The 108,505-nt window shown below is 65.1% G+C and carries 117 protein-coding genes, 5 tRNA genes and 1 other RNA gene (2 of these 123 cut by a window edge); 80 read left to right on the top strand and 43 right to left on the bottom strand.

Features of this window, described 5'->3' with window-relative positions; all coding sequences use genetic code 11:
• Nucleotides 1–306: the 3' portion of a nuclear transport factor 2 family protein gene (locus tag RZV17_RS04540; protein WP_355607595.1), read on the top strand. Its footprint begins 123 nt before the window's first position; only the last 306 of its 429 coding nucleotides appear in the window; the start codon falls outside the window, past its left edge; it ends in the stop codon at nt 304–306.
• A gap of 121 nt (nt 307–427) precedes the next feature.
• Nucleotides 428–1,462, top strand: coding sequence for a transporter (locus RZV17_RS04545; RefSeq protein ID WP_166752405.1), 1,035 nt, complete (start codon nt 428–430; stop codon nt 1,460–1,462).
• A gap of 170 nt (nt 1,463–1,632) precedes the next feature.
• Here the strand turns inward: RZV17_RS04545 and RZV17_RS04550 are convergent, their stop codons facing one another.
• The gene (locus tag RZV17_RS04550) at nt 1,633–2,307 is read right to left on the bottom strand and encodes a GntR family transcriptional regulator (RefSeq protein ID WP_166752529.1); all 675 of its coding nucleotides are present in this window, start codon (nt 2,305–2,307) and stop codon (nt 1,633–1,635) included.
• Nucleotides 2,308–2,538: 231 nt separating this feature from the next.
• On the opposite strand from RZV17_RS04550, the gene RZV17_RS04555 reads away from it, so the two are divergent.
• The 3 genes from RZV17_RS04555 (at nt 2,539) to RZV17_RS04565 (ending at nt 4,871) form a co-directional block, all read left to right on the top strand.
• A complete protein-coding gene (locus tag RZV17_RS04555; protein WP_039413073.1) occupies nt 2,539–3,435 on the top strand; it encodes a gallate dioxygenase in 897 nt (298 codons plus the stop codon).
• Nucleotides 3,436–3,445: 10 nt separating this feature from the next.
• Entirely contained in the window at nt 3,446–3,805 is a 360-nt protein-coding gene (locus RZV17_RS04560) for a protocatechuate 3,4-dioxygenase (protein ID WP_039563931.1), read from the top strand.
• Between the two features lie 64 nt (nt 3,806–3,869).
• Nucleotides 3,870–4,871, top strand: a complete 1,002-nt coding sequence (locus RZV17_RS04565) for a LysR substrate-binding domain-containing protein (protein ID WP_039414712.1) — start codon at nt 3,870–3,872, stop codon at nt 4,869–4,871.
• A gap of 254 nt (nt 4,872–5,125) precedes the next feature.
• On the opposite strand, the gene RZV17_RS04570 is transcribed toward RZV17_RS04565, so the two are convergent.
• The 8 genes from RZV17_RS04570 to RZV17_RS04605 all read right to left on the bottom strand — a co-directional run bounded on the left by RZV17_RS04570 (nt 5,126) and on the right by RZV17_RS04605 (nt 12,238).
• Nucleotides 5,126–5,201: non-coding RNA, sX9 sRNA (locus tag RZV17_RS04570), on the bottom strand.
• A gap of 69 nt (nt 5,202–5,270) precedes the next feature.
• Nucleotides 5,271–6,749, bottom strand: a complete 1,479-nt coding sequence (locus tag RZV17_RS04575) for an AMP-binding protein (protein ID WP_166752404.1) — start codon at nt 6,747–6,749, stop codon at nt 5,271–5,273.
• Between the two features lie 204 nt (nt 6,750–6,953).
• On the bottom strand, nt 6,954–8,423 hold the full coding sequence (locus tag RZV17_RS04580) for an aldehyde dehydrogenase (RefSeq protein ID WP_047695329.1): 1,470 nt from the start codon (nt 8,421–8,423) through the stop codon (nt 6,954–6,956).
• An 83-nt stretch (nt 8,424–8,506) separates the two neighbouring features.
• Nucleotides 8,507–9,334 carry a p-hydroxycinnamoyl CoA hydratase/lyase gene (locus tag RZV17_RS04585; protein WP_047695330.1) on the bottom strand — a complete coding sequence of 276 codons (828 nt, stop codon included), beginning with the start codon at nt 9,332–9,334 and terminating at the stop codon, nt 8,507–8,509.
• Between the two features lie 33 nt (nt 9,335–9,367).
• Nucleotides 9,368–9,841 carry a MarR family winged helix-turn-helix transcriptional regulator gene (locus RZV17_RS04590; RefSeq protein ID WP_039563926.1) on the bottom strand — a complete coding sequence of 158 codons (474 nt, stop codon included), beginning with the start codon at nt 9,839–9,841 and terminating at the stop codon, nt 9,368–9,370.
• A 143-nt stretch (nt 9,842–9,984) separates the two neighbouring features.
• Nucleotides 9,985–10,380 (bottom strand): EF-hand domain-containing protein, encoded by a 396-nt coding sequence (locus RZV17_RS04595; protein WP_355607601.1) that lies wholly within the window; start codon nt 10,378–10,380, stop codon nt 9,985–9,987.
• A 148-nt stretch (nt 10,381–10,528) separates the two neighbouring features.
• Nucleotides 10,529–11,251 (bottom strand): hypothetical protein, encoded by a 723-nt coding sequence (locus RZV17_RS04600; RefSeq protein ID WP_039414730.1) that lies wholly within the window; start codon nt 11,249–11,251, stop codon nt 10,529–10,531.
• A gap of 81 nt (nt 11,252–11,332) precedes the next feature.
• Nucleotides 11,333–12,238, bottom strand: a complete 906-nt coding sequence (locus RZV17_RS04605) for an SMP-30/gluconolactonase/LRE family protein (RefSeq protein ID WP_047695332.1) — start codon at nt 12,236–12,238, stop codon at nt 11,333–11,335.
• Nucleotides 12,239–12,490: 252 nt separating this feature from the next.
• On the opposite strand from RZV17_RS04605, the gene RZV17_RS04610 reads away from it, so the two are divergent.
• Nucleotides 12,491–13,600, top strand: coding sequence for a Gfo/Idh/MocA family protein (locus RZV17_RS04610; protein WP_039414734.1), 1,110 nt, complete (start codon nt 12,491–12,493; stop codon nt 13,598–13,600).
• 461 nt (nt 13,601–14,061) lie between these two features.
• Here the strand turns inward: RZV17_RS04610 and rlmM are convergent, their stop codons facing one another.
• The 6 genes from rlmM to RZV17_RS04640 all read right to left on the bottom strand — a co-directional run bounded on the left by rlmM (nt 14,062) and on the right by RZV17_RS04640 (nt 19,661).
• Nucleotides 14,062–15,105, bottom strand: a complete 1,044-nt coding sequence (gene rlmM / locus RZV17_RS04615; protein ID WP_104580899.1) for a 23S rRNA (cytidine(2498)-2'-O)-methyltransferase RlmM — start codon at nt 15,103–15,105, stop codon at nt 14,062–14,064.
• Between the two features lie 21 nt (nt 15,106–15,126).
• Entirely contained in the window at nt 15,127–15,687 is a 561-nt protein-coding gene (locus RZV17_RS04620) for a nucleoside deaminase (RefSeq protein WP_039409968.1), read from the bottom strand.
• Nucleotides 15,688–15,884: 197 nt separating this feature from the next.
• Complete coding sequence (locus RZV17_RS04625; RefSeq protein ID WP_355607605.1) at nt 15,885–16,223, bottom strand: hypothetical protein; 339 nt, start codon at nt 16,221–16,223, stop codon at nt 15,885–15,887.
• 266 nt (nt 16,224–16,489) lie between these two features.
• Nucleotides 16,490–16,729, bottom strand: a complete 240-nt coding sequence (locus RZV17_RS04630) for a hypothetical protein (RefSeq protein ID WP_184439565.1) — start codon at nt 16,727–16,729, stop codon at nt 16,490–16,492.
• Between the two features lie 60 nt (nt 16,730–16,789).
• The gene (locus RZV17_RS04635) at nt 16,790–17,719 is read right to left on the bottom strand and encodes a DMT family transporter (RefSeq protein ID WP_047695335.1); all 930 of its coding nucleotides are present in this window, start codon (nt 17,717–17,719) and stop codon (nt 16,790–16,792) included.
• A 202-nt stretch (nt 17,720–17,921) separates the two neighbouring features.
• Nucleotides 17,922–19,661 carry a glutamine--tRNA ligase/YqeY domain fusion protein gene (locus tag RZV17_RS04640; RefSeq protein ID WP_228333496.1) on the bottom strand — a complete coding sequence of 580 codons (1,740 nt, stop codon included), beginning with the start codon at nt 19,659–19,661 and terminating at the stop codon, nt 17,922–17,924.
• 414 nt (nt 19,662–20,075) lie between these two features.
• Here RZV17_RS04640 and RZV17_RS04645 point away from each other — a divergent pair, with 414 nt between their 5' ends.
• Nucleotides 20,076–20,717, top strand: a complete 642-nt coding sequence (locus RZV17_RS04645) for a glutathione S-transferase family protein (protein WP_166750228.1) — start codon at nt 20,076–20,078, stop codon at nt 20,715–20,717.
• A gap of 1 nt (nt 20,718) precedes the next feature.
• Nucleotides 20,719–20,949 (top strand): DUF2007 domain-containing protein, encoded by a 231-nt coding sequence (locus tag RZV17_RS04650; protein WP_039409981.1) that lies wholly within the window; start codon nt 20,719–20,721, stop codon nt 20,947–20,949.
• Between the two features lie 143 nt (nt 20,950–21,092).
• On the opposite strand, the gene RZV17_RS04655 is transcribed toward RZV17_RS04650, so the two are convergent.
• The 3 genes from RZV17_RS04655 to RZV17_RS04665 are packed head-to-tail and all read right to left on the bottom strand — an operon-like array spanning nt 21,093 to nt 24,168.
• Nucleotides 21,093–21,557 (bottom strand): response regulator, encoded by a 465-nt coding sequence (locus RZV17_RS04655; RefSeq protein WP_039409985.1) that lies wholly within the window; start codon nt 21,555–21,557, stop codon nt 21,093–21,095.
• Complete coding sequence (locus RZV17_RS04660) at nt 21,554–23,464, bottom strand: ATP-binding protein (protein WP_355607610.1); 1,911 nt, start codon at nt 23,462–23,464, stop codon at nt 21,554–21,556. The genes RZV17_RS04655 and RZV17_RS04660 overlap by 4 nt, the downstream gene beginning before the upstream one ends.
• A complete protein-coding gene (locus tag RZV17_RS04665) occupies nt 23,461–24,168 on the bottom strand; it encodes a response regulator transcription factor (protein ID WP_104580894.1) in 708 nt (235 codons plus the stop codon). The genes RZV17_RS04660 and RZV17_RS04665 overlap by 4 nt, the downstream gene beginning before the upstream one ends.
• A 124-nt stretch (nt 24,169–24,292) precedes the next feature.
• On the opposite strand from RZV17_RS04665, the gene RZV17_RS04670 reads away from it, so the two are divergent.
• Together RZV17_RS04670 and msrA are read left to right on the top strand one after the other, a co-directional pair.
• On the top strand, nt 24,293–24,808 hold the full coding sequence (locus RZV17_RS04670) for an SgcJ/EcaC family oxidoreductase (RefSeq protein WP_355607613.1): 516 nt from the start codon (nt 24,293–24,295) through the stop codon (nt 24,806–24,808).
• Between the two features lie 96 nt (nt 24,809–24,904).
• Nucleotides 24,905–25,555, top strand: coding sequence for a peptide-methionine (S)-S-oxide reductase MsrA (gene msrA, locus RZV17_RS04675; RefSeq protein ID WP_104580893.1), 651 nt, complete (start codon nt 24,905–24,907; stop codon nt 25,553–25,555).
• 416 nt (nt 25,556–25,971) lie between these two features.
• Here msrA and RZV17_RS04680 read toward each other — a convergent pair whose 3' ends face one another.
• The 6 genes from RZV17_RS04680 to ahpC all read right to left on the bottom strand — a co-directional run bounded on the left by RZV17_RS04680 (nt 25,972) and on the right by ahpC (nt 32,298).
• Nucleotides 25,972–26,541 carry a type 1 glutamine amidotransferase family protein gene (locus tag RZV17_RS04680; RefSeq protein ID WP_039409999.1) on the bottom strand — a complete coding sequence of 190 codons (570 nt, stop codon included), beginning with the start codon at nt 26,539–26,541 and terminating at the stop codon, nt 25,972–25,974.
• Nucleotides 26,542–26,890: 349 nt separating this feature from the next.
• Complete coding sequence (tal, locus tag RZV17_RS04685; protein WP_184552726.1) at nt 26,891–27,859, bottom strand: transaldolase; 969 nt, start codon at nt 27,857–27,859, stop codon at nt 26,891–26,893.
• A 51-nt stretch (nt 27,860–27,910) separates the two neighbouring features.
• The gene (rnk, locus tag RZV17_RS04690; protein WP_039410079.1) at nt 27,911–28,351 is read right to left on the bottom strand and encodes a nucleoside diphosphate kinase regulator; all 441 of its coding nucleotides are present in this window, start codon (nt 28,349–28,351) and stop codon (nt 27,911–27,913) included.
• A gap of 544 nt (nt 28,352–28,895) precedes the next feature.
• Nucleotides 28,896–29,837, bottom strand: coding sequence for a LysR substrate-binding domain-containing protein (locus tag RZV17_RS04695; RefSeq protein ID WP_039410005.1), 942 nt, complete (start codon nt 29,835–29,837; stop codon nt 28,896–28,898).
• Between the two features lie 91 nt (nt 29,838–29,928).
• Nucleotides 29,929–31,521, bottom strand: a complete 1,593-nt coding sequence (ahpF, locus tag RZV17_RS04700) for an alkyl hydroperoxide reductase subunit F (RefSeq protein ID WP_355607618.1) — start codon at nt 31,519–31,521, stop codon at nt 29,929–29,931.
• A gap of 213 nt (nt 31,522–31,734) precedes the next feature.
• Nucleotides 31,735–32,298, bottom strand: coding sequence for an alkyl hydroperoxide reductase subunit C (gene ahpC, locus RZV17_RS04705; protein WP_355607621.1), 564 nt, complete (start codon nt 32,296–32,298; stop codon nt 31,735–31,737).
• A 204-nt stretch (nt 32,299–32,502) separates the two neighbouring features.
• Between ahpC and prmC the strand changes: the two genes are divergently transcribed.
• Complete coding sequence (prmC, locus tag RZV17_RS04710) at nt 32,503–33,357, top strand: peptide chain release factor N(5)-glutamine methyltransferase (RefSeq protein ID WP_184371836.1); 855 nt, start codon at nt 32,503–32,505, stop codon at nt 33,355–33,357.
• 134 nt (nt 33,358–33,491) lie between these two features.
• Nucleotides 33,492–34,433, top strand: a complete 942-nt coding sequence (gene pip / locus RZV17_RS04715; RefSeq protein WP_355607625.1) for a prolyl aminopeptidase — start codon at nt 33,492–33,494, stop codon at nt 34,431–34,433.
• A gap of 190 nt (nt 34,434–34,623) precedes the next feature.
• On the opposite strand, the gene RZV17_RS04720 is transcribed toward pip, so the two are convergent.
• From RZV17_RS04720 to RZV17_RS04735, 4 genes are read right to left on the bottom strand one after another with little or no spacing between them, the layout of a single operon-like run.
• A complete protein-coding gene (locus RZV17_RS04720) occupies nt 34,624–35,421 on the bottom strand; it encodes an N-formylglutamate amidohydrolase (RefSeq protein ID WP_355607628.1) in 798 nt (265 codons plus the stop codon).
• Nucleotides 35,402–35,953, bottom strand: coding sequence for an NUDIX hydrolase (locus tag RZV17_RS04725; RefSeq protein ID WP_166743971.1), 552 nt, complete (start codon nt 35,951–35,953; stop codon nt 35,402–35,404). Before RZV17_RS04725 ends, RZV17_RS04720 begins: the two co-directional genes overlap by 20 nt.
• Nucleotides 35,950–36,936 (bottom strand): 5'-3' exonuclease H3TH domain-containing protein, encoded by a 987-nt coding sequence (locus tag RZV17_RS04730; protein ID WP_039566787.1) that lies wholly within the window; start codon nt 36,934–36,936, stop codon nt 35,950–35,952. The genes RZV17_RS04725 and RZV17_RS04730 overlap by 4 nt, the downstream gene beginning before the upstream one ends.
• Complete coding sequence (locus RZV17_RS04735) at nt 36,933–37,508, bottom strand: nitroreductase (protein ID WP_104580886.1); 576 nt, start codon at nt 37,506–37,508, stop codon at nt 36,933–36,935. The genes RZV17_RS04730 and RZV17_RS04735 overlap by 4 nt, the downstream gene beginning before the upstream one ends.
• Before the next feature lie 61 nt (nt 37,509–37,569).
• Here RZV17_RS04735 and RZV17_RS04740 point away from each other — a divergent pair, with 61 nt between their 5' ends.
• Entirely contained in the window at nt 37,570–37,809 is a 240-nt protein-coding gene (locus RZV17_RS04740) for a hypothetical protein (protein WP_355607631.1), read from the top strand.
• Between the two features lie 222 nt (nt 37,810–38,031).
• Nucleotides 38,032–40,386, top strand: a complete 2,355-nt coding sequence (locus tag RZV17_RS04745) for a DUF1631 domain-containing protein (protein WP_104580884.1) — start codon at nt 38,032–38,034, stop codon at nt 40,384–40,386.
• 161 nt (nt 40,387–40,547) lie between these two features.
• Here RZV17_RS04745 and RZV17_RS04750 read toward each other — a convergent pair whose 3' ends face one another.
• On the bottom strand, nt 40,548–41,411 hold the full coding sequence (locus RZV17_RS04750; protein ID WP_355607634.1) for an alpha/beta fold hydrolase: 864 nt from the start codon (nt 41,409–41,411) through the stop codon (nt 40,548–40,550).
• Between the two features lie 126 nt (nt 41,412–41,537).
• Between RZV17_RS04750 and RZV17_RS04755 the strand changes: the two genes are divergently transcribed.
• Nucleotides 41,538–42,137: a TetR/AcrR family transcriptional regulator gene (locus RZV17_RS04755; RefSeq protein WP_166743973.1), complete on the top strand. Its 600-nt coding sequence runs from the start codon at nt 41,538–41,540 to the stop codon at nt 42,135–42,137.
• A gap of 137 nt (nt 42,138–42,274) precedes the next feature.
• A complete protein-coding gene (locus RZV17_RS04760) occupies nt 42,275–43,366 on the top strand; it encodes an NAD(P) transhydrogenase subunit alpha (RefSeq protein ID WP_166752391.1) in 1,092 nt (363 codons plus the stop codon).
• 187 nt (nt 43,367–43,553) lie between these two features.
• Here RZV17_RS04760 and RZV17_RS04765 read toward each other — a convergent pair whose 3' ends face one another.
• The 3 genes from RZV17_RS04765 to RZV17_RS04775 are packed head-to-tail and all read right to left on the bottom strand — an operon-like array spanning nt 43,554 to nt 44,952.
• Nucleotides 43,554–44,039: a DUF3106 domain-containing protein gene (locus RZV17_RS04765; protein WP_039410082.1), complete on the bottom strand. Its 486-nt coding sequence runs from the start codon at nt 44,037–44,039 to the stop codon at nt 43,554–43,556.
• Nucleotides 44,040–44,044: 5 nt separating this feature from the next.
• Nucleotides 44,045–44,392 (bottom strand): hypothetical protein, encoded by a 348-nt coding sequence (locus RZV17_RS04770; RefSeq protein WP_047695353.1) that lies wholly within the window; start codon nt 44,390–44,392, stop codon nt 44,045–44,047.
• Nucleotides 44,389–44,952 carry an RNA polymerase sigma factor gene (locus tag RZV17_RS04775; protein WP_179457026.1) on the bottom strand — a complete coding sequence of 188 codons (564 nt, stop codon included), beginning with the start codon at nt 44,950–44,952 and terminating at the stop codon, nt 44,389–44,391. Before RZV17_RS04775 ends, RZV17_RS04770 begins: the two co-directional genes overlap by 4 nt.
• Before the next feature lie 112 nt (nt 44,953–45,064).
• Between RZV17_RS04775 and RZV17_RS04780 the strand changes: the two genes are divergently transcribed.
• Nucleotides 45,065–45,370, top strand: a complete 306-nt coding sequence (locus RZV17_RS04780) for an NAD(P) transhydrogenase subunit alpha (RefSeq protein WP_179457004.1) — start codon at nt 45,065–45,067, stop codon at nt 45,368–45,370.
• On the top strand, nt 45,367–46,824 hold the full coding sequence (locus tag RZV17_RS04785; RefSeq protein WP_355607640.1) for an NAD(P)(+) transhydrogenase (Re/Si-specific) subunit beta: 1,458 nt from the start codon (nt 45,367–45,369) through the stop codon (nt 46,822–46,824). The genes RZV17_RS04780 and RZV17_RS04785 overlap by 4 nt, the downstream gene beginning before the upstream one ends.
• A 636-nt stretch (nt 46,825–47,460) precedes the next feature.
• On the opposite strand, the gene RZV17_RS04790 is transcribed toward RZV17_RS04785, so the two are convergent.
• The gene (locus tag RZV17_RS04790; protein ID WP_184376228.1) at nt 47,461–47,880 is read right to left on the bottom strand and encodes a hypothetical protein; all 420 of its coding nucleotides are present in this window, start codon (nt 47,878–47,880) and stop codon (nt 47,461–47,463) included.
• Between the two features lie 186 nt (nt 47,881–48,066).
• Here RZV17_RS04790 and sufT point away from each other — a divergent pair, with 186 nt between their 5' ends.
• The 5 genes from sufT (at nt 48,067) to RZV17_RS04815 (ending at nt 55,540) form a co-directional block, all read left to right on the top strand.
• Complete coding sequence (gene sufT / locus RZV17_RS04795; protein ID WP_064508622.1) at nt 48,067–48,621, top strand: putative Fe-S cluster assembly protein SufT; 555 nt, start codon at nt 48,067–48,069, stop codon at nt 48,619–48,621.
• A gap of 64 nt (nt 48,622–48,685) precedes the next feature.
• Nucleotides 48,686–49,771 carry a branched-chain amino acid aminotransferase gene (locus tag RZV17_RS04800; protein ID WP_039410064.1) on the top strand — a complete coding sequence of 362 codons (1,086 nt, stop codon included), beginning with the start codon at nt 48,686–48,688 and terminating at the stop codon, nt 49,769–49,771.
• 313 nt (nt 49,772–50,084) lie between these two features.
• Nucleotides 50,085–51,824: a S8 family peptidase gene (locus RZV17_RS04805; protein WP_355607644.1), complete on the top strand. Its 1,740-nt coding sequence runs from the start codon at nt 50,085–50,087 to the stop codon at nt 51,822–51,824.
• Between the two features lie 266 nt (nt 51,825–52,090).
• Nucleotides 52,091–53,500 carry a S8 family peptidase gene (locus tag RZV17_RS04810; RefSeq protein WP_047695358.1) on the top strand — a complete coding sequence of 470 codons (1,410 nt, stop codon included), beginning with the start codon at nt 52,091–52,093 and terminating at the stop codon, nt 53,498–53,500.
• Between the two features lie 342 nt (nt 53,501–53,842).
• On the top strand, nt 53,843–55,540 hold the full coding sequence (locus tag RZV17_RS04815) for a S8 family peptidase (protein WP_355607647.1): 1,698 nt from the start codon (nt 53,843–53,845) through the stop codon (nt 55,538–55,540).
• On the opposite strand, the gene RZV17_RS04820 is transcribed toward RZV17_RS04815, so the two are convergent.
• The 5 genes from RZV17_RS04820 to wrbA form a co-directional block, all read right to left on the bottom strand.
• Nucleotides 55,524–55,712, bottom strand: a complete 189-nt coding sequence (locus tag RZV17_RS04820; protein WP_355607650.1) for a hypothetical protein — start codon at nt 55,710–55,712, stop codon at nt 55,524–55,526. The genes RZV17_RS04815 and RZV17_RS04820 overlap by 17 nt on opposite strands.
• A gap of 80 nt (nt 55,713–55,792) precedes the next feature.
• Complete coding sequence (ybaK, locus tag RZV17_RS04825; RefSeq protein ID WP_355607653.1) at nt 55,793–56,266, bottom strand: Cys-tRNA(Pro) deacylase; 474 nt, start codon at nt 56,264–56,266, stop codon at nt 55,793–55,795.
• Between the two features lie 4 nt (nt 56,267–56,270).
• Nucleotides 56,271–56,756 carry an asparaginase domain-containing protein gene (locus RZV17_RS04830; protein ID WP_039411242.1) on the bottom strand — a complete coding sequence of 162 codons (486 nt, stop codon included), beginning with the start codon at nt 56,754–56,756 and terminating at the stop codon, nt 56,271–56,273.
• Between the two features lie 180 nt (nt 56,757–56,936).
• A complete protein-coding gene (locus tag RZV17_RS04835; RefSeq protein ID WP_228333469.1) occupies nt 56,937–57,281 on the bottom strand; it encodes a DUF2069 domain-containing protein in 345 nt (114 codons plus the stop codon).
• Entirely contained in the window at nt 57,278–57,874 is a 597-nt protein-coding gene (gene wrbA / locus RZV17_RS04840; protein WP_355607655.1) for an NAD(P)H:quinone oxidoreductase, read from the bottom strand. The genes RZV17_RS04835 and wrbA overlap by 4 nt, the downstream gene beginning before the upstream one ends.
• A 109-nt stretch (nt 57,875–57,983) precedes the next feature.
• Here wrbA and RZV17_RS04845 point away from each other — a divergent pair, with 109 nt between their 5' ends.
• From RZV17_RS04845 to RZV17_RS04860, 4 genes are all read left to right on the top strand, one after another.
• Nucleotides 57,984–59,261, top strand: a complete 1,278-nt coding sequence (locus RZV17_RS04845; protein WP_355607657.1) for a YihY family inner membrane protein — start codon at nt 57,984–57,986, stop codon at nt 59,259–59,261.
• Entirely contained in the window at nt 59,258–59,866 is a 609-nt protein-coding gene (locus tag RZV17_RS04850) for a TlpA disulfide reductase family protein (RefSeq protein ID WP_355607660.1), read from the top strand. The genes RZV17_RS04845 and RZV17_RS04850 overlap by 4 nt, the downstream gene beginning before the upstream one ends.
• Nucleotides 59,866–60,132 (top strand): acylphosphatase, encoded by a 267-nt coding sequence (locus RZV17_RS04855; protein WP_355607663.1) that lies wholly within the window; start codon nt 59,866–59,868, stop codon nt 60,130–60,132. Before RZV17_RS04850 ends, RZV17_RS04855 begins: the two co-directional genes overlap by 1 nt.
• 84 nt (nt 60,133–60,216) lie before the next feature.
• Nucleotides 60,217–61,443 carry a hypothetical protein gene (locus RZV17_RS04860; protein ID WP_355607666.1) on the top strand — a complete coding sequence of 409 codons (1,227 nt, stop codon included), beginning with the start codon at nt 60,217–60,219 and terminating at the stop codon, nt 61,441–61,443.
• Here the strand turns inward: RZV17_RS04860 and ppk2 are convergent.
• The 5 genes from ppk2 to hemA all read right to left on the bottom strand — a co-directional run bounded on the left by ppk2 (nt 61,425) and on the right by hemA (nt 67,148).
• Nucleotides 61,425–62,207 carry a polyphosphate kinase 2 gene (gene ppk2, locus RZV17_RS04865; RefSeq protein WP_355607669.1) on the bottom strand — a complete coding sequence of 261 codons (783 nt, stop codon included), beginning with the start codon at nt 62,205–62,207 and terminating at the stop codon, nt 61,425–61,427. The two genes, RZV17_RS04860 and ppk2, sit on opposite strands and share 19 nt — an antisense overlap.
• A 30-nt stretch (nt 62,208–62,237) precedes the next feature.
• Complete coding sequence (moaB, locus tag RZV17_RS04870; RefSeq protein ID WP_104580873.1) at nt 62,238–62,756, bottom strand: molybdenum cofactor biosynthesis protein B; 519 nt, start codon at nt 62,754–62,756, stop codon at nt 62,238–62,240.
• A 327-nt stretch (nt 62,757–63,083) separates the two neighbouring features.
• Nucleotides 63,084–64,790, bottom strand: a complete 1,707-nt coding sequence (locus tag RZV17_RS04875) for a tetratricopeptide repeat protein (RefSeq protein WP_355607672.1) — start codon at nt 64,788–64,790, stop codon at nt 63,084–63,086.
• The gene (prfA, locus tag RZV17_RS04880; protein WP_228333465.1) at nt 64,787–65,872 is read right to left on the bottom strand and encodes a peptide chain release factor 1; all 1,086 of its coding nucleotides are present in this window, start codon (nt 65,870–65,872) and stop codon (nt 64,787–64,789) included. The genes RZV17_RS04875 and prfA overlap by 4 nt, the downstream gene beginning before the upstream one ends.
• The gene (hemA, locus tag RZV17_RS04885; RefSeq protein ID WP_123137427.1) at nt 65,850–67,148 is read right to left on the bottom strand and encodes a glutamyl-tRNA reductase; all 1,299 of its coding nucleotides are present in this window, start codon (nt 67,146–67,148) and stop codon (nt 65,850–65,852) included. Before hemA ends, prfA begins: the two co-directional genes overlap by 23 nt.
• 65 nt (nt 67,149–67,213) lie before the next feature.
• On the opposite strand from hemA, the gene RZV17_RS04890 reads away from it, so the two are divergent.
• From RZV17_RS04890 to RZV17_RS05150, 53 genes are all read left to right on the top strand, one after another.
• Nucleotides 67,214–68,902, top strand: coding sequence for a tetratricopeptide repeat protein (locus RZV17_RS04890; RefSeq protein ID WP_039411267.1), 1,689 nt, complete (start codon nt 67,214–67,216; stop codon nt 68,900–68,902).
• Nucleotides 68,899–69,552 (top strand): lipoprotein insertase outer membrane protein LolB, encoded by a 654-nt coding sequence (gene lolB / locus RZV17_RS04895; protein WP_355607676.1) that lies wholly within the window; start codon nt 68,899–68,901, stop codon nt 69,550–69,552. The genes RZV17_RS04890 and lolB overlap by 4 nt, the downstream gene beginning before the upstream one ends.
• Nucleotides 69,534–70,418, top strand: coding sequence for a 4-(cytidine 5'-diphospho)-2-C-methyl-D-erythritol kinase (gene ispE / locus RZV17_RS04900; RefSeq protein WP_355607679.1), 885 nt, complete (start codon nt 69,534–69,536; stop codon nt 70,416–70,418). Before lolB ends, ispE begins: the two co-directional genes overlap by 19 nt.
• 3 nt (nt 70,419–70,421) lie before the next feature.
• Nucleotides 70,422–70,498, top strand: a tRNA-Gln gene (locus RZV17_RS04905).
• A gap of 159 nt (nt 70,499–70,657) precedes the next feature.
• On the top strand, nt 70,658–71,617 hold the full coding sequence (locus tag RZV17_RS04910) for a ribose-phosphate diphosphokinase (protein ID WP_039411276.1): 960 nt from the start codon (nt 70,658–70,660) through the stop codon (nt 71,615–71,617).
• A gap of 111 nt (nt 71,618–71,728) precedes the next feature.
• Nucleotides 71,729–72,364, top strand: coding sequence for a 50S ribosomal protein L25/general stress protein Ctc (locus RZV17_RS04915; protein ID WP_101362516.1), 636 nt, complete (start codon nt 71,729–71,731; stop codon nt 72,362–72,364).
• A 51-nt stretch (nt 72,365–72,415) separates the two neighbouring features.
• Entirely contained in the window at nt 72,416–72,994 is a 579-nt protein-coding gene (gene pth / locus RZV17_RS04920) for an aminoacyl-tRNA hydrolase (protein ID WP_047695374.1), read from the top strand.
• Nucleotides 72,995–73,071: 77 nt separating this feature from the next.
• Complete coding sequence (gene ychF, locus RZV17_RS04925; protein WP_355607684.1) at nt 73,072–74,163, top strand: redox-regulated ATPase YchF; 1,092 nt, start codon at nt 73,072–73,074, stop codon at nt 74,161–74,163.
• A 153-nt stretch (nt 74,164–74,316) separates the two neighbouring features.
• Nucleotides 74,317–74,402: transfer RNA gene (locus tag RZV17_RS04930), tRNA-Tyr, on the top strand.
• A 29-nt stretch (nt 74,403–74,431) separates the two neighbouring features.
• A tRNA-Gly gene (locus tag RZV17_RS04935) sits at nt 74,432–74,505 on the top strand.
• 33 nt (nt 74,506–74,538) lie between these two features.
• Nucleotides 74,539–74,614 (top strand) — tRNA-Thr (locus tag RZV17_RS04940).
• 46 nt (nt 74,615–74,660) lie between these two features.
• Nucleotides 74,661–75,851, top strand: coding sequence for an elongation factor Tu (gene tuf, locus RZV17_RS04945; RefSeq protein ID WP_047695376.1), 1,191 nt, complete (start codon nt 74,661–74,663; stop codon nt 75,849–75,851).
• 107 nt (nt 75,852–75,958) lie between these two features.
• Nucleotides 75,959–76,034 (top strand) — tRNA-Trp (locus RZV17_RS04950).
• Between the two features lie 49 nt (nt 76,035–76,083).
• A complete protein-coding gene (secE, locus tag RZV17_RS04955) occupies nt 76,084–76,494 on the top strand; it encodes a preprotein translocase subunit SecE (protein ID WP_039415354.1) in 411 nt (136 codons plus the stop codon).
• Nucleotides 76,495–76,507: 13 nt separating this feature from the next.
• The gene (gene nusG, locus RZV17_RS04960; protein ID WP_029219215.1) at nt 76,508–77,065 is read left to right on the top strand and encodes a transcription termination/antitermination protein NusG; all 558 of its coding nucleotides are present in this window, start codon (nt 76,508–76,510) and stop codon (nt 77,063–77,065) included.
• Between the two features lie 197 nt (nt 77,066–77,262).
• Nucleotides 77,263–77,691, top strand: a complete 429-nt coding sequence (gene rplK, locus RZV17_RS04965) for a 50S ribosomal protein L11 (RefSeq protein ID WP_039415357.1) — start codon at nt 77,263–77,265, stop codon at nt 77,689–77,691.
• Nucleotides 77,692–77,694: 3 nt separating this feature from the next.
• The gene (rplA, locus tag RZV17_RS04970; RefSeq protein WP_039415360.1) at nt 77,695–78,393 is read left to right on the top strand and encodes a 50S ribosomal protein L1; all 699 of its coding nucleotides are present in this window, start codon (nt 77,695–77,697) and stop codon (nt 78,391–78,393) included.
• 547 nt (nt 78,394–78,940) lie between these two features.
• Nucleotides 78,941–79,474: a 50S ribosomal protein L10 gene (gene rplJ, locus RZV17_RS04975; protein ID WP_029219217.1), complete on the top strand. Its 534-nt coding sequence runs from the start codon at nt 78,941–78,943 to the stop codon at nt 79,472–79,474.
• A 54-nt stretch (nt 79,475–79,528) separates the two neighbouring features.
• On the top strand, nt 79,529–79,894 hold the full coding sequence (gene rplL / locus RZV17_RS04980) for a 50S ribosomal protein L7/L12 (protein ID WP_039414348.1): 366 nt from the start codon (nt 79,529–79,531) through the stop codon (nt 79,892–79,894).
• Nucleotides 79,895–80,192: 298 nt separating this feature from the next.
• Nucleotides 80,193–84,344, top strand: coding sequence for a DNA-directed RNA polymerase subunit beta (gene rpoB / locus RZV17_RS04985; protein ID WP_355607688.1), 4,152 nt, complete (start codon nt 80,193–80,195; stop codon nt 84,342–84,344).
• 100 nt (nt 84,345–84,444) lie between these two features.
• On the top strand, nt 84,445–88,662 hold the full coding sequence (rpoC, locus tag RZV17_RS04990) for a DNA-directed RNA polymerase subunit beta' (RefSeq protein WP_047695307.1): 4,218 nt from the start codon (nt 84,445–84,447) through the stop codon (nt 88,660–88,662).
• 220 nt (nt 88,663–88,882) lie between these two features.
• Nucleotides 88,883–89,257 carry a 30S ribosomal protein S12 gene (rpsL, locus tag RZV17_RS04995; protein WP_003469157.1) on the top strand — a complete coding sequence of 125 codons (375 nt, stop codon included), beginning with the start codon at nt 88,883–88,885 and terminating at the stop codon, nt 89,255–89,257.
• Between the two features lie 12 nt (nt 89,258–89,269).
• Nucleotides 89,270–89,737 carry a 30S ribosomal protein S7 gene (rpsG, locus tag RZV17_RS05000; RefSeq protein ID WP_011260032.1) on the top strand — a complete coding sequence of 156 codons (468 nt, stop codon included), beginning with the start codon at nt 89,270–89,272 and terminating at the stop codon, nt 89,735–89,737.
• A 137-nt stretch (nt 89,738–89,874) separates the two neighbouring features.
• The gene (gene fusA, locus RZV17_RS05005; protein WP_039565346.1) at nt 89,875–91,992 is read left to right on the top strand and encodes an elongation factor G; all 2,118 of its coding nucleotides are present in this window, start codon (nt 89,875–89,877) and stop codon (nt 91,990–91,992) included.
• Nucleotides 91,993–92,038: 46 nt separating this feature from the next.
• The gene (tuf, locus tag RZV17_RS05010) at nt 92,039–93,229 is read left to right on the top strand and encodes an elongation factor Tu (protein ID WP_166752379.1); all 1,191 of its coding nucleotides are present in this window, start codon (nt 92,039–92,041) and stop codon (nt 93,227–93,229) included.
• Between the two features lie 460 nt (nt 93,230–93,689).
• Nucleotides 93,690–94,001: a 30S ribosomal protein S10 gene (gene rpsJ, locus RZV17_RS05015; protein ID WP_003486723.1), complete on the top strand. Its 312-nt coding sequence runs from the start codon at nt 93,690–93,692 to the stop codon at nt 93,999–94,001.
• Nucleotides 94,002–94,012: 11 nt separating this feature from the next.
• A complete protein-coding gene (gene rplC, locus RZV17_RS05020; protein WP_011036123.1) occupies nt 94,013–94,663 on the top strand; it encodes a 50S ribosomal protein L3 in 651 nt (216 codons plus the stop codon).
• A 12-nt stretch (nt 94,664–94,675) separates the two neighbouring features.
• Nucleotides 94,676–95,281 (top strand): 50S ribosomal protein L4, encoded by a 606-nt coding sequence (gene rplD / locus RZV17_RS05025; RefSeq protein WP_010371054.1) that lies wholly within the window; start codon nt 94,676–94,678, stop codon nt 95,279–95,281.
• A complete protein-coding gene (rplW, locus tag RZV17_RS05030; RefSeq protein ID WP_057661879.1) occupies nt 95,278–95,577 on the top strand; it encodes a 50S ribosomal protein L23 in 300 nt (99 codons plus the stop codon). Before rplD ends, rplW begins: the two co-directional genes overlap by 4 nt.
• Before the next feature lie 10 nt (nt 95,578–95,587).
• Entirely contained in the window at nt 95,588–96,415 is an 828-nt protein-coding gene (gene rplB / locus RZV17_RS05035; protein ID WP_003486715.1) for a 50S ribosomal protein L2, read from the top strand.
• 6 nt (nt 96,416–96,421) lie between these two features.
• Nucleotides 96,422–96,691 carry a 30S ribosomal protein S19 gene (gene rpsS, locus RZV17_RS05040; RefSeq protein ID WP_005917128.1) on the top strand — a complete coding sequence of 90 codons (270 nt, stop codon included), beginning with the start codon at nt 96,422–96,424 and terminating at the stop codon, nt 96,689–96,691.
• 12 nt (nt 96,692–96,703) lie between these two features.
• A complete protein-coding gene (gene rplV / locus RZV17_RS05045) occupies nt 96,704–97,039 on the top strand; it encodes a 50S ribosomal protein L22 (protein WP_002811686.1) in 336 nt (111 codons plus the stop codon).
• 17 nt (nt 97,040–97,056) lie between these two features.
• Entirely contained in the window at nt 97,057–97,791 is a 735-nt protein-coding gene (gene rpsC, locus RZV17_RS05050) for a 30S ribosomal protein S3 (RefSeq protein WP_039412819.1), read from the top strand.
• 5 nt (nt 97,792–97,796) lie between these two features.
• Nucleotides 97,797–98,210, top strand: a complete 414-nt coding sequence (gene rplP / locus RZV17_RS05055) for a 50S ribosomal protein L16 (RefSeq protein WP_003486706.1) — start codon at nt 97,797–97,799, stop codon at nt 98,208–98,210.
• Entirely contained in the window at nt 98,210–98,395 is a 186-nt protein-coding gene (gene rpmC / locus RZV17_RS05060; protein ID WP_003486703.1) for a 50S ribosomal protein L29, read from the top strand. Before rplP ends, rpmC begins: the two co-directional genes overlap by 1 nt.
• An 11-nt stretch (nt 98,396–98,406) precedes the next feature.
• Entirely contained in the window at nt 98,407–98,676 is a 270-nt protein-coding gene (gene rpsQ / locus RZV17_RS05065) for a 30S ribosomal protein S17 (protein WP_003486701.1), read from the top strand.
• Between the two features lie 14 nt (nt 98,677–98,690).
• Entirely contained in the window at nt 98,691–99,059 is a 369-nt protein-coding gene (rplN, locus tag RZV17_RS05070; RefSeq protein ID WP_003486699.1) for a 50S ribosomal protein L14, read from the top strand.
• A gap of 15 nt (nt 99,060–99,074) precedes the next feature.
• A complete protein-coding gene (gene rplX / locus RZV17_RS05075) occupies nt 99,075–99,392 on the top strand; it encodes a 50S ribosomal protein L24 (RefSeq protein ID WP_003486696.1) in 318 nt (105 codons plus the stop codon).
• 11 nt (nt 99,393–99,403) lie between these two features.
• Nucleotides 99,404–99,946 (top strand): 50S ribosomal protein L5, encoded by a 543-nt coding sequence (gene rplE, locus RZV17_RS05080; protein WP_010371090.1) that lies wholly within the window; start codon nt 99,404–99,406, stop codon nt 99,944–99,946.
• Between the two features lie 18 nt (nt 99,947–99,964).
• On the top strand, nt 99,965–100,270 hold the full coding sequence (rpsN, locus tag RZV17_RS05085; RefSeq protein ID WP_005917137.1) for a 30S ribosomal protein S14: 306 nt from the start codon (nt 99,965–99,967) through the stop codon (nt 100,268–100,270).
• A gap of 204 nt (nt 100,271–100,474) precedes the next feature.
• Nucleotides 100,475–100,873: a 30S ribosomal protein S8 gene (gene rpsH, locus RZV17_RS05090; RefSeq protein WP_010371096.1), complete on the top strand. Its 399-nt coding sequence runs from the start codon at nt 100,475–100,477 to the stop codon at nt 100,871–100,873.
• A gap of 15 nt (nt 100,874–100,888) precedes the next feature.
• Nucleotides 100,889–101,416 carry a 50S ribosomal protein L6 gene (rplF, locus tag RZV17_RS05095; RefSeq protein ID WP_039565326.1) on the top strand — a complete coding sequence of 176 codons (528 nt, stop codon included), beginning with the start codon at nt 100,889–100,891 and terminating at the stop codon, nt 101,414–101,416.
• Nucleotides 101,417–101,504: 88 nt separating this feature from the next.
• Nucleotides 101,505–101,864 (top strand): 50S ribosomal protein L18, encoded by a 360-nt coding sequence (gene rplR / locus RZV17_RS05100; protein WP_005993383.1) that lies wholly within the window; start codon nt 101,505–101,507, stop codon nt 101,862–101,864.
• 158 nt (nt 101,865–102,022) lie between these two features.
• A complete protein-coding gene (rpsE, locus tag RZV17_RS05105; protein WP_003486682.1) occupies nt 102,023–102,565 on the top strand; it encodes a 30S ribosomal protein S5 in 543 nt (180 codons plus the stop codon).
• A complete protein-coding gene (gene rpmD, locus RZV17_RS05110; protein ID WP_003486678.1) occupies nt 102,558–102,749 on the top strand; it encodes a 50S ribosomal protein L30 in 192 nt (63 codons plus the stop codon). Before rpsE ends, rpmD begins: the two co-directional genes overlap by 8 nt.
• Nucleotides 102,750–102,753: 4 nt before the next feature.
• Nucleotides 102,754–103,197, top strand: coding sequence for a 50S ribosomal protein L15 (gene rplO, locus RZV17_RS05115; RefSeq protein ID WP_003486676.1), 444 nt, complete (start codon nt 102,754–102,756; stop codon nt 103,195–103,197).
• A gap of 7 nt (nt 103,198–103,204) precedes the next feature.
• A complete protein-coding gene (secY, locus tag RZV17_RS05120; RefSeq protein WP_355607695.1) occupies nt 103,205–104,572 on the top strand; it encodes a preprotein translocase subunit SecY in 1,368 nt (455 codons plus the stop codon).
• A 332-nt stretch (nt 104,573–104,904) separates the two neighbouring features.
• Nucleotides 104,905–105,261 carry a 30S ribosomal protein S13 gene (gene rpsM, locus RZV17_RS05125; protein ID WP_003486672.1) on the top strand — a complete coding sequence of 119 codons (357 nt, stop codon included), beginning with the start codon at nt 104,905–104,907 and terminating at the stop codon, nt 105,259–105,261.
• A 10-nt stretch (nt 105,262–105,271) separates the two neighbouring features.
• A complete protein-coding gene (gene rpsK, locus RZV17_RS05130; protein ID WP_003486671.1) occupies nt 105,272–105,664 on the top strand; it encodes a 30S ribosomal protein S11 in 393 nt (130 codons plus the stop codon).
• Between the two features lie 15 nt (nt 105,665–105,679).
• Nucleotides 105,680–106,306 carry a 30S ribosomal protein S4 gene (gene rpsD, locus RZV17_RS05135; RefSeq protein WP_002811641.1) on the top strand — a complete coding sequence of 209 codons (627 nt, stop codon included), beginning with the start codon at nt 105,680–105,682 and terminating at the stop codon, nt 106,304–106,306.
• Between the two features lie 53 nt (nt 106,307–106,359).
• Complete coding sequence (gene rpoA / locus RZV17_RS05140) at nt 106,360–107,358, top strand: DNA-directed RNA polymerase subunit alpha (RefSeq protein ID WP_002811635.1); 999 nt, start codon at nt 106,360–106,362, stop codon at nt 107,356–107,358.
• A 180-nt stretch (nt 107,359–107,538) separates the two neighbouring features.
• The gene (rplQ, locus tag RZV17_RS05145; RefSeq protein ID WP_003486665.1) at nt 107,539–107,922 is read left to right on the top strand and encodes a 50S ribosomal protein L17; all 384 of its coding nucleotides are present in this window, start codon (nt 107,539–107,541) and stop codon (nt 107,920–107,922) included.
• 321 nt (nt 107,923–108,243) lie between these two features.
• Nucleotides 108,244–108,505: the 5' portion of a disulfide bond formation protein B gene (locus RZV17_RS05150; RefSeq protein WP_039413213.1), read on the top strand. It continues 257 nt past the right edge of the window; 262 of the gene's 519 nt are visible here — the first part of the coding sequence; its start codon is at nt 108,244–108,246; its stop codon lies off the right edge, out of view.

Consider the following 108,505-nt stretch of genomic DNA (forward strand, 5'->3'; position numbering starts at 1 on the left):
CGGCCCAGCGCACCCGATGCACCGGTGCGTGGGCGCGAGGCCATCCTGCAGGCGTTTCGTGCGCGTCCGCCGCGCACCACCTGCCACCTGATGCTCAATACCCTGGTCAGCGTTCAATCGTCGACCCTGGCGCACGCGCACAGCAATGTGCTGCTTTACACCGCCAGCCAGACCTCTGCGCCACCGCCGTTCGCCGCGCAGTCGCCGGCCTTGCTCGGCAGTTTCGACGATGTGCTGGTCTTCGAGCAGGAGCGTTGGCTGTTCAAGCAGCGGCTCGGTGCGTTGCTGCTGCAGATCGGTTCCTGAGCCGCCATCGCTAACGCGCAAGAAGCGTTGCAGCCGCCATCGGCCTGCGGCGCTGTCGTATCGCTTTCTCCCCCACGCCGCGCCCGCTGTCACCCACCTGTTCGCACCGGAGATTCGCCTAGTGGAACGCGTCCGTTTGTCTGCTCATTGTCGTTCGGTGTTGCTGCGCGCCCTGTCGCGTCGGCAACGGTCATGGATTGTCGGCGCCACACTTGCTGCGGTGTTGCCGGGCACGGTGATGGCGCAGGCCGTACCGGAAACGGCGGCACCGCCACAGGGCATCAATGTGGGGGGCACTAGTTTCATGGATGGGTTTGGCTCGTTGACGCCCGGCTGGACCGTCATCGAATACCTGCGCCATTACCACTTCAATTCGATCCGGAACGCCAGCGGCGACGATTCGCCGGCCTTTCGCGACCCGCAAGTGGACGTCGGCGTGCTGTTGACCCAGATGATCTATGTCACGCCCTATACCTGGAAGGGAAGTTCGTTGAGCTTCAATGCCATCGTGCCGTTGGTCAATTACGACACCGCATTTGCCGCAGACAGCCCCGTGCAGCTGAGCAGCAATGGGTTCGGCATGGGCGATATCTCTTTCGGGCCTGCCTTGCAGATGCCGCCGGTCATGCGCGACGGGCGCGTGTTCTTCTTCCAGCGCTTTGCGATCGACGCCTTTGCGCCGGTCGGCAAGTTCGATCGTGATACCGCGATCAACCAGAGCACCGGGTTCTGGTCGGTGGCCCCGCATTGGGCATTCACCGTGCAACCCAGCGATCGCTGGGAAATCAGCGGGCGCCTGAATTATCTGTACAACTTCCGGACCAGCCGCGCCGGCGGCGTGCCGCCGATTCCCGGCTTCCGTTTCCGCAACGGGCAGGCCGGCGACCTGGTCTGGCTCAACTTCGCCAGCTCGCTGAAGCTCAACGAGCAGTGGCGGGTGGGGCTCAATGGCTACTACCTGCAGCAGTTGAAGGACAACCGCACCAACGACCAGCGTGTGCCGGACAGCAAACGCAGGCAATTCTATATCGGCCCCGGTCTGTCCTGGCGCATGAACGAAAAGAACCTGTTCAACTTCAATGTGTACCTGCCGGTAGATGTGGAAAATTCGGTTGCCGGCAATAACTTCAATCTGATGTTCGTGCATTCGTTATAGGCGTCCACCGCCGCCATGCGCAGCGCCTGCGACGGGGGCGCTGCGTGTGGCGGGGTAACTGCCGTTGCCACCTGCACGAGCGGGTGGCAAGGGGGTCGCTCAATGGGTGCCGCGTGGCGCGTCTGCGGTGTTGGCGCAGGTGCCTCGTGCTCAGCTCCGGGGCGCGGTAGTCACATCCCCATGCTATGCCGTTGCGTATGCGCATGTTCGCGGAACAGCAGTTCCGCCCGTGCTCCGTCGCGTTGTTCGATCGCAGAGACGATCGCCCCATGTTGGCGGTGCCCGTAATACAGATCGTCGTAGGCCACGGTGGCCGAGCGCTGGCCGAACACCACATGGCTGGGGCTGACGAACGGCACCACCATGCAGCGGTCCACGGTTTCGGTGAGGATAGGCTTGTTGGCCGCCACCACGATGGTGCGATGGAAGCGGGCATTCATCGCGGCATAGGCCTGCTCGTCACCGGCATCGAGGCTGCGCTTGGCGAACAGGCGGTCGCCTTCGCCAAGACAGCCGTGCAGGGTGGCGAGCACCTCGGCCGACGCGCCCTGCTCGGCCAGCGTGCGCGCCGCCAAACCTTCCATCAGGGCGCGCACGGCCAGGGCATCCAGGCTTTCCTGCTGGCTGAAGCGGCGCACCGCATAGCCGCGGTTGCCTGTCTGCGCCAGCAGGCCTTCCTGGCACAGCGCCGGCAGGGCCTGGCGGATGGGCGTGCGCGAGATCGCCAGGCGTTCGGCCAGGGCCGCTTCGGTGATGCGTTCGCCCGGGGCAAAGGTGCCGCACAGGATCAATTCGCGTAGCTGCTGGACCGCTTGCAATCGGTGGTTGTTCGCCATTGGCTCCATTCTCTCGCGCCGTACCGCAGCGCACGTCCTTGGAAGGGGAAAACTCGCAAATGCGTGTATAAAAACCTTGCGGACGAGATCGCTTGATGGCAATTTGGATCCCAAGGATACCTTTTTGGCAATCCGGAGTGCTCGATCGTCCCCGTTGGGATCCATTGCATCGCCGGTCCCGACCCAATCAATGACGCGCGCCCGGCCTTCCTCGGCAGCGCCGCGTCGCAGGAGCGCAGCATGGCAAGCATCATCGGCGGCATCGGAACCTCGCACGTTCCCACCATCGGGGTGGCCTACGACAAGGGCAAACAACAGGATCCGATATGGAAACCGTTGTTCGACGGCTACGGGCCGGTCGCCGAGTGGTTGGCCCGGCAACGGGCCGACGTGCTGGTGTTCTTCTACAACGATCACTGCACCACGTTCTTTTTCGATCTGTACCCGACCTTCGCGTTGGGCGTGGGCGAACGTTTCCCGGTGGCTGACGAGGGAGCGGGCTTGCGCAACCTGCCGCCGATTCGCGGCGATGTGCAGCTGCAGGCGCATATCGCCGAGTGCCTGGTCAATGACGAATTCGACCTGACCGTGTTCCAGGACAAACCCATCGACCATGGCTGTGCGGCACCCTTGCCGCTGCTCTGGCCGCATGTGCCCGACTGGCCCGGCACGGTGGTGCCTATCGCGATCAACGTGCTGCAGTACCCGCTGCCGACCGCGCGCCGCTGCTACCGGCTGGGTCAGGCGGTGCGGCGTGCCATCGAGTCGTATCCGGAAGATCTCAGGGTGGTGGTGGTTGGCACCGGCGGTTTGTCGCACCAGATCCATGGCGAGCGCACCGGCTTCAACAACACCGAGTGGGACATGGAGTTTCTGGACCGCTTCCAGCATGCCCCCGAGACGCTGACCGACCTGACCCACACCGATTACGTGCGCCTGGGCGGGGCCGAGAGCGTGGAGCAGATCATGTGGCTGGCCATGCGTGGCGCGCTGGAGGGTCCGATCCGCAAGTTGCATCAGAACTACTACCTGATGACCACCACCGCGATGACCGTGGTGGTGTACGAGCCGGGCGAAGAGGCGGCCGATGCGCCGCGTTCGGCAGAGCTGTTGGCGCGTACCGCCAACGCGGCATGAGGGCGTGCACATGAATCCGCAAGTCAACGGCATGGACAAGATCGACGGGACCTATCTGTTCGATCTGCGCACCAGCAACCGCGCGCTGCGCCTGAATCGCTTCTTCTGGCAGATGATCCGCGCGCCGTGGCGCGACCGCTTCTTGCAGGATGCAGAAGTGCTGATGCAGGAGGCCGGACTCACCGAGCAGGAGAAGGCGCTGATCCGCGCACGCGACTGGCTTGGCCTGGTGCAGTACGGCGCCAATTTTTTCGTCATCGAAAAGTTCGCCCGTGTGGTGCGCATGACCAATCTGCAGGTCTACGCCATCATGCGCGGCGAATCGTTCGAAGCGTTCATGCAGACCCGGCAGGTGCCCGAGGCGCGCTGAACTGCGCGCCTCGGGCATCTGCCGGGTGCTGTCACCCGACTTCCCAACGTAAGGCCCACCCCCCATGACCATGTCCTCCGTGTTCTTCGAACACCGCATCAAGGTCCGGCATCTACGTGTCATCGAGGCGCTGGACCGGCAAAAAAGCCTGCTCCGCGCCTCGCGCGTCTTGAATGTGACCCAACCTGCGCTTACGCGTGCCCTGCAGGAGATCGAAGAAATCGTCGGGGCGCCGCTGTTCGAACGTCACTCACGCGGCGTGCGCCCCAACGCCATGGGCGAGGTGCTGGTGCAGACCGCGCATGTGGTGCTTGGCCAGTTGCGCCGCGCCCAGGACACGTTCGAGGGTCTGCTGCAGGACGACGCGCTCACGATCACCGTGGGCGCCCTGCCGGTGGCGGCAAGCGGCCTGTTGCCGGCCGTGCTGGCGGCGCTCTACCGCGCCGAGCCCACGCTGCGGGTGCGGCTGTTGCATGGCCGTACCGACGAACTGCTGCCCAAGCTGGCCGGCAACGAAGTCGATCTGGTCGTGGGCCGGCTCTATCCGCTGGCACGCTACGACGCACTGGTCCGCAAGGTGCTGTACCAGGATCCGATCGCGCTGGTGGCGCGCAGCGACCACCCCCTGTTTGCGAACGGCCCGGTACGCATTGCCGAAGCCGCGGCATATCGCCAGGTGCTGCCGACGCTGAGCCAGCACGTGGAGCGCGACGTGGCGCAGGTCATGCGCGAGCATGGGCTGGCCACGCGCGACCAGCTGCGTTCCAGCTCGGCCAGCTTCACCCGCGAGATTCTGCTCGGCACCGACAGCATCGCGGTGATGCCGAGCATGATGGTGGCCGGCGACATCGCCCGTGGCGAGTTGCGTGCCTTCCAGCTGCAGCAGCCGTCGCAGGCGCGTGCAGGTGGGGTGATCTACCGCGACAACAATGCCATTCTCAAGCCGGGCGTGCGCCTGCTGATGCGCGAGCTGGAGCACCAGTTGGCGCTCATGGCCGAGCAGGGCGCGGTGTGGGTGGACGACCATGTCGGCGAAGACGACATCCTGCTGGATGCGTCCGCGTAAGCGATGGCGTGCCTGTCTGCTCGTGCTGCAGTGAAAGGCACGATGTAGGCGGTCTGAGTAACGCACATCGGGCAGCCAAGGCTGCCCGATGTGCGTATTGGGACAGTGGTGCCTACGACGGTGTCTTCAGCACTCGCCCTGCGCGTGCGTTGGATGCAGGTGAGTGCAGCGTGCTGGAGTCGAGCAGCGACACACACGCCGCCAAGGCCAATCGGCGGGCACGTCGCCGCCAGGCAACGTGTCCGCCCAAAAGCGGCCAACAAAACCTAGCGAGCGGTCGTCAGGCGGGTGCGGGCGGCGCGGAGGAACCGGCGTGTACGCGTGGTACATGCGGGTTCCGGGCACCGGCCGCGCAGCCGTTTTGTCAGCTGCTCTGCGTCCGACGTGCATCAGCAGGCGCTACGCATCGTTCGCGAGCGCATCCTTCAGGCGCGCCTTCTGCAGTTTGCCTGTCGCCGTGCGTGGCAACGCCTCCACCACGCGTAGATGCTTTGGCACCTTGTACTTGGCCAGGCGCTCGATCAGGTAGCTGCGGATTTGCTCCAGATCCGGGTCCTCGGCGGCTGGCACGATCGCCAGATACCCCACCTCGCCCCATTGCGGGTCGGCCATGCCCACCACCGCGCATTCGCGGATCTGCGGGTGATCCGCGAGCACGGCTTCGATCTCCGCGGGGTAGACGTTCTCGCCGCCGGAAATGAACATGTCCTTCTTGCGGTCCACCACAAAGAAGAAGCCATCGGCATCGCGCTTGACGATATCGCCGGTACGGAACCAGCCCTGCGCATCGCGCATCTCCGCAGTGGCCTGCGGGTCGCGCCAATAGCCGGGGCTGAGGTTGGGCCCGCGCAGCAACAGCTCGCCGGGAACACCTGTCGGGCAGTCGTTGCCGTCGCCATCGACGATGCGGGTCTGCACCGTCGGCGAGCAGATGCCGGCCGCGCCCAGCTTGTTGCGAATGACCTCGCAATCGACCGACATGCCGAACACCGTGCCGGCCTCGCTCATGCCGAAGCCGCAGACCATGGGAATGCCGTCGTCCACCCAGCCCAGCAGGTCGTCGCTGGCGTGCGGCGCACCGCCGCTGACCAGGGCGGTGAGGTGACGCAGCGCTGCGGGGTCGAAGCCCGGTTGAGCGCGGAAGGCCTGCATCATCTGCGGCACACCGACGTAGTGGGTGATGCCCAGCGCCGGATTGCCGAGCCAGCCCAGCGTGCGCTGCGGCTCGAAACCGCTGGAGACCTGGATCGACCCGCCCACCGCCAGTGCCGGCCGCACATTGGTGGCCAGGCCGATGATGTGAAACATCGGTGCTTCGCACAGGAAGCTGCTGCCTGCATCCACACGGGTGGTGACGCCAAAGTTGTGCGCCACCTGCTGCAGGTTCTGCTCGCTCAGCATCACGCCCTTGGGCTGGCCGGACGTGCCCGAGGTGAACAGGATCAGGCTGACGCGGTCCGGCGGAATGTAGGACGTCTCGGCCGGCGCGAGGCCTTTGGCGGTCTCGATGAAGTCCGTCAGCGCTTCGACATGCGCGCGCCCGGCGGCGACATCATCGCCCAGCAGCAAGCGCGGCTCGGCGCGTTGCAACAAGGCATCCAGCTCGGTGGCGCTCAGGCGCCAGTTGAGCGGCACGTAGATCGCGCCCACGCGTCCGCAGGCGAAGTGCAGCGCCACCTGCCAGACCGAGTTGCGGGCGAGCACGGCGAGCCGTTCGCCGTCGATGCAGCCGCGCGCCTGCAGCAGGGCGGCGAGGCGGCCGATCAGCTCGTCCAGTTCGGCGTAGGTCCATTGCTGATCCAGCAACAGGTCGCGCGCGGCGAGGCGTTGCGGTGTGAGGCGGGCATGGAAGGAAATCGAGTCAGTCGGCATGGTCATGGCGCTGTCTTCCGAATGCGGTTTGGGGGAGTGGCTGGCGTGAGTGCGACGGCAACGGCAGAAGGTTCACACGCACGCCCGATGACGCAGCGGGCATTCACCAGCGATGGTGTGAACCGGTTGCAGGGGAACGGCAGAGCCGCGGCGTTAGCGCCGCGAGGCGAGCGCGCACCGCTGGCCGGTACGCGCTCGGGTGGTGCCCGGCTAGCTGAGATAGACGGTTTTGGTTTCGAGAAAGGCGTGCAGCCCTTCGATGCCGCCTTCGCGGCCGACGCCGGAGTGCTTGAAGCCGCCGAACGGCATGTCGATGTCCACCCACATGCCGTTGATCGAGTGGCTGCCGCTGCGCACGCGGCGTGCGATGCGGTACGCGCGGTCGACATCCTCGCTGTAGACGGTGCCGTGCAGGCCGTAATCGCTGGCGTTGACCTTGGCGATCAGGTCGGCCTCGTCGTGGTAGTCGATGAAGCTGACCACCGGGCCGAAGATTTCCTCGCGTGCGATGGTCATGTCGGGTGTGACATTGGCGAACACCGTCGGTTCGAGGAAAAACCCGCGCGGCAGATGCGCTGGCCGGTTGCCGCCCATCACCAGCTGCGCGCCCTCGGCGCTGCCCTGCGCAATGTAGGACTGCACGCGTTCCAGCTGCCGGCCGAGCGCCAACGGGCCCATGCCGGTGTCGGCGGCGAACGGGTCGCCGAGCTTGAGTGCGCCCAAGGCCGCGCAATACGCCTGCAGGATCTCCTCACGCCGTTGCGCCGGGACCAGCACCCGGGTCAGCGAGAAACACACCTGGCCGGTGATCGGCATGGAGTAGGGCACCAGGCTGGGCAACACCTTGGTGAGGTCGGCATCCTCGAGCACGATGGCGGCCGACTTGCCGCCCAGCTCCAGGCCGACACGGGCCAGCCGTTCGGCGCAGGCCACACCGATCAGTCGCCCCGCCTGGGTGGAGCCGGTGAAGCTCACCTTGTCGACGAGCGGATGGCGGATCAGCTGTTCGCCAACTTCGCGACCGGCCGGCAGCAGGTTGAACACGCCATCGGGCACACCGGCGGCGCTGATGCATTCGGCCAGGATGTAGGCATCGATCGGCGTTTCCGGCGATGGCTTGGCCACCACCGTGCAACCGGCGGCCAACGCGGCGGCGACCTTGTAACAGAGCAGCACCAGCGGCGCATTCCAGGGCGTGATGGCGGCGACCACGCCAACCGGTTCCTGCACCACGTGCACGCGGCCGCCGTTGGCACGTGCGCGCGGTTCGACGAACGGGTGGGTGGTGATCAACTCGCCGTAATAGTCGAACAGCCCCGGCGCCTGCTGCGAGGCGCGGCGGCTGAAGCCGATGGTGGCGCCGACCTGGCCGGTCCAGGCCTCGGCCAGTTCCGGCAGGCGGGCACGCAACTGGTCGGCAACCCGCTTGAGCACCGCGCCGCGTTCGGGCGGCGACAGCTGCGGCCACGGGCCGGTATCGAAGGCGGCACGCGCCGCGGCCACGGCGGCCTCGGTATCTGCGTGCGAGGGTTCGGTGTAGCGCAGCAGGCGCTCTTCGTTATGCGGGGCGACCACGTCGACGTGCCGGTCGCCGCTGCTCGCGCGCCACTGGCCATCGATGAACAGGCCCAGGGGCCCACGCGCGGCGATTCCGCGCAGCGTTGCGGATAAGGCTTCCATACTCCCTCCTCGGTGCAGAAAACCACTGGCAGCGCCAGCGATGCGTGGCGTGCACGCAGCGCTGCAGGTGCCGTTGGACGCGCTCAGGTGCTCTTTTTGGTCAGGTCGTATTCGCCCAGGCCGGGCTTGTAGCTCTTCTCGTCGATGAACTGACGGATGCCTTCCTTGCGCGCGTTGTTGTCGAAGGAATTGGCCGCTTCCTGCATGCGCACCAGATAGTCCTCGGCTTCGTCGTAGGTCATGGTGCCCACGCGACGGACCGCATCCTTGGCGTATTTCAGCGCCACCGGGTTCTTGCGCAGCAGCAGCTCGGCCACTTCGCGGGTGCGCGCTTCCAGGTGCTCCAGCGGCACGCTTTCGTTGACCAGGCGCCACTCGGCGGCCTTCTTGCCATCCACCATTTCGCCGGTCAGGGTCATCCACATCGCATCGCGCATGGACAGCAGTTCCACCGCCACCTTGGTCACCCCGCCGCCGGGCAGGATGCCCCAGTTGATTTCCGACAGGCCGAACTGCGCCTCGTCGGCGGCAATGGCCAGATCGCACGCGAACAACGGGCCGAAACCACCGCCGAAGCACCAGCCGTTGACCATCGCGATGGTCGGCTTCTGATACCAGCGCAGGCGCCGGAACCAGCCATAGGATTCGCGTTGCGAACGGCGCACGCCACGCAGGCCCTGCGCTTCGGTTTCGCGGAAGTATTCCTTCAGATCCATGCCGGCCGACCAGGCGGTGCCTTCGCCGCCGAGCACCAGCACGCCGACGTTGTCGTCGAACTCCAGCTCGTCCAGCACATCCATCATGCGGCGGTTGAGCGCCGGGCTCATCGCGTTGCGCTTGTCAGGGCGGGCGAACTTCACCCAGGCAATGCGGTTTTCGATGCGAACCGATACCACGTCATGCTCGTTCAAGCGGCGTCTCCTTCAAGTCGGGGGCTGCGGGGATCAGAAATCTTCTGCCAGCGCGGGGTCCGGCGCGGTCGTCCGTTCCAGCGTGGCGCTGGCGTTCAATTTGCATAGCAGGCGCAGCAGGGTCTGCTGCTCGCTGGCCTGCAGGCCGGCGCAGGTGCGTTCGACGGCGCGCGCAAGGCAGCCCTGCGCCACTTCCAGCGTGCGCTGGCCATGCTCGGTCAGGTACAGGCCCTTGCTGCGGCGGTCGCGGCCCGCCAGGCGTTCGATCAGGCCCTGCTCGGCCAGCGCATTGGCGATCTTCATGCCGGCGGCGCGGTTGACCAGCAGGCGATTGCCGAGTTCGGTCTGGTCGCAGCCCGGCTGGTCGCGGATATGGATCAACGCGGTGACACGCGCCGGTGTCAGGTGCAGTTCGGCCAGCTCCTGGCGCGCAGCGTGGCTGGAGGCCAGGGTGGCCAGTTGCAGTTGGTAGCCGAGGTCGGCGGCAAGTGCCAGGCGAGCGGTCATCGATCCATCCAAATTGTATCCGTTAAATACAATCTAGCCGAGCGAAGCGAGCGCTGCAAGGGGGTTGGTGCGTCAAAAACGAAGGCCGGCGCCCGCCTGCGTAGCGTCGGCGCGCGTGGCTGCCATGCGGATGTGCGCCAGGGCTACTGGATCAGCCAGCCGGCCAGCTGTTCGCGGGTGAGATAGCCGCTGTGATGGCTATCCAGCGCATCGAATTCGTCGGCCAGTGCGGGGTTGGCCTGGGCTTCGGTGCGACTGATGCGGCCATCGCCGTCCACGTCCATGGCCTGGAAATCGATGCGGTAGCTGCCCGCCACGCTGCTGGGCTGGATCGAGCGCACGATCACGCTGGATTCGCCGCGCGGGCGCTCCAGCTGGGTCTGATGGGTGACCTCGCCGCTGGCGAGCGGCTGGGTGCGGATGACGTTGGGTACCTCGATCAGCGGCATGCTGCTGGCAGGTGAGGGTGCTTGCTGTGCGTGCGCGGCGCCGCACGCGAGCAGCATGGCAATGAGGGTGGCAATACGGCTGGTGGTCATCAGATCCCCCTGATGTGGAACAGCCGGTAAGGATAGTGGGTGTCGAGCCGATTGCGGTGGGCGCCGCTTGCACGCTGGCCGCTGCGCGCCACGCGGGCGACCGCCAGCGTGCAGGGCAACGGCGTGTGGCCGCTGCCCTGCACGTCGCTCAACCGGGAATGAAGGGAAACACGATTTTGAGCAAACCCTTCAGTCCGCCCTCGGCGGTGCTGGCCACGGCCTTGGCGCCCAGGCTGTTGAGTGCGCGGCGCACATCGTCCCAACGCAGCTGGGCGATGTCTTTTTTCAACAGGTCCGACACCTCTTCGGCGGTGGGGGTGAGTTTTTGCAGTGCGCGGATGGCCGCCTGCGGGTCCTGCTGCAGATAGCCCCAGCGTTCGGCAATCTTCAACAGCGTGTCGAAACGCACCGCCACCACTTCGCGATTGCGTTCGTACACCGGCAATGCGCCGACGTCGAGGATGGCCTGCTCGAACTGTTGCGCGTCATCGGGGTGTTCGATGCGCACTGCCAGGAAGCCTTCCTTGCGGCTGCGTTCGCTGACATGCTTGGCACCCGAGCGCAGGTTGTCCTCGGTCAGCACGTTGGCCACGATGCGCTGCATGGCCGCATCGCCTTCCTCGGGCACCAGCGCACGCCAGCGCGCATAGCCATCGCGACGCAGGGCCTTGACCTTGGCCGAGGTGACCCGCAACTGCAGTGCGACCACGGCATTGGCGCTGTTGCGCGAGATGGCGCCATCGCGTTCGAGCAGCACGAAGATCAACAATTCCAGGTCGCGCTTGGTCAATGACTGAAACCCCTGCAACAGGGTCAGTCGCAGGAATTCGCTGCCGAAGGCGGCTGCGTCCTTGAGTTCGATCGGTTGCATGGGGAGTCCTCCGCGGGTGACCTGCACAATGCCAGCACCCGGTTGCGCGGGCTGAGAACCGATGCGACGCGCACAGCAGTTTCAGTGTCCGGTTTCGCGCCCGGGGCGGTCGGATCTGAACGTTTCAACTGCGCCGCGATCCTGCAGTGTCACAAAGACCTGTTTGCCGTCGCTGCCGCCGAAGGCGACGTTGCTGGCCTTGCGCCCCTTCAGCGCAACCGTGCGCAGCAGCCTGCCCGTCGGCGACACCACGGCGATCTGCCCGGCATCGTAGCGGGCGATGTACAGATTGCCATCGGCATCGCAGCGCATGCCATCCATGCCGAAATCGGGGAACGCGATCAGCAGGCGTTTGTTGCGCAGGCTGCCGTCATCGCGACGGTCATACACCCACACCTTACGCGACATGCTTTCGTTGACGTAGAGACGCTTGCCGTCCGGGCTGACGTCCAGTCCGTTGGGGGTGGTCATGCCGGACTCCAGCAGCCGCACCGCGCCGTCGCGCCCGATGTGCCACAAGCGCCCACTGTTGTCCTTCCAGTTCGGGTCGCTGGCGTAGAAGCTGCCGTCCGGTGCAAGCGCCAGATCGTTGGGACCATCGGCGTCGGGCAACGCAGCGAACGTGGTCACGGCACGCGTCTGCATGTTCACCTGCAGCAGTTTATGGCCGGTGTAATCGGCCACGTACATCGCCCCATCGCGAAAGCGGATGCCGTTGCCGGTGCTGCCTGCAGGCAAGGTGACGAACACTTGCGCGTTGGCACTGCCGTCCGGCTGCAGGGTGATGCGTGCGATGGTGCCATCCTTGCCCAGATTCACGGCGTAGAGCGCGCCATCCGGGCCGGTGGCCGGGCCTTCTGCGTTATGCGTGAAGGCGCCATCGCCGATCAGGTCACGCGCAACGAAGGGCGCGTCGGCCGCGGCAGCGAGCGAACTGGACAACAACAACGCCAACGTCAGGCAGCGGGCGCGTGCAATAGCCATCATGCGGAATGCTCCAGGCGGGATCGTGCGCAGTGTGCCAGAACGTGCAGCGCGACCATGGCGGTACTCACGCGCGATCAAGTAAGGTGCGCGGGCGGTACCGAACCAGTGCAACGTGCAGGCGGCAGCTTCTGCTCAGGCAGGCGATGGCGTGACGCATACGTGTCCTGCGTACCGCATGATCGCGACGTCACCGCTGCCTGCATGACGTCGCTTGCCAGTGCTGGTCGCCATTCTCACTTGAAGGAGGTTTGCATGTCCGTGGAATCCTTGACACGTCGCCGCTTGCTCGCCGCCTTCGGCAGTGCCGGCATCCTGCTGGGCGCGCCGGCCTGGGCGCTGCCCAAAAAGAAGCCGGGAAAGCCGCTCAATGTCGCCCTGGCCGGTCTCGGCAGTTATGCCAGCGAACAACTCGCGCCGGGTCTGGCCTTGACCAAGCACTGCAAGCTGGCCGGCATCGTCACCGGCACGCCGTCGAAGATTCCGCAATGGCAATCCAAGTACGGCATCGCCGATCGCAATGTCTACAGCTACGAGAACTTCGACAAGATTGCCGATAACGACGATATCGACGTGGTATACATCGTCACCCCGACTCATCTGCACGCGCCGCTGACCTTGCGCGCAGCGGCAGCCGGCAAGCACGTGTGGTGCGAAAAGCCGATGGCAATGCATGCCGGCGAATGCGAGGCGATGATTGCCGCCTGCAAGCGCAACAAGGTGGCGCTGACGATCGGCTACCGCATGCAGCACGAGCCCAACACGCGGCGGCTGATTGCGATGGCCAGCGAGAAGCCGTTCGGCGCCATGCAGCGCGTGCGTGCCGAGGCCGGTTACAACGGGTATCGCGATACGACCAAGGCCGATCGCCCATGGCGGTTGCGCTCGGAATTCGGCGGCGGCGCGATGTACGACATGGGCGTGTATCCACTCAATGCCGCACGCTACACCGTGGGTGCCGAGCCGCTGGCAGTCACCGCCAAGCGCTGGACTGACCGTCCCGAACTGTTCGATGAAGTGGACGAACATATGGATTTCACGCTGGAATTCCCCAATGCCGTGCGTGCGGCGTGCAAGACCAGTTTCGGTGCCAACATGAATGTGCTGCGTGCCGACTGCGAGCGCGGCTGGTACGAACTATCGCCGTTCCAGAGCTACCAAGGCGTCACCGGCAAGGCCAGCGATGGCCGTGTGTTCGATGCCAAGGTGCCGCACCAGCAGGCCTTGCAGATGGACGAAGACGCATTGGCCATCATGAATGGCACGCCGCTACGCGCGCCCGGCGAAGAAGGCCTGCGCGATATCCGCATTGTCGATGCGATCTACCGCTCCGCCCGCGAAGGCAGCAAGCGCATCGTGCTGTAAATGAGCCAGCTCCGGCGGCAACGTGCCGTCGGAGCGATGGAATAGCCGTCGCGGCCACGGGCCGCTGGAGCGACGAAATGCCGGTCGCGGCCAAGGGTCGTCGGGACAAAGGTTGCAGTCCGCGAACCAGCGCCGCTGGCGCAACGAAGTCGTCGGCAGCAGTCACGCGCCGCCTGGCGTGCAACAGCAGTCCATCACCGATTCGCTGTCATGCCTGGACAGCCAGCAGCGACCGAGGCGTGGAGACTGCAACCCGGCAAACGCCGCCGGCTATCGATGTTGCAGTGAGCAATGCGCAACGACGAACAAGAGCGCGCCGCGGCCAGAACTGCCACTCCACCCATCGTGCGACCATCACAAGCTCAGCGATTCCCTGCCACACCGGCTCAAGGGGCCACTCCCCCGTGCGACTGAGTCGCCAGCCACCTGCTTTTACGATTCCCCATTCCCCATTCCCAGCCTCAGTCCCGCATCGCCAGCACCGTGATTTCTTCGCGATCGTGATACAGCTGCTTAGCCCGCACGGTCAGCGACTTTTCGGCTTGCTGCTCGAATAGATCCAGGCACAGGCGGGTTTCGTCCCAGCGTTTTTTCATCGGCAGCTTGAGGTTGAACAGGGTGTGGCGACACCAGCCTTCACGCACCCAGGTGGCCATGCGCTCGGCGACGCGACGTGGTTGCTCGACCATGTCGCAGACCATCCAGTCCAGCGCCTGTGCCGGTTTCCAGTGGAAGCCATCGGCGCGCAGGTGCTCGACCAGGCCGGTGTCCAGCACGTGCTCGCGCAGCGGGCCGTTGTCCACGCTGGTGACATGCAGATGCTGGCGGGTGAGCACCCAGGTCCAGCCGCCGGGCGCGGCGCCCAGATCGGCAGCGCGCATGCCGGGCTTGACCAGGCGTTCGCGCTCGTCGGGCGTCAGCAAGGTGAGCAGTGCTTCGTCGAGTTTGAGCGCCGAACGCGACGGTGCGTCGGGCAGCAATTTGAGCCGCGGAATGCCCAGAGGCCAGGGCGCGCTGTCGTCGGCATCGGCCACCGCCAGCAATGCGTGGTCGCCATCGAGGAAACACACATGCAGCCGTGGCAGGCGCGGCTGCGGCTTGTCGGTGAGCAGGCCGGCCTTGCGCAGGGCCGGGCGTAACGCATTGCCAAAGCTGCGCGCCAGGCCTGCCAGCGGTTTGCCTGCATCCGAATCCGGATGCTCCACCCACAGGTCGCCAAAGCGCGGTTGCCCGTGCAGTGCGGCCAGGATCGGGGTGATGCGATCGGTTGGGTCGATGCCCTTGAGTTCGGCCAGGACGACCAGCTTCTGCCGCGCGAAGATCAGCTCGCGCCACTGCAACCTGGCGGCCAGCTGCGCGGCTTCATCGCAGACGAACACCACATAGCCATCGTTGCGCTGCGTGCGCGCATAGCCGGCGATGCCGACGAACGCGGCGCGTGCGCTCAGTTCTGCGGCCAGTTCCGGCTCGAAGCCCTGGCGGCAGTAACACAGCAGCCCGCTCATCGCAGCGCTCGCAGGGAGAGGTCAATAATGGTCACCGCCGCCCTCGCCGTAACTGCGCAGCACCGCGCACGCCTGCTCGCGCTGTACGTCGCGCACCACATCGATGCCGCGGCGGGTGAGCTCGCCCACCCAGTCGGCGGGCAGCGGGCCTTCGTCGAATTCGGTCAGGGCCATCACGTCTTCGGCGCGGGCGCCGATCAGCAGCCGGTCGATTCCCGCCCATACCGTGGCGCCGTAGCACTGGCAGCACGGTTGCGCGGAGGTCGCCAGGGTGATGGGCGACAGCACATCGTTCAGGCGCGGGGTCTGCAGGCGCTGCTGCGCCAGCATGTAGGCCATGTTTTCGGCGTGCGCCAGCGAGGTGGTCTGCGGCACCACACGATTCACGGCTGCGGCGATGATGTGATGGTCCGGGCCGAACACCACTGCGCCAAAGGGGCCGCCGCTGCGTGCTTCGACGTTCATCCGCGACAACGCGATCGCCAGCGCCACCTTCTCGTCGTCGCTGGGATAGGCGCGACTGGCATCCACGAAATCATGGATCCAGGCGGGCAAGGTGAGGTGGACTTGCGCGTAGAGCATCACGTGACGACCGGTAGGAGAGGGGGGAAGGGGCGGCGCAGTGTATCGGCCCGGGGGCAGCGCGCAACACCAGGAGGTGGCTGGACATGAATGCCGTCACTGCCGGCCACGCTCTGCTGCACGCCAGGCGGCAACCAACGTACGCGATCGCTACCGGGGGCCAGCCGCTTCACTGCACGCATGTGCCCTGCGTGGTCCTACTTGGCGGCGCACTGGCCGGAGACGCATTGGCAGCCGCTGATGTCCTGAAAACCGCACACGCTCATCATGCCGCTGGACTGGCATTGCGCCATCACACCCTTGGGGTCGGTGGCGCTGTTGACGTTGACGCAGGCCGGGAACGCCCCGCAACAGTTGCCGACGTTCTTTACCGTGCAATCGGCATCGACCTTGCACGTGGTGATGACGGTGACGGGTTTGGCGGTCGCCGCAGGTGGCGTGGCGGCCTCGGTCGGCGGTGCGACGACACAACCGATCAACATGAACACTACCAACAGCAACAGGCTGCTCAAATACCAGGACAAGGCACGGGACATGCGGTTGCTCCGATCAGGACAGGTGAGAGGTCATGGTAAGCCTTGGGCGCGCCCTGGGGTGCGGCCAGGCGGCCCTAGCGTTGATCGCTGCGCGTTTCGCGACTGCATGTCGCTGGCGTCAACAGGCGTTGCCGCGCGCAGTGTGACCAATGAGGTGGACGACGTCTGGTCAGCCGGTTGGCGGGGCACCGGCGGCACCCGGCTGTCGCGGTCGTGCAGAAGACCACGGGTCCCCATCCACGGCTCGCTGTACTGCAAGCGCGTGGTCAGCGCCCTCGGGTCAGTGCAGAACCGCAACGGCTGGCCAGGGCCAGTTGCTGCATGCTTTCGTCGCGGCGATCGCTGGGCAGTTCGTCGTCCGGCGGGTGCGGAACGAACAGGCACAATGCCTCGGCCGGGGTCACCGCTTGCGCGTTGTGCGGCGGCGGCGAACAGGCCGTCAGCCCGAGGGAGAGCGACAACACGGCGCCATACAGCGTCCGCGGGCTGGGGCGTGGCAGGCACATGGCGGCGTTCCAGTGGACACAGCCTGCAATCTAGGCACAGCGCCTCGACAGCGCTGGGCGTCAATTCGCTTCCGAATGCAGTGCTGCGCACCACAGCACGCCGACCAGCAGGCACGCGATCGCTGCCAGTTCCAGCGGCGTGGGCAGACGCATTTCCCAGGCAAAGCCGTACAGCAGCGCAAAGATGGTCTCGAACACGATCATCTGCCCGACCAGCGTCAACGGCAGCACGCGGCTGGCGCGGTTCCACAGGGCGTTGCCGATCACCGAGGCCAGGATGCCCAGCAACAGCGAGACGCCCCAGAAACCGGCCCAGTCGATCGGCGCATGCGGCGCGCTGCCGATCAGCGCAGCCGGCGCCAGCAATGCCGCCAGTGCGCCGGTGACCACGCCGGTCAGCAGCGACCAGTCGCCCCCGGACAGATCGGGGCGGCGCCGCAACCAGCGTGCATTGACGATCGAATAGGCCGACCACGAGACCAGTGCACCGACGGCGCACAACAGGCCGGCAATACGGGTGAGACGGTCGCTCGCCTGCTGCCCCGAATCGTCCTGCACGGTGTCCAGCGCTACCAGCGTCACGCCGATGACGCACAGCACGCACGGGGCAGCGAGCCGCCGTAATTGCACCGCGCCCGCCGCCCGCGTGCCGATGACGGTCACCACCACCGGCAACAGGCCGATGATCAGCGCGGTGGCAGCGCTGCCGGCCCATTGCACCGCGCTGCCCAGCAGCACGTAATAGACCAGATTCCCCATCAGGCTCAGGCGAACCAGCGCCCACCACTCGGCGCGGCCCAGCCGGGCGGCGGTCTGGCGCGCGCGTGGTGCCAGCACCAACGCCGCCACTGCGCCGTACGACAGGTAGCGTGCCACCGCCAGTTGCAGGGGCGTGAACGCCGACAACAACTGCGGTGCCAGAAACACCAGCCCCCACAGCGCGCCCGCGCCGACGCCGCAGGCAACCCCCACCATCAAGCGCTCACGCATCGTGTTGCTCCTGTCAGTCGTGCAGCATGCAGGCCACGGCCGCGCGCAGCTCCCTGCGCGTGTGCATCAGCTCAGAACGCGACGCGTCTTGACAGCCCTGAGCGGGAGGCGCGGTGCCATGCGGCCCCGCCCTTTGCATCGGTAGCCACGTGTTGCGCAGTGCAAAGGCCGCACCGGCGCCTTGATCCGGTGCGGACACCCGTTACTTGGCCCAGGTATCGCGCAAGGTCACGCTGCGATTGAACACCGGTGTGGCTGCACTATGGTCACGGCGATCGGCAACGAAGTAGCCGGTGCGCTCGAATTGGAACGCCTGCTCCGGCGTTGCCTGCGCGGCGGCCGGTTCCACATACCCGCGCACGCTGCGCTTGGACTCGGGGTTGAGATAGTCGCGGTAGGTCTTGCCTTCTGCTTCGTCGTCGGGCTTTTCCACCGAGAACAGACGGTCGTACAGGCGGATTTCCGCGTCCACCGCATGCACGGCGCTGACCCAATGGATGGTGCCCTTGACCTTGCGGTTGGCACCTTCCATGCCCGGGCGCGATTCCGGGTCCAGCCAGCCGCGCAGCTCGACAATGTCGCCGTCAGCGTTCTTGATCACCTCATCCACGCGCGCAATGCCGGCGCCACGCAGGCGGATCTCGCCGCCCGGTACCAGTCGCTTCCAGCCCTTGGGCGGCACTTCGGCAAAATCCTCGCGCTCGATCCACAGCTCGCGGGCGAACGGCACTTCACGCGTGCCGAAGCTCTCGTCCTTGGGGTGATTGGAAAACTGCAGCGTCTCGGTGTGGCCTTCGGGCAGGTTGGTCAGCACCAGCTTGAGCGGTTCGATCACCGCCATGCGGCGCGCCGCTGCTGCGTCCAGATCTTCGCGCAGGCAGCCTTCCAGCACCGAAAAGTCGATCAGCGAGTTCTGCTTGCTGATACCCACCCGATCGACGAACAGGCGCATCGCCGCCGGTGTATAGCCACGACGACGCAAGCCCTGCAGCGTGTACATGCGCGGGTCGTCCCAGCCGTCCACCAGCTGTTCTTCCACCAGCGCGGTGAGCTTGCGCTTGCTCATCACGGTGTAATTGATGTTGAGGCGCGAAAACTCAATCTGACGCGGCTTGCCGGCTTCGCGCGGCAGGCCTTTCTCCAGCAGCGGCTGCAGCAATTCCGGGTGGCCGGCCAGGTCCACCTTGTCCACGCACCAGTCGTAGAGCGGGCGGTGGTCTTCGAATTCCAGCGTGCACAGCGAGTGGGTGATGCCCTCCACCGCATCGCCCAGCGAATGCGCAAAGTCGTACATCGGATAGATCGGCCAGGTGTTGCCGGTGTTCTGGTGCTCCACGTGCTTGATGCGGTACAGCGCCGGATCGCGCAGGTTGATGTTGCCGCTGGCCATGTCGATCTTGGCGCGCAGCGTGCGCGCACCATCGGGGAACTCACCGGCGCGCATGCGGCCGAACAGGTCCAGGTTTTCCTCGACGCTACGCTCGCGAAACGGCGAATTGCGACCGGGTTCGGTCAGCGTGCCGCGGTACTCGCGGACCTGTTCTGCGGAGAGATCGCAGACGAAGGCGTGGCCGTCGCGGATCAGCTTCTGCGCGGCCAGGTAATACACCTCGAAGTAGTCCGAGGCATGGCGCAACTGTGCCCATTCGTAGCCCAGCCAGCGCACATCGTCCTGGATGGCGACCACGAACTCGGGGTCTTCCTTGGCCGGGTTGGTGTCGTCCAGGCGCAGGTTGCACAGCCCGCCGAACTCGGCGGCCAGGCCGAAGTCCAGGCAGATCGCCTTGGCGTGGCCGATGTGCAGGTAGCCGTTGGGCTCGGGCGGGAAGCGGGTGCGGATGACCGTGTGCTTGCCGCTGGCCAGGTCCTCGCGAACGATCTGGCGGATGAAGTCTTTCTTCTCCGCCGGGGCGGTGGCGTCGGTGGCTGCAATCTCGGACATGCGGGGCATCGGCATTAGGTAAACCGCAAGTTTAGGCGGTGGCACCGGTTAGGGGTAGGCGGCGGGGCAGCGGGGCGCGTCGGGCCGGTAGTTCGGGTGTGTCGGCTAGCCGGTTCGTCACCGCTGCAGGCTGTGCTGGCGATGCCTGGCGTAGCCGTGGCCCGGTTTGGCACCATGCAACCCACCGGCGCATCGCGTGGTCCGCGTGCCCGGGGACCAGTGCGCGGTTGCCGCCATCGGTGCGCCGCAACCGCATTGCGTGGTTGCGGCCATGCAATGCCTGGGCATCGGTCGCAAAGCGCCGCCCCGTCGCTGCGCGCTGCAAGGCGGTTGTCCCCACGTGCGGCCGGGCGCGGCTGGCGGGCATCGGTCGCCACGCGTACGCTGCGCCAACCCCGTTGGAGCGCCCCACCCATGTCACTGCCCCGCCTGGTGATCGGCGACAAGACGCTGTCTTCCTGGTCGTTGCGGCCGTGGCTGCTGTTGCGGCACTTCCAGGTGCCGTTCCAGGAAGTCGCGCTGCCGCTGGACACGCCGGAATTCCAGGCCCGCATCGCCGGGTATTCGCCCACGCGCCAGGTGCCGGTGCTGTGGGACGACACCCTGCATGTATGGGATTCGCTGGCGATCTGCGAGTACGTCAACGAGCGCTGGCTGGATGGACGCGGCTGGCCTGCCGAGCAGGCCGTGCGTGCGCAGGCGCGCGCGGCCGCGGCGGAGATGCACTCGGGCTTTGGCGCGCTGCGCACCCAATTGCCGATGGACCTGGCCCGCATTCCCGCGCCCGCGCAGTGGAACGCCGCCGTCGAGCGCGATATCACCCGCATCCAGGCGCTGTGGGCCAGCCTGCGCGCCGAGCACGGCCACGCCGGGCCGTTCCTGTGCGGCGAGTTCGGCATCGTTGATGCGATGTACGCGCCGGTGGCGTTGCGCTTTACCAGTTATGGCGTCCCGCTGTTCGAAGCCGCCGGCGATTACCTGGCTGCACTGGATGCACTGCCGGCGCTGCGCGAGTGGAAGCAGGGCGCCGAGCGCGAACGCCTGGAGCGCGGCTGACATGCAGATCGCGTATCGCGCCAGTCACATCATCGACGCGCATCTGGCCAAGCACGCGCTGGAAGATGCCGGCATCACCGCATTCGTGTTCGGCGAGTCGCTATTGGGCGGTGCCGGCGAACTGCCGGCCTTCGGCGTCCTGCAGGTCTGCGTCGCCGACCTGCACCTGAGCCAGGCGCAGGCGGTGCTGGCAGACATCGGCCTGTGCGGCGAGGTCACCCGCGCGCTTTAGCGGCCAGCCGCCTGTCGTAGGAGCGCACCCGGGCGCGACGGGGCCGTGCCGATAAGCGCCCCGTCGCGCCCGGGTGCGCTCCTGCGCTTGGCGTTATCGGCAAGCCCCGTCGCGCCCAGGTGCGCTCCTACGCTGTGCAGGCATCATCCCGGCTGGCGCCACCCGGGCGGCGCAGCCTCCGGCGCGGCCAATGCACGCAGCCGCTTGAACAGCACCGTGGTTTCGGCCACGTTCCAGACCCGCAGCGCCACTTCGAAGGTGTCCAGCGGCTTGGTCAGAAAGTCTTTTGCCCCCAGACCCAATGCGCGGTGGCGCGCGCTGCGGCTGGGGTCGGCGGTGAGCACGATCACCGGCAGGAAATGCGCCGGGTCGGACAGCCGGGCCAGCTGTTCCAGCAGGGCGTAGCCGTCCAGCTCCGGCATCTTCAGGTCCAGCAAGATCAGATCCGGTGCAAATGCCGAGACCAGGCCCATGACCCGCAGCGGATCGGTGGTGGCGATGACCTGCTGGAAGCCTTCGCGCTGCAGCAGGTCTTCCAGCAGCCGCACATTGGCCGGCTCGTCGTCGACGATGAGGATGCGGGAGCCGAGGATTTCGTCGCGTGTCATGCCAGCAACCTGTCGATCACGGTGAAGAATTCCGCCACGTCCAGTGGCTTGGTCAGATACGCACGCACGCCCTGATTGCCGACGCGCGCCAGCGTGGCGGTGGTGGCATCGGCACTGATCACCACCACCGGGACCTGCGCGGTGGCCGGCTGCGCCTGCAGCTCGCGCAGCAACTCTTCGCCGTTGCCGTCGCTCAGGTGCAGGTCCAGCAGGATCAGGTCCGGCACGCCCTGCAGCAGCAGTTCGCGCGCCTGCGCCAGGCTGGCCGCTTCCAGCAGCTGCCATTGCGGGCGGCGCTCGGTGAGCGTGCGGATCAACGCCTGGTTGGAAGGGTTGTCCTCGATGCTCAACAGGCGGCAGACGCCGCTGCCGGTGGTGCTGGGCGGCAGCAGGGTCCGTGCGGGTTCGCTGCGTTGCGGCTCGCCCTGCGGCAGCGAGATCCAGAAGCGCGCACCATCGCGACTGCTGTCCACCCCGATCTGCCCACCCATCGCCTCGATCAGGCGCTTGCTCAGCGCCAGCCCCAGGCCGGTGCCTTCCACGGCAGAACGCTCGGCACCCAGCCGCTCGAACGGCGTGAACAGCCGCTCGATCTGCGTCGGGGTGAGCCCCGCGCCCTGGTCGGCCACGGTGATGCGCACCTGCTCGTCGCCGGCGTGTGCGCTCACCTGCACCTGGCCACCGGGACGATTGAACTTCACCGCATTGGACAACAGGTTGAGCAGGACCTGCCGCAGCCGCTGCGCGTCGGCGCGCACCGTCCACGTCGCTTCAATGGCTGGCGGTTGCAGGGCAATGCCGTATCGGTCCGCATCCGGTGCGATCAGGCCCAGCGCCTCGTGCACGGCCGCGCGCACCGAGATCGGTTCCGGGCTCAGATCCAGCTGATCGGCCTCGATGCGCGCGATGTCCAGCAGCTCGGTGATCAGCCCCAGCAAGTGCCGGCCGGCGCCCAGGATGTGTTGCAGGTGGCGGCGGTGGCCGGGCTCGGGCAGGTCCATTTCCAGCACCTGCGCATAGCCCAGGATGGCATTGAGCGGAGTGCGCAGTTCGTGGCTGCTGCGCGAGAGGAACTCGGTCTTCGCGCGGTTGGCGGTTTCTGCTTCGCGCCGCGCCAGCTGCGCTTCGGCCGCGCGCGCGGCCAGCAGTTCGCTGGCCTGCGCCAGACGCTGACCGACCTGGCCCAGCTCGTCGCCGGCACGCGGTTGCGGTGCCAGCGGCAGGCCTTCGCCCAGGCGGTCTGCATTTGCCGCCAGCGTGCGCAGACGCCCGGACAGCGCCGAGGCAAACCAGGCCACGGCAAACACCGCGCCCAGGCCGCCGAGCATGGCTGCACTCAGGGTGATGATGAGATTGCGCTGGCGCAGCCCTTGCGCCTTGGCCGTGCGCACCTGCAATTGCGCGGTTTCGTAATTGCGCAGCTCGCGCAGCTCCGCACGCAGGATGTCGAGCTTGTACTTGCCGTCCCAGAGCTGGCGGATTTCTTCCTCGCGGCTCAGATCCGGCGCCAGCAGCCGGCGCCAACCCTGCATTTTTTCGGCAAAAAGTGGCTTGATGCGCGCAAACCGCTGCGCCTGGCCCGGGTCGGTAATGCGTTGCGACAAGCGCTCGGCCACCCGCTGCAGGCGCGGCTCGGCATCGCGGTACGGGGTGAGGAATTCATCGCGCCGCACCAGCCGGTAGCCACGCACACCGGCCGCAGTTTCGGCCAGCAGCGCATGCGCTTCATACAGATCGCTCAGCACCTCCAGCGTCTGGCGCACGTCGTTTTCGGCGGCGATGTTCTGCCGCTCCACGCTGTAGATCGCCATCAATGCGACGGCCAGCAACAACAACGGCAACGTGACGACCGCCAGGCTCTTGCGGGTGATCGGCCAATCGTTCCAACGCACTGCCAATGCATTCATAGCGCGAGTCCGGCTTGGACCGCGTACACCGCGGCCTGGGTGCGATCTTTTACCTCAAGTTTCTGCAGGATTCGCTCCACATGCACTTTCACCGTGCCGGGAGAAATCCCCAGTTCAGCTGCGAGGCTCGCGTTGGTGAGTCCGCGCGGGAGCAACGACAGCACCTGTTTCTCGCGCTTGCTCAGTGCGTTCAGGCGATCGTCCTGCAGCGGTTTGCGCCGCCGCGTGGCAACCGGTTTGGCTGGTTCGGCCACCATCGCCGGCAGCAACAGGGCGAACGCCTGCAACGCCTGCACGTCATCGTTGCCGGGGGCAGGGCGGCCGTCGTTCCAGGCCACGCAGACCATGCCGTGAGTAGTGCCCAGCGCATGGATCGGCACCCTGGCCTCGCGGATGTCGGCCGGGCGCGGCGGCATCAGCCAGGCTGCGTCGTGGCTGTCGCCGGCCGCACTGGCCCCGGGCGGCAGGGCCTGCCCACGGCTGGCGAGCACCTGCGTACGCGGCCCGCGCTGTGCCAGCACCGCGCCGTGCTCCAGGCCCAGCAACAGCAGCACGCGCCCCAGCACGGCATCGCAGGCCTGCTCGGGGGTGTGTGCCTGACGCAGCGCCACGGCTGCTTCCCAGAGCGCCTGCCAGCGTGCGCCATCGGAGGCCTCGCGGCGCAAGGCAAGCCGCCAATCACCAGCACTGGTAGGGGTTTCCATGGATTCGCTCTAGGCCGATCAGCATATTTAAGTATATGCCAGTCGGCAGAATTGTTGGGGCCGCTTGATTTCGATACTGAGCTCGCCCGATGAGGCACCCCACAACAACCCAACGGAGATTCCCATGCGTCGCACTCTGTCCTCTATGGTTCTGGCTCTGGCTGCCACCCCGGCGCTGGCTGGCGGCGTGATGCACTACACCGACAAGGCCAAGCTGCCGGCTGGCGGCGAAGAGCGCGAAGTCGCTGCACTGTTCGACACCTGGAACGCCGCACTGGCAACCGGTAATCCGGACAAGGTGGCCGATCTGTATGCACCGGATGGCGTGTTGCTGCCGACCGTATCCAATGAAGTGCGCGCCTCGCGCGAGCAGATCGAAAAGTACTTCGAGATGTTCCTGGCCAAAAAGCCCAAGGGCGTGGTCAATTACCGCACCGTGCGCGTGCTCGATGACGACAGCGCCGTGGACGCCGGCGTCTACACCTTCACGCTGACCGACAAGGACGGCCAGAAGAGCGACGTGCAGGCGCGCTACACCTTCGTGTACGAAAAGCGCGACGGCAAGTGGTTGATCATCAACCACCACAGCTCGGCGATGCCGGAAGTGGATACGCGTTCGGCGGTTGCCAAGACCCAGTAAGTGCCGTCCGGCGACCGTGCGCCGGCCGTGCAGGCTTGAAAGCTGCCGCGGCCGGCGCCATCCAGCAGGCAATCCTCACGATTGCGGAGTTGCACCATGCTGGGAATCGGCGCCTTCAAACAACGCATGCCACGTCCGGGCGAGGCATTGCCCGGACGCGAGCAGGCACTACCGCTGCACAACACGCACCTGATCAACGGTCATCCGTTGCGCGGTGAATTCACCGGCCTGGCCCAGGTGCAGTTCGGGCTTGGTTGCTTCTGGGGCGCGGAACGCAAGTTCTGGAACGTGCCCGGGGTGTACACCACGGCGGTGGGCTACGCCGGGGGCGAGACGCCGAATGCAACCTACTCGGAAGTGTGCTCCGGGCAGACCGGCCATACCGAGGCGGTGCTGGTGGTGTACGACGCGCAGGCGGTGTCGTTCGCCCAGTTGTTGCGCACGTTCTGGGAAAGCCACGACCCCACCCAGGGCATGCAGCAAGGCAACGATGTCGGTACGCAATACCGCTCGGCCATCTACTGCACGACGCAGGAACAATACGACGCGGCACTGGCCAGCCGCGATGCCTACCAGCAGCAACTCACTGCAGCCGGATATGGCGCGATCACCACGGAGATCCGTTTCCCGGCGCCCACGTTCTATTACGCCGAAGACGATCACCAGCAATATCTCGCCAAGCATCCCAACGGCTATTGCGGGCTTGGCGGAACGGGAGTGAGCTGCCCGATCGGGCTGGATGCCTGACGGAAAGGCGGGCCGGATTGAAGCGCTGTCATCCACGTGATCGTGGCAGTGCGCCGATGGCCGACAGTGACCGGCAGCGTCATCACGATCAGGCAGCGCATGGGAGTGCATGCCAGGCAACTTGAATGGCTACGTCGGAGACGACGTGGCCATCTTTTTTTGGGTGGTGTTCGCAATACGGGCTGGCGATGGCGCCGTGTGTGTGAACAGCGAATCGGCTGGCGAAGCTGTGCCGCAATCAGTATTGGTGAGTTGCTGCGGCGAGCGATGCAGAAGGTGGATGCACTCGCTGCAACGACTCGGTGGCGAATCACTGCTGGTGAATCGCTGCAGCCAACGGTGCGTCGACCGGGTTCAGTGCATCGGCACGGCGCATCGATGCCGAGCATCAGCCGTGCGCGCCTGGATCCGCTGGATCACACGAATTCGCCGGCAAACATGCCGCGCAACTGCGCCAACGTGTCGGTGCGCTCCGGATGCAGCAAGCGCATGCACGCCAGGGCGAAGCCCACCGGGCTGGTGCCCGGGGCGGTAATGACGCCATCGGCGCTGACGACCTTTTCATGGCGGTAGTGCGCTGCGCCCGCATATGGCACGACGTGTTCCTGCAGGAACGCCAGCGCGTTGCTGGTGTGCGCGCGCTCATCGAGCAGGCCGGCATAGGCCAGGGCAATGGTGGCGCCGCAGATGGCCGCGACCGGGCGCTGTTGCTGCACGCGCTCGACCAGCAGGCCGCTCAGGCCGGGAATCTCGCCGGCTTGCCAGCGTTCGCTGCCGGGCAGAATCCACAGATCGGCCTCAAGCGGCGCCAGATCGGACAGCGCAAATTCCGGCGTGATGCGCAGGCCGCCGATGGACTGTACCGGTTGCCCGTCGATGCTGGCGATGGCGACCTGGTCGCCGAACCATTCGCGTGCCGCCGGTAGCACCACGCCGATTTCCCAATCGGCGACGCCGTCGACCATCACCACTGCAATGTTTGCCATTGTCCGTTACGCCAGTTGAGGGAATCCGGATTCTAGGCAGTGCGCGCGTGGCGGGTGTAAGCGGCGTGTGGAGAGCAGTGGCGGGCCGTGCTCGGCAATCATGTGGCGCGTTACCCACCGGGCCAGGGTGTATGCAGTGGCCAAGAGCGCAAGGTCGCAGCTGTCGTGGCACTGCCGATACGGGGCTTGAGGCCTGCGCGAATGGCGCGCGGTCGAGGATGGAAGGCGCCACGGTGTCGCATCCATCGCTGTGCCTCGGTGGCAGGCGATGTTGCTGCCACCTCCACAAACGACAACGCCCGCAGCCATCGGGCTGCGGACGTCGTATCGCAGAAGCACCCTGCCGCTATCAGCCGGCGAGCTTGTCGGCGATGGTCTTGCGCAGGGCCTGCAGATCCTTGGCAAACGTGTCGATGCCGCCGGCGAGCTTTTCGGTGGCCATCGCATCGGCCGCCAGATCGGTGGCAAAGCTGTCGCTGTCGATCGGGGTGATCTGCGCGTCGTTGGCTTCGGCCGGCGAGAGCTTGCGCGGCAGCTCGCCGTGTTCGGCGTCGAGCTTTTCCAGCAGGTCCGGCGAAATGGTCAGGCGGTCGCAACCGGCCAGGGCTTCGATCTGGGCGGTGGAGCGGAACGAGGCCCCCATCACCACGGTGGACGAGCCGCGCTGCTTGAACTCGTTGTAGACGGTGCGGACGAACACCACGCCCGGATCTTCATCGATCGTGGCCGGGGTCTGGCCCTGGGCGACGTAGTAATCCAGGATCCGGCCCACGAACGGGGAGATCAGGAACACGCCGGCCTCTGCACAGGCCAGTGCCTGCGAGCGGTTGAAAATCAGCGTCAGGTTGCAGTCGATGCCTTCCTTCTGCAGCTGACGGGCGGCTTCGATGCCTTCCCAGGTCGCGGCGATCTTGATCAGGATCTTGTCCTTGGACACGCCGCGCTCGGCGTACATCGCAATGAACTTGCGCGCCTTGGCGATGGTGGCCTGGGTATCGTGCGCCAGATCGGCGTCGACTTCGGTGGACACGCGCCCCGGCACCAGTTCGGCCAGCTTGACGCCCACGCCGATGGTCAGGCGGTCGGCGACTTCGTTGACGGTGGCAGTGCGGTCTTCGCCGCCGTGCTCGCGGCCCCAGGCCAGCTCGCGTTCGATCAGGTCGGCATAGACCGGCAGGTCCAGCGCCTTCTTGACCAGGGTGGGGTTGGTGGTGCAATCGACCGGCTTCAGGCGCTTGATGGCGTCGTAATCGCCGGTGTCGGCGACAACAACGGACAGCTCACGCAGTTGGGCAAGCTTGGAGGGGGATGCAGTCATGCGGGTTCTCTCGAATCGTGGAACGGGTCGGGGATGACGCAGCGCGCTACGTTAGCGCGCCGCGCGCTGGAAGTCGCCCGCAACGGCGGGTTGATCGTGCACGGCGGTCACGCGCAGGCGCAGGTTGCGCCCGTCGGGCGTGCGCCAGTCGATGCTCTGGCCGACCGACAGGCCAAGCAGGGCACTGCCGACCGGCGCAAGCACCGAGATGCGGCTGTGCTGGACATCGGCCTCGTGCGGGTACACCAGGGTGAGCGTATGTCGTTCGCCATGCAGCTCATCTTCGCAGTCGATGCGGGAGTGCATGGTGACGACATCGCCAGGAATCTGATCGGGCGGCAGCACACGGGCGCGGCCCAGTTCGTCGCTCAGCGCGGTGGCGGCGGGATGCTTGTGGAAGGCGGGCGAATCGAGCAACGCCTCAAGCCGGGCGAGGTCGTGGCTGGACACAAGGATGGACGGCGGCAAGCCGCTGTGGTGTTGCGAAGTCATGGCGATCTCCTGGCAGAAACGGCTCGCCGTCATGGCAAGCGGCACTGACAAGATGAGGGCGCCGGCGGCTGATCGCAATGCATGGACGTGTTGAGGACCCAAGGCACCGGCACGCGCCGCCAGGCAGGCGCTGCAGGCCTGGTGCAGCGAGCAAGTGTTCCAGATGAACTAGACGCAGGGGCAGGGCATGACAGCTGCTGTTGGACGAGCCCGCTCTGCCGACGCATGCTGCAAACGCCGCGCTCCGAGGCCCAAGCAAACGAATCAAGACGCCGTTTGCAAATCGCGTGGGCGGGCTGGCCGGGCTGCCGGCTCCAGCCAGCCCAGCACGCAGCGGCGAGTTGATGCGCAGCTAACCGTCAGGCAAGAGTGCTGCGCACACAGGCAAACAAAAAGCGACGCTCGCGCGCCGCCCAATTCAAACTCCACCCGGAGATAAAAGCGACCGCAACCGCGCTACGCTTTCCCGATTCCCGATTCCCGATTCCCGATTCCCGATTCCCGAAATCCCGAATCCCGAATCCCGAATCCCGAATCCCCGCCATCAGGCAGCCACTGCCTTCGGCCCTGTCGCAGGCTGATCCAGCGCAAACAGGGTGTCGGGCAGTTCCTTGAACAACTGCGACAGTTGCTCCAGAAACCCGGTCATGGCCGAGCTACGACGCCATGCCATCGCGATCCGGCGGCTGGGCTGCTTGTCTTCGCGGAAACGGATCAGACGGATGTTGTCCGAACGCGCCACCGGCGGCTTGACCGCCAGCAGCGGCAGCAAGGTCACGCCGACATTGGCCGCCACCATCTGGCGCAGGGTTTCGAGGCTGGTGGCCTGGAATTCGGATTTCTCCAGCGCGCCGGCCAGGTGGCAGACATCCAGTGCCTGCTCGCGCAGGCAATGGCCGTCTTCCAAAAGCAACAGGCGCTGCTCGGACAGATCGTCCAGGGTCATGCTGTCATGGCGCGACAGCGGGTGGCCTTCCGGCACGGCCAGTACGAAGGGTTCTTCGAACAGGAATTCGGCATGCAGCTGGTCGTCCTGCAACGGCAGCGCCAGCAAGGCAGCGTCCAGCCGCCCTTCGCGCAGCTGATGCATCAGTTGATCGCTTTTCTCTTCGATCAACAGCAGTTCCAGGCGCGGAAACCGCTCGCGGATGCGCGGCACCACATGCGGCAACAGGTACGGTGCCAGGGTGGGAAAGATGCCCAGCCGCACGGTGCCCGCTTCCGGGTCCTGGCTGCGCCGTGCGGCTTCCTTCATCTGTTCGACCTCGGCCACGATGCTGCGCGCACGCACGGCAGCTTCCCGGCCGGCCGGGGTCAGCATGACCTTGCGCGGCGCGCGTTCCACCAGCGACACGCCGAGCTCGTCTTCGAGTTTCTTGATCTGGGTGGACAGCGTCGGCTGGCTGACGAAACATGCCGTCGCAGCACGACCGAAGTGCTTGTGGTCGGCCAGGGCTACCAGATATTTCAGGTCACGCAGATTCATGTGCAGCAGCCCTCATGGCGTTGACGATGGACGACGGACGCGTACAGCCAGCTTAGCGCCCGGCCGGGCCGGGCGTTGGCGGTCGCTGCGCTTATGCGGCCTGCGCGACGTTCTCGGGGCTGACCGGGGCGCTGGAGCGGATCAGGTAATCAAATGCGCTCAGGGCGGCCTTGGAACCTTCGCCCATCGCGATCACGATCTGCTTGTACGGCACCGTGGTGGCGTCGCCGGCGGCGAACACGCCCGGCACGCTGGTCTGGCCACGGTCATCGACGATGATCTCGCCGCGCGGAGACAGCTCCACCGTGCCACGCAGGAACTCGGTGTTGGGCAGCAGGCCGATCTGCACGAACACGCCTTCCAGTTCCACATGCTGGCTGTCGCCGCCGGTGCGGTCGGTGTAGACCAGTCCGGTGACCTTCTGCCCGTCGCCCAGCACTTCGGTGGTCTGCGCACTGGTGATGATGCGCACGTTGTGCAGGCTGCGCAGCTTGCGTTGCAGCACCTCGTCGGCGCGCAGCTTGTCGTCGAATTCCATCAGCGTGACATGCGCCACGATGCCGGCCAGATCGATCGCCGCTTCCACACCGGAGTTGCCGCCGCCGATCACCGCCACGCGCTTGCCCTTGAACAGCGGGCCGTCGCAATGCGGGCAATAGGCCACGCCCTTGTTCTTGTACTGGTCCTCGCCCGGCACGTTCATCTGCCTCCAGCGCGCACCGGTGGACAGGATCACGGTCTTGCTCTTGAGCGAGGCGCCATTGGCCAGCTTGATTTCGATCAGGCCATCGGCACCGGCCGGCACCAATTGCTCGGCACGCTGCAGGTTCATGATGTCCACGTCGTACTGGCGCACGTGCTGCTCCAGCGCGGCGGCCATCTTCGGGCCTTCGGTTTCCGGCACGGAGATGAAGTTTTCGATCGACATGGTGTCCAGCACCTGCCCGCCGAAGCGTTCGGCGGCCACGCCGGTGCGGATGCCCTTGCGTGCGGCATACACTGCCGCTGCCGAGCCGGCCGGGCCACCGCCCACCACCAGCACGTCGAAGGCATCCTTGGCGGCGATTTTTGCGGCATCGCGCTTGGCGGCATTGGTATCGAGCTTGGCGACGATCTGCTCCAGCGTCATGCGGCCCTGGTCGAACAGTTCGCCGTTCAAGTACACCGTCGGCACCGACATGATCTGGCGGGTTTCGACCTCATCCTGGAACAGCGCGCCATCGATGGCGACATGCTTGATGCGGGGATTGAGCACGGCGGCCAGGTTCAGCGCCTGCACCACGTCCGGGCAGTTCTGGCACGACAGCGAGAAATAGGTTTCGAACTGGTAATCGCCGTCCAGGTGCTGCACCTGCTCGATCAGCTCGGCAGTGGCCTTGGACGGGTGGCCGCCCACCTGCAGCAGCGCCAGCACCAGCGAGGTGAACTCGTGGCCCATCGGCAGGCCGGCAAAGCGCAGCGAGATGTCCTGGCCCGGCGTGGTCAGCGCGAACGACGGCTTGCGCTGGTTGTCGTCGCGGTGAATGTCCAGGCTGATCTTGTCCGAGAGCAGCACCAGGTCTTCGAGCAGGTCGAGCATCTCGCGCGCAGCCGGGCTGTCGTCGATGGACGCATTGATCTGGATTGGCCGCGTGACCCGTTCCAGGTAGGCGGTCAGCTGGGTCTTGAGGTTGGCATCCAACATGGGGAACTCCTGGGAATGGGCAAGGGGAGGGCGTGGCGTCGCTGCGCTAGGGCAGGTCGCCGGGAGAGGAAGGAGGTGAACCGCAGCCGGCGCAAGGTCGGAGTGCGTGCTGGCGATGGCTGGCGGGCAGCCCGGCACCGGCTCCGGTTCACCTCCGGCCCGTGCGGGCCGGAGATGCTCCGACCTGATGACAGGTCGGAGGTGACAGCCGGCTTAGATCTTGCCGACCAGGTCCAGCGACGGAGCCAGGGTCTTGGCGCCTTCCTTCCACTTGGCCGGGCAGACCTGGCCAGGATTGTTGGCCACGAACTGCGCTGCGGTGAGCTTGCGCAGCGTCTCGGTGACGTCGCGGGCGATGGAGTTGTCGTGGATTTCCAGGGTCTTGATCACGCCTTCCGGATTGATGATGAAGGTGCCGCGCAGAGCCAGGCCTTCTTCTTCAATGTGCACGCCGAACGCGCGGGTCAGCTTGTGGGTCGGGTCGCCGATCAACGGGAACTGCGCCTTGCCCACGGCCGGGGAGGTTTCGTGCCACACCTTGTGCGAGAAGTGCGTGTCTGTGGTGACGATGTAGACCTCGGCGCCAGCCTTCTGGAAGGCGGCATAGTTATCGGCGGCGTCTTCCACTTCGGTCGGGCAGTTGAAGGTGAACGCGGCCGGCATGAAGATCAGCACCGACCACTTGCCCTTCAGGTTGGCCTCGGTGACTTCGATGAAGTTGCCGTTGTGGTACGCATTCGCCTTGAACGGCTGGACCTGAGTGTTGATGAGAGACATTGAGTTTCCTCGTGCGATGAAAGGGGGGGCGGGGGATGGAACAGTCGCCATGGTAGGCAGGATCGATAGATTCCTCAAATCGATTGATGGAATTGGATAGATAGTTTTTGGCTATCGATTTTGCAGACGGCGTCTGGTGCTGCAGCGGCGATGCTCCATCTCCGATAATGGTCAGCCGATGTTTCGCATGAGTGAACGATCCGTATGAGCCACGATCCTGCTGCCCTGTCCGGCGAACAGCTGCTGCGGCTGGCGGCGGCGCGGATCGAGCGCGGCGATGCCGAACCCCTGCTATTGCACGCGCTGGGCCGCGACCGCGCCTGGCTCTTCGCCCATGGCCGCGACCCGGTGCCCCGCGCCGTCGCCGCTGCCTTCGACGTGCTGGTGCAGCGGCGTCAGGCCGGTGAACCGGTGGCGTATCTGACCGGCTCGCGCGGGTTCTGGACGCTGGATCTGGAGGTCTCGCCGGCGACGCTGATCCCGCGCGCCGACACCGAGACCCTGGTGGAGCTGGCGCTGGAACGGCTGGACCACGCGCCCGGCCGACGCGTCGTCGACCTGGGCACCGGCAGCGGTGCCATCGCACTGGCGATCGCCAGCGAGCGGCCGCAGACCGCGGTGGTCGCCACCGATGCCAGTGCGGCCGCGCTCGCCATCGCCCGGCGCAATGCCGACAGGCATCGCCTATCGAACGTGCACTGCCGACACGGCAGCTGGTTTGCGCCGCTGACCGGCGAGCAGTTCGACCTGATCGCCAGCAACCCGCCGTACATCGCGGCCGGCGACCCGCATCTGGAACAGGGCGACCTGCGCCATGAACCGGCCAGCGCACTGGCCTCCGGCAGGGACGGGCTGGATGACATCCGGTTGATCGTGGCGCAGGCGCCCGGCCATCTGCGTACCGGCGGCTGGCTGCTGCTCGAGCATGGCTGGGACCAGGGCGCGGCGGTGGCCGAGCTGCTGCGCGCGCAGGGGTTTGCGCAGGTGGCCACGCATCAGGACCTGGAACAGCGCGACCGGGTGACCCTTGGCCGCTGGGAGGCAGCCGCCACGCGCTGAGCCGCGTTGCCGCCACAGTGCTCAACACCGGCCGCTCTGCGCCGGCATGCGCAGCGGCGCTGCGCTACAGGAAGGGGCAGGCGGTAGCGGTGTCGCCGGTCGATACACTATGCGTTTTCGCCCAGGACCGACGCATGCGCACGCTCTATCCCGAGATCACGCCCTACGAGCAGGGCAGCCTGAAGGTCGATGACCGCCACACGCTGTATTTCGAGCAGTGCGGCAACCCGCAGGGCAAGCCGGTGGTCATGCTGCACGGCGGCCCGGGTGGCGGCTGCAATGCCAAGATGCGGCGCTTCCATGACCCGGCCAAGTACCGCATCGTGCTGTTCGACCAGCGTGGCTCGGGGCGCTCCACCCCGCATGCAGACCTCACCGACAACACCACCTGGGATCTGGTCGCCGACATCGAGCGCCTGCGCACGCACCTGGGCATCGACCGCTGGCAGGTGTTCGGCGGCAGCTGGGGCTCGACGCTGGCGCTGGCCTATGCGCAGACCCATCCGCAGCAGGTCACCGAGCTGGTGCTGCGCGGCATCTTCCTGCTACGCCGCTTCGAGCTGGAGTGGTTTTACCAGGAGGGCGCCAGCCGCCTGTTCCCGGATGCCTGGGAGCACTACGTCAATGCGATCCCGACCGCAGAGTGCGGCGATCTGATCGCGGCCTTCCATCGCCGCCTGACCAGCGACGACGAAGCCACGCGCCTGGCCGCGGCCAAGGCCTGGAGCGTGTGGGAAGGCGCCACCAGCTTCCTGCACGTGGACGAGGACTTCGTCACCGGGCACGAGGACGCGCACTTTGCGCTGGCGTTCGCGCGCATCGAGAACCACTACTTCGTCAACAACGGCTTCTTCGAGGTCGAAGGCCAGCTGCTGCGCGATGCGCACCGCATCGCCGACATCCCCGGCGTGATCGTGCACGGCCGCTACGACGTGGTCTGCCCGTTGCAAAGCGCCTGGGACCTGCACAAGGTGTGGCCGAAGGCGCAGCTGCAGATCAGCCCGGCCTCCGGGCATTCGGCATTCGAGCCGGAAAACGTCGATGCCCTGGTGCGTGCCACCGATGGGTTTGCCTGAGCGACGACGTCAGGGCGGCCGGGTCATGCTTTCGCATGACCCGTAGGAGCGCGCTTGCGCGCGATGAGGCGTTACCGTTAAAGCCTCAACACCCGGTAGGAGCGCGCTTGCGCGCGATGGAGCGTTATCGGTAACGCCTCATCGCGCGCAAGCGCGCTCCTACAGTAATTGCCGACAGTGATTGCCGGTTTCAGGGCAGCAGCAATGCCTGTGCCAATGGCGGCAGGATACGTGCCAGGCGCTGTGCCCATGCGTGTTGCCCGGCCGCATCGGCGATCAGGTCCTGGCGGATCTCCAGCTCCACATGCGGCAGGCCGCGGCCTTCGCCATACACCGGAATCGCATAGTCGCTGGCATCGCTGACCGCATAGGGCTGGTTGTCGCCGACCACCAGATCCGGTTCGGCACGCAACGCCTGCAACAGGCGATGCGCCAGCCGGGTGTCGCGGTTGTACAGCACCCCGGCATGCCAGGGTCGCGCATGGCCGGCCATGATCGGGGTGAAGCTGTGCATCGACACCAGCAAGGTCGGTTGCTGGCGCTGCGCACGGGTCTCCAGCTCCGCCGCGATGCGTGCGTGGTACGGCGCGAAGATCTCGTCGATGCGCTGCCGCCGCGCCTCGGCCGACAGCTGCAGATTGCCGGGAATCGATGTGCCGTCGCTCACCTCGGGCATCAGGGTGGCGGACGCGTGCGGGCGGTTGCAGTCGACCACCAGCCGCGAATAGGTCTGGGCGATGGCAACGGCGTCCAGCGCATCGGCCAACAGCTGCGTGACCTGCGCAATGCCGATATCCCAGCCGATATGGCGGTCCAGCTCAAACTGCGGCAGGCCCAGATTGGCCAGCCGTGCCGGCACGCGCTGGCCGGCGTGGTCGGCGATCAACAGCCATGGCGAGGCCGCCTGCGTGTTGTGCACGGTAAACGGTGCCGGATCGTCGGGGCCAAGCAAGGGAGCGACGACAGCGTCAGCCACGCGGGGTGCCATCCAGTGCGTGATCGACCAGGTACAGGCCGGCCCACAGCTTGGGGTCCATCTGGTAGCCCTCGGCCATCTTCTGCACCAGCCAGGTGCCGACCTGCGCGCGCGGAATCTCGTGCACGGTGATGTCTTCGCTGTCGTCGCCGCCGCCGGCGCCGACTCTGCTCAGCCCGGTGGCGCGCACGAAGGCGATCTTCTCGCTGCTGGCACCGGCCGAGGTGGGGCCGATCATCAGCACTTCGGCATGCTCGGCGGTCCAGCCGGTTTCTTCTTCCAGTTCGCGGATCGCCGACAGCTCGATCGACTCGCCCGCATGCACATCGCCCACCAGCCCGGCCGGCATTTCGATCGTGCGCGCCTGCAGCGGCACGCGGAATTGTTCGACGAACAACATCGCATCGTCCGGCGTCACCGCCACGATGATCGCGGCCAGGCCGCCGGCATGCACGCGCTCTGAATATTCCCAGGTGCCACGCACGACCATGCGCTGGTACTTGCCTTCGTAGACCACGGTGGGCGGGGTGTCGTGTCGGTTCATGGGGAGATGCCTTGAGACAGGGAGGCAGGAGGAGGGGGGAGTGCGGCGCCGTCGCACACGGCCAGCAGCCGCCGGCGTGTGAGCGGGCCGAAGCGCAGGCTGTCGCACAGCCCGATCAGCATGTCCGCGTCGGCGTGCGCGCGCGTGAAACCGGCGTCGGTCAGGTCAAGCGGCGCGTCCAGCGCGATGGTGGTGAGCTGGCGCCACAGCAATGCGTGCTCGCGCTGTTCGCGCAACCGCACCGCCATCTGCGCGGCGCCGCGCAAGCGCAGGAACGGGATCTCGTCGATGCGCTCCAGCAGTGCGTCCAGGCTGCCGAAATGCGCCAGCAGCACGGCGGCCGATTTGGCGCCGATCCCGGTGATGCCGGGGATGTTGTCGATCGCGTCGCCGCACAGCGCCAGGTAGTCGGCGATCTGGTGCGCATGCACGCCATGCCGTGCCTTGACCCCGTCCATGCCCCAACGCAGGTTGCGTGCGTAATCCCACTGTTCGTCGTGTTCGAACAGCAATTGCGACAGATCCTTGTCGGCCGACACGATGACACCGCGCAGCCCCTGTGCACGCACGCTGTGCAGGGCGCTGCCGATCAGATCGTCGGCCTCGTAGTCGCGATGCGCCAGCACGCTCAGGCCCAGTGCGGCGCATAGCGCCTTGCAATGCGCGAACTGGCGACGCAACGCATCCGGCGCCGGCTCGCGGTTGCCCTTGTAGGCCGGGTAGATCGCATGCCGGAAGCAGCTGTCCAACGCCTCGTCGAAGGCGATGGTGATGTGGTGCGGGCGCTCGCGTTCGAGCAGGTCCAGCAAGAAACGCGCAAACCCGTGCACCGCGTTGGTCGGCCAGCCTTGTGCATCCTGAAACTCGTCCGGGATCGAGTGCCAGGCGCGAAAGACGTACAGGCTGGCATCGATCAGGTACAGCGGCTGCGGACGTGGCCCGCCCGGCAGCGCCGCGGCAATCGCACCGGGCAGGCTGCTCATGGGGTCCAGTCGCGCAGCAAGGTGCGCGGGTCCGGGCGCTCGCGCTCGGGCACCTGCATGCGTGGCGTGCCGATATGGATGAAACCGGCAACGCGTTCGTGTTCTTCCAGGCCGAGATAGCCGATGACCGCTGGGTCGTAGGCCATCCAGCCGCTCAGCCACTGTGCGCCGAAGCCGTGTGCCTGCGCAGCCTGCAGCAGCGCGAAACACACGCAGCCGGCGGTCAGCAGTTGTTCCTGCTCGGGGACCTTGTGCCCGGGACGCAGCGCGGCAATCACCACGATCACCAGCGGAGCGTCGCTGAAGCGGTTGCGGTCCTTCTCCACCACCGCCGGCGGCGCCAGCGGATCGGCAGCCTGGGTGCGCTCGGCCAGGAAGTCGCCCAGCGCATGCCGTGCCTCGCCACTGATGCGCAGGAAGCGGAACGGCACCAGCTTGCCGTGGTCGGGCACGCGCACGGCCGATGTCAGCATGCGCAGCAAGGTGTCTTCATCCGGCCCGGGCTCACCCAGCTGTTTGGACGGGACCGAGCGACGCGCGTCCAGCGCCTGTAGCGAATACGGTGCGTGCATAAGTTGCGGTTCTGGGCGACGGGCAGGCGATTATAGACGGGCCCTTCCCAACGCCCGCCGCATGCTGGCCGGCAGGGTCGATGCCCGCAGCGTGGTCACCTCATGCCCCTCTCCTGGGTGGCTCGATGACCCGGTTCGCTGCCACCGGCCCGCAGCCCGGCCGCAACCGCACCCGCTCGATCAGGTCTGCGACATCGTGCTGATCCCGCTGTCCGAGGCGTTTACCGAGGACCACGCCTTCTACGGTGTGATGCAGGGCGTGGTCGACGGTCTGGACGCGTCCGTCAAGCTGAAGCCTTAACCCCCGCAGGCGTATAACGGGTGACGGCAGGCTCCACCGCAGCGTTGCGGGCTAGGATGTCGGCTTGACACGCAAACCCTGGGCGGTCACGAGTAAAGTGAGAATAGCGTCACATTTAACAAACGAGCGAAACGCCTACCATGCGGGGGCGGAATTTGGGGCCGCGTCTGTTTTTCCTCGTTTGAATATTTTCACGCCTGCAGAGGCGGGGAGCCTTTGCGCATGACTTTTCAGCCCAGTCCGTCGGGACATCCGGGCCGTGACCAACGCTTGCTCGAACAGGCGCACGACGTATTCGTGCCCGCGCTCGTGCAGGTGTTTGCAGCTGCAGTTGCACATTTCGATGATGTCCTGTTCGATCGCGCCGAGTCTGCGGGCGCGTCACAGTTGCTGTTTCTCGATGGCATGCGCGAGCTGCGCCGCAGGCGTGAGGACGTGGCCACGCAATTCCGCCAGCAGCTGGAAGACGGCTGGCAGGCGCTGGTACTGGGCACGCCGTTGTCGGCCGAAGTGGTGCTGGCCGGCGACATGGGCACCGGTCCGCTGAGCCTGGTGCCCGAGCACGTGCTCGAATCGCGGCTGGCGGTCCGCAATCTGGCGACAGTGCTGCTGCGCGATTTCAAGCAGGTGCTGTCGCGGGTGGACCGCCGGCTGGGCTGGATCGCCGGTGGCCTGGAACTGGTGGCCGACACCAACCCGATCGGTCCCGAACACCTGGGCGTGGCGATCCACGAGGCCTTTGCCACCTGCGATCTGGCGCCGGAAGTGCGTCTGGTCCTGATCAAGCTGTGCGAACGCGACCTGGCCGAGCCGATCGGCAAGCTGTACGCCCGTCTGGACGAGACGCTGGCCAAGGCCGGCGTGATGCCGGAAATGTCCCAGCCCAAGCGCCCGCCGCCGCGCATGCCGTCACGCGGGGAGACCCCGGAAGAGCGCGCACAGGCCGAGGCGCAGGGCGGTAACGTCGAGATGGGCGGCGACGATCAGAACGACCAGTACGCGCCCGCCTGGGCCAACCGCTTCCTGGACCGCTGGGCGCATAGCCGCGGTCGCATGCAGGCGGCCGCACAGCGTGGTCATGCCGACGGTGCCGGCGGTGGCATGGAGGGCGACGCCGATCATCCGGGCGGCAGCCAGGGCATGCTGCTGGATGCGTTGCACGAGTTGTTGCAGCAGACCCGCAACGTGCGCGACAACGCCGCCTCTGCCGCGTCGGTGGCGGTGGGCCAGCAACGGCCGTTGAGCCAGCGCGAAATGATGTCGGTGCTGTCGTTGCTGCAGGCGACGCCGAGCGCGACGTTGCAGGCAGCGATCGGCGACGACAACGAGTCGCTCGCGCAGCGGTTGAAGAACGAGGTGCTCAACAGCGCCACGCGGCTGGGCGTGGACCCGGCCACCGCAAAACTCGACCCGATGGACGAAGATGCGATCGATCTGGTCGGCATGCTGTTCGACGTGATGCTGGACGAGCGCGATCTGGAAAGCCGCTCGCGCGAAATGATCGGCCGCCTGGTGGTGCCGTTCGTCAAGGTGGCGCTGCTGGACCGCAAGATGTTCGTGCAGAAGACCCACCCGGCGCGGCGTCTGCTCAATTCGCTGGCCGAGGCCTGCGAAGGCAACAACGGCGACAGCGCCGCCGAACGCGTGCTGATGGGCAAGGTCGAAGAAATCGTCGATCGCCTGGTGGCCGAGTTCAACGAGAACCTGGCGATCTTCCTGACCCTGGAAGAAGAATTCCGCGATTTCCTGTCTCAGCATCGGCGCCGTGTGGAAATTGCCGAGCGCCGCGCCACCGAGACCCAGCGCGGGCAGGAAAAACTCGAGCTGGCGCGTACCCGCGCGCTGGCGGAAATGGAGCAGCGCGTGCAGGCCGGTGCGCCGTTGCCCAAGGCACTGGAAGACTTCCTGCGCCAGCCGTGGCTGCACCATCTGACCATGGCCATCCTGCGCGACGGCGACGAAGGTCCCGGCACCGTGGAGGCGCTGGCGCTGGCCGACGGCGTGCTGGAAGAACTGGGCGAGGCGCGCCGGCACATCATCGGCAAGCCCTGGCTGCAGGTCTGGCAACCGGCCCTGCACCGCGTCTTCGCCAGCGTCGGTCTGCATGGCGATGCGGTGGTGGTGGCCATCACCGCGCTGCACGACACCTTGCAGGCAATCGCCGAAGCACGCCCGGAGCTGGAAAAGGCCTTGCCGGAACTGCCGCAGGTCAATCTGCCGCCACCGGCGGCCGAGAGTGTCAGCGTGGTACTCGGTGCCGATGCCGTGGCGCAGAGCATCGACAGCGCCGATGCCGAGCGCTTCCGTGCGATGGATATCGGGACCTGGCTGGATTTCGTCGACAAGGACGGCAAGGTGCAGGCCGGCAAGCTGTCCTGGGTGAGCCCGATTTCGCAGCGGTTGCTGTTCGTCAACCGGCGTGGCGTGCGCTTCTGCGTTGCCTCGCCGGAAGAACTGGCGGTGATGGTGCGGCTGGGCCGCCTGCGCGAGCACATCAATGATGGCGCGTTCGACAGCGCGATGCAGGGCGTGATCGACCGGCTGGATCCGCTGCATAACAACAGCACGGTGCACTGAGCGGCGCTCTTCGCGCCGCTGCGTCAGCGTGGTGGATCAGAACGGGCGCGGGTGCGTTTCTTGCCGGGCCGCGCGGTGCGCGCAAGCGGCGTGTCATCGCGCAACAGTGGCACCGTCATGGCACCGGCGACGCGAACGCGTGCAACGCAATGCCGGCGCGCTTACCGCGATGCCGGCCCGATGAACTCCAATGCCCGCGCCATCACCGAGGCATGATCGACCAGACGATTGTGGCCCAGGCCTTCGGTACTGAACAGCTGCGCGCCCGGCCACAGGGCGGCAAAGCGCGCGCCTTCGTCCCAAGGCGTTTCGCGATCGCGGCGGTCGTGGATGACCAGTGCCGGGCGATCGAACTGCGGCAGATGCAGGCTCGCGTCGAGATCGGCAAAACGCAGGCCGGTGAGCTGGCAAAGCCAGTTTTCGAACGGTGCAAATGCCGCAGGCGCGATCGCGGAGGCGCGGAACTGACGATGCGCGCTACCACCGGGTTCGACCAGCGGCGCGATCAGCACGTAGCGCTCGGGCTGCCATGCCGGCTCGTTGGCAAACACGGCCGCTGCCGCGCCGATCGAGTGCCCGATGAAGACGGCAGGGCGACCGAAGCGGCTGCCGATCTGGCGCAGCACCTGCACGAAATGCGGCATGTTGCTGATCTTGCCGGTGCTCAGCCCATGCGCGGCCTGATCGAACGCCAGCACCGCATAGCCGAGCGCGCGCAGCTGCGGCACCCATGCGGCAAAGCGCAGCCCGTAACTGGACCAGCCGTGCGACAGCAGCACATACGGCTGTTCGCTCAGGTCGCCCCACTGGTACACCGCGATGTCGAACCCGTCGATGTGCAGCGTCTGGCGGTGCACGTCGGTCAAGGTCGCTGCAATGGCCTCCGCCTGCCGGCGCCCTGCGCTGGAAGGTGTCACGAAGCGGCGCGCCAGATAGCGCCCGGTCGGACCGGGGGCCAGGCGGCTGGCGGCAGCCAGCACACCGCGAAGCATGCGTAGACGCAGTTTGGCAATGGGCGCGCGCATGAGCGGGATCCTTGTGGAGTCGGGCGGATTGCATCTTGTCGATGCCAAGATGCAGCGAGTCTGCGGTTGTATCTTGTCAGCGTCAAGATGATCTGCTCCACTGGAATCCCGAAAAGCGAAGCCGCCATGTCGCGCCCCGACGCTCCTGCTGCCTATCACCATGGCGACCTGCCGGCTGCATTGCGCCGGGCCGGCTGGGAACTGCTGGGCGAATCCGGCGTGCGCGGGCTGACCCTGCGCGAATGCGCACGCCGCGCCGGTGTCTCGCACGCGGCCCCGGCGCATCACTTCGGTTCGCTGGACGGGTTGCTGGCGGAGCTGGCGGCCGACGGCTACGAGCGCATGCTCGCCTGCATCCTCACCGCCCAGCGGGAACTGGCCGACCCGTTGCTGGGCTGTGGGTTGGGCTATGTGCGCTTCGCGCTCGACTACCCGCAGCAGTTTCGGCTGATGCTCGGGCTGGAGGTGTGTTCGCGCAGCCTGCCGCGGCTGGTGCAGGCCAGCGACGCGGCGATGGCGAGCCTGCGCGAGACGGTGCGGACGCAGTGGATCGCCCGCCACGGCCACGCCCCGGCCACCGACGTGCTGCAGCAACGCACGCTGCTGGCCTGGAGCGCGGTGCACGGCTATGCCTCGCTGGCGATCGACCGCAAGCACACGGCGTTGCTGGCCTTTGCGCCCGAGGTGGTGTTTGCGCCGCTGCTGCACGCCGTGCTCGACCCCTGACGACGCGCTCGACTGCTCGACCGCTCGGGCGGCGTGCCCGGGCATGGCTGCATCCGCCGCGTATCGGTTGGCACGGCCGGCAGCGGTGCCGCGCTCTGCTAGCATCGCCCCGACTGGGCGCAAGACCGGAGCAACCCATGGCTGTGCAGGTGCTGGTGCTGAAAGAACGGGCCGCTGGCGAACGCCGCGTGGCCGCAACGCCCGAAACGGTCAGGAAGCTGGTCGCGCTTGGCGCCGGCGTGTGGATCGAGCCGGATGCCGGCCGCGCCAGCAGCATGGACGATGCGGCGTATCTGCAGGCCGGTGCGCAGCTGGCCAACGCGCAGACGCTCGGCCAGGCGGATGTCGTGGTGTGCGTGCAGGCGCCGCCGACCGATGTCCTGCTGCAATGCAAACCGCACACGGTGCTGATCGGCATGCTCTCGCCCGATGCCGACCCTGCACGCGCGCAGGCCCTTTCCGAGCGCGAGGTGATTGCATTTCCGCTGGAACGCCTGCCGCGCACCACGCGCGCGCAATCGATGGACGTGTTGAGCTCGCAGGCCGGCATGGCCGGCTACAAGGCGGTCTTGATCGCCGCGCAACTGGCGCCGCGTTTCTTTCCGATGCTGACCACCGCGGCCGGCACCATGCGGCCGTGCAAGGTGCTGGTGATCGGTGCGGGGGTGGCCGGCTTGCAGGCGATCGCCACGGCCAAGCGGCTGGGCGCGCAGGTGGAAGGGTTCGATGTCCGCCCGGAAACGCGCGAGCAGATCGCCTCGCTGGGCGCACGCTTCCTGGATCTGGGCGTCAGCGCCGCCGGCGAGGGTGGCTATGCGCGTCAGCTCACCGACGACGAACGCGCCGAACAGCAGCGCCGTCTGGCCGAGCATCTGAAGGGCGTGGACGTGGTGGTCTGCACGGCCGCCGTGCCCGGGCGCCCGGCGCCGAAAATCCTGACCATGGAGATGGCACGCGACATGCGCGCCGGTAGCGTGATCGTGGATCTGGCCGCAGAAACCGGCGGCAATTGCGCGGCCACCCGTCCGGGCGACACCTATGATCTCGACGGGGTGGTCATCGCCGGCCCGCTCGATCTGGCCAGCCAGGGCGCAGTGCATGCCAGCGAGATGTTCGCGCGCAACGTGTATGCCTTCGCCGCACTGCTGATCAAGGATGGCGCGCTGTCGTTCGATTGGGACGACGAACTGCTGGCCAGGACACGCTGGTCGGCGACATCGACTGCATAGCCCCGCCGAGTCCATGCGCCTTGTGCGTCGGCGGTTCCGGGTAGGAGCGCGCTGGCGCGCGATGGAGCTTCATCGGTAACGCTCCATCGCGCGCCAGCGCGCTCCTGCGGTGGCCGCACGCACGTCCACCTGCGCCCGGGATGCACCCGTGCGATGGCGTGCGGCGCTCGCCGCGGCGGCGCTGCCGTCAGTCGTCGGTTGGCGGGTGCTCGCGCAGCCAGGTACTGCGTTCGGCCGGGCTCATCTTCTGCCAGCGCTGTTGCAGCGCGTCGCGTTGTTGCGGGTTGAGCGTGCGCATGCGGTCGAACAAGGCCTTGGCTTCGCGGCGCTGCTCCGGACTCATGTTGCGGAAGCGGTCCATGCCGGCCTTGGCCTGCTTGCGCTGCTCGGGCGTCATGTCCAGCCAGCGTCGGGCGTGCCGGTACATGCGCGGGCGTTCTTCGGGCACGTCGTTCCAGCGCTCGCGCAGCGCATCGATCAATACCTGGCGCTGCTGCTGGGTCAGGCGGTCCCATTCGGGCATCGGGGTCTCGTCGCGCGGGCCCTGGCCGCGGGGGCCAGGCCCGTCCATGGGCGGGCCCGGCGGTCCCGGTGGGCGGTCCTGGGCCAGCGCCAGGGCGCACGGCCCGGCGCACAGCAACAGGGTCAACAATAGGCGGGTCGTGCGGGTCATCGTGCTCATTCCATGGCCAGGGCGGTGTCGGACCCGAGCCAGACGTACAGGTCGGGGTTCTGGGTCAGCAGGTCGTCGGTGTCGGTGCTAGCGGTGTTGCCGGCTACCGCCTGGGTTGGCGCCGCGCCTGCCGGGGCCGTGTCGCTGGGCCGCATCTGCAGGCCGATGCCGACAGCCAGCAAGGCCGAACAGGCGGTGGCCAGCAACCAATGGCCACGGCGCATGCGCGCGGCCGGCGCCTGGCGTGCCTGGCGCAGGCGCGCCAGGGTCTGCGGGGGCAGCTGGGCGAGCGCGGTGGCGTGCAGTTGGCGTAGCTGCGCATCCAACTGGGCCGGATCGTGGGAGCGGTTCACAGGAAATCCTCGAACTGTTTTTGCAACGCGTCGCGGGCACGCGACAGGTGGGTTTTGACCGAGCCTTCGGAGCAGCCCATGGCCTTGGCGGTGGTGGCCACGTCCAGGTCTTCCAGTACGCGCAGCGTGAACGCTTCGCGCTGGCGTGCCGGCAGCGAGCGCAGCGCATCGACCAAGCGCTGGTAGGCCTGCTGGTGTTGTTGCTCGCCGACCGGGCCGATGCCCGGGTCGGCCCAGTCGATGGGGCCTTCGTCATCGGCGCGCTCGGCCGGTGCCCAGAACTTCAGGCGGAACGTGCGGCGGCGCTGCAGGTCGATGATGCGGCTGCGCAGGATGCTCCAGAACAACGGCGTCCATTCTTCTGCGGGCCGCTCGCGGTAGCCGAGCAGCTTCACCATGGCGTCCTGCACGGCATCCAGCGCGTCTTCACGGTGACGCAAACCGGCCTCGGCAAAGCGGAACGCGCGCGGGCCGATGCCGGCCAGAAATGCATCCAGCGACACGGGGACGGCAGCGGCCGGTGCAACAGGCTGCGGATCGAGAGGGGTTCCCACCAGCACAGCGTAGCTTCCGCGAAGACGATACGACGTCAACGGCCGGGCGCCGATTCGGTTGACACGCCGATGCATGGGTATGATCGGCGGGCCGCACCGGCCAGTGGAGCGAAAGACCATGAGCGACGGGTTCGTAGCGCTGTACATCTTCATGCTGGCGGCCATCGCCGGCCACGTGATCATCGCGCGGGTGCCGGTGATCCTGCATACGCCACTGATGTCGGGGTCCAACTTCATCCACGGCATCGTGCTGATCGGGGCGATGGTGGTGCTGGGCCATGCCGATACCACGCTGGAAAAGGCGCTGGGGTTTGTCGCCGTGGTGCTGGGCGCGGGCAACGCGGCCGGCGGCTACGTGGTGACCGAGCGGATGCTGGACATGTTCAGGGCCAGCAAGAAGCCGGCGGCCAGGGAGGAGCCATGACCGTCACCACTGCCGAGCTGCTGGACTGGCTGGTCAAGTCCAGCTATCTGATCGCCGCCACACTGTTTCTGCTCGGCCTGCAGCGCATGGCCTCGCCAGTGACCGCGCGCAGCGGCATCCGCTGGGCCGGGCTGGGCATGCTGATCGCCACCGTGGCCACGTTCTTCCTTCCCGAACTGCACAACGTGCCGCTGATCCTGGCGGCACTGGCGATCGGCACCGGGGTGGCGTGGTGGTCGGCCAAGAAGGTGGCCATCACCGACATGCCGCAGATGGTGGCGCTGTACAACGGCATGGGCGGCGGCTCGGCGGCGGCGATCGGCGCAGTGGAGCTGCTGCGGTTTTCCTTCCTTGCCAACCGCGACACTGCGCACTGGAGCGCGCAGGCCATTGCCGAGCTGGCGGCGCGGCGGCCGGATGCCACCACCGTGGCGCTGGCGGTAGTCGGCTCGGCGATCGGCGCGGTGTCGCTGTCCGGCTCGATCATCGCCTGGGCCAAGCTGGACGGCCGGCTCGACCGCCGGGTGACCTTCCCCGGCCAGCAGGCATTCAATCTGGTGGTGGCAGTGGCGGTGCTGGCGCTCGGCATCTGGGCAGCGAGCAGCCTGCAGTCGCTGGCGATCATCGCCTTCTTCGTGCTGGCGCTGGCGCTGGGCGTGCTGATGACGCTGCCGATCGGCGGCGCCGACATGCCGGTGGTGATCTCGCTCTATAACGCCTTCACCGGGCTGGCGGTGGCCTTCGAGGGCTATGTACTGGGCAACGAGGCGTTGATCATCGCCGGCATGATGGTGGGTGCGGCCGGCATCCTGCTGACGCGCCTGATGGCCAGGGCGATGAATCGTCCGATCAGCGGCGTGCTGTTTTCCAACTTCGGTGGCGGCGGGCAGACGCAGGAGATCAGCGGCGCACAGAAGCCGATCGAGGCCGGCGATGTGGCCGCGATGATGGCATTCGCCGAGCGGGTGGTGATCGTGCCCGGCTACGGCATGGCAGTGGCACAGGCGCAGCACAAGATCTGGGAGCTGGCGCAGCGCCTGATCGCACGCGGGGTCAAGGTGAAGTTTGCGATCCATCCGGTAGCCGGACGCATGCCCGGGCACATGAACGTGCTGCTGGCCGAAGCCGGCGTGCCGTACGACCTGATCGCCGACATGGACGACATCAATCCCGAATTCGCCAGCACCGATGTGGCGTTGGTGATCGGCGCCAACGACGTGGTCAATCCGGTCGCAAAGACCGACCCGGCCAGCCCGATTTACGGCATGCCGATCCTGGACGTGGTCAATTCGAAGAACACGGTGGTCATCAAGCGCGGCAAGGGCACGGGCTTTGCCGGTATCGAGAATGCGCTGTTCTACGCCGACAACACGCGCATGTTGTACGGCGATGGAGCGGAGGCGGCCGGTGCCCTGGTCAGCGAGTTGAAGGCGCTGGATGGCGGCGGGCATTGAGGGCGTGGGTCTTGTCAGCCGAGCCTCTCTTCCACACTGGTTGATGAGGGCGGCTGTGTTCGCGCGCGATGACGAAATCACCGCACCGCAGAGCCTTTTTTTTGAAGAACGAAGGCATCACGTCGCTGATTGCTTTTGGAAAGCTTTACGCACCGACCACCGTCGAGGGCGCGGCGCCCTCAACGCTCGCGGGACACGCCGTTAATCCGTCCCTGGAGGCTCGGTGGCGGCATCCATGCCGCCAACGGTCCCGCAATCGGCGAGGGCACCGCGCCAGACAGTTGGCTGGTGGTTTTGTTGAAAAGCAAAGACACCGCGTTGCAGCTTGCTAGTCGCTGTTGAAATCCATGTAGACCGACTATCTCGACTGGTCCTTGCCCGCCCACCGTCGCGGGACCTTGAGCGGCATGGATGCCGCGCCAGAGCCTCCAGGGACGGATTCACGGCGTGTCCCGCGATGGTGGGCGGGCGAGGGCCCTGCAGCAAACACGACGACATCGAATGCGCGATGAGGACACCGCACAGAGGGTTTGCTGGTGGTTTTATTGAAGAGGGAGGACAACGCGCCAGGGCGTTGATTGTTGGCCTTGTCGAAAACTCTGTGTACCAACCATCCCTGCGCCAAACGCGCCCGACTCAGCGCGCGGCCCACCACGCAACGAATAGCGCGGCGACGTAGCACAGCAGATCAAAGCCGTTGTTGGCCAGTTGCAACAGGGTCCAGGCCAGGCCGGTGCCCATCTTCTGTGCCGAGGTCCATGGGTCCAGGCCGAGCGGTCCGCCCAGTTGGGCCGAGGCGATCCCCCAGTTGGCGCCGACGATGATCAATGCTGTCGTGACGACGGCGACACCGATGCGCAGCCGGCCGGCGTGCAAGGTGCCAAGGCGCAGCATCCAGGCGATCTCCAGCGCTGCCACCACCGCCATCCAGCCGGCCTGGTTGCCGAGCGCGAGTGCGATGAGGAGCCAGGCGATGAGGGCGGTGACGCATCCCAGCAGCAGGAGCGGGGGCCAGAGCCAGTGGGCGGTTCTGGCGGACGCGGTGGTGGGCGGCATTGGAGCTCCTGACAGTGCGCACATGATAGAACGCGGGCCGGCCTCTGCGCTGCATGCCTCGCCCCCACGGTGCGGCGGATGGAATGCAGCGTCGTCGCTGACGGGCGCTGCGTGCGGCGGCGATGCCGTCGCGGTCGGCTAGAATGGCCGACTTGCGCGCGTCCTGCGCGGCCCCATATCCAGCCCATGTATTCCCGTAGCAGCGAACCCGTCCAATTCGAACGCGATTGCGATGCCGTCATGGTGCCGCAGGGTGATTCGGTGACCCTGCCCGCAGGCAGTTACGGCTATATCACCCAAGCCCTGGGTGGCAGCTACACCGTCTTTGTCGAGGGCAATCTGTTCCGCATTGCCGGCAAGGATGGCGATGCGATCGGCAAGGAGGCCCCGCCCGGGCTGGAATTGCCCGACAACGCCAGCGACGAGGAGGTCGAAGCCCTGGTGTGGCAGCAGCTGCGCACCTGTTTCGACCCGGAAATCCCGTTCAACATCGTCGACCTGGGCCTGGTCTACGAGGCCGTGGTCAGCCATCGCGAAGAAGACAATCAGCGCCGTGTGGACGTCAAGATGACGCTCACCGCGCCCGGTTGCGGCATGGGCGAGATCCTGGTCGACGACGTGCGCAGCAAGGTTGAAATGATTCCGACCATTGCCGAAGCCGATGTCGAGCTGGTGTTCGACCCGCCATGGGGCCGGCATATGATGTCCGAAGCGGCCCGTCTCGAGACCGGCATGCTCTGATCGTCACGCGCCATGTCCACGATGTGGCGCCGCGTCCTTTCGCCCGCCATACAGGAATCTCCCGGTGTCCGTGTCCTTCGCTTCCACCCGTTCCCCGTCGCCGCGCAGCGCCGACGAACTGTCCGTGATCCTGGCCGCGCCCGGTTTCGGGCTGCATTTCACCGACCACATGGTCGCCATTTCCTGGAACAACGAGCAGGGCTGGCATGACGCGCAGGTGCGCGCGTACGGCCCGCTGCAGCTGGATCCTGCGGCGTCGGTGCTGCATTACGGCCAGGAGATCTTCGAGGGCATCAAGGCCTACCGGCATGCCGACGGCTCGATCTGGACCTTCCGCCCGCAGGCCAACGGCGAGCGCCTGCAGCGCTCTGCGCGCCGTCTGGCACTGCCGGAATTGCCGGTGGACCTGTTCGTCGAATCGCTGCGCCAGCTGGTGGCGGTGGACGCCGGCTGGGTGCCGTCGGCACCGGAAACCAGCCTGTATTTCCGCCCCTTCATGATCGCCGATGAGGCGTTTTTGGGCGTGCGTGCGGCCCACAAGGCCTCGTACTACGTGATCGCCAGCCCGGCTGGCCCTTACTTCGCCAAGGGTGTGGCGCCGGTGTCGATCTGGTTGTCCACCGACTACGCGCGTGCGGCCAAGGGCGGCACCGGCGCGGCCAAGTGCGGCGGCAACTACGCTGCCTCGCTGCTGCCGCAGCAAAAAGCCTATGCGCAGGGCTGCTCGCAGGTGCTGTTCCTGGACCCGGTGGAAGGCAAGTACATCGAAGAGCTGGGCGGCATGAACGTGTTCCTGGTCTACAAGGACGGCAGCCTGGTGACGCCGGAACTGTCCGGCAGCATCCTGGAAGGCATCACCCGCGACAGCATCCTGCAACTGGCGCGCGACCGCGGCATGCAGGTGATCGAGCGCAAGGTGGCCATCGACGAGTGGAAGCAGGGCGTGGCCTCCGGCGAGATCACCGAGGTGTTCGCTTGCGGCACCGCGGCGGTGGTGACCCCGATCGGCGAGCTCAAGGGCGACGGATTTGCGGTAGGTGATCTGTCCGCACCGGCGGGCGAGGTCACCATGTCGCTGCGCCAGGAGTTGACCGACATCCAATACGGCCGCGTGCCGGATCGTCACGGTTGGCTGGTGCGTTTGTCATAAGCCGCCATACATCGTCAAAAAATGGCCCTCGTGTGTCAGCACGGGGGTTTTTTTTGGCCTGCTCTGCAGCAAATGCGCCGTGACCGGTCAAAAAACTGTGCGAAGCGGACTGAACAAAGCTGATCGTTGTCACAAAACTGATATTTAAGTTTCAAAAGTGTCGATCTTGTATTGTCCAGTTTGGTTGCACCGGGGTAGGTTCGCTGAACGGATCGGTAACAGGGGATCGTTCCGGGGACTCGGTGCTGACCGATGGAAGGCGGCGCCGGATAACACCGCTCAGGCGGTTCTCTTTGATTTGGAAGGGAATTCAATGTCGAACGCGTCCTCTCGCAAGCGTCCTCGCGCACTCATCGTCATGCGCGCAACCGCGCTGACCTCGCTGTTGCTGGCAACGCCTGCGTTCGCCGGCGAGGTCTATCTGGATGGCCTTGCCACCGCCCAGACCCACCAGAAATTCATCGTCACCTACAAGGACGGCAGCAATGCCCTGGCCAGTCCAAGCGTGTTGACCAGTTCGCTGCGCGCCGCCGCCCGCGCGGTACCGGCCAAGGCGGGCAGGGCGCTGGGTCTCAATTCGGTGCGCCGCCTAGCAGTGGGGCCGGAGCTGATCCAGGCCGACCGCGCGCTGGACCGTGCCGAAGCCGAGACGCTGATGCGCCAGCTGGCCGCCGACCCGAACGTGCAGAGCGTGGAAGTAGATCAGATCCTGCACGCCGCGCTGACCCCGAACGACACCCGGTTGTCCGAGCAGTGGGCCTTCGGCACGACCAATGCCGGCCTCAATATCCGCTCGGCGTGGGACAAGTCCACCGGAACCAACGTGGTAGTGGCCGTCATCGATACCGGGATCGTCAGCCACCCCGACCTCGACGCGAACATCCTGCCGGGCTACGACTTCATCAGCGATGCCGCCACCGCGCGTGACGGCAATGGCCGCGACAGCAATCCAGCCGACGAAGGCGACTGGAATCCCGGCGGCATCAGCGGTTGCGCGGTGTCCGATTCCAGCTGGCATGGTACTCACGTCGCCGGCACGGTGGCGGCAGTGACCAACAACACCACCGGCGTGGCCGGCACCGCGTTCAACGCCAAAGTGGTGCCGGTGCGTGTGCTGGGCCGCTGCGGCGGGTCGCTGTCGGACATTGCCGACGCCATCGTCTGGTCGTCCGGCGGCAGCGTCAGCGGCGTCCCGGCCAATGCCAATCCGGCCGAAGTGATCAACATGTCGCTCGGCGGCGGCGGTACCTGCTCGACCACGATGCAGAACGCAATCAGCGGTGCGGTCTCGCGCGGGACCACGGTGGTGGTGGCGGCCGGCAACAGCTCGGCCAACGTGTCCGGTTCGCTGCCGGCCAACTGCGCCAACGTGATCGCGGTAGCGGCCACCACCTCGGCCGGCGCCAAGGCCAGCTATTCCAACTTCGGCACCGGCATCGACGTGTCAGCGCCGGGTTCGGCCATCCTGTCCACGCTCAATAGCGGCACTACCACGCCGGGCAGCGCCAGCTACGCGTCCTACAACGGCACCTCGATGGCGTCGCCGCATGTGGCCGGCGTGGTGGCGCTGGTGCAATCGGCGGCCCCGTCGCCGCTGACGCCTGCCGCCGTGGAAACCTTGCTGAAGAATACGGCCCGGGCATTGCCGGGCGCCTGCTCCGGTGGCTGCGGCGCCGGCATCGTCAACGCCGATGCCGCGGTCACGGCCGCGATCAGCGGCAGCAATGGGGGCGGCGGTGGCGGCGGTGGCAACACGCTGAGCAATGGCACGCCGGTGACCGGCCTGGGCGCGGCCACCGGTGCAGAGCTGAACTACACCATCGCGGTGCCGGCGGGCAGCGGCACGCTCACCGTGGCGATCAGCGGCGGCAGCGGCGATGCCGACCTGTACGTGCGTGCCGGCAGTGCACCGACCGACACCACCTACACCTGCCGGCCCTACCGCAGTGGCAATGCGGAAACCTGCAGCATCACCGCGCCGTCGGGAACCTATTACGTGCGGGTCAAGGCGTACAGCACGTTCTCCGGCGTGACCCTGAGGGCCAGCTACTAGGGCCCGGTTGTTCGACGCCGCGTGGCGCTGCCGGTCACGTGCCGGCAGTCGCGCCGGCGGCGCCTCACCTCATCTGCGATGTCTCGCCCACGTCTGCCAGTTCGGCCGGCGCCGGCGGCGCATTGCCGCTCGGCCGGCAAGGACACCGGTCAGTCGTTTCGACGGGCGTCACCGCCCGTGCGTTCCGGCCCGATCCGCGGTGTGCGGCAAGGGGCCGGCCATCTCGCCGCAACCGCGGCACTTCATAAAAAACTGAGGAACGATCGATGTCCAATGTGTCGCAACGTCGTGCACCCGCACGCGCCCTGGTCGTGCTGGGTGTTTCCGCGCTGACCTGTCTGCTGGCCGTGCCGGCGTTCGCCGGTCAGGTCAATCTGTCCGGTTTGGAGTCGCAGCCCACGCTGGACCGGTTCATCGTCAAATACAAGGACGGCTCCAGCGCGGCAGTAAGCCCGACCTCGATGCGCGCATCGCTCAACTCCGTTGCCAAAGCCGTGCCGGCACGCGCCGGCCGTGCGCTGGGCCTGAACCACGTGCGCCGCACTGCGCTGGGTTCGGAAGTGCTCAAGACCGACCGTAGCCTGGACCGTGCCGAAGCCGAAACGCTTATGCGCCGCATCGCCGCCGATCCGAGTGTGGATTACGTCGAGGTCGATCAGATCATGTACCCGGTGTTGACCCCGAACGACACTCGCCTGTCCGAGCAGTGGGGCTTTGGCACCAGCGCCTCCAGCATCAACGTGCGCCCGGCCTGGGATACCGCCACCGGCACCGGCGTGGTGGTTGCCGTGATCGATACCGGCATCACCAGCCACCCGGATCTCAACGCCAACGTGCTGCCGGGTTACGACTTCATCAGCGATGCGGCGCGTGCGCGCGACAACAACGGGCGTGACAGCAACCCGGCCGACCAGGGCGACTGGCGCGCGGCCAACCAGTGCGGGACCGGCATTCCCGCCGCCAACTCCAGCTGGCACGGCACCCACGTGGCAGGCACCATCGCGGCGGTGACCAACAACAACAGCGGCGTGGCCGGTACTGCGTTCAATGCGCGCGTGGTGCCGATCCGTGCGCTGGGCCTGTGTGGCGGCGCCACCTCCGACATCGTCGATGCCATCGTCTGGGCTTCGGGCGGCACCGTGTCCGGCGTGCCGGCCAATGCCAACCCGGCCGAAGTGATCAACATGTCGCTGGGCGGCAATGGCACCTGTTCGGCCACCTACCAGAACGCGATCAACAGCGCGGTGTCGCGCGGCACCACCGTGGTGGTGGCGGCCGGCAACAGCAATGCCAACGTGGCCAACTTCACCCCGGCCAGCTGCGCCAACGTGATCTCGGTGGCCTCGATCACCTCGGCCGGCGCGCGTTCGAGCTTCTCCAACTTCGGCACCACCATCGATATCTCCGGCCCCGGCTCGTCGATCCTGTCCACGCTCAACAGCGGCACCACCACCCCCGGGTCGGCCAGCTACGCCAGCTACAACGGCACCTCGATGGCGGCCCCGCATGTGGCCGGCGTGGTGGCGCTGGTGCAGTCGGCGGCCAGCCGTCCGCTGACGCCGGCGGCGGTGGAAACCCTGTTGAAGAACACCGCCCGTCCGCTGCCGGGCGCCTGCTCGGGCGGCTGCGGTGCCGGCATCGTCAACGCCGCCGGCGCGGTCAGCCAGACCCCGTAAGGCCGCGCCGACACCCTGGATGCCGGCGCTCTTGCCGGCATCGACGTCGGGCCAACCCCGACGCAGCTGTCGGTGTTTTGAAACCTGCACTGCCCCGCTTCGGCGGGGCAGTGTGCGTTCGGGCAGCGGCAATTGCCGGGCTGCCGGCGCAGGCCGGCCGTAACGGCTGAATGAAGCGCATGCGGGCGCAGCGTGGCCGCTTCAGCGCCACCTGCGGCACGCCGATAGCCACCCCACGTGAGGCATGCGCCATCTGCCTGCCCACGCATCGGGCAAGGCGCATCGCAGTGGCGTTAGCGCGTTGCCATCCGGGTTGCCAGCTCCTTGGGGAGGGATGGATTCATGTCGTATTACTCAGTTGGCGCATTGCGCCGCATTGCACTCGTCTGTGCGTTGTCATGCACGTTTCATGCCGCCGCCGGCGAGGTCAGCCTGCAAGGCTTGAACTCCAGCAGCAGCCATCAGCGCTTCATCGTCAGCTACAAGGACCGCGTCGGCAGCAGCCGGGCGACCGGGTTGTCTGCGCCCTGGCGCGACATCGCGCGCGCGGTGCCGGAAGCGCGCGGACGTGCGCTGGGCTTGTCTGCAACGCGTCGGCTCAGTACCGGTCCGATGCTGTTGGTGGCCGACCGCAAGCTGGACCGTGTGGACTCGGAAAGCCTGATGCGCCGCCTCGCAGCCGACCCGGCGGTCAAGCGCGTGGAAGTGGACGTGCTGATGCGTCCGTTGCTGGTGCCTAACGACCCGGGCGTGCCGCAGCAGTGGGCGATGGGCACGACCAGCGCCGGCCTCAACATCCGCCCGGCCTGGGACCGCACCACCGGCAAGGGCATCGTGGTGGCGGTGATCGATACCGGCATCACCAACCATCCCGACCTGGCAGCGAACGTGCTGCCCGGTTACGACTTCATCATCGATCCTGCGACTGCGCGCGACGGCAGCGCGCGCGATGCCAATGCCACCGACCAGGGCGACTGGACCGCCGCCAACGAATGCGGCCCCGGTGCGTCCGCGTCCAGCTCCAGCTGGCATGGCACCCATGTCGCCGGCATCGTGGCGGCCGTCGGCAACAACGCGGCCGGTGTGGTCGGCACTGCCTTCAACGCCAAGATCCTGCCCTTGCGGGTACTGGGCCGATGCGGCGGCTACATGTCCGACATCGCCGATGCGATCGTCTGGGCGTCCGGCGGCAAGGTCAATGGCGTGCCGGCCAACCCAAACCCGGCCACGGTGATCAATCTTTCGCTCGGCGGCTACGGCAGTTGTTCGACAACCCTGAGCAACGCCATCACCGCTGCGGTGACGCGTGGCAGCGCGGTGGTGGTGGCGGCCGGCAACAGCAATATGGATGTCTCCACCAGCGTGCCGGCCAACTGCCCGAACGTGATCGCGGTGGCAGCCACCACCTCGGCCGGCGCCAAGGCCAGCTTCTCCAACTTCGGCAAGGGCGTGGATATCGCGGCGCCCGGGCAGTCCATCGTATCCACGCTCAATACCGGCACCACGGTTCCTGGCAATGCCGCCTACGCGGGCTATAGCGGTACCTCGATGGCCGCGCCGCATGTGGCTGGCGTGGTGGCGCTGATGCAGTCGGTGGCCCTGAATCCGCTCACCCCGGCCACGGTGAAGGCCTTGCTCAAGAGCAGCGCGCGGCCCTTGCCGGTGGCCTGCACGCAGGGCTGCGGGGCAGGGCTGGTGAATGCCGACGGCGCGGTGACGGCGGTGATCGAGTCGACCACCTTGACCAGGAATGTGGCTCGCACCGGGCTGAGCGCAGCGCTTTCCGATTCGCTGTATTACCGGGTCAACGTGCCGGCCGGCACGCGCACGCTCAAGGTCACGCTTGCCGGTGGCAGCGGCAATGCCGATCTCTCGCTGCGGGCCGGTGCGTTGCCGACCGATGCCGCGTACAGCTGCCGCAGCATGTTGCCGGGCAATGGCGACAGCTGCACGCTGGCTGCGCCCGCAGCCGGCGTGTACTACGTCCGCTTGAAGGCGACGCTGGGCTTCTCTGCGGTCAGCGTCACTGCGGCGTATTGAGGAGTTCCGGCGCGGCGTTGCCGCCGCGTCTGGAGACGCTGACGAGTGCCGCGGCGTGGGCAGTCGTCAGCGGGTGCGGGGAGCCTGGCGCGACGTCGATTGGAAGTTGGATAATGAAGTCGAAGTCGAAGTCGAAGTCGAAGTCGAAGTCGAAGTCTAGGTCAAGGTTCAACCGAGATGTCGCGTGTGAGCCAGGACTCTGAGCGAGGAACGCGCGCACCAGCGGGTGCGTGCGGCAGCGCGATGATGCGTCTATTCGCACAGCGCACAGGCGCATGCGGCCAGTGCCTGCAACAGCTGGGCGCCGGGCAATTCCAGCAGCAAGCCACGCTGGCCAGCGTTGATCCAGAGCGCGGGTGCATCCAGTGCGCTGGTGTCCACCAGCACCGGCGCCTGCCGTTGCTGGCCGAGCGGGCTGATGCCGCCGACCTTGTAGCCGGTGCGGCGTTCGGCATCGGCCACCTCCATCATGCGTGCCGACTTGCCGCCGTACGCGCTGGCGAGTTTCTTCAGCGACACCCTGCGGTCGCAGGGAATCACCACGCAGACGGCGTTGTCATCGACCCACGCCATCAGCGTCTTCAATACGGCGTGCGGCGGTAGCCCCAGCGCCTGTGCGGCTTGTAATCCCTTCGCATCGGCATCGGCCTGATAGGCGTACGAGTGCAACACATAGCCCACGCCGGCCGCGTCCAATGCCTTGGTGGCGCGGGTGGCCTTGCTCATCGTGTCAGATCGATTCGAAACGGTTGGCCGCCACGTTCTTGCGCACCTTTTCCGGGTTCCAGATGCGGCCGTTCATGGCGATGTAGACCCCGGCCGGCAGCGATTGCACTGCGCCGACCGCGCAGCCGATATTGAATTCCGCATCCGAGCCGCGGAAGCGCGCCGGGTTCAACGCGCCGGTCATCACGATGGTCTTGTCGGCGATCGTCTGCAGCACCTTGCCGGTTTCCACCATCGAGTCGGTGCCGTGGGTGATCAGCACGTGGCGGGTGGGTTGGGCGGCGATGGTGGCGCGGATCAGTTCGCGGTCGGCCTCGGTGATGTGCAGCGAGTCCTTGCGGATGATCGGAATCACCGAGAAGCGGAAGGTCACGCCCAGTTCCTTGAGGATCTGGCCGATCTGCGGGTCGCCGATCTGGTAGTCCGATTTGTCGTCGAAGTAGATCTTGTCGATCGTGCCACCGGTGGTGACGATCAGAAGGTCTTCCATTGCTGCCAATCCTGTAGGGCCAACGCGGTGCAGGCCGCGCGAGGGCCGCCATGATACCGCCCGACTGCGGTGCTGGCTGCGGCCCGCGGGCAGGCAAGCCGGACACCCACGCTCACCTGGACAGAGGGGCGGTCCGCCACCGGACCACCGGCGCGGTCAGTCCGCGCGCAGCTGCGCCGGTCAGCGCGCCCTGCGCTTGCTGCCGAATCGGGCCGCCACGCCAGGCCCGCTGACCAGCCCGATCACCAGCAGCGCCAGCAGCAGTTCCAGCCACGCCAGGCCGCGGGCATGCGGCTGGCTCCAGGCGGCCATCACGCCGTGGCTGAACCATCCCAGCGCGAACACGCCGGCCCAGAAACGTGCGCGGGCGCTGCGTACCGCCAGCACACCGGTCAGCGCGGCGGGCAGCACGAACACGATGAGCGCGGCGATCGGGCGCGCATCGTCGTGGAACCAGGCCACGAACAGCAGCGCCAGCGCCAGTAGCGCCGCCGTCAGCAGCCAGCGCGTGGCGCGCAGGCTCACGGGGTCGCCAGCCGCCGCGCGATGTCGGCCACCCGGCGGCCGAGCGCGCGCGCCAGCAGGGTCTCGTCCTCGCTCGGTTGCGGGTCGCCGCCGGCACCGGACACATGGCTGGCACCGTACGGCGTGCCGCCGCTGGTGGTGTGGCTAAGCGCCGGCTCGGTGAACGGAATGCCGACAATCAGGCAGCCGTGGTGCAGCAAGGGCAGATGCATCGACAGCAGCGTGGATTCCTGGCCGCCATGCATCGAGGCAGTGGAGGTGAACACGCCCGCCGGTTTGCCGGCCAGGGTGCCACTGGCCCATTCGGCGCCCAGGCTGTCCAGGAAGTGCTTCATCGGCGCAGCCATGTTGCCGAAGCGGGTGGGGCTGCCCAGCAACAGACCGCTGCATTCGGCCAGATCGGCGCGGTCCACGTACGGTGCACCTTCGTCCGGCACCGGCGGGGCGCTGGTCTGGGTGACCGCGGCCACCGGCGGCACCGTGCGCAGCCGCGCGCTCATGCCGGGCACTTCGCCGATGCCGCGCGCGATCTGCCGCGCCAGCCGCGCCACCGCACCGCCACGGCTGTAATACAGCACCAGAATCTCCGCCATCGCATCTACCAACTGTGTGAGTTGCCGCAGTATCGGCCAAGCGGCCGGCCCGCTGCACGCCGCAGGTGCGGCAAGGCCGCGATGACGGCGCATCGGGTACCCTTGCGCGATGTCGCGTGTGAACACCCTCCACCAATGGAACGAGCGTCTGCGCGACCGCGCGCGGACGGTGAGCTTCGGGCGCTTTCTATGGCACCGCTTTCTGGACGACCGGCTGTTCCAGGCGGCCGCCTCGCTGGCCTACACCACGGTCTTTGCACTGGTGCCGCTGGCCATCGTGGTATTCGGCGTGTTGTCGGCATTTCCGGCCTTCAACGAGTGGAAGGACGCGCTCACCGACTTCATTTTCAACAATTTCGTGCCCGGCGCGGCGCGTTCGGTGCAGAACTACCTCAACCGTTCGCTGGAAGACCTGGGCAAGTTCACCGTGGCCGGTATGGTGGCGCTGGTGGCTTCGCTGCTGATCACCCTGCACAGCATCGAGCAGACCTTCAACAGCATCTGGCGGGTGGCCGCTGCGCGCCCCAAGGTGACGCGGTTCCTGATCTATTGGACGGTGCTGACGCTGGGCACGATGCTGGCCGCGGCCTCGATGGCGATGGCGGCCTACGTGTTCGCGCTGCCGCTGTTCCGCACCACCGAAGGCCAGTGGCTGGCCGAATTCGCCTGGCGGCTGGCGCCGATGGCGGTGGAGTTCGTCTGCATCGTGCTGATCTACCGCGTGGTGCCGCAGCACGTGGTGCGGCTGCGGCATGCGCTGCCAGGCGCGCTGCTGGCGGTGATCCTGATGGAGATCGTCAAATGGGGCTTCGGGTTCTATCTCGGTAATTTCCAGACCTATCAGCGCATCTACGGCGCGCTGTCGGCATTGCCGATCCTGTTGTTGTGGATCTACCTGAGCTGGGTGTCGGTGCTGCTGGGCGCCTCGCTGGCCTCGTCGATGTCCGCATTCCGCTACCAGCCCGAAGCGATGCGGCTGCCGCCGGGCTTCGAGATCTACGGGCTGCTGCGGCTGCTGGGGCGTTTCCGCCAGGCGCGCATCCACGGCAACGGCCTGGACGAAGACCGCATCCTGGCGCTGGAACCCATGCTCACCGATACGCTGATGCAGGAGCTGCTGTGCGAGCTCAAACGCATCCGCCTGCTGCGTCGCGACGAGCGCGGGCAATGGCTGCTGGCGCGTGATCTAGACGTGGTGACCTTGGCCGAACTCTACGAAAACTGCCAGCTGCGCGTGCCGATCGAAGACCGCCCCTTGCCCTGTCGCGACGATGCCTATGGCCAGGCCGCCGCCGCCGCGCTCGAACAATTGCGCCAACCGTTGCGTAGCGTGCTGGCGCAACCGGTTGGCGACCTCTACACCCACCTTCCCGGAGACCCTCCATGACTGTGCGCCTTGTGCGCGGCGCGTGCGCGCTGCTGTTGCCGCTGTTAGTGCTGACTGCCTGCAAGCCCACCGGCGACGGCGCGCCCGCGGCCGATCATGCGACGGCCCCCACCGCGCCGGTTCAGCCACCTGCAGCGCCTGCCGCTCCCGATCCGGCCGGCGCTGCCAACACCTCGGTCGTGCAGCAGACCGCCGAAATGCCCACGCTCTCGCTGCCGACCGTAACCGGCGAGACCTACGATCTGGCCGCGCATCGCGGCAAGTGGGTGGTGGTCAATTTCTGGGCCACCTGGTGCGCGCCCTGTCTGAAGGAAATGCCGGAACTGTCGGCGCTGCACACCATGCGCGATGCCGTCGAAGTGGTGGGCCTGGCCTATGAAGACATCACCGCTGCGGACATGCAGGCCTTCCTGAAGGACCATCCGGTCTCCTATCCGGTCGCCATCCTCGACCCGTACCAGCCGCCGCAGGACTTCGCCACGCCGCGCGGCCTGCCGATGACCTATCTGATCGGCCCGGACGGCAAGGTGGCCAAGCAATTCCTCGGCCCGGTCACCGCGCGCGATATCGAAGCCGCCGTGGGCATCACCGGCAAGGCCGGTTGATGCAGGCCGCACGCTTTGTCATCAGCGGCGTGGTGCAGGGCGTCTACTATCGGGCCTCCACCCGCGACCGCGCGCTGGCACTGGGCCTGTCCGGGCACGCCCGCAACCAAGCCGACGGCAGCGTTGAGGTGATCGCCGCCGGCAACGCGGCCGCCCTGGATGCGCTGGAAGCCTGGCTCTGGCAAGGCCCGCCAGCGGCGCGAGTGGCTGCGGTGACACGCGCGCCGTGCCCGGTTCCGACGACTGAAGACTTTGTAACTGGCTGAGCGCAGGCCCGCACGGCGGGGCAACAGAGTTGGGGCGACGCGCCGATAACCTTGTCAACGCGATCAGGCGTTCAGGGGAATGTAATGGCCGCTCCATCTCAGGATCACAACGACGCGCACGATCAACCGGCACGCCGCCGTCGCCAGCTGGCGCAATCCGCGCCATGGCTGTATCTCGGCGCGCTGCTGGGCAGCGGCTGGCTGCTGTTCGTGCAGCCGTCCACGCGCGTGCTGCAGTCTGGCCAGGCGGCCACCAGCTGGCTGGTGGCCTGGACCTTCGGCGGCATCGTGATCGGTGCGTTGCTGTGGAGCCTGCGGCTGGCGCGCCGTGGCCTGGCGCAGCCCTCGGCAAGCTACCCGCTGTCGGCACGCCTGCCCGAATCCTGGGCCGATGCCTACGCCGCATTGCTGCGCCCCGCGCCGCCGGCCCCGGTTGCCGTCTCCCGGTTGGACCCGGCCCACACCCAGCGTGGCGCGGCCTGGCATCGCTTCGGCGGCGGCATGCTCAGTGCGGAAACCTTCGACCCCGACGATGCCACCCGCGCGCCGTGGGATGGGCTCGATGCCCAGACCTGCATCGCGCGGCTGGACGAAGTGCGCACCGCCTGGCAGAACGCCTCGGCTAACCGCGCGCTGCAACAGGAGCGCCGCTACTGGCTGGACGTGGTGCTGTCGCTGCTCGACCACGGTGTCATGCGGCCGTTGCAGGACGGCTACCTGCCCGACACCGCCGCGCTGCGGACCGAGCGTTTCCTGCTCGGCGCCGATGCCGGCCCGGTGGTACTGGCCGAGGTGCCGGCCCTGTTCGCACGTCGCCTGGCACTGGCCATTGACGCCATGCCGCCCGCCCAACGTGGCGCGGCCGAGGCGCAGTGGCGGCTGCTGCAGCAGCTGCACGCCCTGGTGGCCGAAGGCCGCATGCTGGACGAGCGTTCGCAGGTGATCCAGGTGCTGGCCTGGAACCCGGACGTGGACCTGGACCAGGTCGAAGTGGCCTACATCCTGGCTGCCGAATACCGCGAAGGCATGCGCAACTGGCTGCGCCGCGCCGCCCTGGTGCGCCTGCCCGACAGCGCGCTGCGCCTGGACGAAGTGCTGCTGTCCTCGTGCAGCCCGCTCGGCGCGCAAGCCGATGACGTGGACTACATGGAAGCGATGCGACCGCTGCACCGCGGTTTCATGCAGTTGTTCAGTCAGCGCCTGAGCCAACTGGTGCTGCAGGCCGAGCAGGCCGAACGTCATGCCGGCCTGCACCCGCTGCCGCGCGCTACCGCGGCCAGCGATGAAGTCTCTCAGGACTGGCCGGCGTAATCGTCGATCGGCTTCAGCACGCCGTAATGTTCCTTGTGCGGCTTGCCGTGCAAGGGCGGCAACGCGAATTGCGCTTCGGGCACCGACGTGTCCGGGAGCCGATCCAGTAGATCGCGGATCAGGCTCAACCGGCCCCGTTTCTGGTCGTTGAAATCCACCAGCGTCCACGGCGCATCGGGCGTGTGGGTCGCTTCGAGCATGCGCTCGCGGGCGGCGGTGTAGTCGTCATATTTGTCGCGCGATTGCAGATCCACCGGCGACAGTTTCCAGCCCTTGAGCGGGTCTGCGTGACGCTCGGCGAAGCGTTCTTCCTGCTCTGCCTGGTCCACGCACAACCAGTACTTGAACAACAGGATGCCGTCGTCGACCAGCATCTGTTCAAAGCGCGGCGCCTGCTCCAGAAACGCGGCGTATTGCGTGTCGGTGCAATAGCCCATGACCCGTTCCACGCCCGCGCGGTTGTACCAGCTGCGATCCATCAGCACCAACTCGCCGCCCGCCGGCAGATGCGTCACATAGCGCTGGAAATACCACTGCGTGCTCTCGCGGTCGCTGGGCTTGGGCAGCGCCACCACCCGGCACTGGCGCGGATTGAGATGGCTGGCGATGGTCTGGATCACGCCGCCCTTGCCGGCGGTGTCGCGGCCTTCCACCAGCACCAGGGCGCGCTGATTGGTGTGGCGCAGCCAGCGCGCCATGCCGACCAGTTCCAATTGCAGCGGTGCCAGCAGTTTCTTGTAGGCCTTGCGTTTGAGATGCGACATGCGCGTTCCAGCCGGTGGAGAGCGCGCAGGCTATTCGCCCAGACGTGGACGCAGTGTCGCCAGATTGCACGGTTTGGTCCGCGCATCCAGCTGCGCACGCACGATCTTCTCCCATGCCGTGCGGCAGGCCGAAGTGGAACCGGGCAGGCAGAACACGAAGCTGTGGTTGGCAAGCCCGGCAAACGCGCGCGATTGCAGCGAGGAGGTGCCGATTTCGTCCACGCTGACTGCGCGGAACATCTCGCCGAAGCCGGGCATGACCTTGTCCAGCAACGGCGTGATCGCCTCCGGAGTGCTGTCGCGGCCCGTAAAGCCGGTGCCGCCGGTGATCAGGATGCCGTCGACCTGTGCGTCTGCGATCCAGCCGGACACGATCGCGCGCATGCGGTAACGGTCGTCCGGGCACAGCGCACGTTCGTGCAGCACATGACCTTCGTGGGTGAGGGCATCGGCCAGGTAATCGCCGGAACGGTCATCGGCCAGGGTGCGGCTGTCGGACACGGTCAGCACGCACAGGCGCAGCGGAATGAAGTCGAGAGTGGAAGGCATGCGCGCAGCCTAGCGAGCCCGGACGGCCGGGTACAGCGTTGTGGTGTGAAGTTGTACGAAGCGGCTGCCTATCAGGCGTTAGCTAACGCGTCGCTCTAAGCCCCTCTCCCGTCGGGAGAGGGGTTGGGGTGAGGGTACGGTTAACCAGTGTCACGGCCGCAGCCGCACCCTCATCCGGCGCTACGCGCCAGCTTCTCCCGAAGGGAGAAGGGAGCAGCATCCATGCCTGACTGTCGCTCGTATGGCAGCGCCAGCAAAAGATTCCGCGCCTCAAGCACCACGCCATCTGGCATGCCAACCCGGCAGCGCAACATCCGGCAACCGACGCTAACCTCCCAACCACCCACTGCGCCGCGCAATGCCACGCAGCAGCGCAGCCAGATCATCTGCAAATCCATCCATATCGAAAACGCCACTGCGCAGGCGTTGTTCCGCCAATCGCACGCGCACACCACGCAAGGCATCCGCATCGCCCGCCAGTTCGATCGCCTTGGCGACAAACGCAGCGTCATCGGCCACATTCATCTCATCCAGCCCCAGATGCTGATTCAGGCTGCCGGCCACGCGCGCGGCGAACGTCTCGCCTGGTGTGGTCAATACCGGGCAGCCCACCCATAGCGCGTCGGAGGCCGTGGTGTGCGCGTTGTACGGGTGCGTGTCCAGAAACAGATCCGCATGCCGATAGCGCGCCAGATACTGCGGATGCGGCAACTTCGGCATGAACACCAGCCGCTGCGGGTCCACGCCCTGTGCCTGCGCCACCGCGCGCAGTCGCGCATCGGCCCGGCCCGGCCCGGACAGCAGCCACAGCACGCTACCGGGCACCGCGCGCAACACCGCCAGCATGCGCGCCATGCTGCGTGGAGTGAGTTTGTAGCTGTTGTTGAAGCAGCACAGCACCACACCCTGCTCAGGCAAGCCGCACTCCGCACGCGGTGGCGGTTGCGCGACCGCGCGCGAGGTGTCCGACGGTTGAAACACGCGTGGCAGGCGCAGCACCTGTTCGCTGTAAAACGGCTCCAGCGACGGCGGCAGTGCAAACGCATCGCCCAGCACATGGTCCATCCAGGGCGCACCCGAGGTCCCCGGATACGCCAGCCAGTTGAGCTGCACCGGCGCCGGCCGCAGCGCGAACACTTCCGGGCGCCCGCCACCGCCCCAGCCGCGCAGATCGAACAGCAGATCGATGCCCTGGTCCCGGATGTGCTGCGCGGTCGCCAGATGCCCCAGTGCGGCGACGTCATGCAGGCGCGTCGCCTGCGCCAGGCGCGCACGGATCTCGCTGCCATCGTCATGGCTGGTCGCGAACAGGTGCACCTGCATGTCCGGCTGACGTCGCTGCAGCGCTTCGAACAAGGCCACGGTCAGTAGGCCGGTGGGGTGCGCGCCAAAGCCGTTGGAAACGAAGCCGAGCCGCAGCGCACCGCGGCTGCGCACCGTCACCGCAGGCAGCGGGCGTAAAGACGAGGCAATCGCCTGCGCACGGGTGCGGGCACACGCCAATTGCTCGGCCGCGCTGGCGTCCTCGCTCAGGAATGCGAACGGCTCCACTGCCGCCTCGCCTCGCGCCACGGCGGCACGCACGTGCGCAGCCAGTGGCTCCAGTTCGCGCCAATCGCACAGGCGGCGTCGCCAATTGAGCAACTGCGCGGTGATGTAGGGTTCGTCGGGCAGCAACCGATGCGCACGCGCATAGGCGTCAGCCGCCTGCTCCGGTTGGCCGGCATCTTCCAGTGCGTGCCCAAGCCACAGCGCAATACCGGGATGCTGCGGTACCAGGTCCGAGGCCTGTTGCAGCAAGGTGGCGGCGTCTGCATGGCGCTGCTGCGCCCAGCGTACCCGGCCCAGCCGTGCAATCGCCTCCGGGTGACCAGGATGCATGGCCAGGGCGTGTTGTACCGCCACCTCGCCGGCGGTGCTGTCGCCCATGCCCAGCTCGGCATCGGCCAACATCAACCAGGCGACAAAGTCCCCCGGTTGGCGCCGCACCGCCTCGCGCAGCTGCAGCAGCTCGCGCGGGACGTTGGCACTCACGGGCTGTCGCTCAACCGCGCCAGTTCGTCGGCCTGGTGCTCGTGCAGCAAGCGCGCGATCAGGGCATCCAGATCGCCTTCGATGATGTTGGGCAGGTCGTACAGCGTCAGCCCTTCCACACGATGGTCGGTGATGCGTCCCTGCGGAAAACTGTAGGTGCGGATGCGCTGGCTGCGATCGCCGCTGCCCACCTGCAGCTTGCGTGTCTGCGCTTCGGCGGCGGCGGCCTTGCTGCGTTCGGTGTCCAGCAACTGCGCCTTCAGGCGCTTCATCGCCTTGTCGCGATTGGCGTGCTGGCTGCGTTCGGTCTGGCATTCCACCACCACGCCGGTCGGCACATGGGTGATGCGGATCGCCGATTCGGTCTTGTTGACGTGCTGTCCGCCCGCACCGGACGAGCGGAAGGTATCCACTTTCAGATCGGCCGGATTGATCGCGATCTCTTCCACGTCATCGGCCTCGGGAATGATCGCCACGGTGGCGGCCGAGGTGTGGATGCGGCCCTGCGACTCGGTCGCGGGCACGCGCTGCACGCGGTGCGTACCGGATTCGAACTTCAGCCGCGAATACGCGCCACGCCCGACCACCCGCGCCACCACTTCCTTGTAGCCGCCATGTTCGCCGGGGCTGTCGGATTCGATTTCGACCTTCCAGCCCTGGCGCTCGGCATAGCGCGCGTACATGCGGAACAGGTCGCCGGCAAAGATGGCCGCTTCGTCGCCGCCGGTGCCGGCGCGCACTTCCAGGAACAGGTTGCCGTCGTCGCGCGGGTCGCGCGGCACCAGCAGCAGCGCCAGTTGCGCATCCAGCTCGTCCAGGCGTGCCTGCGCGGCGGCGATTTCCTCGTCGGCCAGTTCGCGCATTTCCGGGTCGCTGCGCAGGGCCTCGGCCGCGCTCAGGTCGGCCTTGGCGCGCGCTTCGTCTTCCAGCGCCACTGCCACCGGCTCCAGCTGCGACAGTTCGCGCGACAAGCTGCGGAACTTGTCGTTGTTGCCGACCACATCCGGGTCGGACAACAGGTGCTGCAGTTCTTCGCGGCGCTCGGCCAGCGCTTCGAGCTTACGGCGCAGGGTCGGCGTCATCTGTCCTCACGATCGGGGTAGCTACAGGGGGATGTTGGTAACCAGGCTTTTCCGGAAACAGCCGGTCGGCCGCACTGGTCAGTTCCAGGTCGTTGTTCAGTGCCGCATCGCGCAGCGCAGCAGTGGGCGGATGCAGCAGACGGTTGGTCAGCGCATGCGCCAGCTGTTCCAGCACTTCGTCGGCGGACTTGCCGTTGCTCAACTGCTGGCGTGCCTTGGCCAGTAACTCGTCACGGGTGCTGTCGCCGAATGCGCGCAGGCGCTTGAGCGGCGCCTGGCGTGCGTTGGCCTGCACGGTCTCGACGTAGCGTGCCACCTGCAGGTCGATGATGGCTTCGGCCTGATCGGCGGCCTCGCGGCGGCTGCGACGGTTGTCTTCGACCGCGCGCTCCAGATCGTCCACCGTGTACAGGTACGCATCGCCCAGCTGCGCCACCGAGGCCTCGATGTCGCGCGGCACCGCCAGGTCGAACAGCAGCATCGGCTTGCGCTTGCGTGCGCGCAGCGCCTGTTCGACCTGGGCGCGCGTCACCACCGGCTCGCGCGCGGCGGTGGCCGAGAACACCACGTCGGCCTCGGCCAGGTGGCGTTCCAGATCGGTCAACGGCAGCGCATAGCCGCCATGCTGGCTGGCCAGCGTCTGCGCGTGGGCGAGGGTGCGGTTAGCGATCAGCAGGCGCCGCACGCGACCCTCGCTCAGATGCTTGGCCGCCAGCTCGATGGTCTCGCCGGCACCGACCAGCAACACGGTCGATTCGTTGAGCCGGGCGAACGATTCCTGCGCCAGCCGCACCGCCGTGGACGCCACTGACACCGGATTGGCACCGACCCGGGTATCGGTGCGTGCGCGCTTGGCCACCGAAAAGGTCTGCTGGAACAGCCGATCCAGGCCGCTGCCCAACGCGCCGTGGGCCCGCGCCACCGCCCAGGCATCCTTCACCTGGCCCAGGATCTGCGGCTCGCCCAGTACCATCGAATCCAGCCCCGTGGCCACCCGGAACAGGTGACGTACCGCGTCGGCATCCTGGTGTTGATACAGATACCCGCTCAGCCCGGGGGCGTGTGCGTCCAGCCAGCCGGCCAGCGTCTGCGCGTCGTCGGCCATCGCGTACAGCTCGGTACGATTGCAGGTGGACAACAGCGCCGCCTCGCGCACCTGCGGCAACGTACGCAACGATTCGAGCGCACGCGGCAGTGCCTCACCGGCGAACGCTGCACGTTCGCGCAGGTCCACAGGAGCGGTCTGGTGATTCAGTCCGAGCACCCACAACGTCATTGTTCAGTTGCTTGCGATAAGCTGGCGGCCATTCAGGGCCCCATTTTACGGCCCGGTTGCCCCCGATGCCTGTACCGATTCGCATCCTGAGTGTTCTTTTGCTGGTCGCAGTCTCCACCAGTGCCACTGCAGCACCCAAGAAAGCACCGCCCGCGCCACCCGCCAAGGCTGCCGGCGCCACCTCGCTGGAACCCGTGCTCGCTGGCGAATTCGCCTTGCAGGCCGGGCAGCTGGACGATGCCGCCCGTGCCTACCTGGACGCCGCCAAAGCCGAAGCCGGCGACGCCGGGCTGGCCGAACGCGCCGCCCGCATCGCCATGCTTGCCAACGACGACCCGCGCGCCATCGAGGCGATGGCGCTGTGGCGCGCCCGCGCGCCGTCGTCGATGTCGATGCGCAGCACCGAGGCGTCGCTGGCCTTGCGCCGCAACGACCTGCGTACCGCCCGTCGCGATCTGCTCGGCCTGCTCAAGGAACCCGACCCGCGCGGCTGGCGTTTTGCGTTGATCGCCCTGGCCAATGGCGGCCGCGAGCCTGAAGCCTCTGCCGACGTGCTCGAAGACCTCGTCAAGGCGGGCGCCATCCCGAACCAGATCGAGGCCTGGCAGGAGTTCGGCCGGCTCGCGCTGCGCATGGAGCGCCCGGCGCTGGCCAAGCGCATCGTCGATGAAGTGGTGCGCCGCTTCCCCGAAGAGCCGCGCGTGGCCTTGCTGCATGCCACCCAGCTGCAGCAGGAAGGCAAGAACGACGAGGCATTGGCCTTGCTGAAGGCGATCGAGCCGCAGGCGGTGAAGGACTCCGAACTGCGCGGCGCGCTGGCCTTCGCCTACGACGCCATGGGCCAGACCGAAGCGGCCGCACGCGTGCTCTCCACCGGGCCGCAGGACACCCAGACCTACGGGTTGCGGGCCTCCATGCTGGCCAAGGAGAAGGACCGCAGCGCGCTCGAAGCGCTGTACGGCGAGCTCAAGAGCAATGCCGCCAAGCCGGATCCGGATCGCCGCCTGCTGCTGGGCAAGATCGCCGAATTCCTCAAGCGTTACGACGAGGCGGTGGAGTGGTACCGCGGCGTGCCGGGCGGCCCGCAGCTGAGCGAGGCGCGCTTGCGCGCGGCCAGCGCGTTGTACGAACTGGGTCGCAAGCCCGAGGCGCTGGCCGAAGTGCGTGCCCTGCAGGGCGATGCCAGTGCCGACGACGATGCTCGTCGCGATGCGTACGTGCTGGAGGCCGAGCTTCACCAGCGCGCCGAGGATGCCCCCGGCGAGCTGGACGCCTTCGAACGCGGCCTGGCCGCCTATCCGGACGACAGTGCACTGCTGTATGCCCGTGGCCTTGCGTGGGAGCGTCGCGACGACGTGCCGCGGGCCGAGGCCGACCTGCGCAAGATCCTGGTGGCCGAGCCGGAAAACGTCGCCGCGCTCAACGCGCTGGGCTACACCCTGGCCGATCGCACCACACGCTACAAGGAAGCGCTGGCGCTGATCGACCGCGCCCGCACCGCCGACCCGGACAACCCGGCCATCGTCGACAGCTACGGCTGGGTGCTGTACCGCATGGGGCGCAACAAGGAGGCCCTGGTGCAACTGCGCCGTGCCTGGGCGCTGGTCAAGGACCCGGAAATCGCCGCCCACGTGGGCGAGGTGCTGTGGGTCAGCGGCAAGCAGGACGAGGCGCGGCGTTATTTCGATGAAGCGCGCCGGCTGGACCCGGACAATCGCGCGCTGCAGCGCGCCGTGGAAAAGTTCGGCCTATGAACTACGGGATCCGCACGCTGGCCCTGAGCGGGCTGGTGCTGGCCATGCTGTCCGGCTGCGTGAGCGTGCCGCGCGGGCAGGGCGGCGGAGCAGCGGTGGTCGAACAGGTGTCCGACCAGGCCCGCCAGGCCGAAGCCACGCGCCAGGCCTGGCTGCAGGCCCACCCCACCTGGTCGTTCCAGGGCCGGGTGGCGATCAGCAAGGACCGTGACGGCGGCAGCGGCCGCATCGACTGGCAGCAGGATGGCCCGCAATACCGCGTGCAGCTCAGTGCGCCAGTGACCCGGCAGAGCTGGGTGCTCACCGGCGACAGCGCCACCGGCGCCGGCCGGATCGAAGGGCTGGATGGCGGCCCGCGCAGTGGGCCGGACGCAGAGCAGGTGTTGCTCGAGGCGACCGGATGGACCATTCCGGTCAACCGGATGGCGGGCTGGGTGCGCGCGCTGCGCATTGCCGACACCGCTGCGCAGCGCGTGGACCTGGATGCCGCCGGGCGCCCGCGCACTGTGCAACAGGGCGGCTGGACCATCGAGTTCCTGGCCTGGACTCCTGCCGGTGACGGCCAGCCCGAGCTGCCGCAACGCATCGAAGCCCACAACGGCAGCGCCAAGGTGCGCCTGCTGGTCGATCAATGGACGGTCTCGCCCTGATGTCGGCGCAGGAAGGGTGGTCAGCATGGCCCGCGCCGGCCAAGCTGAACCTGTTTCTACAGATCGTCGGGCGCCGCGCCGACGGCTACCATCTGCTACAGACCGTGTTCCGGCTGCTGGACTGGGGGGACACCATTCATCTTCGTTTGCGCGGCGATAGCCTGATCCGGCGTATCGGCGAGAGTCTGCCCGGCGTTACCGAAGACGACGATCTGGTGATTCGCGCCGCGCGGCTGCTGCAATCGGCCGCTGGCACGGACGCAGGTGCCGAGATCCGGGTCGACAAACGCATCCCCGCCGGTGGCGGTTTCGGTGGCGGCTCCTCGGATGCGGCAACCGTGCTGGTGGCGCTCAATGTCTTGTGGGGCCTGGGTTTGCCAGTCGATGCGCTGGCCGGGCTGGGCTTGCAACTGGGTGCGGACGTGCCGGTGTTCGTGCGCGGGCACAACGCCTGGGCCGAGGGCGTCGGCGAGCAATTGACCCCCATCACACTCCCGGACGCGGCTTATGTGCTGGTCGATCCAGGTGTTCACGTGCCCACGCCGGCCTTATTTCAATCACAGGAATTGACGCGGGATGCCGCGCCCGCGAAAATAGCGGACTTCGCTTCCGGTTCTCTGCTCGACAATGCATTCGAGCCGGTCCTGCGGCGCCGTGAACCCGCTGTCGAGGCCGTGTTCCTGGCGCTGTCCAGGATCGGAACGCCGCGTTTGACCGGGTCGGGAAGTGGGTGCTTCGTCGAATTCGCCACGCGCGCTGCTGCAGAGCAGGCCATGGCGCAGTTGCCGGGCAGCCTGCGGGCGTGGGTCGTGATGGGTGCAGCGCACTCGCCATTGCTCGACGCACTGGACGCGAGACAAGTTTGATGCAGGGGCGTCGCCAAGAGGCCCAAGGCACCAGGTTTTGATCCTGGCATTCGTAGGTTCGAATCCTACCGCCCCTGCCAATGTGTTGATGTGGGTCGCTCTGCAAGAGGTGTAGATGCAGATTCGTCTGCAGGCTCCCGCAGCTTCATATGCGCAGATCGAGGTACGGCCGGGCAACGGCGTGGCTCTTCTGCTCTTCCGCCGACCCGCACGCTCTTCGCCGCCGCCCGAGAGATCCCATGCAAGATCAACGTAACCTGCTGGTGTTCTCCGGCAATGCCAACAAGCCGCTTGCCCAGAGCATCTGCAAGGAGCTCGGCGTGCGCATGGGCAAGGCGCTGGTCACGCGCTTCTCCGATGGCGAGGTGCAGGTCGAAATCGAAGAAAGCGTGCGCCGGCAGGAAGTGTTCGTCATCCAGCCGACCTGCGCGCCGAGCGCCGAGAACCTGATGGAGCTGCTGGTGCTGATCGACGCGCTCAAGCGCGCCAGCGCCCAGTCCGTCACCGCGGTGATCCCGTATTTCGGTTATTCGCGCCAGGACCGTCGCATGCGCTCCTCGCGCGTGCCGATCACCGCCAAGGTCGCCGCCAAGATGATCTGCGCGATGGAGGCCGACCGCGTGCTGACGGTCGACCTGCATGCCGACCAGATCCAGGGCTTCTTCGATGTGCCGGTGGACAACGTCTATGCCTCGCCGCTGCTGCTGGCCGATATCTGGCGCGCCTACGGCACCGACAACCTGATCGTGGTGTCGCCGGACGTGGGTGGCGTGGTGCGCGCGCGCGCCGTCGCCAAGCGCCTGGATGACGCTGATCTGGCCATCATCGACAAGCGCCGTCCGCGCGCCAACGTCGCCACCGTGATGAACATCATCGGCGACGTGCAGGGCAAGACCTGCGTGCTGGTGGACGACCTGGTCGATACCGCCGGCACCCTGTGTGCGGCTGCCGCTGCGCTCAAGCAGCGCGGTGCGCTCAAGGTGGTGGCCTACATCACCCACCCGGTGCTGTCCGGCCCCGCGGTGGACAACATCAACAATTCGCAGCTCGACGAGCTGGTGGTCACCGACACGATCCCGTTGAACGAAGCGGCGCGGACCTGCCCCAAGATTCGTCAGCTGAGCGTGGCCGAACTGCTGGCCGAGACCATTCGCCGCATCGCCTTCGGCGAATCGGTCAGCTCGCTCTACGTCGACTGATCTCCCATTCGGTGCCCGGATCTCCCGGGTGCCGGTACCACGTCTCTCCTGGTCGCGGGTGAGACGCTTCATCGCCGCGAGGCGGTATTCCAAACTAGGTAGTGAAACAACATGGCAAAGACTCACGAAATCAAGGTCGAGCGCCGCGCAGACGAGGGGAAGGGTGCGAGCCGCCGCCTGCGTCACGCTGGCGTCATTCCGGCCATCGTCTACGGTGGCGAACTCGAGCCGGTCAGCATCCAGCTCAACCATGAGCAGATCTGGCTCGCCCAGCAGAACGAGTGGTTCTACTCGTCGATCCTGGACCTGAACCTCAATGGCGACGTGCAGCAGGTGCTGCTGCGTGACATGCAGCGCCATCCGTTCAAGCAGCTGATCATGCACATCGACTTCCAGCGCGTCAGCGCCAACGAGAAGCTCAGTGCCGCTGTGCCGCTGCACTTCATCAACGAAGCAAGCTCGCCGGCCGGTAAGTCCAGCGAAGTGGTCGTCACCCACGAGCTCAACGAAGTCCAGGTGGTCTGCCTGCCGAAGGACCTGCCGGAGTTCATCGAAGTCGACCTCGGTGCCCTGGAAGTGGGCAACGTGATCCATCTGTCCGAGATCAAGCTGCCGGCCGGTGTTGAAATTCCGGAACTGAAGCTGGGCAAGGAACACGACGTTGCCGTGGTTGCTGCCAAGCACGTGCGCGTCGAGGAAGAAGACGCTGCCGGTGAAGAAGGCAGCGAAGGCGCAGAGACCAAGTAATCCGTTGGCCGATTCCTCGCAGCATGCGGGGAATCGGCTGCGGTCACTGGCATGTCTGCACTTCGTCTGATCGTCGGGCTGGGTAATCCAGGTCCCGAACACGCGCAAACCCGGCATAACGCCGGGTTTCGTTTCGTCGATGCCCTCGTCGAGCGCAGTGGCGCCCGCTGGGGCCTGGACAGCAAGCTCTTCGGCGAGACGGCCAGGGTCGATATCGCGGGGCAGCCGGTCTGGCTGCTCAAGCCGGCGACGTTCATGAATCTCAGTGGTAAATCGATCACCGCCGCATTGCGGTTCTGGAAGATCGAGCCGGAGCAGATGCTCGTCGCCCACGACGAACTGGATCTGTCACCCGGCACGGCGCGGCTCAAGTTCGACGGCGGGCATGGCGGCCAGAACGGTCTGCGTGACACCATCCGCCTGCTCGGCCATGGCAAATTTCACCGCTTGCGCGTCGGCATCGGTCATCCCGGTCACAAGGACCGCGTGGTGCCCTGGGTGCTGGGACGGGCAGGGCGCGAGGACGATGTGGCGATCGGTCAGGCGATAGATGCGGCCATCGACGTGCTGCCGCTGGCAATGGATGGCAATTTCAACGAGGCGATGAAGCGCCTGCATACGGAAAAATAGAGAATGGGGAATCGGGAATGGGAGGAGCGTTGCTCTTGCCATTCTCGATTCCCGATTCTCCATTCACTGGAAAACCCATGGGTATCAAATGCGGCATCGTCGGCCTGCCCAACGTCGGCAAGTCGACCCTGTTCAACGCGCTGACCAAGGCGGGCATCGCTGCGGCCAACTTTCCGTTCTGCACCATCGAGCCCAATGTCGGCATCGTGCCGGTGCCCGATCAGCGCCTCAACCAGCTGGCCGAGATCGTCAAGCCACAGAAGCTGATTCCGACCGCGGTCGAGTTCGTCGACATCGCCGGCCTGGTGGCCGGTGCGGCGAGCGGTGAGGGCCTGGGCAACAAGTTCCTGGCGCACATCCGCGAAGTGGATGCGATCACCCACGTGGTGCGTTGCTTCGAGAACGACGACGTCATCCACGTCAACAACAAGGTCGACCCCATCTCCGATATCGAAACCATCGATACCGAGCTGGCGCTGGCGGACCTGGACAGCGTGGAAAAGGCGCTCAATCGCGCCGAGCGCAGTGCCAAGGGCGGCGACAAGGAGGCTGCGGCACGCAAGCCGGTGCTGGCCAAGCTGCAGGCGGCGCTGTCTGATGGAAAGTCGGGGCGTGCGGCCGGCCTGGATGAGGAAGAGAAGGCGCTGGTGCGCGATCTGTTCCTGCTCACGCTCAAGCCGGTGATGTACATCGCCAACGTGCTGGAGGACGGTTTCGAGAACAATCCGCACCTGGATGCCGTGCGCGCGCACGCTGCTGCCGAAGGTGCAGAAGTGGTGCCGGTCTCGGCCGCGATCGAAGAAGAACTGTCCCAGCTGGACGACGAGGACCGCGATACCTTCCTGGCCGACCTCGGGCTGAGCGAGCCTGGCTTGAATCGCGTCATTCGCGCCGCTTACACGCTGCTCGGCCTGCAGACCTACTTCACTGCAGGCGTCAAGGAAGTGCGCGCCTGGACGGTCAGGGCCGGCTCCACCGCGCCGCAGGCGGCGGCCGTCATTCACACCGATTTCGAGAAGGGCTTCATCCGCGCCGAGACCATCGGTTTCGATGATTTCATCAAGTATCGCGGCGAAACCGGTGCGCGCGACGCGGGCCGCCTGCGCCTGGAAGGCAAGGAATATCGCGTCCAGGAAGGCGACGTGCTGCACTTCCGTTTCAACGTCTGATCCGATGCGCGCGGCGTCGTTCGCCGCGCGCTGTCGGGTGTGACGAATAGTTCAAAATTTTTGTTGACACCGGGTGCGTCCCACAACAAAATAACGGGCTGCTTCACCCCGAACCGATTCGCTTCACCGCGCAACGGTCCGGTAGTAAAAGCTGGAGGGATACCCAAGCGGCCAACGGGGGCAGACTGTAAATCTGCTGGCTTACGCCTTCGGTGGTTCGAATCCACCTCCCTCCACCAGTTTCACGTTGTGGCATGCAGTTCCCGGCGCGGGAGTAGTTCAACGGTAGAACCTCAGCCTTCCAAGCTGATGGTGCGGGTTCGATTCCCGTCTCCCGCTCCATTGAACGCAAATGCATGGCATAATGCAAAACTCGCTCACGTAGCTCAGTCGGTAGAGCACCTCCTTGGTAAGGAGGAGGTCGAAGGTTCGATTCCTTTCGTGAGCACCATTACTCAATCGTCTTAACTCCAAACGATTACCGAGAACTTGCACCCATGGCAAAAGCTAAATTCGAGCGCACCAAGCCGCACGTGAACGTCGGCACCATCGGTCACGTCGACCATGGCAAGACCACGTTGACCGCCGCGCTGACCAAGATCGGTGCAGAGCGTTTCGGTGGCGAGTTCAAGGCGTATGACGCGATCGACGCAGCGCCGGAAGAAAAGGCGCGCGGCATCACGATTTCGACCGCCCACGTCGAATACGAATCCCCGATTCGCCACTACGCACACGTTGACTGCCCCGGCCACGCCGACTACGTCAAGAACATGATCACCGGTGCGGCGCAGATGGACGGCGCGATCCTGGTGTGTTCGGCCGCTGACGGCCCGATGCCGCAGACCCGTGAGCACATCCTGCTCTCGCGTCAGGTCGGTGTGCCGCACATCGTCGTGTTCCTGAACAAGGCCGACATGGTCGACGACGCCGAGCTGCTCGAGCTGGTCGAAATGGAAGTGCGCGAGCTGCTCAGCAAGTACGACTTCCCGGGCGACGACACCCCGATCATCCACGGTTCGGCCCGTCTGGCGCTGGACGGTGATCAGAGCGAGATCGGTGTGCCGGCCATCCTGAAGCTGGTCGATGCCCTGGACAGCTTCATTCCGGAGCCGACCCGTGACGTCGACCGTCCGTTCCTGATGCCGGTCGAAGACGTGTTCTCGATCTCCGGCCGCGGCACCGTGGTGACCGGTCGTATCGAGCGCGGCATCATCAAGGTGGGCGACGAAATCGAAATCGTCGGCATCCGCGACACGCAGAAGACCACGGTCACCGGCGTGGAAATGTTCCGCAAGCTGCTGGACCAGGGCCAGGCAGGCGACAACGCTGGTCTGCTGCTGCGCGGCACCAAGCGTGACGACGTGGAGCGTGGCCAGGTGCTGTGCAAGCCGGGTTCGATCAAGCCGCACACCGAGTTCGAAGCCGAAGTCTACGTGCTGTCCAAGGACGAGGGTGGCCGTCACACCCCGTTCTTCAAGGGCTACCGTCCGCAGTTCTACTTCCGCACCACCGACATCACTGGCGCGTGCCAGCTGCCGGAAGGCGTGGAGATGGTGATGCCGGGCGACAACGTGAAGATGGTCGTGACCCTGATCAACCCGGTCGCAATGGACGAAGGTCTGCGCTTTGCAATCCGCGAAGGCGGCCGCACCGTCGGCGCCGGCGTGGTTGCCAAGGTCATCAAGTAAGCAGTGCCTGCAGTTCGGCGACTTCGGTCGCCGATTTGCGCGAATGGCGGGCCGGCTGAACCTCGGTCCGCCTTCGTTGTCTTGGGGTTTGCGGTAAACGAGTACATACGCCAGTAGCTCAATTGGCAGAGCAGCGGTCTCCAAAACCGCAGGTTGGGGGTTCGAGTCCCTCCTGGCGTGCCACTCCTCTTTCCGGCCCAGCGATTCGGGTCAGATCGGTAACTAGAGCCGGATGAATAGCAAAATCGAGCCTTCCAAAAGCGCGTCTGCTGCCAGCGCTGATATCGTGAAATATGTGATCTCTGCGATCCTGGTGGTTGCGGGGCTGTTTGTGTGGTTCTGGTTTTCCGCTCCCGAGCGCGCGACTCAGTTGGGCGCCTGGACGCCGCAGTTGCGCGCGCTGGCGGTCATCGTCGGGCTAGTGGCGGGTGCGTTTGTATTTTTGGGGACCGGCAAGGGCCGTGAAACCCGTGAATTCATGTCTGAATCCAGGTTTGAGCTGCGTAAGGTGGTCTGGCCGACGCGCCAGGAAGCCATTCGCACCACCTGGGTCGTGATTGTTGTTGTGATCATTCTGAGTTTGCTGTTGGGCGGCTTCGACTTCGTCATCCAGAAGCTCACGCAGTGGTTCCTGGCTCGTTGAGGAGAATCAAGCAGTGAAGCGTTGGTACGTCGTTCACGCCTATTCAGGCTTTGAAAAATCCGTTGCGCAGGCATTGCGCGACCGCATCGTCCGCACCGAGATGGAAGATCGTTTCGGTGAGGTGCTGGTGCCGACCGAAGAAGTCATCGAGATGCGCGCCGGCCAGAAGCGTCGCTCCGAGCGCAAGTTCTTCCCCGGCTACGTGCTGGTGCAGATCGAGACGCATGAAGAGGCCGGTATTCCGCGCATCGACAACGAAAGCTGGCACCTGGTGAAGGAAACTTCCAAGGTCATGGGCTTCATCGGTGGTACGGCCGACCGTCCTCTACCGATCCGCGACGAAGAGGCGGACGCCATCCTGCAGCGTGTGCAGGACGGTGTTGAAAAACCGCGCCCGAAGGTCTTGTTCGAACCGGGGCAGATGGTGCGCGTCACCGACGGTCCGTTCAACGACTTCAATGGCGTTGTCGAGGAAGTCAATTACGAGAAGAGCAGGCTGCGCGTTGCCGTGCTCATCTTCGGTCGCTCCACACCGGTCGAGCTCGAGTTCGGGCAGGTCGAGAAGGGTTGACCCTCGGCGGCGCCGGCTAGGCGCCTGCCTCAAATGCTGCTATAGTGCGCGGCTCGCTGACCTGGCGACCGCCGGGAAATATTGGCTGCCGCAAGGCGGCCATCTGCGTGTAATGACAACGCGAAGCCGGGACGCGTGATTCTCCCGGTCCGATGGGGAGCCTGCCGTGCAGGCGCTAGCACCCGGAGAGCATCGAAATGGCTAAGAAGATAGTTGCGTACATCAAGTTGCAGGTGAAGGCCGGTCAGGCCAATCCTGCGCCGCCGGTCGGCCCTGCGCTGGGTCAGCGCGGTCTGAACATCATGGAGTTCTGCAAGGCGTTCAATGCAGCGACCTCCAAGCTGGAACCGGGCCTGCCGACGCCGGTGATCATCACCGCGTATTCGGACCGCACCTTCACCTTCATCACCAAGAGCACCCCGGCCAGCGTGCTGCTCAAGAAGGCTGCAGGCGTCACGTCCGGCTCGAAGCGTCCCAACACCGACAAGGTGGGCAAGGTCACGCGCAAGCAGCTGGAAGAGATCGCCAAGACCAAGGAAGCCGATCTGACGGCAGCCGAGCTCGAAGCGTCGGTTCGTACGATTGCGGGTACTGCCCGCAGCATGGGTTTGACGGTGGAGGGCTAAGACATGGCACAGACCAAGCGCGTTAAGGCCATTGCGGCCGCTGTCGTTCCGGGCAAGACCTATGCCTTCGAAGACGCAATCAAGATCCTGAAGACCGCCACCAAGGCCAAGTTTGTCGAGTCCATCGACGTTGCCGTGCGTCTGGGCGTGGACGCCAAGAAGTCCGACCAGCAGGTGCGCGGTTCCACCGTGCTGCCGGCAGGTACCGGCAAGAGCGTGCGCGTTGCGGTGTTCGCACCGGCCGGTGCCAAGGCTGACGAAGCCCTGGCTGCTGGTGCCGAGGCAGTGGGCATGGACGACCTGGCCGAGAAGATGCAGGCCGGCGACCTGAGCTACGACGTGGTCATTGCCACCCCGGACGCCATGCGCGTCGTCGGTAAGCTGGGCACCCTGCTGGGCCCGCGCGGCCTAATGCCGAACCCGAAGGTCGGCACTGTGTCGGCGAACCCGGGCGAAGCGGTCAAGAATGCCAAGTCGGGCCAGGTGCGCTACCGCACCGACAAGGCCGGCATCATTCACTGCACGATCGGCAAGGCCAGCTTCGATGACGAAGCGCTGAAGTCGAACCTGCAGGCCCTGCTGGCCGATCTGCTGAAGGCCAAGCCGGCGACCTCCAAGGGTACCTACCTGCAGAAGGTGTCGGTCAGCTCGACCATGGGTCCGGGCGTGACGGTCGACCAGTCGAGCCTGTCGCTGAAGTAATCGAATGCGTCAGGCGTCATGCGCCTGACGTGTTTGTGGAGTACTGCATTGTTTTTCCGGCCCGGGTTACCGTGTGCTGGGAGTCCGTTCCCTCCTTTGGGGTAACGGACATTTTGAAGGCGATCGCCGGCGTGTCCGGCGGTAGCCGTCAAAGACCGCAGGCGCGGTCAGCGCAGGTCGACGACGGGCACGGATGCTCGCACTGGCAGGGAGTCGCCGTCGACGTAGCGGGGTCGCTTAATCGGTTCGTTTTCGAACTGGCCGGCGTAGATGGTGTCGCCCTTCTGGAGCTTTCTGGTTTACGCGCGTCTGGGACATCCCGGATCGAGTCCACTCCAGGTCTAGAACGGCCACCAACGGAACATCGGTCGATGTTCCCGGCTTCCAGGATGGAGGCTGCCCTGGACCGCAACCGGCAGGAGCCGCGAGCGGAGTAGTTTGAAGCGGGGATTAGCGATTCGGCATTTGGGATTGGCAACTGCGGCGTGATCGCTGTGACGAATCCCGAATCACCAATCCCGAATCCCGGCTTTAACGGAGGAGTGCAATGGCTCTCAATCTGTCCCAGAAGCAAGACGTAGTCGCCGAGCTGGCAGACATCGCCGCCAAGGCCCACTCCCTGATCGCCGCCGAATACGCTGGCACCACGGTCTCCCAGATGACCGCGATGCGCAAGCAGGCCCGCGAGACCGGCGTGTTCTTGAAAGTCGTCAAGAACACCCTGGCCGTGCGTGCCGTCGAAGGTACCGAATTTGCTGTCGCGTCCGACAAGCTGGTTGGTCCTTTGGTGTATGCGTTTTCGATGGAGGAACCCGGCGCTGCCGGGCGCCTGATCAAGGAATTTGCCAAGAGCAACGAAAAGCTGCAGGCCAAGGTCGTGGCAATTGGCGGGGAACTGTTCCCGGCCAGTCACGTCGACGTGTTGGCCTCGCTGCCGACCCGTGACCAGGCCCTGGCCATGCTGGCTCGCGTGCTGTCCGAACCGGCCGCGATGTTCGCCCGTGCCGTCAAGGCCGTCGGCGACAAGCAGGGTGGTGGCGACGAAGCCGCCGCGCCGGCTGCCGAGACTGCCGAAGCTTGATGTCCTAGCGTTTGCTAGAACCCAATCCAGAATCAACTCTTAAAGGTAATCACAATGTCCCTTACCAACGAACAGATCGTCGACGCCATCGCCGAGAAGTCCCTGATGGAAGTGATGGAGCTGGTCAAGGCCATCGAAGAGAAGTTCGGCGTCTCCGCCGCCGCCCCGGTCGCAGCCGCTGCCGCTGGCCCGGCCGCCGTGGTCGAAGAGCAGACCGAGTTCACCGTGGTGCTGACCAGCGCCGGCACCAACAAGGTTGCCGCCATTAAGGCTGTCCGTGGCGTGACCGGCCTGGGTCTGAAGGAAGCCAAGGATCTGACCGAAGCCGGTGGCACGCTGAAGGAAGGCGCCACCAAGGACGAAGCCGAGAAGATCAAGAAGGAACTGACCGAAGCTGGCGCGACGGTCGAAATCAAGTAAGCAACACCTTGCATCGCCAGCGTTTCATGGTGATGCACTGAAGGCTGGGGGCGTAAAGCCCCCGGCCTTTGGCCGTTTCGGACGTGAGTCGGAGTGAGGGTCGGAAAGTCGCAACTGCAAGGTGTGCGCTCTTCCGATTCCCGAATCCCCATTCCCGATTCCCGGCCTCACCGAGTTGGTAGTTGGAAGTAGCGGGAGAAGGCGTGCTGGTGCCGGCAATACCAGCGACTTCCAACTGACAATTTTGTTATTTCAGGGCCGCCGCGACGTGGCCCCCGCAGCCTAGGGTGAAGACCTCATGACGTCTTATTCGTTCACCGAAAAAAAGCGTATCCGCAAGGACTTCGGCAAGCAGCGCTCGATTCTCGAAGTGCCGTTCCTGCTTGCCATTCAGGTGGATTCCTATCGCGAATTCCTGCAGGAAGACGTGGAGCCGACCAAGCGCAAGGACCTCGGTCTGCATGCCGCTCTGAAGTCGGTGTTCCCGATCTCCAGCTACAGCGGTAACGCTGCGCTCGAGTACGTGGGCTACAAGTTGGGTCAGCCGGTGTTTGACGAGCGTGAATGCCGTCAGCGCGGCATGAGCTATGGCGCGCCGCTGCGCGTGACCGTGCGCCTGGTGATCTACGACCGCGAGTCGTCGACCAAGGCCATCAAGTACGTGAAGGAGCAGGAGGTCTATCTCGGCGAAATTCCGCTGATGACCGGCAACGGTACCTTCATCGTCAACGGCACCGAGCGCGTGATCGTCTCGCAGCTGCATCGCTCGCCGGGCGTGTTCTTCGACCACGACCGTGGCAAGACCCACAGCTCGGGCAAGCTGCTGTACAGCGCCCGCATCATTCCGTACCGCGGCTCCTGGCTGGACTTCGAGTTCGACCCGAAGGATGCGCTGTTCACCCGTATCGACCGCCGCCGCAAGCTGCCGGTGTCGATCCTGCTGCGTGCGCTTGGCTACAGCAACGAAGAGATGCTGGCCGAGTTCTTCGAGATTAACACCTTCCACATCAATCCGGACGAAGGCGTGCAGCTGGAGCTGGTGCCGGAGCGCCTGCGTGGTGAAACGCTGAACTTCGATCTGGCCGATGGCGACAAGGTCATCGTGGAAGCGGGCAAGCGCATCACTGCGCGTCACGTCAAGCAGCTGGAAGCCGCCGGCGTTGCCGCGCTGGCCGTGCCGGACGACTACCTGGTCGGCCGCATCCTGTCGCACGACGTGGTCGATGGTTCCACCGGTGAGCTGCTGGCCAACGCCAACGACGAAATCAGCGAAGACCAGCTGGCGGCGTTCCGCAAGGCCGGCGTCGACGCGGTCGGCACCCTGTGGGTGAACGATCTGGACCGTGGCCCGTACCTGTCCAACACCTTGCGCATCGATCCGACCAAGACGCAGCTGGAAGCGCTGGTGGAAATCTACCGCATGATGCGTCCTGGCGAGCCGCCGACCAAGGAAGCTGCGCAGAACCTGTTCCACAACCTGTTCTTCACCTTCGAGCGTTACGACCTGTCGACGGTCGGCCGCATGAAGTTCAACCGCCGCGTCGGCCGCAAGGACGTGCTGGGCGAATCGGTGCTGTACGACAAGAAGTACTTCGCCGAGCGCAACGACGAAGAGTCCAAGCGCCTGGTCGCCGAGCACACCGATACTTCCGACATCCTGGAAGTGATCAAGGTGCTCACCGAAATCCGCAACGGTCGCGGCGTGGTCGATGACATCGATCACCTGGGTAACCGTCGCGTGCGTTCGGTCGGCGAAATGGCCGAGAACGTGTTCCGCGTGGGCCTGGTCCGCGTCGAACGCGCGGTCAAGGAGCGGTTGTCGATGGCCGAATCCGAAGGCCTGACCCCGCAGGAACTGATCAATGCCAAGCCGGTGGCTGCCGCAATCAAGGAATTCTTCGGTTCCTCGCAGCTGTCGCAGTTCATGGATCAGAACAACCCCCTGTCGGAAGTGACGCATAAGCGTCGCGTCTCCGCACTGGGCCCGGGTGGTCTGACCCGCGAACGCGCAGGCTTCGAAGTGCGCGACGTGCATCCGACCCACTACGGCCGCGTCTGCACCATCGAAACGCCGGAAGGCCCGAACATCGGCCTGATCAACTCGCTGGCCGTGTTCGCCCGCACCAACCAGTACGGCTTCCTCGAGACGCCGTACCGTAAGGTGCTGGACGGCAAGGTCTCCGACGACGTCGAATACCTCTCGGCGATCGAAGAAAACGAGTACGTGATCGCCCAGGCGAATGCGCTGACCGATGCCAAGAACATGCTCACCGAGCAGTTCGTGCCGTGCCGGTTCCAGGGCGAATCGCTGTTGAAGCCGCCGTCCGAAGTGCACTTCATGGACGTCTCGCCGATGCAGACCGTATCGGTCGCTGCGGCGCTGGTGCCGTTCCTGGAACACGACGACGCCAACCGCGCACTGATGGGCGCCAACATGCAGCGCCAGGCCGTGCCGACGCTGCGTTCGCAGAAGCCGCTGGTTGGTACCGGTATCGAGCGTGCAGTTGCGCGCGACTCGGGTGTGACCGTGAATGCGTTGCGTGGTGGCGTGATCGAGCAGATCGACGCGGCCCGCATCGTGGTCAAGGTCAACGAGGCAGAAATCGGCGGCGGCACCGATGCCGGCGTGGATATCTACAACCTGATCAAGTACACCCGCTCCAACCAGAACACCTGCATCAACCAGCGTCCGCTGGTGAACGTGGGCGACGTGATCGCGCGCGGCGACGTGCTGGCCGACGGCCCGTCCACCGACATCGGTGAACTGGCGCTGGGTCAGAACATGCTGATCGCCTTCATGCCGTGGAACGGCTACAACTTCGAAGACTCCATCCTGCTCTCCGAGCGCGTGGTGGAAGAAGATCGTTACACCACGATCCACATCGAAGAACTGACCTGCGTTGCGCGCGACACCAAGCTGGGGCCGGAGGAAATTTCCGCCGATATCCCGAACGTGTCCGAGCAGGCGTTGAACCGCCTGGACGAGAGTGGCGTGGTGTACATCGGCGCAGAAGTGCGCGCCGGCGACATCATGGTCGGCAAGGTCACGCCGAAGGGCGAAAGCCAGCTGACCCCGGAAGAAAAGCTGCTCCGTGCGATCTTTGGCGAGAAGGCGTCCGACGTGAAGGACAGCTCGCTGCGCGTGCCTCCGGGCATGGACGGCACCGTCATCGACGTGCAGGTCTTCACCCGCGACGGCATCGAGAAGGACAAGCGTGCGCGTCAGATCGAAGAGTCCGAAATCAAGCGCGTCAAGAAGGACTTCGACGACCAGTTCCGCATCCTGGAAGCGGCCATCTACGCACGTCTGCGCTCGCAGATCGTGGGTAAGGTCGCCAACGGCGGCGCGAACCTGAAGAAGGGCGACAACGTCACCGACGCATATCTGGACGGGCTGAAGAAGTCCGATTGGTTCCAGCTGCGCATGAAGGACGAAGACGCTGCCGACGCCATCGAACGCGCACAGAAGCAGATCCAGGCGCACGAGAAGGAATTCGAAGCACGTTTTGCCGACAAGCGCGGCAAGATCACCCAGGGCGATGACCTCGCACCGGGCGTGCTGAAGATGGTCAAGGTGTTCCTGGCCGTGAAGCGCCGCATCCAGCCGGGCGACAAGATGGCGGGCCGCCACGGCAACAAGGGTGTGGTTTCCAATGTCGTGCCGGTGGAAGACATGCCGTACATGGCGACCGGCGAGCCGGTGGACATCGTGCTGAACCCGCTCGGCGTGCCGTCGCGTATGAACATCGGCCAGATTCTGGAAGTGCATCTGGGTTGGGCCGCCAAGGGCCTGGGTCGCAAGATCCAGCGCATGCTGGAAGCACAGGCGGCGGTGAGCGAGCTGCGCGAGTTCCTCAACGACATCTACAACCACGACGGCGCGATCAGTGCCGAGCGCGTGGACCTGTCGCAGTTCAGCGATGAGGAATTGCTCAACCTGGGCAAGAACCTGATCGACGGCGTGCCGATGGCCACCCCGGTGTTCGATGGCGCCAGCGAAGCCGAGATCAAGCGCATGCTGGAACTGGCTGACCTGCCGCAGAGCGGTCAGACCCAGCTGTACGACGGTCGCACCGGCGAGGCGTTCGATCGCAAGACCACGGTTGGCTACATGCACTACCTGAAGTTGAACCACTTGGTCGACGACAAGATGCATGCACGTTCGACCGGCCCGTACTCGCTCGTGACCCAGCAGCCGCTGGGCGGCAAGGCGCAGTTCGGTGGCCAGCGCTTCGGTGAGATGGAAGTCTGGGCGCTGGAAGCCTACGGCGCGGCCTACACCCTGCAGGAAATGCTGACGGTGAAGTCCGACGACGTGCAGGGCCGCAACCAGATGTACAAGAACATCGTCGATGGTGAGCACGAGATGGTCGCGGGCATGCCGGAATCCTTCAACGTGTTGGTGAAGGAAATCCGCTCGCTGGCGATCAACATGGAACTGGAAGAGTGATCGAGCCGGACCCCGGCGCCGCGATGCGGTGCCGGGAGCCGGAACGCAAGACCCTCGGTTTCATCTCAGATACGAAATTCCTCCGACCCGGAGATATCAAATGAAAGACCTGCTCAACCTCTTCAATCAGCAGCGCCAGACGCTGGATTTCGACGCGATCAAGATCGCGCTGGCGTCGCCGGACCTGATCCGTTCGTGGTCCTACGGCGAAGTGAAGAAGCCCGAAACCATCAACTACCGTACCTTCAAGCCGGAGCGTGACGGCCTGTTCTGCGCCGCCATCTTCGGACCGATCAAGGACTACGAGTGCCTGTGCGGCAAGTACAAGCGCATGAAGCACCGTGGCGTGGTCTGCGAAAAGTGCGGCACCGAAGTCACCCTGGCCAAGGTGCGTCGCGAGCGCATGGGTCATATCGACCTGGCCTCGCCGGTCGCGCACATCTGGTTCCTCAAGTCGCTGCCTTCGCGCATCGGCCTGATGCTGGACATGACCCTGCGCGACATCGAGCGCGTGCTGTACTTCGAAGCCTACGTGGTCACCGAGCCGGGCCTGACCCCGCTCGAGCGCCGCCAGCTGCTGACCGAAGAGCAGTACCTGACCGCACGCCAGGAGTACAACGACGACTTCGACGCCGCCATGGGCGCCGAAGCCGTGTACGAGCTGCTGCGCACGATCGACCTGCAGTCGGAAATGACCCGCCTGCGCGAGGAAATCGCCAGCACCGGTTCGGAAACCAAGCTCAAGCGCCTCACCAAGCGCATCAAGCTGATCGAAGCCTTCCTGGAATCGGGCAACCGTCCGGAGTGGATGGTCATGACCGTGCTTCCCGTGCTGCCGCCGGACCTGCGTCCGCTGGTGCCGCTGGATGGTGGCCGTTTCGCGACTTCGGATCTGAACGATCTGTACCGCCGCGTGATCAACCGCAACAACCGCCTGCGTCGCCTGCTCGAGCTCAATGCGCCCGACATCATCGTGCGCAACGAAAAGCGCATGCTGCAGGAATCGGTCGATGCGCTGCTGGACAACGGCCGTCGCGGCCGTGCCATCACCGGCACCAACAAGCGTCCGCTGAAGTCGCTGGCCGACATGATCAAGGGCAAGCAGGGCCGGTTCCGTCAGAACCTGCTCGGCAAGCGCGTGGACTACTCCGGTCGTTCGGTCATCACCGTCGGTCCGTACCTCAAGCTGCACCAGTGCGGCCTGCCGAAGAAGATGGCGCTGGAGCTGTTCAAGCCGTTCGTGTTCGCCAAGCTGCAGCGTCGTGGCCTGGCCACCACCATCAAGGCCGCCAAGAAGCTGGTCGAGCGCGAAGAAGCCGAAGTCTGGGACATCCTGGAAGAAGTGATCCGCGAGCATCCGGTGCTGCTGAACCGTGCGCCGACCCTGCACCGTCTGGGCATCCAGGCGTTCGAACCGGTGTTGATCGAAGGCAAGGCCATCCAGCTGCATCCGCTGGTGTGTACCGCGTTCAACGCCGACTTCGACGGTGACCAGATGGCCGTCCACGTGCCGCTCTCGCTGGAAGCCCAGCTGGAAGCGCGTGCGCTGATGATGTCCACCAACAACATCCTGTCGCCGGCCAACGGCGAGCCGATCATCGTGCCGTCGCAGGACGTGGTGTTGGGCCTGTACTACATGAGCCGCGCCCTGGAGAACAAGAAGGGCGAGGGCATGGTGTTTGCCAACACCAGCGAAGTGAAGCGCGCCTACGACAACCGCGTGGTGGAACTGCACGCCAAGGTCAAGGTCCGCATCACCCAGGTGGACGTTGACGCCGTCGATGGCAAGCGCACCAGCGGCACCTCGATCGTGGACACCACGGTCGGTCGTGCGCTGTTGAGCGAAATCCTGCCCGAAGGCCTGCCGTTCCAGCTGGCCAACACCGAGATGACCAAGAAGAACATCTCGCGTCTGATCAACTCCAGCTACCGTCTGCTGGGTTTGAAGGACACCGTCGTGTTCGCCGACAAGCTGATGTACACCGGCTACGCCTACGCCACCCGCGCAGGCGTGTCGATCGGCATCGACGACATGCTGATCCCTGACGAGAAGAAGGGCATCCTCACCGAGGCCGAAGCCGAAGTGCTGGAAATCCAGGAGCAGTACCAGTCGGGCCTGGTCACCGCCGGCGAGCGCTACAACAAGGTCGTGGACATCTGGTCGCGTACCAGCGAGCGCATCGCCAAGGCGATGATGGACACCATCGGTACCGAGAAGGTCGAAAATGCCAAGGGCGAAACCATCGACCAGAAGTCGATGAACTCGCTGTACATCATGGCCGACTCCGGTGCGCGTGGTAGCCAGGCGCAGATCCGTCAGCTGGCCGGTATGCGCGGCCTGATGGCGCGTCCGGACGGCTCGATCATCGAGACGCCCATCAAGGCGAACTTCCGCGAAGGTCTGAACGTGCAGGAGTACTTCAACTCCACCCACGGCGCACGTAAGGGTCTGGCCGATACCGCGCTGAAGACCGCGAACTCGGGTTACCTGACCCGTCGTCTGGTCGACGTGGCGCAGGACGTGGTGATCACCGAAGTTGATTGCGGCACCACCGAAGGGTTGATCATGACCCCGATCGTGGAAGGCGGCGACGTGGTGGAGCCGTTGAAGGAGCGCGTGCTCGGTCGTGTGGTGGCCGAGGACGTGTACCTGCCGGGCAACGATGAAGAACCGATCGTCACCCGCAACACGCTGCTCGACGAAGCCTGGGTTGCCAAGCTCGAAGACGCCAGCGTGCAGTCGGTGAAGGTGCGTTCGACCATCAGCTGCGAATCCTCGTTCGGCGTGTGCGCACGTTGCTACGGTCGCGATCTCGCACGCGGTCACCAGGTCAACATCGGTGAAGCGGTCGGCGTCATCGCCGCCCAGTCGATCGGTGAGCCGGGTACCCAGCTGACCATGCGTACGTTCCACATCGGTGGTGCGGCGTCGCGTGCGGCGGCCGTGGACAACATCACGGTCAAGACCACCGGTTCGATCAAGTTCAACAACTTGAAGTCGGTCGAGCATGCCAATGGTTCGCTGGTCGCGGTGTCGCGTTCGGGCGAGCTGTCGGTACTCGACGGCCACGGTCGCGAGCGCGAGCGTTACAAGCTGCCGTACGGCGCCACCATCACTGCCAAGGACGGTGACGCGGTGAAGGCCGGGCAGGGCGTGGCCAACTGGGATCCGCATAACCACCCGATCGTGTCGGAAGTGGCCGGTTTCATCCGCTTCATCGACTTCGTCGACGGCGTCACCGTCATCGAGAAGACCGACGAGCTGACCGGTCTGGCCTCGCGCGAAATCACCGACCCGAAGCGTCGCGGTGCACAGGCCAAGGAACTGCGCCCGATCGTGCGCATCGTCGACGGCAAGGGCAACGACCTGACCATCCCGAACACGGATCTGCCGGCCCAGTACCTGTTGCCGCCGCGCTCCATCGTCAACCTGCAGGACGGCGCTGCCGTCGGCGTGGGCGACGTGGTGGCGAAGATTCCGCAGGAAGCGTCCAAGACCCGCGACATCACCGGTGGTCTGCCGCGCGTTGCCGACTTGTTCGAGGCACGCAAGCCGAAGGATCCGGCGATCCTGGCCGAGCGTTCGGGCATCATCAGCTTCGGTAAGGACACCAAGGGCAAGCAGCGCCTGATCATCAAGGACACCGATGGTTCGGAACACGAAGAGCTGATCCCGAAGTACCGCCAGATCATCGTGTTCGAAGGCGAGCACGTGACCAAGGGCGAAACCGTGGTGGACGGCGAGCCGAGCCCGCAGGACATCCTGCGTCTGCTGGGCGTCGAGCCGCTGGCCGCCTACCTGGTCAAGGAAATCCAGGACGTGTACCGCCTGCAGGGCGTGAAGATCAACGACAAGCACATCGAAGTGATCACCCGCCAGATGTTGCGCAAGGTTGAAATCGTCGACCAGGGCAACAGCAAGTTCCTCAACGGCGAGCAGGTCGAGCGCCAGCGCGTCATCGAGGAAAATGCACGTCTGACCACGCGCAACGAACTGCCGGCCAAGTACGATCCGGTGTTGTTGGGTATCACCAAGGCCTCGCTGGCCACCGAGTCGTTCATCTCGGCGGCGTCGTTCCAGGAGACCACCCGCGTGTTGACCGAGGCGGCCGTTCGCGGTACCCGCGACAACCTGCGCGGTCTGAAGGAGAACGTGATCGTGGGTCGTCTGATTCCGGCCGGTACCGGTCTGGCGTATCACGCCAGCCGTCGCAAGGCGTCGGGTCTGACCGACTCTGAAATGGAAACGCTGTCGGGCAAGCCCGCAGTGGCCGAACCGGTCGCAGCCGTGGCCGACGCTGGCGCGGACGAGGAGTAAGCGCTCCGACGGCGGTCGCAAGGCCGCCGTAAGCCAAGCGAAAAGGAGGGCAGGAGGCCCTCCGTTTTCCGGTCCTGGAAGGATCAGCAGGGTTAGGTTTCCGTGAAGTTGACGGAGTTTTGCCCTGCCAGCTATACTTCTCTGTCTCGGTGGGCCGTTTCACGGCCTGCCTTCGTTTTCATGCAAGGCCGTTTCGGCCTCCAATCAGAAGAATCGACTGATGGCAACGATCAATCAGCTGGTCCGCAAGCCCCGGCAAGCGACCACCTACAAGAGTGCCTCACCGGCACTGGACAAGTGTCCGCAGCGCCGCGGCGTCTGCACACGCGTCTACACCACTACCCCGAAGAAGCCGAACTCGGCCCTGCGTAAGGTCGCCAAAGTGCGTCTGACGAACCAGGAAGAGGTCATCAGCTACATCGGTGGTGAAGGCCACAACCTGCAGGAGCACTCCGTGGTCCTGATTCGCGGTGGTCGCGTCAAGGATCTTCCCGGTGTGCGTTATCACACCGTCCGTGGTTCGCTGGACGCCGCCGGCGTCGCAAAGCGCCGTCAAGGTCGTTCCAAGTACGGCGCCAAGCGCCCGAAGAGCTAAGGAAATACTCTAATGTCCCGTAAAGGTTCTACTCCGCAGCGCACCGTCCTGCCTGATCCCAAGCATGGCAGCGAAACCATTGCCCGCTTCATCAACATGGTGATGCAAAGTGGCAAGAAGTCGGTTGCTGAGAAAATTGTCTATGGCGCAATGGACGTCATTGGCGAAAAGAATCCGAATGCCATCGAGCTGGTGCAGAAAGCACTGGACAACGTGGCCCCGGCTGTCGAAGTCAAATCGCGTCGCGTCGGTGGTGCTACCTATCAGGTGCCCGTCGAAGTGCGCTCCTCCCGTCGCATGGCGCTGGCAATGCGCTGGTTGATCGACTCCGCGCGCAAGCGTGGTGAGAACACTATGCCGCGTAAGCTGGCTGCCGAACTGCTGGACGCTGCGGAAAGCCGTGGCGGCGCGATCAAGAAGCGCGAAGAGACCCACCGTATGGCGGAAGCGAACAAGGCGTTCGCACACTACCGCTGGTGACCTCGGGGGCCTTGGTAACGGGGCCCTTCAGCACCATATGAGTGCTGTTTGCGACGCCTCTGGCGTCGCTACCAATCCGAAGGCCGCCGAAAGGCGGCGTTCGGCCATCCGAAATCCAAGAAATTGAGAGGCTCCCCGTGGCCCGCACCACCCCTATCGAGCGTTACCGCAACTTCGGCATCATGGCCCACATCGATGCCGGCAAAACCACCACCTCCGAACGCATCCTGTTCTACACCGGTGTGAGTCACAAGATCGGCGAAGTCCATGACGGCGCGGCAGTGATGGACTGGATGGAGCAGGAGCAGGAGCGTGGTATCACCATCACCTCCGCGGCAACCACTGCGTTCTGGTCGGGCATGGACAAGTCCATGCAGCAGCACCGCTTCAACATCATCGACACCCCCGGGCACGTCGACTTCACCATCGAAGTGGAGCGCTCCTTGCGCGTGCTCGACGGTGCGGTGTTCGTGCTGTGTGCGGTCGGTGGCGTGCAGCCGCAGTCCGAGACCGTGTGGCGTCAGGCCAACAAGTATTCCGTGCCGCGCATGGCCTTCGTCAACAAGATGGACCGTACCGGTGCCAACTTCGACAAGGTTGTGGAGCAGCTGAAGGCCCGTCTGGGTGCGTACGCTGTGCCGATGCAGGTGCCGATCGGCGCCGAAGACGGCTTTGAAGGCGTGGTCGACCTGCTCAAGATGAAGGCGATTCACTGGGATTCCGCATCGCAGGGCACCACCTTCGAATACCGCGACATCCCGGCCGATCTGGTCGATGTGGCGACCGAGGCGCGTTCGTTCATGATCGAGGCGGCTGCAGAAGCCAGCGAAGATCTGATGGACAAGTACCTCAACGAAGGCGACCTGACCGAAGAAGAGATCCTGCAGGGTCTGCGCGAGCGCACCCTGAAGGTCGAGATCGTGCCGGTGTTCTGTGGTTCGGCGTTCAAGAACAAGGGCGTGCAGGCGATGCTCGACGGCGTCGTGCACCTGCTGCCGTCGCCGGCCGACCGTCCGCCAGTGCAGGGCATCGACGAGGACGAGAAGGAAGACACGCGCGCTGCGAGCGATACCGCGCCGTTCTCGGCGTTGGCGTTCAAGATCATGACCGACCCGTTCGTGGGCTCGCTCACGTTCTTCCGCGTCTACTCGGGCACGCTGAATTCCGGTGACCAGGTCTATAACCCGGTCAAGTCGAAGAAAGAGCGTGTGGGCCGCATCCTGCAGATGCACTCCAACAATCGCGAAGAGATCAAGGAAGTGCGCGCTGGCGACATCGCCGCTGCCGTGGGTCTGAAGGACGTCACCACCGGCGACACCCTGTGTGCGCAGGACAAGATCATCACCCTGGAGCGCATGGTGTTCCCGGAGCCGGTGATCTCGATGGCCGTCGAGCCGAAGACCAAGTCGGACCAGGAAAAGATGGGTATGGCCCTGGGCCGTCTGGCGCAGGAAGATCCCTCGTTCCGCGTCAAGACCGACGAAGAATCCGGCCAGACCATCATCTCGGGCATGGGTGAGTTGCACCTGGACATCATCGTCGACCGTATGCGTCGCGAGTTCAATGTCGAGGCCAACGTCGGCAAGCCGCAGGTGGCCTACCGCGAGACGATCCGCAAGTCCGACGTCAAGTCCGACTACAAGCACGCCAAGCAGTCCGGTGGTAAGGGTCAGTACGGTCACGTGGTGATCGAGCTGTCGCCGATGACCGAGGAAGATCGCAAGAGCGACAACGTCAAGGACGATTTCCTCTTCATCAACGACATCACCGGCGGCATCATTCCGAAGGAATTCATCCCCTCGGTTGAGAAGGGTCTGCGCGAAACGATCACCAGTGGTCCGATCGCCGGCTTCCCGGTGGTGGGCGTGAAGGTCAAGCTGGTGTTCGGCTCGTACCACGACGTCGACTCCTCGGAAATGGCGTTCAAGCTGGCTGCGTCGATGGCGTTCAAGCAGGGCTTTGCGAAAGCCAGCCCGGTGTTGCTGGAGCCGATCATGAAGGTCGAGATCGTCAGCCCGGAGGATTACCTGGGTGACGTGATGGGCGACGTGAGCCGCCGCCGTGGCGTGTTGCAGGGTCAGGACGACAGCCCGTCGGGCAAGATCATCAACGCGATGATTCCGCTGGGTGAAATGTTCGGTTATGCGACCTCGCTGCGCTCCATGAGCCAGGGCCGTGCGACGTTCTCGATGGAATTCGACCACTACGAAGAGGCACCGGCCAACATCGCCGACGCCGTCACCAAGAAGGGCTGAGTTCGCTCAGCCGCTTCAAAAATTTTTCAATTAGAGGTAGTAAGTCATGGCAAAAGCTAAATTCGAGCGCACCAAGCCGCACGTGAACGTCGGCACCATCGGTCACGTCGACCATGGCAAGACCACGTTGACCGCCGCGCTGACCAAGATCGGTGCAGAGCGTTTCGGTGGCGAGTTCAAGGCGTATGACGCGATCGACGCAGCGCCGGAAGAAAAGGCGCGCGGCATCACGATTTCGACCGCGCACGTCGAATACGAATCCCCGACCCGCCACTACGCACACGTTGACTGCCCCGGCCACGCCGACTACGTCAAGAACATGATCACCGGTGCGGCGCAGATGGACGGCGCGATCCTGGTGTGTTCGGCCGCGGACGGCCCGATGCCGCAGACCCGTGAGCACATCCTGCTCTCGCGTCAGGTCGGTGTGCCGCACATCGTCGTGTTCCTGAACAAGGCCGACATGGTCGACGACGCCGAGCTGCTCGAGCTGGTCGAAATGGAAGTGCGCGAGCTGCTCAGCAAGTACGACTTCCCGGGCGACGACACCCCGATCATCCACGGTTCGGCCCGTCTGGCGCTGGACGGTGATCAGAGCGAGATCGGTGTGCCGGCCATCCTGAAGCTGGTCGATGCCCTGGACAGCTTCATTCCGGAGCCGACCCGTGACGTCGACCGTCCGTTCCTGATGCCGGTCGAAGACGTGTTCTCGATCTCCGGCCGCGGCACCGTGGTGACCGGTCGTATCGAGCGCGGCATCATCAAAGTGGGCGACGAAATCGAAATCGTCGGCATCCGCGACACGCAGAAGACCACGGTCACCGGCGTGGAAATGTTCCGCAAGCTGCTGGACCAGGGCCAGGCAGGCGACAACGCCGGTCTGCTGCTGCGCGGCACCAAGCGTGACGACGTGGAGCGTGGCCAGGTGCTGTGCAAGCCGGGTTCGATCAAGCCGCACACCGAGTTCGAAGCCGAAGTCTACGTGCTGTCCAAGGACGAAGGTGGCCGTCACACCCCGTTCTTCAAGGGCTACCGTCCGCAGTTCTACTTCCGCACCACCGACATCACTGGCGCGTGCCAGCTGCCGGAAGGCGTGGAGATGGTGATGCCGGGCGACAACGTGAAGATGGTCGTGACCCTGATCAACCCGGTCGCGATGGACGAAGGTCTGCGCTTTGCAATCCGTGAAGGTGGCCGCACCGTCGGCGCCGGCGTGGTTGCCAAGGTCATCAAGTAAGTAGTGCCTGCAGCCGGTGGCGTTTGCCGCTGGCGTAGCACGGAAGGGTCGGCGTAAGCCGGCCCTTTTTATTGCCCCTCGGCCTAGATTGGTTTACCGACATCCGGCTGCAGGTTCTGCGCTTGCGCACTGAAATTTACGTCGCTATAATGCGCGGCTCGGTGTCCCTGGGTAGGGCGCTGGGTTACAGCGAAAAGAACGGCAGGACGCCGCTCGTGTTCGCCAGACCGGGAAGGTCGTGTTGCATGGAGCACTCAACAACTCATCCGTTGTTGACCGTGCTCTAGCTGCGCATTATACTTTTCCGTCTGGGCAGGCCGGTTTACCGGGCTGCCTCAGTTTTTGGGCGGAGGAAAGCCCTCGTCGGCAGGAAGTACGGCGATTTCACCAACGCAGGAATATCGGGGCAGGTATCCCAGAGGCCTTGCCCGTCGCTCTTTTAACGAAGGAAGCTTCCGTCATGTCGGAACAAAAGATCCGGATTCGGTTGAAGGCGTTCGATCATCGTTTGATCGACCGTTCGGCCAGCGAGATCGTCGAAACGGCCAAGCGGACCGGCGCGCAAGTGCGTGGCCCGATCCCGCTGCCGACCAAGATCGAACGTTACACCATCCTCGTATCCCCGCATGCCGACAAGGATGCGCGTGACCAATACGAAACCCGCACGCACAAGCGTGTGCTCGATATCGTCGACCCCAACGACAAGACCGTGGACGCGCTGATGAAGCTCGAACTCGCGGCTGGCGTCGACGTCCAGATCAAGCTCACCTGAGGACTACGACCATGACGAAGAAATATTCGTTGGGCTTCGTGGGCCGCAAGGCTGGTATGAGCCGCGTCTTCACTGAAGACGGCCGCTCGGTACCGGTCACGCTGATCGAAGCAACTCCGAACCGCATCGCGCAGATCAAGACCGTCGAAGTTGACGGCTACAGCGCCGTGCAAATTACCGTTGGCGCGCGTCGCGCCGCACTGGTCAACAAGCCGGCCGCCGGTCACTTCGCCAAGGCGAAGGTCGAAGCGGGTCGTGGCTTGTGGGAATTCCGCGTTGAAGACGCGCAGCTCGGCGATTTCGCCGTCGGCGGCGAAATCAAGGCGGACATCTTCGAGGTCGGTCAGAAGGTCGACGTCCAGGGCGTCACCAAGGGTAAGGGTTTCCAGGGCACCATCAAGCGCTACAACTTCCGTATGGGCGATGCAACTCACGGTAACTCGCTGTCGCATCGCGCGCCGGGTTCGTTGGGTCAACGCCAGACCCCGGGTCGTGTTTTCCCGGGTAAGAAGATGTCGGGCCACATGGGCGCCGTGCAGCAAAGCACGCAGAACCTGGAAGTGGTCAAGGTCGACGTCGAGCGTGGTCTGATTGCTATCCGCGGCGCCGTGCCTGGCGCAGCTGGTGGCGACGTGATCGTCCGTCCGGCGAGCAAGGCATAAGGAGAGATGACGATGGAACTCGTTATCACGGGTAGCAACAACAAGGTCTCGGTCTCCGATGCCGTGTTCGGTCGCGAATTCAGCGAGGATCTGGTTCACCAGGTCGTCGTCGCTTATCGCAACGCCGGTCGCGCTGGTACCAAGGCACAGAAGACGCGTTCGGAAGTTGCGGGCACGACCAAGAAGTCGAAGAAGCAGAAGGGCGGCGGCGCGCGTCATGGCGCACTGACGGCTCCGATCTTCGTCGGCGGCGGCGTGACCTTTGCGGCCAAGCCGCGCAGCTTCGAGCAGAAGGTCAACCGCAAGATGTACCGCGCGGCCATCTGCGCGATCTTCTCCGAGTTGAACCGTCAGGGTCGTCTGATGATCGTCGACGCGTTCGACCTCGAAGCGACCAAGACCAAGGGTCTGATCGAGAAGCTGAAGGGACTGGATGTGGGCAAGCGCCCGCTGATCGTCACCGAAGAAGCCTCCGAGCACCTGTATCTGTCCGCCCGCAATCTGCCGTATGTGCAGGTGCGTGATGTGCAGGGTCTGGATCCGGTCGCACTGGTCGGGGCCGATACGGTCGTGATCACCGCCGATGCGGTCAAGAAGGTCGAGGAGTGGCTGGCATGAGCAGCAACGAAAAAATCTTCAGCGTGCTGCGTGCTCCGCGAGTCTCCGAAAAGACCGCGCGCCTGCAGGAAATCTCCAACCAGTATGTCTTCGAAGTTTCGAACGACGCCACCAAGGCCGATGTAAAGGCCGCGGTTGAGCAGCTGTTCGACGTCAAGGTCAAGGCAGTCAACGTGGTCAACGTCAAGGGCAAGAGCAAGTCCTTCCGTAACCGTGCTGGCAACCGTGGCAATTGGCGCAAGGCGTACGTCCGCCTGGTCGATGGTCAGTCCATCGACGTAACGGCCAAGGCCTGAGGTCCATCCCATGCCATTGATGAAGTTCAAACCCACCTCTCCCGGCCGTCGTTCCGCCGTGCGCGTGGTTACTCCCGATCTGCACAAGGGCGCACCGCACGCGGCGCTGCTCGACTCGCAGAGCAAGTCCGGTGGTCGTAACCACCACGGCCGCATCACCGTGCGTCACGTCGGTGGTGGCCACAAGCAGCACTACCGCATCATCGACTTCAAGCGCAACAAGGAAGGCATTCCGGCGCGTGTGGAGCGGATCGAATACGATCCGAACCGTACCGCCCATATCGCCCTGCTGTGCTACGTCGATGGCGAGCGTCGCTACATCATCGCCCCGAAGGGCCTGAAGGCTGGCGACCAGGTCATTGCCGGTGCCAATGCACCGATCAAGACCGGTAACACGCTGCCGCTGCGCAACATCCCGGTCGGTACGACGGTTCACGGTATCGAGCTGAAGCCGGGTAAGGGCGCTCAGATCGCACGTGCTGCCGGTGCAGCCGTCCAGCTGGTCGCTCGCGAAGGCATCTATGCCACGCTGCGTCTGCGCTCGGGCGAAATGCGCAAGGTGCCGGTCGAATGCCGCGCCACCATCGGCGAAGTCGGCAACGACGAGCACAACCTCGAGAAGCTGGGCAAGGCCGGCGCCAAGCGTTGGCGCGGTGTTCGCCCGACCGTTCGCGGTGCGGCCATGAACCCGGTCGATCACCCGCACGGTGGTGGTGAAGCGAAGGCTGGTCAGGGTAATCCGCATCCGGTCACCCCGTGGGGTGTTCCGACCAAGGGTTACAAGACGCGCAAGAACAAGCGCACCCAGCAGTTCATCGTCCGCGATCGTAGGGGCTAATCGACCATGGCACGTTCACTTAAGAAGGGCCCGTTCGTCGATCACCACCTTGCAAAGAAGGTGGAGTCCGCTGCGGGTAGCAAGAAGCCGATCAAGACTTGGTCGCGCCGTTCGATGATCCTGCCCGAAATGGTAGGCATCACCATCGCCGTGCATAACGGCAAGAACCACATTCCGGTGCTCGTCAACGAGAATATGGTCGGCCACAAGCTCGGCGAATTTGCCGTCACCCGGACCTTCAAGGGTCACGGTGGCGACAAGAAGTCGGGCAGGTAAGGAGAGATGACGATGGAAGCGAAAGCAATCCTGCGCACCGCGCGCATCTCCCCGCAGAAGGCCCGCCTGGTCGCTGACCAGGTGCGTGGTTTGTCCGCCGAGCGTGCGGTCAATCTGCTGAAGTTCTCGGACAAGAAGGCTGCACACCTGATCAAAAAGGTGGTGGAGTCGGCGATCGCCAATGCCGAGAACAATCAGGGCGCGGATGTCGACGAGCTGAAGGTCAAGACCATCATGGTTGATGAAGGTCCCTCCCTGAAGCGTTTCATGGCGCGGGCGAAAGGCCGCGGTACCCGCATCCTCAAGCGCACCAGTCACATCACTGTGATTGTCGGCGCCGCCAAGTAAGCGGAAAGGAAAAGACCATGGGTCATAAAGTTCATCCGACTGGAATCCGTCTTGGTATCTCCAAAGACTGGAACTCCAAGTGGTACGCAAACAAGGGCGACTTCGCCGGTTACCTGGCAGCCGACCTGAAAGTGCGTGAAATGCTGCGCAAGAAGCTCGCGCAGGCAGGTGTCAGCAAGATCTTGATCGAGCGCCCTGCCAAAACCGCCCGCGTCACCATTCACACCGCCCGTCCGGGCGTGGTGATCGGCAAGCGTGGTGAGGATATTGAAAAGCTGCGTAAGGAAGTGAGCGAACTGATGGGCGTTCCGGCGCACATCAACGTCACCGAAGTGCGCAAGCCGGAGCTGGATGCGCAGCTGGTCGCCGAGTCGATCGCGCAGCAGCTCGAGCGTCGCATCATGTTCCGCCGCGCAATGAAGCGCTCGGTCGGTAACGCGATGCGCTTGAGTGCCCTGGGCATTAAGGTCAACGTGGCTGGCCGCCTCAACGGTGCAGAAATCGCCCGTTCGGAGTGGTACCGCGAAGGTCGCGTGCCGCTGCACACGCTACGTGCCGACATTGATTACGGTTTTGCCGAGGCGTCCACGACGTACGGCATCATCGGTATCAAGGTCTGGATCTATAAGGGCGAGGTTTTCGACTTCTCCCAGGTTGGCCAGGAAAAGCAGGACGACAGCCCGCGCAACGATCGTAACGATCGCGGCGACCGTGGTGACCGCCCGTCGCGCCCGGCTCGTGAAGCGAGGTAACGGCAATGTTGCAACCCAAGCGAACCAAATATCGCAAGATGCACAAGGGCCGTAATGACGGCCTGGCATGGAGCGGAAACGCCGTCAGCTTCGGCGAATACGGCCTCAAGGCCACGGCGCACGGTCAGCTGACTGCGCGCCAGATTGAAGCAGCACGTCGCACCATCAGCCGCCATGTCAAGAAGGGCGGCAAGATGTGGATCCGTGTGTTCCCCGACAAGCCGATCACCAAGAAGCCGATCGAAGTCCGCATGGGCTCCGGTAAGGGTAACGTGGAGTACTGGGTCGCGCAGATTCAGCCGGGCCGCATGATCTATGAAATCGAGGGGATTCCCGAAGAGACCGCACGTGAGGCATTTCGCCTTGCCGCTGCCAAACTCTCGGTGACGACCACTTTCGTGACCCGGACGGTGCGCTGATGGATATCAAACAACTCCGCGAAAAGTCGGCTGACGAACTGAAGGCCCACCTGACCGACCTGCGTAAGGAGCAGTTCTCGCTCCGTATGCAGCAGGTCACCGGCCAGCTGCCGAAGACCCACGAAACCCGCCGGGTGCGCCGCGAGATTGCTCGCGTCAAGCACCTGCTCGGCAGCACCAAGTAAGGACGGCCGCGATGAGCGACAATAACGAAAAGCAAACGCTGCGCACGGTCGAAGGCCGTGTCGTCAGCAACAAGATGGACAAGACGGTCACCGTGTTGGTGGAGCGCCAGGTCAAGCATGCTCTGTACGGCAAGTACATCAAGCGCTCGACCAAGCTGCACGCACACGATGCCGACAATGCCTGCAATGAAGGCGATGTCGTGCGTGTGACCGAGATTGCTCCGATGTCCAAGACCAAGAACTGGCGGGTGGTGGAAATCGTCACCCGTTCGGCCGAATAAGGGAGATCTGAATCATGATCCAGATGCAGAGCTACCTCGATGTCGCCGACAATTCGGGTGCCAAGGAAGTGATGTGCATCAAGGTGCTGGGCGGCTCCAAGCGCCGCTACGCACACATCGGTGACATCATCAAGGTGACCGTCAAGGACGCCATTCCGCGTGGCAAGGTCAAGAAGGGCGAAGTCTACGACGCCGTTGTGGTGCGTACCCGCAAGGGTGTGCGCCGTCCCGACGGTTCGCTGATCCGCTTCGATGGCAATGCCGCTGTGCTGTTGAACAACAAGCAGGAGCCGATCGGGACCCGCATCTTCGGGCCGGTGACGCGCGAGCTGCGTTCCGAGAAGTTCATGAAGATCGTCTCGCTCGCTCCCGAAGTGCTGTGAGCGGAGGACATACACATGGCTAACCGTATCAAGAAGGGCGACCAGGTCGTCATCAACACCGGCAAGGACAAGGGTAAGCAGGGTGAAGTGGTGCGTGTGGACGGCGATCGCGTGATCGTCTCCAACGCCAACGTCATCAAGCGCCACACCAAGCCGAACCCGCAGGCGGGTGTCGCCGGCGGCGTGGTCGAGCGTGAAGCGTCGATCCATATCTCCAACGTCAATATCGTCAACCCGGCAACGGGCAAGGGCGAGCGCGTTGGCTTCAAGGTGCTGGAGGATGGACGCAAATTGCGTGTGTTCCGCTCCAGCGGTGAGGCGCTCGACGCCTGAGGAATGAGATCATGAACACTCGTCTCGAAAAGTTTTACAAGGAAAACGTGGTGCCGGCCCTGATGAAGGAATTCGGCTACACCAATCCGATGGAAGTGCCGAAGCTGGTCAAGGTCACGCTCAACATGGGCGTGGGCGAGGCGGCTACCAACAAGAAGATTCTGGAAAATGCGGTCGCCGACATGTCCAAGATCTCTGGCCAGAAGCCGGTGGTCACCAAGTCGCGCGTTTCGGTCGCATCGTTCAAGATTCGTGACGGTTGGCCGATCGGCTGCAAGACCACCTTGCGTCGCGCCAAGATGTACGAGTTCCTGGATCGCCTGATCAACATCTCGTTGCCGCGCGTGCGCGACTTCCGTGGTGTGTCCGGTCGTTCCTTCGACGGTCGTGGCAATTTCAACATGGGTGTGAAGGAACAGATCATCTTCCCGGAAATCGACTTCGACGCCGTCGACGCGATCCGCGGTATGGATATCGCCATCACCACCACCGCCAAGACGGATGCGGAAGCGAAGGCGCTGCTGGCAGCGTTCAAGTTCCCGTTCCGTAACTGACCATAGAGGACATCCGAAATGGCAAAGACCTCCATGATCCACCGCGACATCAAGCGCGCGAAGCTGGCCAAGAAGTTCGCCGGCAAGCGTGATGCGCTGAAGAAGATCCTCTCCAGTCAGGATGCGTCCTACGAAGAGAAGATCGATGCGTCGACCAAGTTGCAGAAGCTGCCGCGCGATTCGTCGCCGAGCCGCCACCGCAACCGTTGCGAGCTGTCGGGTCGTCCGCGCGGTGTCTACCGCAAGTTCGGTCTGGGTCGCAACATGCTGCGTAAAGCCACAATGAACGGCGACGTTCCGGGCCTGCGCAAGGCAAGCTGGTAACAGCAGCCCGGCCGCTCGCGGCCGGTTTGAGCAGGATTGTTCTGTTCAACAAGGGAGTCCGACGCAAGTCGGGCTCTTTTGTCGTATACTTCCGCTTCTGTCTTGCCCGTGTGGGTTTGACGTGGCGTCAAGGGTCCTGGCCCATCCCCAGGAAAACACAAGATTTTCGCGAAAGCGGATATCGGTGCACTCAAAGGTACTCATATGAGCATGACTGATCCCATCGCCGACCTGCTGGTTCGCATCAAGAATGCGGCCGCGGTTGGTAAGCAGACGGTGAAATTGCCGTCGTCCAAGATCAAGGTTGCGATCGCCCAGGTCCTGAAGGACGAGGGTTACATCACCGACCTGCGCGTTACGGCCACCGAAAACAACAAGTCGGAGCTGGAAATCGTGCTGAAGTATTTCGAAGGCCGCCCGGTCATCGAGACCCTGAAGCGTTTCTCGCGCTCGGGTCTGCGCCAGTACCGCGGCAAGACCGAGCTGCCCAAGGTCCTGGGTGGCCTGGGTATCGCCATCATCTCCACGTCGAAGGGCATCATGACCGATGCGCAGGCTCGCGAAGCCGGCGTTGGTGGTGAAGTCCTGTGCTTCGTGGCCTAAGGGAAGGAATCGAACATGTCCCGTGTAGCCAAGAAGCCTGTGTCCCTTCCGAAGGGTGTTGAGCTTAACGTCCAGCCTGAGCTGGTCAGCGTCAAGGGCCCGAAGGGCACCCTGACCCTGCCCAAGCCGGTGGGTGTGGAAATCGCCATCGATGGCGACGTCGCCACGCTGTCGGCCAATGATCCGTCGCAGATCGCCATCACCGGCACCGTGCGCGCCATCCTGGCCAATATGGTCAAGGGTGTGTCCGAGGGCTTCGAGCGCAAGCTCGAGCTGGTCGGCGTCGGTTACCGTGCCGCCATGCAGGGCAAGGACCTGAGCCTGGCGCTCGGTTTCTCGCACCCGTTGGTGTTCGTGGCGCCGGAAGGCATCACGCTGTCGACCCCGACCCAGACCGAAATTGTGGTCCAGGGTGCCGACAAGCAGCGCGTTGGCGAAGTCGCCGCCAAGATCCGCGGTTTCCGTCCGCCGGAGCCCTATAAGGGCAAGGGTGTGAAGTACGCCGGTGAAGTCATCATTCGCAAGGAAGCCAAGAAGGCTTAATGGCGAGTCCCTCGCAAGAGCCCGCACATCCATGTGCGGACTTTTGACAGGAACGCGCTCTTCCTTCAGCTTCCGTAGGACACATATCATGAGCATCAACAAGAATATTGCCCGCCTGCGTCGTGCCAAATCGACCCGTGCACACATCCGTGAGCTGGGCGTCGCCCGTCTGTCGGTGCTGCGCACCGGTCAGCACCTGTACGCGCAGGTCTTCACTGCCGACGGCTCCAAGGTGATCGCTGCTGCTAACACCCTGCAGGCCGACGTCAAGGACGGCCTGAAGAACGGCAAGAACAGCGATGCGGCCGTCAAGGTCGGCAAGCTGATCGCCGAGCGCGCCAAGGCTGCTGGCATCGAGAAGGTCGCCTTCGACCGCTCGGGCTATCGCTATCATGGCCGCATCAAGGCGCTCGCCGACGCAGCTCGCGAAGGCGGCCTGCAGTTCTAAGTACTGCTGCGGATGTGGTCATGGACCACATCCGCGATACCGCCGGCAGGGAGATGCCGGACCGACCCGTTCTTTTGCAGCGGCATCGGGAACACTGCGTGACTCCACAACCATAAGCGGCTTCGAGCCGTACATACTCAATCAATCAAGGAATCAAGATGGCAGAAGAACGTGCACCGCGGGGTCGTGATCGCGACCGTAACCGCGAAGAGAAAGTCGACGATGGCATGATCGAAAAGCTGGTTGCGGTCAACCGCGTCAGCAAGACGGTCAAGGGCGGCCGCCAGTTCACCTTCACCGCGCTGACCGTGGTCGGCGATGGTCTGGGCAAGGTCGGTTTCGGTTATGGCAAGGCGCGCGAAGTGCCGGTTGCCATCCAGAAGTCGATGGAGCAGGCGCGCAAGAACCTGGCCACTGTCGATCTGAATAACGGCACCTTGTGGCATGCCGTCAAGTCGGGCCATGGCGCAGCACGCGTGTACATGCAGCCGGCTTCGGAAGGTACGGGCGTCATCGCAGGCGGCGCCATGCGCGCAGTGCTGGAAGCGGTCGGCGTCAAGAACGTGCTGGCCAAGGCTGTTGGTTCGCGTAATCCGATCAACCTGGTCCGTGCAACCCTGAAGGGTCTGTCGGAAGTACAGTCGCCGGCGCGTGTTGCGGCCAAGCGCGGCAAGAAGGTGGAGGAGCTCAACCATGGCTAAGGACACCAACAAGACCGTGAAGGTGCGCCTGGTGCGTGGCCTGCGTGGAACCCAGTCGCGTCACCGTCTGTCGGTGCGTGCGTTGGGCCTGAATAAGCTCAACGATGTGCGTGAACTGAAGGACAGCCCGCAGGTGCGTGGCCTGATCAATACGGTTCACTACCTCGTCAAGGTTGAGGAGTAATCCCATGACTCTGCGTCTTAATGACCTCAAGCCCGCCGATGGCGCACGTACCGAGCGTACCCGCGTCGGTCGTGGTATCGGTTCCGGCCTCGGCAAGACCGCTGGTCGCGGTCACAAGGGTTCGTTCGCTCGTAAGGGTGGCGGCAAGATCAAGGCCGGCTTCGAAGGCGGCCAGACCCCGATGCAGCGTCGTCTGCCGAAGATCGGTTTCCGCTCCAAGATGGCGCGCGACACCGCTGAAGTGTTGTCGTATCAGTTGGACAAGCTGGACGCCGGTGATGTCGATTTCGCAGCGCTGCGTGCGGCCAATCTGGTCCCGAGCCGCGCCAAGAAGGCGAAGATCGTGCTGAAGGGCGAGCTGAGCAAGAAGTTCGTACTGAAGGGCGTTGCGGCAACCGCAGGCGCCAAGGCAGCAATCGAAGCTGCCGGCGGCAGCGTAGAGGAGTAATCGGCAGATGGCGCAGGCTGGCATTGGTAACCTCGGTGGCGGGCTCGGCAAGTTCACGGAACTTCGCCAGCGGCTGCTGTTCGTCCTCGGGGCATTGATCGTCTATCGCATCGGCTGCTATGTGCCGGTGCCGGGCGTGAATCCCGATGCCATGCTTTCGTTGATGCAGGCGCAGGGCGGCGGCATCGTGGACATGTTCAACATGTTCTCGGGCGGCGCCCTGCACCGTTTCAGTATTTTTGCGTTGAATGTGATGCCGTATATCTCGGCGTCGATCGTGATCCAGTTGGCCACGCACATCTTTCCCGCGCTCAAGGCGATGCAGAAAGAAGGTGAGTCCGGCCGACGCAAGATCACCCAGTATTCGCGTATCGGTGCGGTGCTGCTGGCAGTGGTGCAGGGCGGTAGTATCGCGCTGGCGCTGCAGAATCAGACCGCGCCGGGTGGCGCTCCCGTCGTGTATGCGCCGGGCATGGGTTTCGTGCTCACTGCGGTGATTGCGTTGACCGCCGGTACCATCTTCCTGATGTGGGTTGGCGAGCAGGTGACCGAGCGTGGCATCGGTAACGGTGTATCGCTGATCATCTTCGCGGGCATCGTGGCGGGTCTTCCGTCTGCTGCGATCCAGACGGTCGAGGCGTTCCGCGAAGGCAATCTGAGTTTCATCTCGCTGCTGTTGATCGTCATCACCATCCTGGCGTTTACGCTGTTCGTGGTGTTCGTCGAGCGCGGGCAGCGGCGGATCACGGTCAACTACGCGCGCCGCCAGGGCGGTCGCAATGCGTACATGAACCAGACCTCGTTCCTGCCGTTGAAGCTCAACATGGCCGGCGTGATCCCGCCGATCTTTGCATCCAGCATCCTGGCATTCCCGGCGACGCTGTCGATGTGGTCGGGTCAGGCGGCGTCGGGTAGCGGTGTGGGCTCGTGGTTGCAGAAGATCGCCAACGCGCTGGGTCCTGGCGAGCCGGTGCACATGCTGGTGTTTGCGGCGCTGATCATTGGTTTTGCATTCTTCTACACCGCGCTGGTGTTCAACTCGCAGGAAACTGCCGACAACCTCAAGAAGTCGGGCGCGTTGATTCCGGGCATCCGTCCGGGCAAGGCGACGGCCGACTATGTTGATGGCGTGCTGACCCGTCTGACCGCAGCCGGCTCGTTGTATCTGGTGATCGTCTGCCTGCTGCCGGAAATCATGCGCACGCAGTTCGGCACCTCGTTCCATTTCGGCGGTACCTCGTTGCTAATTGCGGTGGTGGTGGTGATGGACTTCATTGCCCAGATCCAGGCGCACCTGATGTCGCATCAGTATGAGAGCTTGCTGAAGAAGGCCAACCTCAAGGGCGGCTCGCGCGGCGGTCTGGCGCGCGGTTAAGTGGTACACTAGATCTTCATTACGTGAAGACGGCCTGGTTCCCGGGCCACGATCTTCCGATCAGAAGGGCGGCTCGCGCGACGTCTCGCGCGCGGGTGTGACGGGGTGGTCCTGTGCGGGAGTAGCACAGGCGATTCGGAGAGGTTTTCTGGATCAACACCGTCCGGCGCCGGAGCGAGGGCACACTCCCCACGCCGGGTCCATGGAACCTCTGGTTCCACGGGCTTCAAAGCAATCCGAGGCCTTGCTATAATTCCGAGTTCACTTTTGATCCATCCTGCCGGATGGCGCCTGGGCGCTGTCGGGCCATCACTCAGTTGGAGAATCGCGTCATGGCGCGTATTGCAGGCGTCAACCTGCCAGCCCAGAAGCACGTCTGGGTCGGGTTGCAAAGCATCTACGGCATCGGCCGTACCCGTTCGAAGAAGCTCTGCGAATCCGCAGGCGTTACCTCGACCACGAAGATTCGTGATCTGTCCGAACCCGAAATCGAGCGCCTGCGCGCCGAAGTCGGCAAGTATGTCGTCGAAGGCGACCTGCGCCGCGAAATCGGTATCGCAATCAAGCGACTGATGGACCTGGGCTGCTATCGCGGTCTGCGTCATCGCCGTGGTCTCCCGCTGCGTGGTCAGCGCACCCGTACCAACGCCCGCACCCGTAAGGGTCCGCGCAAGGCGATCAGGAAGTAAGGGATAGATCATGGCCAAGCCAGCAGAAAAGAAAACGAAGAAGAAGATCAAGCGCGTCATCACTGACGGCGTCGCTCACGTCCACGCTTCGTTCAACAACACCATCGTCACCATCACCGATCGCCAGGGCAATGCACTGTCGTGGGCTACGTCCGGCGGCGCCGGTTTCCGTGGTTCGCGCAAGTCGACCCCGTTCGCTGCTCAGGTTGCCGCCGAAAAGGCTGGCCGCGCTGCGCTCGACTACGGCGTGAAGTCGCTGGAAGTACGTATCAAGGGTCCGGGTCCGGGCCGTGAGTCGGCCGTGCGTTCGTTGAACAACGTGGGCTACAAGATCACCAACATCATCGACGTGACGCCAATCCCGCACAACGGGTGCCGTCCGCCGAAGAAGCGTCGCGTCTAAAGGGAGCGATAAGAAATGGCTCGTTATATCGGTCCTACCTGTAAGCTCGCCCGCCGCGAAGGCGCCGACCTTTCCCTCAAGAGCCCGGCGCGTGCGCTGGACTCCAAGTGCAAGCTTGAGCAGAAGCCCGGCCAGCACGGCGCGGCTCGCAAGGGCAAGCTCTCCGACTACGCCACCCAGCTGCGTGAAAAGCAGAAGGTCAAGCGTATCTACGGTCTGCTGGAACGTCAGTTCCGCAACTACTACAAGAAGGCCTCGACCAAGAAGGGCAACACCGGCGAGAACCTGCTGCAGTTGTTGGAAACCCGTCTGGACAACGTGTGCTACCGCATGGGCTTTGCCGTCACCCGTCCGGCCGCGCGCCAGCTGGTGTCGCACCGTGGCGTGCTGGTCAATGGCAAGTCGGTGAATCTGGCCTCGTACCAGATCAAGGCTGGCGATGCGATCACGCTGTCGGAAAAGGCACAGAAGCAGCTCCGCGTGCAGGAAGCCCTGACCGTGGCTGAGCAGCACGACATGACGCCGTCGTGGGTTGAAGTCGATTCGAAGAAGTTCAGCGGCGTGTTCAAGGCCGTTCCGGATCGCGCTGACCTGCCTTCGGATATCAACGAAGCGCTGATCGTCGAGTTGTATTCGAAGTAATTCACATTGGAGAGCCTCCGGCATTGCCGGAGGTTCGCAGGAGACCCCGCAACATGACGGTTACCGCCAACCAGGTTCTGCGCCCCCGTGGTCCGCAGATCGAACGTCTTACCGACAACCGTGCCAAGGTCGTGATCGAACCCTTGGAGCGCGGTTACGGGCACACGCTGGGCAATGCCCTGCGTCGTGTGTTGTTGTCGTCGATCCCCGGTTTTGCGATCACCGAGGTCGAGATCGACGGCGTGCTGCACGAGTACACCACGGTCGAAGGTTTGCAGGAAGACGTGCTTGACGTCCTGCTGAACCTGAAGGATGTGGCCATTCGTATGCACAGTGGCGATAGCGCCACGCTGTCGTTGTCCAAGCAGGGTCCGGGCACGGTCACTGCGGCCGACATCAGGACCGATCACAACGTTGAGATCATCAACGGCGACCACGTGATCTGCCACCTGACCAAAGACACCGCACTGAACATGCGCCTCAAGATCGAGCGTGGGTTTGGCTACCAGCCGGCTGCTGCGCGTCGTCGTCCGGACGAGGAGACCCGTACCATCGGTCGCCTGATGCTGGATGCGTCGTTCTCGCCGGTGCGTCGCGTTGCTTACGCCGTGGAAGCTGCACGCGTCGAACAGCGTACCGACCTCGACAAGCTGGTCATCGATATCGAAACCAATGGCACGATCGATGCCGAGGAAGCCGTGCGCACCGCCGCCGACATCCTCAGCGATCAGCTGTCGGTGTTCGGCGATTTCACCCACCGCGATCGCGGTGCGGCCAAGCCGGCTGCCAGCGGCGTGGATCCGGTGCTGCTGCGCCCGATCGACGACCTCGAGCTGACCGTGCGTTCGGCCAACTGCCTGAAGGCCGAGAGCATCTACTACATCGGCGATCTGATCCAGAAGACCGAAGTGGAGCTGCTCAAGACCCCGAATCTGGGCAAGAAGTCGCTCACCGAAATCAAGGAAGTGCTGGCACAGCGCGGCCTTGCACTGGGCATGAAGCTGGAGAACTGGCCGCCGGCCGGCGTCGCCCAGCACGGCATGCTTGGTTAATGCATCAAGGCATGGGCGTCTTCGGGCGCCCATGCTGTTTTTTACATCGACGGGCCAGAGCCCGCGATGACATCCGGTCAAAGGACGGCCGGCTCGGACCAACCGCAGTCCATTCAACAGCGCCAGGATGGCGACAACGTCTCTCAAAGCAGTCTCAACATTCTTTAGGAAATCACACTCATGCGTCACCAGAAATCCGGTCGTAAGTTCAACCGCACCAGCGCGCACCGCGAAGCCATGTTCCGCAATATGGCCGCTTCGCTGTTCAAGCACGAGCTGATCAAGACCACCTTGCCGAAGGCCAAGGAACTGCGTCGCGTCGCCGAGCCGCTGATCACCATCGGCAAGGTCGATGGCGTTGCCAACCGTCGGCTGGCGTTTGCCCGCCTGCGCGACAAGGAAGCAGTGGGCAAGCTGTTCGTCGAACTGGGCCCGCGTTACGCGACCCGTCCCGGCGGCTACCTGCGCATCCTGAAGGCCGGCTTCCGTGCCGGTGACAATGCGCCGATGGCGTATGTCGAGCTGGTCGACCGTCCGGTCGTGGCAGAGGAAGTGGCCGAGTAATCGGATCTCACCTGCAGGATTCTCGAAAAGCCCGGCTGATGCCGGGCTTTTTGTTTGGCATGTACTCGCCATGTGCGGCAGGTGTCCGTCAGCGCGTTTAGGATGCTGCGCGAGGGGTATTGCCCTGCTCCGTGCATGGGTTGCGGGCGCGTTCGGGGTGCGTGCCGTCGATCGGCAGAGCGCAGTGGCCGGATGCAGACTGAGTCGTCAGGCTGGCCTGCGGCGTTCTTCGCAGCATGCGACGGGGCACGTGGAGGCATGCGTGGTCACGGCCGCGGCGATGACTGATAATCGGGGCTCGAACCTAGGCAAGCAGTAACGATGAATCCATTTCGTTGGGGTTTTCGGGCGCAGTTTCTGTTGGGCTTTCTCGCGTGTGCAGGACTGCTGGCCTATGCGATCTATGTGCAGTTGCACCTTGGACTCGAACCATGCCCGCTGTGCATCTTCCAGCGCATCGCGTTTGCCGCCCTGGCCGTGTTCTTCCTGCTGGGCGCATTGCATGGGCCGCGGCGCGCTGGGGCGCGCAAGGTCTACGGGGTGTTGAGCTTCATTGCGGCAGGCGTGGGCATGGGCATCGCGG

This window comes from Xanthomonas cannabis (assembly GCF_040616535.1).
In the GTDB taxonomy this organism is placed as follows: Bacteria; Pseudomonadota; Gammaproteobacteria; order Xanthomonadales; family Xanthomonadaceae; genus Xanthomonas; species Xanthomonas cannabis.

What these genes read in the sequence shown, in the direction of transcription:
- RZV17_RS04550 (WP_166752529.1), bottom strand. Translation starts at nt 2,307, where the DNA reads ATGGAGCCAATGGCGAACAACCACCGATTGCAAGCGGTCCAGCAGCTA.
- RZV17_RS04555 (WP_039413073.1), top strand. Translation starts at nt 2,539, where the DNA reads ATGGCAAGCATCATCGGCGGCATCGGAACCTCGCACGTTCCCACCATC.
- RZV17_RS04560 (WP_039563931.1), top strand. Translation starts at nt 3,446, where the DNA reads ATGAATCCGCAAGTCAACGGCATGGACAAGATCGACGGGACCTATCTG.
- RZV17_RS04565 (WP_039414712.1), top strand. Translation starts at nt 3,870, where the DNA reads ATGACCATGTCCTCCGTGTTCTTCGAACACCGCATCAAGGTCCGGCAT.
- RZV17_RS04575 (WP_166752404.1), bottom strand. Translation starts at nt 6,749, where the DNA reads ATGACCATGCCGACTGACTCGATTTCCTTCCATGCCCGCCTCACACCG.
- RZV17_RS04580 (WP_047695329.1), bottom strand. Translation starts at nt 8,423, where the DNA reads ATGGAAGCCTTATCCGCAACGCTGCGCGGAATCGCCGCGCGTGGGCCC.
- RZV17_RS04590 (WP_039563926.1), bottom strand. Translation starts at nt 9,841, where the DNA reads ATGACCGCTCGCCTGGCACTTGCCGCCGACCTCGGCTACCAACTGCAA.
- RZV17_RS04595 (WP_355607601.1), bottom strand. Translation starts at nt 10,380, where the DNA reads ATGACCACCAGCCGTATTGCCACCCTCATTGCCATGCTGCTCGCGTGC.
- RZV17_RS04600 (WP_039414730.1), bottom strand. Translation starts at nt 11,251, where the DNA reads ATGCAACCGATCGAACTCAAGGACGCAGCCGCCTTCGGCAGCGAATTC.
- RZV17_RS04605 (WP_047695332.1), bottom strand. Translation starts at nt 12,238, where the DNA reads ATGATGGCTATTGCACGCGCCCGCTGCCTGACGTTGGCGTTGTTGTTG.
- RZV17_RS04610 (WP_039414734.1), top strand. Translation starts at nt 12,491, where the DNA reads ATGTCCGTGGAATCCTTGACACGTCGCCGCTTGCTCGCCGCCTTCGGC.
- rlmM (WP_104580899.1), bottom strand. Translation starts at nt 15,105, where the DNA reads ATGAGCGGGCTGCTGTGTTACTGCCGCCAGGGCTTCGAGCCGGAACTG.
- RZV17_RS04620 (WP_039409968.1), bottom strand. Translation starts at nt 15,687, where the DNA reads ATGCTCTACGCGCAAGTCCACCTCACCTTGCCCGCCTGGATCCATGAT.
- RZV17_RS04625 (WP_355607605.1), bottom strand. Translation starts at nt 16,223, where the DNA reads ATGTCCCGTGCCTTGTCCTGGTATTTGAGCAGCCTGTTGCTGTTGGTA.
- RZV17_RS04630 (WP_184439565.1), bottom strand. Translation starts at nt 16,729, where the DNA reads ATGTGCCTGCCACGCCCCAGCCCGCGGACGCTGTATGGCGCCGTGTTG.
- RZV17_RS04635 (WP_047695335.1), bottom strand. Translation starts at nt 17,719, where the DNA reads ATGCGTGAGCGCTTGATGGTGGGGGTTGCCTGCGGCGTCGGCGCGGGC.
- RZV17_RS04640 (WP_228333496.1), bottom strand. Translation starts at nt 19,661, where the DNA reads ATGTCCGAGATTGCAGCCACCGACGCCACCGCCCCGGCGGAGAAGAAA.
- RZV17_RS04645 (WP_166750228.1), top strand. Translation starts at nt 20,076, where the DNA reads ATGTCACTGCCCCGCCTGGTGATCGGCGACAAGACGCTGTCTTCCTGG.
- RZV17_RS04650 (WP_039409981.1), top strand. Translation starts at nt 20,719, where the DNA reads ATGCAGATCGCGTATCGCGCCAGTCACATCATCGACGCGCATCTGGCC.
- RZV17_RS04655 (WP_039409985.1), bottom strand. Translation starts at nt 21,557, where the DNA reads ATGACACGCGACGAAATCCTCGGCTCCCGCATCCTCATCGTCGACGAC.
- RZV17_RS04660 (WP_355607610.1), bottom strand. Translation starts at nt 23,464, where the DNA reads ATGAATGCATTGGCAGTGCGTTGGAACGATTGGCCGATCACCCGCAAG.
- RZV17_RS04665 (WP_104580894.1), bottom strand. Translation starts at nt 24,168, where the DNA reads ATGGAAACCCCTACCAGTGCTGGTGATTGGCGGCTTGCCTTGCGCCGC.
- RZV17_RS04670 (WP_355607613.1), top strand. Translation starts at nt 24,293, where the DNA reads ATGCGTCGCACTCTGTCCTCTATGGTTCTGGCTCTGGCTGCCACCCCG.
- msrA (WP_104580893.1), top strand. Translation starts at nt 24,905, where the DNA reads ATGCTGGGAATCGGCGCCTTCAAACAACGCATGCCACGTCCGGGCGAG.
- RZV17_RS04680 (WP_039409999.1), bottom strand. Translation starts at nt 26,541, where the DNA reads ATGGCAAACATTGCAGTGGTGATGGTCGACGGCGTCGCCGATTGGGAA.
- tal (WP_184552726.1), bottom strand. Translation starts at nt 27,859, where the DNA reads ATGACTGCATCCCCCTCCAAGCTTGCCCAACTGCGTGAGCTGTCCGTT.
- rnk (WP_039410079.1), bottom strand. Translation starts at nt 28,351, where the DNA reads ATGACTTCGCAACACCACAGCGGCTTGCCGCCGTCCATCCTTGTGTCC.
- RZV17_RS04695 (WP_039410005.1), bottom strand. Translation starts at nt 29,837, where the DNA reads ATGAATCTGCGTGACCTGAAATATCTGGTAGCCCTGGCCGACCACAAG.
- ahpF (WP_355607618.1), bottom strand. Translation starts at nt 31,521, where the DNA reads ATGTTGGATGCCAACCTCAAGACCCAGCTGACCGCCTACCTGGAACGG.
- ahpC (WP_355607621.1), bottom strand. Translation starts at nt 32,298, where the DNA reads ATGTCTCTCATCAACACTCAGGTCCAGCCGTTCAAGGCGAATGCGTAC.
- prmC (WP_184371836.1), top strand. Translation starts at nt 32,503, where the DNA reads ATGAGCCACGATCCTGCTGCCCTGTCCGGCGAACAGCTGCTGCGGCTG.
- pip (WP_355607625.1), top strand. Translation starts at nt 33,492, where the DNA reads ATGCGCACGCTCTATCCCGAGATCACGCCCTACGAGCAGGGCAGCCTG.
- RZV17_RS04720 (WP_355607628.1), bottom strand. Translation starts at nt 35,421, where the DNA reads ATGGCACCCCGCGTGGCTGACGCTGTCGTCGCTCCCTTGCTTGGCCCC.
- RZV17_RS04725 (WP_166743971.1), bottom strand. Translation starts at nt 35,953, where the DNA reads ATGAACCGACACGACACCCCGCCCACCGTGGTCTACGAAGGCAAGTAC.
- RZV17_RS04730 (WP_039566787.1), bottom strand. Translation starts at nt 36,936, where the DNA reads ATGAGCAGCCTGCCCGGTGCGATTGCCGCGGCGCTGCCGGGCGGGCCA.
- RZV17_RS04735 (WP_104580886.1), bottom strand. Translation starts at nt 37,508, where the DNA reads ATGCACGCACCGTATTCGCTACAGGCGCTGGACGCGCGTCGCTCGGTC.
- RZV17_RS04740 (WP_355607631.1), top strand. Translation starts at nt 37,570, where the DNA reads ATGCTGGCCGGCAGGGTCGATGCCCGCAGCGTGGTCACCTCATGCCCC.
- RZV17_RS04745 (WP_104580884.1), top strand. Translation starts at nt 38,032, where the DNA reads ATGACTTTTCAGCCCAGTCCGTCGGGACATCCGGGCCGTGACCAACGC.
- RZV17_RS04750 (WP_355607634.1), bottom strand. Translation starts at nt 41,411, where the DNA reads ATGCGCGCGCCCATTGCCAAACTGCGTCTACGCATGCTTCGCGGTGTG.
- RZV17_RS04755 (WP_166743973.1), top strand. Translation starts at nt 41,538, where the DNA reads ATGTCGCGCCCCGACGCTCCTGCTGCCTATCACCATGGCGACCTGCCG.
- RZV17_RS04760 (WP_166752391.1), top strand. Translation starts at nt 42,275, where the DNA reads ATGGCTGTGCAGGTGCTGGTGCTGAAAGAACGGGCCGCTGGCGAACGC.
- RZV17_RS04765 (WP_039410082.1), bottom strand. Translation starts at nt 44,039, where the DNA reads ATGACCCGCACGACCCGCCTATTGTTGACCCTGTTGCTGTGCGCCGGG.
- RZV17_RS04780 (WP_179457004.1), top strand. Translation starts at nt 45,065, where the DNA reads ATGAGCGACGGGTTCGTAGCGCTGTACATCTTCATGCTGGCGGCCATC.
- RZV17_RS04785 (WP_355607640.1), top strand. Translation starts at nt 45,367, where the DNA reads ATGACCGTCACCACTGCCGAGCTGCTGGACTGGCTGGTCAAGTCCAGC.
- RZV17_RS04790 (WP_184376228.1), bottom strand. Translation starts at nt 47,880, where the DNA reads ATGCCGCCCACCACCGCGTCCGCCAGAACCGCCCACTGGCTCTGGCCC.
- sufT (WP_064508622.1), top strand. Translation starts at nt 48,067, where the DNA reads ATGTATTCCCGTAGCAGCGAACCCGTCCAATTCGAACGCGATTGCGAT.
- RZV17_RS04805 (WP_355607644.1), top strand. Translation starts at nt 50,085, where the DNA reads ATGTCGAACGCGTCCTCTCGCAAGCGTCCTCGCGCACTCATCGTCATG.
- RZV17_RS04810 (WP_047695358.1), top strand. Translation starts at nt 52,091, where the DNA reads ATGTCCAATGTGTCGCAACGTCGTGCACCCGCACGCGCCCTGGTCGTG.
- RZV17_RS04815 (WP_355607647.1), top strand. Translation starts at nt 53,843, where the DNA reads ATGTCGTATTACTCAGTTGGCGCATTGCGCCGCATTGCACTCGTCTGT.
- ybaK (WP_355607653.1), bottom strand. Translation starts at nt 56,266, where the DNA reads ATGAGCAAGGCCACCCGCGCCACCAAGGCATTGGACGCGGCCGGCGTG.
- RZV17_RS04830 (WP_039411242.1), bottom strand. Translation starts at nt 56,756, where the DNA reads ATGGAAGACCTTCTGATCGTCACCACCGGTGGCACGATCGACAAGATC.
- wrbA (WP_355607655.1), bottom strand. Translation starts at nt 57,874, where the DNA reads ATGGCGGAGATTCTGGTGCTGTATTACAGCCGTGGCGGTGCGGTGGCG.
- RZV17_RS04845 (WP_355607657.1), top strand. Translation starts at nt 57,984, where the DNA reads ATGTCGCGTGTGAACACCCTCCACCAATGGAACGAGCGTCTGCGCGAC.
- RZV17_RS04850 (WP_355607660.1), top strand. Translation starts at nt 59,258, where the DNA reads ATGACTGTGCGCCTTGTGCGCGGCGCGTGCGCGCTGCTGTTGCCGCTG.
- RZV17_RS04855 (WP_355607663.1), top strand. Translation starts at nt 59,866, where the DNA reads ATGCAGGCCGCACGCTTTGTCATCAGCGGCGTGGTGCAGGGCGTCTAC.
- RZV17_RS04860 (WP_355607666.1), top strand. Translation starts at nt 60,217, where the DNA reads ATGGCCGCTCCATCTCAGGATCACAACGACGCGCACGATCAACCGGCA.
- ppk2 (WP_355607669.1), bottom strand. Translation starts at nt 62,207, where the DNA reads ATGTCGCATCTCAAACGCAAGGCCTACAAGAAACTGCTGGCACCGCTG.
- moaB (WP_104580873.1), bottom strand. Translation starts at nt 62,756, where the DNA reads ATGCCTTCCACTCTCGACTTCATTCCGCTGCGCCTGTGCGTGCTGACC.
- prfA (WP_228333465.1), bottom strand. Translation starts at nt 65,872, where the DNA reads ATGACGCCGACCCTGCGCCGTAAGCTCGAAGCGCTGGCCGAGCGCCGC.
- hemA (WP_123137427.1), bottom strand. Translation starts at nt 67,148, where the DNA reads ATGACGTTGTGGGTGCTCGGACTGAATCACCAGACCGCTCCTGTGGAC.
- RZV17_RS04890 (WP_039411267.1), top strand. Translation starts at nt 67,214, where the DNA reads ATGCCTGTACCGATTCGCATCCTGAGTGTTCTTTTGCTGGTCGCAGTC.
- lolB (WP_355607676.1), top strand. Translation starts at nt 68,899, where the DNA reads ATGAACTACGGGATCCGCACGCTGGCCCTGAGCGGGCTGGTGCTGGCC.
- ispE (WP_355607679.1), top strand. Translation starts at nt 69,534, where the DNA reads ATGGACGGTCTCGCCCTGATGTCGGCGCAGGAAGGGTGGTCAGCATGG.
- RZV17_RS04910 (WP_039411276.1), top strand. Translation starts at nt 70,658, where the DNA reads ATGCAAGATCAACGTAACCTGCTGGTGTTCTCCGGCAATGCCAACAAG.
- RZV17_RS04915 (WP_101362516.1), top strand. Translation starts at nt 71,729, where the DNA reads ATGGCAAAGACTCACGAAATCAAGGTCGAGCGCCGCGCAGACGAGGGG.
- pth (WP_047695374.1), top strand. Translation starts at nt 72,416, where the DNA reads ATGTCTGCACTTCGTCTGATCGTCGGGCTGGGTAATCCAGGTCCCGAA.
- ychF (WP_355607684.1), top strand. Translation starts at nt 73,072, where the DNA reads ATGGGTATCAAATGCGGCATCGTCGGCCTGCCCAACGTCGGCAAGTCG.
- tuf (WP_047695376.1), top strand. Translation starts at nt 74,661, where the DNA reads ATGGCAAAAGCTAAATTCGAGCGCACCAAGCCGCACGTGAACGTCGGC.
- secE (WP_039415354.1), top strand. Translation starts at nt 76,084, where the DNA reads ATGAATAGCAAAATCGAGCCTTCCAAAAGCGCGTCTGCTGCCAGCGCT.
- rplK (WP_039415357.1), top strand. Translation starts at nt 77,263, where the DNA reads ATGGCTAAGAAGATAGTTGCGTACATCAAGTTGCAGGTGAAGGCCGGT.
- rplA (WP_039415360.1), top strand. Translation starts at nt 77,695, where the DNA reads ATGGCACAGACCAAGCGCGTTAAGGCCATTGCGGCCGCTGTCGTTCCG.
- rplJ (WP_029219217.1), top strand. Translation starts at nt 78,941, where the DNA reads ATGGCTCTCAATCTGTCCCAGAAGCAAGACGTAGTCGCCGAGCTGGCA.
- rplL (WP_039414348.1), top strand. Translation starts at nt 79,529, where the DNA reads ATGTCCCTTACCAACGAACAGATCGTCGACGCCATCGCCGAGAAGTCC.
- rpoB (WP_355607688.1), top strand. Translation starts at nt 80,193, where the DNA reads ATGACGTCTTATTCGTTCACCGAAAAAAAGCGTATCCGCAAGGACTTC.
- rpoC (WP_047695307.1), top strand. Translation starts at nt 84,445, where the DNA reads ATGAAAGACCTGCTCAACCTCTTCAATCAGCAGCGCCAGACGCTGGAT.
- rpsL (WP_003469157.1), top strand. Translation starts at nt 88,883, where the DNA reads ATGGCAACGATCAATCAGCTGGTCCGCAAGCCCCGGCAAGCGACCACC.
- rpsG (WP_011260032.1), top strand. Translation starts at nt 89,270, where the DNA reads ATGTCCCGTAAAGGTTCTACTCCGCAGCGCACCGTCCTGCCTGATCCC.
- tuf (WP_166752379.1), top strand. Translation starts at nt 92,039, where the DNA reads ATGGCAAAAGCTAAATTCGAGCGCACCAAGCCGCACGTGAACGTCGGC.
- rpsJ (WP_003486723.1), top strand. Translation starts at nt 93,690, where the DNA reads ATGTCGGAACAAAAGATCCGGATTCGGTTGAAGGCGTTCGATCATCGT.
- rplC (WP_011036123.1), top strand. Translation starts at nt 94,013, where the DNA reads ATGACGAAGAAATATTCGTTGGGCTTCGTGGGCCGCAAGGCTGGTATG.
- rplD (WP_010371054.1), top strand. Translation starts at nt 94,676, where the DNA reads ATGGAACTCGTTATCACGGGTAGCAACAACAAGGTCTCGGTCTCCGAT.
- rplW (WP_057661879.1), top strand. Translation starts at nt 95,278, where the DNA reads ATGAGCAGCAACGAAAAAATCTTCAGCGTGCTGCGTGCTCCGCGAGTC.
- rplB (WP_003486715.1), top strand. Translation starts at nt 95,588, where the DNA reads ATGCCATTGATGAAGTTCAAACCCACCTCTCCCGGCCGTCGTTCCGCC.
- rpsS (WP_005917128.1), top strand. Translation starts at nt 96,422, where the DNA reads ATGGCACGTTCACTTAAGAAGGGCCCGTTCGTCGATCACCACCTTGCA.
- rplV (WP_002811686.1), top strand. Translation starts at nt 96,704, where the DNA reads ATGGAAGCGAAAGCAATCCTGCGCACCGCGCGCATCTCCCCGCAGAAG.
- rpsC (WP_039412819.1), top strand. Translation starts at nt 97,057, where the DNA reads ATGGGTCATAAAGTTCATCCGACTGGAATCCGTCTTGGTATCTCCAAA.
- rplP (WP_003486706.1), top strand. Translation starts at nt 97,797, where the DNA reads ATGTTGCAACCCAAGCGAACCAAATATCGCAAGATGCACAAGGGCCGT.
- rpmC (WP_003486703.1), top strand. Translation starts at nt 98,210, where the DNA reads ATGGATATCAAACAACTCCGCGAAAAGTCGGCTGACGAACTGAAGGCC.
- rpsQ (WP_003486701.1), top strand. Translation starts at nt 98,407, where the DNA reads ATGAGCGACAATAACGAAAAGCAAACGCTGCGCACGGTCGAAGGCCGT.
- rplN (WP_003486699.1), top strand. Translation starts at nt 98,691, where the DNA reads ATGATCCAGATGCAGAGCTACCTCGATGTCGCCGACAATTCGGGTGCC.
- rplX (WP_003486696.1), top strand. Translation starts at nt 99,075, where the DNA reads ATGGCTAACCGTATCAAGAAGGGCGACCAGGTCGTCATCAACACCGGC.
- rplE (WP_010371090.1), top strand. Translation starts at nt 99,404, where the DNA reads ATGAACACTCGTCTCGAAAAGTTTTACAAGGAAAACGTGGTGCCGGCC.
- rpsN (WP_005917137.1), top strand. Translation starts at nt 99,965, where the DNA reads ATGGCAAAGACCTCCATGATCCACCGCGACATCAAGCGCGCGAAGCTG.
- rpsH (WP_010371096.1), top strand. Translation starts at nt 100,475, where the DNA reads ATGAGCATGACTGATCCCATCGCCGACCTGCTGGTTCGCATCAAGAAT.
- rplF (WP_039565326.1), top strand. Translation starts at nt 100,889, where the DNA reads ATGTCCCGTGTAGCCAAGAAGCCTGTGTCCCTTCCGAAGGGTGTTGAG.
- rplR (WP_005993383.1), top strand. Translation starts at nt 101,505, where the DNA reads ATGAGCATCAACAAGAATATTGCCCGCCTGCGTCGTGCCAAATCGACC.
- rpsE (WP_003486682.1), top strand. Translation starts at nt 102,023, where the DNA reads ATGGCAGAAGAACGTGCACCGCGGGGTCGTGATCGCGACCGTAACCGC.
- rpmD (WP_003486678.1), top strand. Translation starts at nt 102,558, where the DNA reads ATGGCTAAGGACACCAACAAGACCGTGAAGGTGCGCCTGGTGCGTGGC.
- rplO (WP_003486676.1), top strand. Translation starts at nt 102,754, where the DNA reads ATGACTCTGCGTCTTAATGACCTCAAGCCCGCCGATGGCGCACGTACC.
- secY (WP_355607695.1), top strand. Translation starts at nt 103,205, where the DNA reads ATGGCGCAGGCTGGCATTGGTAACCTCGGTGGCGGGCTCGGCAAGTTC.
- rpsM (WP_003486672.1), top strand. Translation starts at nt 104,905, where the DNA reads ATGGCGCGTATTGCAGGCGTCAACCTGCCAGCCCAGAAGCACGTCTGG.
- rpsK (WP_003486671.1), top strand. Translation starts at nt 105,272, where the DNA reads ATGGCCAAGCCAGCAGAAAAGAAAACGAAGAAGAAGATCAAGCGCGTC.
- rpsD (WP_002811641.1), top strand. Translation starts at nt 105,680, where the DNA reads ATGGCTCGTTATATCGGTCCTACCTGTAAGCTCGCCCGCCGCGAAGGC.
- rpoA (WP_002811635.1), top strand. Translation starts at nt 106,360, where the DNA reads ATGACGGTTACCGCCAACCAGGTTCTGCGCCCCCGTGGTCCGCAGATC.
- rplQ (WP_003486665.1), top strand. Translation starts at nt 107,539, where the DNA reads ATGCGTCACCAGAAATCCGGTCGTAAGTTCAACCGCACCAGCGCGCAC.